The 113617-nt window shown below is 71.6% G+C and carries 103 protein-coding genes, 2 tRNA genes and 1 pseudogene (1 of these 106 cut by a window edge); 40 read left to right on the top strand and 66 right to left on the bottom strand.

All coding sequences use genetic code 11. The features are described 5' to 3' along the window. The 8 genes from ACIQU3_RS18445 to ACIQU3_RS18410 all read right to left on the bottom strand — a co-directional run. A protein-coding gene (locus tag ACIQU3_RS18445) for a hypothetical protein (protein ID WP_053672437.1) crosses the window boundary here: on the bottom strand, positions 1-436 show its beginning. 545 nt of this gene lie to the left of the window's left edge; the window shows 436 of its 981 coding nt (coding positions 1-436); its start codon is at positions 434-436; the stop codon falls past the left edge of the window. A gap of 117 nt (positions 437-553) precedes the next feature. Next, complete coding sequence (locus ACIQU3_RS18440; protein WP_403926307.1) at positions 554-1798, bottom strand: HD domain-containing protein; 1245 nt, start codon at positions 1796-1798, stop codon at positions 554-556. Then, positions 1795-3132, bottom strand: coding sequence for an HD-GYP domain-containing protein (locus tag ACIQU3_RS18435; protein ID WP_403926304.1), 1338 nt, complete (start codon positions 3130-3132; stop codon positions 1795-1797). Before ACIQU3_RS18435 ends, ACIQU3_RS18440 begins: the two co-directional genes overlap by 4 nt. Positions 3133-3283: 151 nt before the next feature. Further along, positions 3284-3595 carry a mycothiol system anti-sigma-R factor gene (gene rsrA, locus ACIQU3_RS18430; protein ID WP_234849268.1) on the bottom strand — a complete coding sequence of 104 codons (312 nt, stop codon included), beginning with the start codon at positions 3593-3595 and terminating at the stop codon, positions 3284-3286. Further along, complete coding sequence (gene sigR, locus ACIQU3_RS18425) at positions 3592-4278, bottom strand: RNA polymerase sigma factor SigR (RefSeq protein ID WP_161365341.1); 687 nt, start codon at positions 4276-4278, stop codon at positions 3592-3594. The genes rsrA and sigR overlap by 4 nt, the downstream gene beginning before the upstream one ends. Before the next feature lie 256 nt (positions 4279-4534). Further along, positions 4535-5173 carry an alpha/beta family hydrolase gene (locus ACIQU3_RS18420; RefSeq protein ID WP_403926301.1) on the bottom strand — a complete coding sequence of 213 codons (639 nt, stop codon included), beginning with the start codon at positions 5171-5173 and terminating at the stop codon, positions 4535-4537. Next, complete coding sequence (locus ACIQU3_RS18415) at positions 5170-5298, bottom strand: hypothetical protein (protein ID WP_403926299.1); 129 nt, start codon at positions 5296-5298, stop codon at positions 5170-5172. The genes ACIQU3_RS18420 and ACIQU3_RS18415 overlap by 4 nt, the downstream gene beginning before the upstream one ends. A gap of 1 nt (position 5299) precedes the next feature. Then, a complete protein-coding gene (locus ACIQU3_RS18410; RefSeq protein ID WP_403740608.1) occupies positions 5300-6115 on the bottom strand; it encodes an SOS response-associated peptidase in 816 nt (271 codons plus the stop codon). A 106-nt stretch (positions 6116-6221) separates the two neighbouring features. Between ACIQU3_RS18410 and ACIQU3_RS18405 the strand changes: the two genes are divergently transcribed. The 4 genes from ACIQU3_RS18405 (at position 6222) to ACIQU3_RS18390 (ending at position 9858) form a co-directional block, all read left to right on the top strand. Then, positions 6222-6944 carry a M50 family metallopeptidase gene (locus ACIQU3_RS18405; protein WP_403926296.1) on the top strand — a complete coding sequence of 241 codons (723 nt, stop codon included), beginning with the start codon at positions 6222-6224 and terminating at the stop codon, positions 6942-6944. A gap of 107 nt (positions 6945-7051) precedes the next feature. Next, on the top strand, positions 7052-8368 hold the full coding sequence (aroA, locus tag ACIQU3_RS18400) for a 3-phosphoshikimate 1-carboxyvinyltransferase (RefSeq protein ID WP_403740602.1): 1317 nt from the start codon (positions 7052-7054) through the stop codon (positions 8366-8368). A gap of 17 nt (positions 8369-8385) precedes the next feature. After that, the gene (gene rsgA / locus ACIQU3_RS18395; protein WP_403740595.1) at positions 8386-9396 is read left to right on the top strand and encodes a ribosome small subunit-dependent GTPase A; all 1011 of its coding nucleotides are present in this window, start codon (positions 8386-8388) and stop codon (positions 9394-9396) included. A 138-nt stretch (positions 9397-9534) separates the two neighbouring features. Further along, the gene (locus tag ACIQU3_RS18390; protein WP_391419304.1) at positions 9535-9858 is read left to right on the top strand and encodes an SMR family transporter; all 324 of its coding nucleotides are present in this window, start codon (positions 9535-9537) and stop codon (positions 9856-9858) included. A 7-nt stretch (positions 9859-9865) separates the two neighbouring features. Here ACIQU3_RS18390 and ACIQU3_RS18385 read toward each other — a convergent pair whose 3' ends face one another. Both ACIQU3_RS18385 and ACIQU3_RS18380 read right to left on the bottom strand, forming a co-directional pair. Next, the gene (locus ACIQU3_RS18385; RefSeq protein WP_403740591.1) at positions 9866-10471 is read right to left on the bottom strand and encodes a TetR/AcrR family transcriptional regulator; all 606 of its coding nucleotides are present in this window, start codon (positions 10469-10471) and stop codon (positions 9866-9868) included. A gap of 184 nt (positions 10472-10655) precedes the next feature. Then, on the bottom strand, positions 10656-11327 hold the full coding sequence (locus tag ACIQU3_RS18380; protein WP_403926293.1) for a DUF4097 family beta strand repeat-containing protein: 672 nt from the start codon (positions 11325-11327) through the stop codon (positions 10656-10658). A 232-nt stretch (positions 11328-11559) separates the two neighbouring features. Between ACIQU3_RS18380 and ACIQU3_RS18375 the strand changes: the two genes are divergently transcribed. The 3 genes from ACIQU3_RS18375 to ACIQU3_RS18365 all read left to right on the top strand — a co-directional run bounded on the left by ACIQU3_RS18375 (position 11560) and on the right by ACIQU3_RS18365 (position 13866). Next, complete coding sequence (locus ACIQU3_RS18375) at positions 11560-12447, top strand: helix-turn-helix domain-containing protein (RefSeq protein WP_403926291.1); 888 nt, start codon at positions 11560-11562, stop codon at positions 12445-12447. Positions 12448-12543: 96 nt separating this feature from the next. Further along, entirely contained in the window at positions 12544-13344 is an 801-nt protein-coding gene (hisN, locus tag ACIQU3_RS18370) for a histidinol-phosphatase (protein ID WP_366711890.1), read from the top strand. 129 nt (positions 13345-13473) lie between these two features. Next, positions 13474-13866: a cyclic nucleotide-binding/CBS domain-containing protein gene (locus tag ACIQU3_RS18365; RefSeq protein WP_403926289.1), complete on the top strand. Its 393-nt coding sequence runs from the start codon at positions 13474-13476 to the stop codon at positions 13864-13866. Between the two features lie 69 nt (positions 13867-13935). Here the strand turns inward: ACIQU3_RS18365 and ACIQU3_RS18360 are convergent, their stop codons facing one another. After that, positions 13936-15387, bottom strand: coding sequence for a catalase (locus ACIQU3_RS18360; RefSeq protein ID WP_403926286.1), 1452 nt, complete (start codon positions 15385-15387; stop codon positions 13936-13938). Positions 15388-15532: 145 nt separating this feature from the next. Here ACIQU3_RS18360 and ACIQU3_RS18355 point away from each other — a divergent pair, with 145 nt between their 5' ends. After that, complete coding sequence (locus ACIQU3_RS18355) at positions 15533-15949, top strand: Fur family transcriptional regulator (RefSeq protein WP_403926283.1); 417 nt, start codon at positions 15533-15535, stop codon at positions 15947-15949. Positions 15950-16180: 231 nt separating this feature from the next. Here ACIQU3_RS18355 and ACIQU3_RS18350 read toward each other — a convergent pair. From ACIQU3_RS18350 to ACIQU3_RS18335, 4 genes are all read right to left on the bottom strand, one after another. Further along, positions 16181-16254 (bottom strand) — tRNA-Met (locus ACIQU3_RS18350). An 84-nt stretch (positions 16255-16338) separates the two neighbouring features. Then, complete coding sequence (locus ACIQU3_RS18345) at positions 16339-18162, bottom strand: tetratricopeptide repeat protein (protein WP_403926281.1); 1824 nt, start codon at positions 18160-18162, stop codon at positions 16339-16341. 234 nt (positions 18163-18396) lie between these two features. Beyond that, positions 18397-18470 (bottom strand) — tRNA-Met (locus tag ACIQU3_RS18340). 57 nt (positions 18471-18527) lie between these two features. Beyond that, entirely contained in the window at positions 18528-21479 is a 2952-nt protein-coding gene (locus ACIQU3_RS18335; RefSeq protein WP_403926734.1) for a UPF0182 family protein, read from the bottom strand. A gap of 163 nt (positions 21480-21642) precedes the next feature. Between ACIQU3_RS18335 and ACIQU3_RS18330 the strand changes: the two genes are divergently transcribed. Continuing rightward, positions 21643-22185 carry a PPA1309 family protein gene (locus ACIQU3_RS18330; protein WP_403926279.1) on the top strand — a complete coding sequence of 181 codons (543 nt, stop codon included), beginning with the start codon at positions 21643-21645 and terminating at the stop codon, positions 22183-22185. A gap of 66 nt (positions 22186-22251) precedes the next feature. Here ACIQU3_RS18330 and ACIQU3_RS18325 read toward each other — a convergent pair whose 3' ends face one another. The 4 genes from ACIQU3_RS18325 to ACIQU3_RS18310 all read right to left on the bottom strand — a co-directional run bounded on the left by ACIQU3_RS18325 (position 22252) and on the right by ACIQU3_RS18310 (position 25600). Next, positions 22252-23343: a PDZ domain-containing protein gene (locus ACIQU3_RS18325; RefSeq protein ID WP_403926276.1), complete on the bottom strand. Its 1092-nt coding sequence runs from the start codon at positions 23341-23343 to the stop codon at positions 22252-22254. Between the two features lie 102 nt (positions 23344-23445). Further along, entirely contained in the window at positions 23446-23577 is a 132-nt protein-coding gene (locus tag ACIQU3_RS18320) for a hypothetical protein (protein WP_358611243.1), read from the bottom strand. Positions 23578-23850: 273 nt separating this feature from the next. Then, positions 23851-24312: a molybdenum cofactor biosynthesis protein MoaE gene (locus ACIQU3_RS18315; RefSeq protein WP_031108363.1), complete on the bottom strand. Its 462-nt coding sequence runs from the start codon at positions 24310-24312 to the stop codon at positions 23851-23853. A 166-nt stretch (positions 24313-24478) separates the two neighbouring features. After that, positions 24479-25600 (bottom strand): SDR family oxidoreductase, encoded by a 1122-nt coding sequence (locus tag ACIQU3_RS18310; protein ID WP_403740559.1) that lies wholly within the window; start codon positions 25598-25600, stop codon positions 24479-24481. Positions 25601-25792: 192 nt separating this feature from the next. Between ACIQU3_RS18310 and ACIQU3_RS18305 the strand changes: the two genes are divergently transcribed. Both ACIQU3_RS18305 and ACIQU3_RS18300 read left to right on the top strand, forming a co-directional pair. After that, positions 25793-27262 carry a zinc-dependent metalloprotease gene (locus ACIQU3_RS18305; protein ID WP_403740556.1) on the top strand — a complete coding sequence of 490 codons (1470 nt, stop codon included), beginning with the start codon at positions 25793-25795 and terminating at the stop codon, positions 27260-27262. Further along, positions 27259-27786: an NUDIX hydrolase gene (locus ACIQU3_RS18300; RefSeq protein WP_403926274.1), complete on the top strand. Its 528-nt coding sequence runs from the start codon at positions 27259-27261 to the stop codon at positions 27784-27786. Before ACIQU3_RS18305 ends, ACIQU3_RS18300 begins: the two co-directional genes overlap by 4 nt. Positions 27787-27952: 166 nt before the next feature. Here the strand turns inward: ACIQU3_RS18300 and ACIQU3_RS18295 are convergent, their stop codons facing one another. The 4 genes from ACIQU3_RS18295 to ACIQU3_RS18280 form a co-directional block, all read right to left on the bottom strand. Continuing rightward, positions 27953-28708: an AIM24 family protein gene (locus tag ACIQU3_RS18295; protein ID WP_403740547.1), complete on the bottom strand. Its 756-nt coding sequence runs from the start codon at positions 28706-28708 to the stop codon at positions 27953-27955. 15 nt (positions 28709-28723) lie between these two features. Continuing rightward, positions 28724-29404 carry an AIM24 family protein gene (locus ACIQU3_RS18290; RefSeq protein WP_234845832.1) on the bottom strand — a complete coding sequence of 227 codons (681 nt, stop codon included), beginning with the start codon at positions 29402-29404 and terminating at the stop codon, positions 28724-28726. A gap of 11 nt (positions 29405-29415) precedes the next feature. Then, entirely contained in the window at positions 29416-31158 is a 1743-nt protein-coding gene (locus ACIQU3_RS18285) for a TerD family protein (protein WP_403926271.1), read from the bottom strand. A 142-nt stretch (positions 31159-31300) separates the two neighbouring features. Continuing rightward, entirely contained in the window at positions 31301-31909 is a 609-nt protein-coding gene (locus ACIQU3_RS18280) for a M48 family metallopeptidase (protein WP_403926269.1), read from the bottom strand. A 505-nt stretch (positions 31910-32414) separates the two neighbouring features. Here ACIQU3_RS18280 and ACIQU3_RS18275 point away from each other — a divergent pair. Then, positions 32415-33629 (top strand): TOMM precursor leader peptide-binding protein, encoded by a 1215-nt coding sequence (locus ACIQU3_RS18275; protein ID WP_403926265.1) that lies wholly within the window; start codon positions 32415-32417, stop codon positions 33627-33629. Continuing rightward, positions 33622-34992, top strand: coding sequence for an ABC1 kinase family protein (locus tag ACIQU3_RS18270; RefSeq protein ID WP_403926262.1), 1371 nt, complete (start codon positions 33622-33624; stop codon positions 34990-34992). Before ACIQU3_RS18275 ends, ACIQU3_RS18270 begins: the two co-directional genes overlap by 8 nt. Before the next feature lie 16 nt (positions 34993-35008). Here ACIQU3_RS18270 and ACIQU3_RS18265 read toward each other — a convergent pair whose 3' ends face one another. The 5 genes from ACIQU3_RS18265 to ACIQU3_RS18245 form a co-directional block, all read right to left on the bottom strand. Then, on the bottom strand, positions 35009-35227 hold the full coding sequence (locus ACIQU3_RS18265; protein WP_403926259.1) for a hypothetical protein: 219 nt from the start codon (positions 35225-35227) through the stop codon (positions 35009-35011). A 327-nt stretch (positions 35228-35554) separates the two neighbouring features. After that, positions 35555-35878 (bottom strand): hypothetical protein, encoded by a 324-nt coding sequence (locus tag ACIQU3_RS18260; protein WP_366711912.1) that lies wholly within the window; start codon positions 35876-35878, stop codon positions 35555-35557. Further along, the gene (locus ACIQU3_RS18255; RefSeq protein WP_033313877.1) at positions 35875-36243 is read right to left on the bottom strand and encodes a WhiB family transcriptional regulator; all 369 of its coding nucleotides are present in this window, start codon (positions 36241-36243) and stop codon (positions 35875-35877) included. Before ACIQU3_RS18255 ends, ACIQU3_RS18260 begins: the two co-directional genes overlap by 4 nt. Positions 36244-36416: 173 nt before the next feature. Next, positions 36417-36743 carry a hypothetical protein gene (locus tag ACIQU3_RS18250; RefSeq protein ID WP_234850634.1) on the bottom strand — a complete coding sequence of 109 codons (327 nt, stop codon included), beginning with the start codon at positions 36741-36743 and terminating at the stop codon, positions 36417-36419. 164 nt (positions 36744-36907) lie between these two features. Further along, positions 36908-39160 carry an ATP-dependent DNA helicase UvrD2 gene (locus ACIQU3_RS18245; RefSeq protein WP_403926257.1) on the bottom strand — a complete coding sequence of 751 codons (2253 nt, stop codon included), beginning with the start codon at positions 39158-39160 and terminating at the stop codon, positions 36908-36910. Positions 39161-39286: 126 nt separating this feature from the next. Between ACIQU3_RS18245 and ACIQU3_RS18240 the strand changes: the two genes are divergently transcribed. The 3 genes and pseudogenes from ACIQU3_RS18240 to ACIQU3_RS18230 form a co-directional block, all read left to right on the top strand. Continuing rightward, positions 39287-39544, top strand: a complete 258-nt coding sequence (locus ACIQU3_RS18240) for a mycoredoxin (protein WP_403740523.1) — start codon at positions 39287-39289, stop codon at positions 39542-39544. A 215-nt stretch (positions 39545-39759) separates the two neighbouring features. After that, positions 39760-40260: a glycine-rich domain-containing protein gene (locus ACIQU3_RS18235; protein WP_403926254.1), complete on the top strand. Its 501-nt coding sequence runs from the start codon at positions 39760-39762 to the stop codon at positions 40258-40260. Between the two features lie 75 nt (positions 40261-40335). After that, positions 40336-40734: pseudogene (locus ACIQU3_RS18230) on the top strand (class I SAM-dependent methyltransferase); the annotation flags it as partial. Positions 40735-40988: 254 nt separating this feature from the next. Here the strand turns inward: ACIQU3_RS18230 and ACIQU3_RS18225 are convergent. The 6 genes from ACIQU3_RS18225 to ACIQU3_RS18200 all read right to left on the bottom strand — a co-directional run bounded on the left by ACIQU3_RS18225 (position 40989) and on the right by ACIQU3_RS18200 (position 53178). Further along, the gene (locus ACIQU3_RS18225; RefSeq protein WP_403926252.1) at positions 40989-41573 is read right to left on the bottom strand and encodes a recombinase family protein; all 585 of its coding nucleotides are present in this window, start codon (positions 41571-41573) and stop codon (positions 40989-40991) included. A 980-nt stretch (positions 41574-42553) separates the two neighbouring features. Then, entirely contained in the window at positions 42554-43498 is a 945-nt protein-coding gene (gene nudC / locus ACIQU3_RS18220; protein ID WP_403740513.1) for an NAD(+) diphosphatase, read from the bottom strand. Between the two features lie 155 nt (positions 43499-43653). Beyond that, positions 43654-45057 (bottom strand): dipeptidase, encoded by a 1404-nt coding sequence (locus tag ACIQU3_RS18215; protein WP_403926250.1) that lies wholly within the window; start codon positions 45055-45057, stop codon positions 43654-43656. A 10-nt stretch (positions 45058-45067) separates the two neighbouring features. After that, positions 45068-48796: a UvrD-helicase domain-containing protein gene (locus ACIQU3_RS18210; RefSeq protein ID WP_403926248.1), complete on the bottom strand. Its 3729-nt coding sequence runs from the start codon at positions 48794-48796 to the stop codon at positions 45068-45070. 90 nt (positions 48797-48886) lie between these two features. After that, a complete protein-coding gene (locus ACIQU3_RS18205) occupies positions 48887-52519 on the bottom strand; it encodes an ATP-dependent helicase (protein ID WP_403926245.1) in 3633 nt (1210 codons plus the stop codon). A 266-nt stretch (positions 52520-52785) separates the two neighbouring features. After that, positions 52786-53178: an MGMT family protein gene (locus tag ACIQU3_RS18200; protein WP_403740498.1), complete on the bottom strand. Its 393-nt coding sequence runs from the start codon at positions 53176-53178 to the stop codon at positions 52786-52788. 186 nt (positions 53179-53364) lie between these two features. Here ACIQU3_RS18200 and ACIQU3_RS18195 point away from each other — a divergent pair, with 186 nt between their 5' ends. From ACIQU3_RS18195 to ACIQU3_RS18185, 3 genes are all read left to right on the top strand, one after another. Continuing rightward, positions 53365-56094 carry a lysylphosphatidylglycerol synthase domain-containing protein gene (locus ACIQU3_RS18195; protein WP_403926242.1) on the top strand — a complete coding sequence of 910 codons (2730 nt, stop codon included), beginning with the start codon at positions 53365-53367 and terminating at the stop codon, positions 56092-56094. A gap of 244 nt (positions 56095-56338) precedes the next feature. Beyond that, complete coding sequence (locus tag ACIQU3_RS18190; RefSeq protein WP_403926239.1) at positions 56339-57883, top strand: alpha/beta hydrolase; 1545 nt, start codon at positions 56339-56341, stop codon at positions 57881-57883. Between the two features lie 134 nt (positions 57884-58017). Continuing rightward, positions 58018-59487: an alpha/beta hydrolase gene (locus ACIQU3_RS18185; protein WP_403740486.1), complete on the top strand. Its 1470-nt coding sequence runs from the start codon at positions 58018-58020 to the stop codon at positions 59485-59487. Positions 59488-59558: 71 nt separating this feature from the next. Here the strand turns inward: ACIQU3_RS18185 and moeZ are convergent, their stop codons facing one another. The 12 genes from moeZ to ACIQU3_RS18125 form a co-directional block, all read right to left on the bottom strand. After that, a complete protein-coding gene (moeZ, locus tag ACIQU3_RS18180; protein ID WP_361301661.1) occupies positions 59559-60737 on the bottom strand; it encodes an adenylyltransferase/sulfurtransferase MoeZ in 1179 nt (392 codons plus the stop codon). 63 nt (positions 60738-60800) lie between these two features. Beyond that, the gene (locus tag ACIQU3_RS18175) at positions 60801-61550 is read right to left on the bottom strand and encodes a spherulation-specific family 4 protein (RefSeq protein ID WP_403740482.1); all 750 of its coding nucleotides are present in this window, start codon (positions 61548-61550) and stop codon (positions 60801-60803) included. After that, positions 61538-62497: an NAD-dependent epimerase/dehydratase family protein gene (locus ACIQU3_RS18170; protein WP_403740478.1), complete on the bottom strand. Its 960-nt coding sequence runs from the start codon at positions 62495-62497 to the stop codon at positions 61538-61540. Before ACIQU3_RS18170 ends, ACIQU3_RS18175 begins: the two co-directional genes overlap by 13 nt. Positions 62498-62621: 124 nt before the next feature. Further along, a complete protein-coding gene (locus ACIQU3_RS18165; RefSeq protein WP_403926236.1) occupies positions 62622-63923 on the bottom strand; it encodes a hypothetical protein in 1302 nt (433 codons plus the stop codon). Continuing rightward, on the bottom strand, positions 63923-65641 hold the full coding sequence (locus ACIQU3_RS18160) for a DUF3492 domain-containing protein (RefSeq protein WP_403926234.1): 1719 nt from the start codon (positions 65639-65641) through the stop codon (positions 63923-63925). Before ACIQU3_RS18160 ends, ACIQU3_RS18165 begins: the two co-directional genes overlap by 1 nt. Before the next feature lie 189 nt (positions 65642-65830). After that, a complete protein-coding gene (locus tag ACIQU3_RS18155) occupies positions 65831-67423 on the bottom strand; it encodes a dipeptide ABC transporter ATP-binding protein (protein ID WP_403926231.1) in 1593 nt (530 codons plus the stop codon). Continuing rightward, a complete protein-coding gene (locus ACIQU3_RS18150) occupies positions 67420-68418 on the bottom strand; it encodes an ABC transporter permease (protein ID WP_403926228.1) in 999 nt (332 codons plus the stop codon). The genes ACIQU3_RS18155 and ACIQU3_RS18150 overlap by 4 nt, the downstream gene beginning before the upstream one ends. Next, positions 68415-69425, bottom strand: coding sequence for an ABC transporter permease (locus ACIQU3_RS18145; protein WP_403926225.1), 1011 nt, complete (start codon positions 69423-69425; stop codon positions 68415-68417). The genes ACIQU3_RS18150 and ACIQU3_RS18145 overlap by 4 nt, the downstream gene beginning before the upstream one ends. 4 nt (positions 69426-69429) lie before the next feature. Beyond that, a complete protein-coding gene (locus ACIQU3_RS18140) occupies positions 69430-71148 on the bottom strand; it encodes an ABC transporter substrate-binding protein (RefSeq protein WP_403926222.1) in 1719 nt (572 codons plus the stop codon). Positions 71149-71315: 167 nt separating this feature from the next. Further along, complete coding sequence (locus ACIQU3_RS18135) at positions 71316-71408, bottom strand: Ms4533A family Cys-rich leader peptide (RefSeq protein ID WP_403725523.1); 93 nt, start codon at positions 71406-71408, stop codon at positions 71316-71318. Between the two features lie 68 nt (positions 71409-71476). Continuing rightward, complete coding sequence (locus ACIQU3_RS18130) at positions 71477-72895, bottom strand: DUF3152 domain-containing protein (protein WP_403926219.1); 1419 nt, start codon at positions 72893-72895, stop codon at positions 71477-71479. An 8-nt stretch (positions 72896-72903) separates the two neighbouring features. Continuing rightward, positions 72904-73950 (bottom strand): alpha/beta fold hydrolase, encoded by a 1047-nt coding sequence (locus ACIQU3_RS18125; RefSeq protein WP_403926216.1) that lies wholly within the window; start codon positions 73948-73950, stop codon positions 72904-72906. Positions 73951-74205: 255 nt separating this feature from the next. Between ACIQU3_RS18125 and ACIQU3_RS18120 the strand changes: the two genes are divergently transcribed. From ACIQU3_RS18120 to ACIQU3_RS18105, 4 genes are all read left to right on the top strand, one after another. Continuing rightward, positions 74206-74430, top strand: a complete 225-nt coding sequence (locus tag ACIQU3_RS18120; protein WP_403725511.1) for a hypothetical protein — start codon at positions 74206-74208, stop codon at positions 74428-74430. A gap of 207 nt (positions 74431-74637) precedes the next feature. Next, positions 74638-75285 (top strand): TetR/AcrR family transcriptional regulator, encoded by a 648-nt coding sequence (locus tag ACIQU3_RS18115; protein ID WP_351627601.1) that lies wholly within the window; start codon positions 74638-74640, stop codon positions 75283-75285. Positions 75286-75434: 149 nt separating this feature from the next. Further along, positions 75435-75662, top strand: coding sequence for a DUF3107 domain-containing protein (locus ACIQU3_RS18110; RefSeq protein ID WP_030854792.1), 228 nt, complete (start codon positions 75435-75437; stop codon positions 75660-75662). Positions 75663-75937: 275 nt separating this feature from the next. Beyond that, complete coding sequence (locus ACIQU3_RS18105; RefSeq protein WP_403725507.1) at positions 75938-76207, top strand: hypothetical protein; 270 nt, start codon at positions 75938-75940, stop codon at positions 76205-76207. A gap of 48 nt (positions 76208-76255) precedes the next feature. Here the strand turns inward: ACIQU3_RS18105 and ACIQU3_RS18100 are convergent, their stop codons facing one another. Continuing rightward, positions 76256-77005 carry a ferritin-like domain-containing protein gene (locus ACIQU3_RS18100; RefSeq protein ID WP_403725504.1) on the bottom strand — a complete coding sequence of 250 codons (750 nt, stop codon included), beginning with the start codon at positions 77003-77005 and terminating at the stop codon, positions 76256-76258. A gap of 475 nt (positions 77006-77480) precedes the next feature. Here ACIQU3_RS18100 and ACIQU3_RS18095 point away from each other — a divergent pair, with 475 nt between their 5' ends. Together ACIQU3_RS18095 and ACIQU3_RS18090 are read left to right on the top strand one after the other, a co-directional pair. After that, positions 77481-80240, top strand: a complete 2760-nt coding sequence (locus tag ACIQU3_RS18095) for a DEAD/DEAH box helicase (RefSeq protein ID WP_403926213.1) — start codon at positions 77481-77483, stop codon at positions 80238-80240. A gap of 349 nt (positions 80241-80589) precedes the next feature. Continuing rightward, on the top strand, positions 80590-81489 hold the full coding sequence (locus tag ACIQU3_RS18090; RefSeq protein WP_403926210.1) for an alpha/beta fold hydrolase: 900 nt from the start codon (positions 80590-80592) through the stop codon (positions 81487-81489). A gap of 121 nt (positions 81490-81610) precedes the next feature. Here ACIQU3_RS18090 and ACIQU3_RS18085 read toward each other — a convergent pair whose 3' ends face one another. Then, positions 81611-82504, bottom strand: coding sequence for an NYN domain-containing protein (locus ACIQU3_RS18085; RefSeq protein ID WP_403725495.1), 894 nt, complete (start codon positions 82502-82504; stop codon positions 81611-81613). 198 nt (positions 82505-82702) lie between these two features. Here ACIQU3_RS18085 and ACIQU3_RS18080 point away from each other — a divergent pair, with 198 nt between their 5' ends. Next, on the top strand, positions 82703-82855 hold the full coding sequence (locus tag ACIQU3_RS18080; protein WP_403725492.1) for a hypothetical protein: 153 nt from the start codon (positions 82703-82705) through the stop codon (positions 82853-82855). 134 nt (positions 82856-82989) lie between these two features. Next, a complete protein-coding gene (locus tag ACIQU3_RS18075) occupies positions 82990-85071 on the top strand; it encodes a trypsin-like serine peptidase (RefSeq protein WP_403926207.1) in 2082 nt (693 codons plus the stop codon). A 9-nt stretch (positions 85072-85080) separates the two neighbouring features. Here ACIQU3_RS18075 and ACIQU3_RS18070 read toward each other — a convergent pair whose 3' ends face one another. The 3 genes from ACIQU3_RS18070 to ACIQU3_RS18060 all read right to left on the bottom strand — a co-directional run bounded on the left by ACIQU3_RS18070 (position 85081) and on the right by ACIQU3_RS18060 (position 87550). Next, complete coding sequence (locus ACIQU3_RS18070; RefSeq protein WP_366711950.1) at positions 85081-85686, bottom strand: MarC family protein; 606 nt, start codon at positions 85684-85686, stop codon at positions 85081-85083. 171 nt (positions 85687-85857) lie between these two features. Next, on the bottom strand, positions 85858-86718 hold the full coding sequence (locus ACIQU3_RS18065; RefSeq protein WP_403926203.1) for a PHP domain-containing protein: 861 nt from the start codon (positions 86716-86718) through the stop codon (positions 85858-85860). 190 nt (positions 86719-86908) lie between these two features. Next, positions 86909-87550, bottom strand: a complete 642-nt coding sequence (locus ACIQU3_RS18060; RefSeq protein WP_403725480.1) for a DUF6758 family protein — start codon at positions 87548-87550, stop codon at positions 86909-86911. 160 nt (positions 87551-87710) lie between these two features. Between ACIQU3_RS18060 and ACIQU3_RS18055 the strand changes: the two genes are divergently transcribed. Then, a complete protein-coding gene (locus ACIQU3_RS18055) occupies positions 87711-88934 on the top strand; it encodes an MFS transporter (RefSeq protein WP_403926199.1) in 1224 nt (407 codons plus the stop codon). A 30-nt stretch (positions 88935-88964) separates the two neighbouring features. Here the strand turns inward: ACIQU3_RS18055 and ACIQU3_RS18050 are convergent, their stop codons facing one another. Continuing rightward, entirely contained in the window at positions 88965-89549 is a 585-nt protein-coding gene (locus tag ACIQU3_RS18050) for a suppressor of fused domain protein (RefSeq protein ID WP_403926196.1), read from the bottom strand. Positions 89550-90004: 455 nt separating this feature from the next. Here ACIQU3_RS18050 and ACIQU3_RS18045 point away from each other — a divergent pair, with 455 nt between their 5' ends. Continuing rightward, positions 90005-91120 carry a magnesium and cobalt transport protein CorA gene (locus ACIQU3_RS18045; RefSeq protein ID WP_403725469.1) on the top strand — a complete coding sequence of 372 codons (1116 nt, stop codon included), beginning with the start codon at positions 90005-90007 and terminating at the stop codon, positions 91118-91120. A 23-nt stretch (positions 91121-91143) separates the two neighbouring features. Further along, on the top strand, positions 91144-91656 hold the full coding sequence (locus ACIQU3_RS18040; protein ID WP_403725466.1) for a hypothetical protein: 513 nt from the start codon (positions 91144-91146) through the stop codon (positions 91654-91656). Between the two features lie 4 nt (positions 91657-91660). Here the strand turns inward: ACIQU3_RS18040 and ACIQU3_RS18035 are convergent, their stop codons facing one another. Further along, complete coding sequence (locus ACIQU3_RS18035; RefSeq protein ID WP_403926193.1) at positions 91661-92416, bottom strand: hypothetical protein; 756 nt, start codon at positions 92414-92416, stop codon at positions 91661-91663. A 222-nt stretch (positions 92417-92638) separates the two neighbouring features. Here ACIQU3_RS18035 and ACIQU3_RS18030 point away from each other — a divergent pair, with 222 nt between their 5' ends. From ACIQU3_RS18030 to ACIQU3_RS18020, 3 genes are read left to right on the top strand one after another with little or no spacing between them, the layout of a single operon-like run. Continuing rightward, entirely contained in the window at positions 92639-93922 is a 1284-nt protein-coding gene (locus tag ACIQU3_RS18030; RefSeq protein ID WP_403725454.1) for a magnesium transporter MgtE N-terminal domain-containing protein, read from the top strand. After that, positions 93912-94511: a DUF1003 domain-containing protein gene (locus tag ACIQU3_RS18025; protein ID WP_403725450.1), complete on the top strand. Its 600-nt coding sequence runs from the start codon at positions 93912-93914 to the stop codon at positions 94509-94511. Before ACIQU3_RS18030 ends, ACIQU3_RS18025 begins: the two co-directional genes overlap by 11 nt. A 42-nt stretch (positions 94512-94553) precedes the next feature. Continuing rightward, on the top strand, positions 94554-95687 hold the full coding sequence (locus ACIQU3_RS18020; RefSeq protein ID WP_403725447.1) for an Mrp/NBP35 family ATP-binding protein: 1134 nt from the start codon (positions 94554-94556) through the stop codon (positions 95685-95687). Between the two features lie 137 nt (positions 95688-95824). Here the strand turns inward: ACIQU3_RS18020 and ACIQU3_RS18015 are convergent, their stop codons facing one another. The 5 genes from ACIQU3_RS18015 to sigE all read right to left on the bottom strand — a co-directional run bounded on the left by ACIQU3_RS18015 (position 95825) and on the right by sigE (position 101408). Beyond that, entirely contained in the window at positions 95825-96496 is a 672-nt protein-coding gene (locus tag ACIQU3_RS18015) for a hypothetical protein (protein WP_403725443.1), read from the bottom strand. A gap of 228 nt (positions 96497-96724) precedes the next feature. Next, the gene (locus ACIQU3_RS18010; RefSeq protein ID WP_403725441.1) at positions 96725-97165 is read right to left on the bottom strand and encodes a sec-independent translocase; all 441 of its coding nucleotides are present in this window, start codon (positions 97163-97165) and stop codon (positions 96725-96727) included. A 217-nt stretch (positions 97166-97382) separates the two neighbouring features. Beyond that, positions 97383-99473 carry a trypsin-like peptidase domain-containing protein gene (locus tag ACIQU3_RS18005; RefSeq protein WP_403926190.1) on the bottom strand — a complete coding sequence of 697 codons (2091 nt, stop codon included), beginning with the start codon at positions 99471-99473 and terminating at the stop codon, positions 97383-97385. A gap of 130 nt (positions 99474-99603) precedes the next feature. Beyond that, the gene (locus ACIQU3_RS18000) at positions 99604-100638 is read right to left on the bottom strand and encodes an anti-sigma factor family protein (protein ID WP_403926187.1); all 1035 of its coding nucleotides are present in this window, start codon (positions 100636-100638) and stop codon (positions 99604-99606) included. Beyond that, positions 100635-101408 (bottom strand): RNA polymerase sigma factor SigE, encoded by a 774-nt coding sequence (gene sigE / locus ACIQU3_RS17995; RefSeq protein WP_344458630.1) that lies wholly within the window; start codon positions 101406-101408, stop codon positions 100635-100637. The genes ACIQU3_RS18000 and sigE overlap by 4 nt, the downstream gene beginning before the upstream one ends. 162 nt (positions 101409-101570) lie before the next feature. On the opposite strand from sigE, the gene ACIQU3_RS17990 reads away from it, so the two are divergent. Further along, positions 101571-102269, top strand: coding sequence for an O-methyltransferase (locus ACIQU3_RS17990; RefSeq protein ID WP_276616026.1), 699 nt, complete (start codon positions 101571-101573; stop codon positions 102267-102269). Between the two features lie 117 nt (positions 102270-102386). On the opposite strand, the gene ACIQU3_RS17985 is transcribed toward ACIQU3_RS17990, so the two are convergent. Together ACIQU3_RS17985 and ACIQU3_RS17980 are read right to left on the bottom strand one after the other, a co-directional pair. Continuing rightward, entirely contained in the window at positions 102387-102554 is a 168-nt protein-coding gene (locus ACIQU3_RS17985) for a DUF3117 domain-containing protein (protein ID WP_003966491.1), read from the bottom strand. Between the two features lie 153 nt (positions 102555-102707). Then, positions 102708-102872 carry a hypothetical protein gene (locus ACIQU3_RS17980; RefSeq protein ID WP_403725431.1) on the bottom strand — a complete coding sequence of 55 codons (165 nt, stop codon included), beginning with the start codon at positions 102870-102872 and terminating at the stop codon, positions 102708-102710. A gap of 67 nt (positions 102873-102939) precedes the next feature. Here ACIQU3_RS17980 and ACIQU3_RS17975 point away from each other — a divergent pair, with 67 nt between their 5' ends. Next, positions 102940-103743: an enoyl-CoA hydratase/isomerase family protein gene (locus tag ACIQU3_RS17975; protein ID WP_403725429.1), complete on the top strand. Its 804-nt coding sequence runs from the start codon at positions 102940-102942 to the stop codon at positions 103741-103743. Positions 103744-103814: 71 nt separating this feature from the next. Here the strand turns inward: ACIQU3_RS17975 and ACIQU3_RS17970 are convergent, their stop codons facing one another. Then, positions 103815-104417: a DNA-3-methyladenine glycosylase I gene (locus ACIQU3_RS17970; RefSeq protein WP_403725426.1), complete on the bottom strand. Its 603-nt coding sequence runs from the start codon at positions 104415-104417 to the stop codon at positions 103815-103817. Further along, positions 104414-104794, bottom strand: coding sequence for a DivIVA domain-containing protein (locus tag ACIQU3_RS17965; protein WP_403725419.1), 381 nt, complete (start codon positions 104792-104794; stop codon positions 104414-104416). Before ACIQU3_RS17965 ends, ACIQU3_RS17970 begins: the two co-directional genes overlap by 4 nt. A 142-nt stretch (positions 104795-104936) precedes the next feature. On the opposite strand from ACIQU3_RS17965, the gene folP reads away from it, so the two are divergent. Beyond that, positions 104937-105797 carry a dihydropteroate synthase gene (folP, locus tag ACIQU3_RS17960; protein ID WP_403926184.1) on the top strand — a complete coding sequence of 287 codons (861 nt, stop codon included), beginning with the start codon at positions 104937-104939 and terminating at the stop codon, positions 105795-105797. A gap of 83 nt (positions 105798-105880) precedes the next feature. Here the strand turns inward: folP and ACIQU3_RS17955 are convergent, their stop codons facing one another. Continuing rightward, the gene (locus ACIQU3_RS17955; RefSeq protein ID WP_403725410.1) at positions 105881-106639 is read right to left on the bottom strand and encodes a TIGR00730 family Rossman fold protein; all 759 of its coding nucleotides are present in this window, start codon (positions 106637-106639) and stop codon (positions 105881-105883) included. A gap of 119 nt (positions 106640-106758) precedes the next feature. Continuing rightward, on the bottom strand, positions 106759-107838 hold the full coding sequence (gene dapE / locus ACIQU3_RS17950) for a succinyl-diaminopimelate desuccinylase (protein WP_403926181.1): 1080 nt from the start codon (positions 107836-107838) through the stop codon (positions 106759-106761). Between the two features lie 144 nt (positions 107839-107982). Here dapE and ACIQU3_RS17945 point away from each other — a divergent pair, with 144 nt between their 5' ends. Further along, positions 107983-108900: a heavy metal transporter gene (locus tag ACIQU3_RS17945; RefSeq protein WP_403926178.1), complete on the top strand. Its 918-nt coding sequence runs from the start codon at positions 107983-107985 to the stop codon at positions 108898-108900. Between the two features lie 468 nt (positions 108901-109368). Next, complete coding sequence (locus ACIQU3_RS17940) at positions 109369-109815, top strand: ATP-binding protein (RefSeq protein WP_403725399.1); 447 nt, start codon at positions 109369-109371, stop codon at positions 109813-109815. Positions 109816-109933: 118 nt separating this feature from the next. Here the strand turns inward: ACIQU3_RS17940 and ACIQU3_RS17935 are convergent, their stop codons facing one another. Together ACIQU3_RS17935 and fdxA are read right to left on the bottom strand one after the other, a co-directional pair. Then, positions 109934-111025: a bifunctional succinyldiaminopimelate transaminase/glutamate-prephenate aminotransferase gene (locus ACIQU3_RS17935; RefSeq protein ID WP_403926175.1), complete on the bottom strand. Its 1092-nt coding sequence runs from the start codon at positions 111023-111025 to the stop codon at positions 109934-109936. Positions 111026-111145: 120 nt separating this feature from the next. Further along, positions 111146-111466 (bottom strand): ferredoxin, encoded by a 321-nt coding sequence (fdxA, locus tag ACIQU3_RS17930; protein ID WP_003973842.1) that lies wholly within the window; start codon positions 111464-111466, stop codon positions 111146-111148. 140 nt (positions 111467-111606) lie between these two features. On the opposite strand from fdxA, the gene ACIQU3_RS17925 reads away from it, so the two are divergent. Together ACIQU3_RS17925 and ACIQU3_RS17920 are read left to right on the top strand one after the other, a co-directional pair. Then, complete coding sequence (locus tag ACIQU3_RS17925) at positions 111607-112629, top strand: GNAT family N-acetyltransferase (protein ID WP_403926172.1); 1023 nt, start codon at positions 111607-111609, stop codon at positions 112627-112629. Positions 112630-112659: 30 nt separating this feature from the next. Continuing rightward, complete coding sequence (locus ACIQU3_RS17920; RefSeq protein WP_403725390.1) at positions 112660-113511, top strand: tetratricopeptide repeat protein; 852 nt, start codon at positions 112660-112662, stop codon at positions 113509-113511. Positions 113512-113617 lie beyond the last annotated feature (106 nt).

Genomic DNA, 113617 nt, shown 5'->3' with positions numbered 1-113617 from the left:
CGACCTCGGCCTCCCCCTCCGGGGACAGCCGTACGGCCGCGCTGCCGAGGTCCATGCCGAGGGGCTCACCGGAGTCGTTGGCCGCTCCCGGCACCCGTAGCCCGTACGCCTGCCAGGCGCGCCGGGCCAGCGGCCAGTCCTGGAGCGCGGTGGCGGCGATGCCGACGTTCCACCAGTCGGGCGCACCGGTGTCCCGGTCGAGCAGCGCCACGGCCCGCAGGCCCGCCGCCCGCGCCTGCTCCCAGTCGTGCCGGAACTTGTGCAGCAGCGCGAGATTGAACCAGGACTCGGAAAGCCAGGGCTCCAGATCGGCGGCACGTGTCAACAGTGCGCCTGCGTCCTCGTACCGGCCGTCGCCGATGAGGGTGAACGCCCGGTCCGTGGCCTGCCGCCAGGAGGCGGAGGGCCGGTGCCGTCCCTTGCCGAAGATCCTCACGATTCCCGCCTGCCAGTTCCGTGCGGTGGGCTGGCCGTAGCTGTGTTTCGAGCCCCCGGACACCTTCTCCTTCGCATCCAACCACGTACGGCCTCGAGGGCGCTCATTACCCATGGGTTACCCAGCCACGGGCAGCGTCAGACTGCTCCTTGCCAGTACCCGGGCCAGTGATTCCACCACCTCCGGGGCGTACGTCCCGGCGGTGGCGAGCCGGAGTTCCTCCAGCGCCGTCAGCGGCCCGCCGGGCCCTCCTTCCCTGGACTTCTCCTCGTACGCGTTCACGGCCCGGACGATTCGCGCGGCGAGCGGCTGCTCGGGGTACGGGTCGGCCTGCCGCTCCACGACCACGGCCACCGCCTCGTCGACGCCCGTCTGCCGTACGACGGCCCCGCCGAGCAGGGCGATGCGCCGCTGCTCGGCGGCGGGCAGGGCGGCGGTGGCGCCCGCGGGCACCGGGTCGACGAGGCTCAGCTGCCCGATGTCGTGCATCAGCGCGGCGTACTCCAGCACGGCGAGTTCGGGCCCGGTCAGCCCCAGGTCACGCCCCACCGCCCTGCTGACCGCCGCGACCCGCCGGGCGTGGCCGCAGGGGGTGCAGCCGGCGACCTCGGTCGCCCGGGCGAGGGAGGCGATGGTCTGCCGGTAGGTCGACCGGACGGCGGCGTACCGGCGGAACGACAACTGGGCGAGCAGCAGCGGCACGGAGAAGACGGGCAGCGCCCACAGGCCCACGACGGCGACCGCGAGGGCCATCACCGCCCCGGTCGCGATGACGGCGGATCCGATGCCGCGCACGGCCCGCAGTTCGTCGCGCAGCACCGGCCCGAAGGGCCACCCGGTGCGGGTGTGGGCCAGCGCGGCGGCGAGCACCGCGTCGCACAGCGCGGTCAGGGACAGCAGCGCGAGCAGCAGCAGGGCGTAGGCGGGGCCGCCCCAGTCGTCGAACATGCCCCGGTTGTACGGGGGCTGGAAGCACACGGCGACGAATCCGGCGGTGAGCACGCGGCGCGCGAGGTGGTCGAGGGTCGGCCCCTGCCCGCGTGCGACGTGCGGGACGCTGGCGAGCAGTGAGGCGGCCACCACGACGGAGACGACCTGGGCGGGTCCGTGGTGGGTGGCGTGCCCGCCGGCCTCTCCGAGCAGGGCGTACGACAGGGCCGCCGCGGCGCCGAGCGGCGCCGGTTCCCTGACCCGGGCACCGTTGCGCCGGGTGAGCTCGCCGACGGCGACGAGGAGACCGAAGGCGAGGGCGACCCGGCGCTCCTCGAGGCCGTGGTCGAGGGTGACGGCCAGGGATCCGGCGGCGAAGAGGGCGGCACAGGCATGGACGAGGGTGAGGAGCGACGGCCGGTACGCGCTCATCGGTGTGCTCCCGGGCGGCCGGCGAGGGGCGCCCCGGGCGGCGGTACGCGCGACGGGCGGGTCTCCTCGTCGTCGGCGGTCACCGCGGGGTGCCATCCCGTCCGCCCGACGGCGTCGACCAGCGCGGCGACCATCACCGGGTCGAACTGGCTGCCCGCGCACCGCTCCAGCTCCGCCAGGGCGACGGCGACGGGCCGTGCCCTGCTGTAACTGCGGGTGGAGGTCATGGCGTCGAAGGCGTCCGCGACCGCCACGACCCGTGCGGACTCGGGGATCTGACAGCCCACCAGGCCGTAGGGGTAGCCGCTGCCGTCGAGCCGCTCGTGGTGGTGCAGCACCGCGGCCCGGGCCTCGCCGAGGAAGCCGATGCCGCGCACCATCTCGTGCCCGTACTCGGGGTGCAGTTCGATCACCCGCCGCTCCTCGGGTGTCAGCGGGCCGTCCTTCCTGAGCAGCCGGGTGGGCACGCCCAGCTTGCCGACGTCGTGCAGGATGCCGGCGAAGCGGAGCACCTCGACGCGCTCGTCGGCCATGCCCAGCTCGCGCGCGATCATCATCGAGGCCTGCCCGACGCGCTCGCTGTGCCCACGGGTGTACCCGTCCTTGATGTCGACGGCCTGCACCAGGGCCCGGATGGTCGCCTGGTGGGCGGCGCGTTCGCGGTGGTACTGGGCGAACGCCCACCACGAGACACACATGGGCAGCAGGACGAGCAGCGCTGCGACGGGCCCGTAGGGACTGCGCCACAGGACGGCCATCATCAGACCGGCGAGGCCGTGCACGGCGATCGGCGCGAGCGAGCGTTCCACCAGTCCCCGCCAGGCCCGCCGTACCGGCACCCGCTCCGCCAGGGCCAGGATGCCGCCGTCGAGCAGCGCGAGCACCAGGCAGAACGCCAAGACGGCCGCTCCGGCGGGTCCGAGCGCGTAGGGGAAGTCGCCCGCGGCGACTGCCTCCCGCCCGCCGAGCAGCGAGTGCGCCTGCGCCGCCGCCCATACCGCGAGGACGAGCTGGGCGGTCCGCCACAGTCGCCGCGGCGCCACGGGCCGTCGCGCGACGTGCGAGAGCAGTGCGCCGGGCACGGCCACCAGCGCGGCGGCGGGCGCGGGGAGAAGGAAGGCACCGGCGAGCAGCACGGGGTAGAACGTCCCGGCCGGGTGGGAGATCCCGGCGAACCGGGACCGGGCGACCCGTTCGCATCCTGCGTACAGCACGGCGAGCAGTGCGACCGCCCACCAGGGCGTGCGGACACCCGGCTGCGGCAGCAGGCAGGGCAGTGCGGCCGTGGCAGCACAGGCGATGTAGACACGTGCCCGTGCCGGTACCGCTTCCATGAGCCCCTCCCCCGGCCATGTCCGTCAGGCCCGGAGCCTAGGGCGGCGGCAGGGGGTCCGCGGGTGGATGAGCCGCGGTTAGCACGTTCGAGTGACGTGGTCGAGGGCGACTACCCGTGCGGAGGTGGGGTAGTTGAAAAGTGCAGGAGTGTCAGGACTCCCGCGGCGTGGCGGGCGAGGCCGTGACGTCCTGCTCGGGGACGGCCTGGCCGGAGCGGATCAGCTCGATCCGCCCCATGACCTTGTCCCGCAGGTCGCCCGGCACGTCGTCGTGCCCGCAGCAGCGCTTGACGAGCTTCTTCACGGCCTGCTCGAGGCCGTACTTCTCAAGGCAGGGCGAGCACTCCTCGAAGTGGTGCTCGAACTTCACGCAGTCCGAGTCGGGCATCTCACGGTCGAGGAACTCGTAGAGATGATCGAGGATTTCGCTGCAATCCGTCTCGTGCGGCTCTCCGCAGCTCATGACCCCGAGCCTTTCGCTTCGTTCGACTCTCCGGCACCGGCCGGCACCATTCCGCGGTCACGGGCGTAGTCCTCCAGCATGCCGCGCAGCTGACGACGGCCCCGGTGCAGCCGGGACATCACCGTACCGATGGGTGTCCCCATGATGTCGGCGATCTCCTTGTAGGCAAACCCCTCGACGTCCGCGAGGTAGACGGCGATGCGGAACTCCTCGGGAATCGCCTGGAGCGCCTCCTTCACGTCCGAGTCGGGCAGGTGGTCGAGTGCCTGCGACTCCGCGGAGCGCAAACCCGTCGACATGTGCGACTCGGCGCGGGCGAGCTGCCAGTCCTCGATCTCCTCGGCCGCGGAGCGCTGAGGTTCGCGCTGCTTCTTGCGGTACGAGTTGATGAAGGTGTTGGTGAGGATCCGGTACAGCCACGCCTTGAGGTTGGTGCCCTCACGGAACTGGTGGAAGGACGCGTACGCCTTGGCGTAGGTCTCCTGCACCAGGTCCTCGGCGTCGGCCGGGTTGCGCGTCATGCGCAGCGCGGCCGAGTACATCTGGTCGAGGAACTCGAGCGCGTCCCGCTCGAAGCGCGCGCTGCGCTCCGCGGCCGTCTCAGCGCCCGTGCCGCCCTGGCCCTCGGGCTGCTCCGCCTGGCCGTTGTCGGTCCCTGCGTCGGTCCCAGTGACCGGACCCACCTCCTCGAGTGTTCTCGTGAGACCGAGACCGGTCTCACCCGAATCGGAGGATAGACGACGATCCGGTCCGCCCGCCGCCCGAATAGGGGCGGTCTTGGCCGCGTGCAGCACCGTCCAGTCCAGGTCGGCGCGGCTGCTGCGGCTCGGGCAGATGGTCGAACCCATGCGGCGGACTCCCTCTCCTACGACGTCGGTGCTGGTCTCCAGCACGTACGTCCCGCACAACAGTGACCGCCGCCCCGGCATTCCCGAAGCTTTACCCGAGTGACCCGGCCCACTCCACGACCGCGTCCGTGATGAGCGCCACGGCCTCTTCCTGCGAGACATCCGCACGCTTCGGCACAGCGAACCCGTGATCCCCGTACGGGACCTCCACGAGGCGGTACTCCCCGTCGGGGAACTCCTCCGGCTTCCCGAACGGGTCGTTCCCGCCCTGCACGACCAGGGTGGGCACCCCGGAGCCCAGCAGTTCCCCGGCGCGGGACTTCTCCGGCTTGCCCGGCGGGTGGAGCGGGAAGCTGAGCGCGAGCACGGCGTGGGCGCCCAGCTCGGTCGCGGTGCGGCAGGCCACCCGGGCCCCGGCGCTGCGCCCGCCGGAGATCACCGGCAGCCCGGACGCCGCCAGCGCGGGCCAGATGCCGCGCCAGCCGGTGTCCAGGGTCTTCGGCGCGGGTGCCAGCTTCTTCCCGGCCACCCGCCAGGGCTGCTCCACCCGGGCGACGGTCACGCCGTGCGCGGGCAGGACCTCGGCCAGCGCCTTCAGGTCCCGGGCCTCGATGCCGCCACCGGCGCCGTGGCTGACGGCGAGGACCAGCCGGGCCTTCTTCGCCCGGTGCCAGGTGACGCGGGCGGTCCCGGCGTCGGTCTCGACGGTCTCGACGATCTCGGTGGTCACGCCGACTCCCCTCGCCACGTCGTCACATTCATCGCACTCATCGCACTCATCACACTCATCACGCCGGTCACGCCGGTCACGCCGGTCACGCCGGTCACGCCGGTCACGCCGGTCACGCCGGTCACGTCAGAAGAGTGTGCCCTCTTCGGGCCCCTCCAGCTCCTTCAGCAGCTCCGGCCCGTTGTTGCGGACGTTGCTGACGGCGGTGGCGACCGGATAGGCGCGCATCAGGCCGCCGGGCGGCGGGGCGAGCAGCTCACGCAGCTCGTCGGTGTCCGTGCGGGACGGGTCGAGCCAGGCGTCCCAGCGGTCGGGCGTCAGCATCAGCGGCATCCGGGGATGGATCTCGGCGAGCGCCCGGGGCCCGTCGGCCGGGGACACCGCGAGCGGGCTCCGCTCGGCCTCCGTGGTGATGACCGAGCACGTCACCCACCAGGCCTGCGGGTGGTCGTCCGGCAGGGTCTTGTCACGCCAGAACTCGTACAGCCCGGCCATGGCGAAGACCGACCCGTCCGCCGGCGTCACGAAGTACGGCTGCTTGCGCGGCCGCTTCTTCTTGCCCTCGACCTCCAGCTCGCGCTCCTGGGTGCCGGTGACCCACTCGTAGTAGCCGTCGGCGGGCAGGATGCAGCGCCGGGAGGAGAAGGCGCGACGGTAGGACGGCTTCTCGTGGACGGTCTCCGCGCGGGCGTTGATCATCCGGGCGCCGCCCTCGGGGGTCTTCGACCAGGACGGGACGAGCCCCCACTTCAGCGTGCGCAGCTGCCGAACCGGCCGCGGGTCGTCCGCGTCTTTCAGGGGGCGGTCCAGGACGGCGTAGACCTCTTTGGTGGGTGCCACGTTGTAGTCCGGCGCGAGGGTCTCCTCGGGCTCCCACTTCTCGACCTCAAAGATTCCTGCGAGATCCTCTGGCCTACGACTCGCTGAATACCGTCCGCACATACGTGCCACACTGCCAGGCCCACCCGTCGCCCGACCACCACCCCCCCCCGATGACGGCGCTGCGCGCCGCACCTTCTGGATCGACCGCAGGGAGCCAACGCCGCACATGGACAGCACCGCAACCGCCTCGCTCGCCTCCCTCTGGGACGAGGTCTCCGGTACGCAGCCCGACCCCGACCTGTGGGTGGTGATCGCGACCCTGGGCGCCGCGCTCGCCGTGGTGGTCCCGCACGGCCTGTGGCGCATCTCCCGCAACGCCATCACCATCGCCCACGAGGGCGGCCACGGGCTCGTGGCCCTGCTCACGGGCCGCACCCTGACGGGCATACGCCTGCACTCGGACACCAGCGGCCTGACCGTCAGCCGCGGCAAGCCGCACGGCATCGGCATGATCCTCACCGCGGCCGCCGGCTACACCGCCCCGCCCCTGCTGGGCCTCGGCGGCGCGGCCCTGCTCGGCGCCGGCCGCATCACGCTGCTGCTGTGGGTCGCGACGGCTCTGCTGCTCGCCATGCTCGTGATGATCCGCAACGCCTACGGCGCCCTGACCATGCTCGTCACCGGCGGCCTGTTCGTGCTGGTGTCCTGGCTGGCTGGCCCCCAGATCCAGGCGGCGTTCGCGTACGCGGTGGTGTGGTTCCTGCTCATCGGCGGGGTCCGCCCGGCCTTCGAACTCCAGGCGAAGCGGGCCCGGGGCGGGGCCGGGGACTCGGACGCGGACCAGCTGTCACGGCTGACGCACGTACCGGCGGGGCTGTGGTTCTTCCTCTTCCACGCGGTGTCGCTGTGCTCGCTGATCGGCGGGGGCCGCTGGCTGCTGGAGATGTGACAGCCGGCCCGGGGGCTCAGCGCCGCCGCCGGTACGGCTCGCCCACGCGGACGTGACCGGCCCCACGGCGCCGCACTCGGGGGACGCCCTGCTTATAAAGTAAAGGCATGGCCCCGAACACCGCAGACACCGCCCTCTGGCCCGCCCCGCACGCGAGCGGAGCCGTCGACGCGACGGTCCACGTGCCCGGGTCCAAGTCGGTCACCAACCGCGCCCTGGTCCTCGCCTCCCTCGCCTCGGAGCCCGGCTGGCTGCGCCGCCCCCTGCGCTCCCGCGACACCCTGCTGATGGCCGGCGCGCTGCGGGCGATGGGCATCGAGATCGAGGAAGGCGTGGGCCCCGACGGCACGGGCGAGGCGTGGCGGGTGCTCCCCACGGGTCTGCGCGGCCCGGCCACGGTCGACGTCGGCAACGCCGGCACGGTGATGCGGTTCCTGCCGCCGGTCGCCACGCTCGCCGACGGCCCCGTCCGTTTCGACGGCGACCCGCGTTCCTACGAGCGTCCCCTCGACGGCGTCATCGACGCGCTGCGTCAGCTCGGCGCCCGGATCGACGACGACGGCCGCGGTGCCCTGCCGATGACCGTGCACGGCAGTGGTGCCCTCGACGGCGGCACGGTCGCCATCGACGCCTCCTCGTCGTCGCAGTTCGTCAGTGCCCTGCTGCTGTCCGGCCCGCGTTTCAACCAGGGGGTCGAGGTCCGCCACACCGGCGCGACGCTGCCCTCCATGCCGCACATCCGCATGACCGTCGACATGCTGCGCTCGGTCGGTGCCCAGGTGGACACGCCCGAGTCGGGCGGCGAGCCGAACGTCTGGCGGGTCTCCCCGGGCGCCCTGCTCGGCCGGGACCTGGTCATCGAGCCGGACCTGTCGAACGCCCAGCCCTTCCTGGCGGCGGCGCTGGTGACCGGCGGCAAGGTCGTCGTCCCCGACTGGCCGGCCCGCACGACGCAGCCCGGTGACCGGCTGCGCGAGATCTTCACCGAGATGGGCGGCTCCTGTGAACTGACCGAGTTCGGGCTGGTGTTCACCGGCTCCGGCTCGATCCACGGCATCGACGTCGACCTGGGCGAGGTCGGCGAGCTGACCCCGGGCATCGCGGCCGTCGCGGCCCTCGCGGACTCCCCGTCGACGCTGCGCGGTGTGGCCCATCTGCGGCTGCACGAGACGGACCGGCTGGCCGCGCTGACCAAGGAGATCAACGAACTCGGCGGCGACGTCACGGAGACCGCCGACGGTCTGCACATCCGCCCGCGCCGGCTGCACGGCGGGGTGTTCCACACCTATGACGACCACCGCATGGCCACGGCCGGCGCGATCCTCGGGCTGGCGGTGGACGGCGTGCAGATCGAGAACGTGGCGACGACGGCCAAGACCCTGCCCGACTTCCCCGACCTGTGGACCGGGATGCTCGGGGCGTAGGACGCAGGGATCACGTCATGCGCCGCTACGGCAAGCACACCGACGAGGACGACATCCGCACCCGTCCGGGCCGCCGGAACACCCGGCCCCGGACGAACATCCGCCCCAAGCACGAGGACGCCGCCGAGGGCCTCGTCCTCACCGTCGACCGGGGCCGCCTGACCTGCCTCGTCGAGGACCGTGTGGTCATGGCGATGAAGGCTCGCGAGCTGGGCCGCAAGGCGGCGGTGGTCGGCGACCGCGTGGCCCTGGTGGGCGATCTCTCGGGCAAGAAGGACACGCTGGCGAGGATCGTGCGCATCGAGGAGCGCACCTCGGTCCTGCGGCGCACGGCGGACGACGACGATCCGTTCGAGCGGGTGGTCGTCGCCAACGCCGACCAACTGGCCGTCGTCACCGCCCTGGCCGACCCCGAGCCGCGCCCCCGGCTGATCGACCGCTGTCTGGTCGCGGCCTACGACGGCGGTCTGGATCCGCTGCTGGTGCTGACCAAGTCGGACCTCGCGCCGCCCGAGAAGCTGCTGGAGCTGTACGGCGACCTCGACATCCCCTACGTCGTCACCAGTCGGGCGGAACTGGAGAGCGGCGTCGCCGTCGAGCGGGTACGGGAGCAGCTCGACGGCAAGATCACGGCGTTCGTCGGCCACTCCGGTGTCGGCAAGACGACCCTGGTGAACGCACTGGTGCCCGAGGAGCAGCGGCGTTCGACGGGGCATGTGAACGCGGTGACGGGACGCGGCCGGCACACCACCACCTCGGCGCTGGCGCTGCCGCTGTCGGACAACGACGGCTGGGTCATCGACACGCCGGGCGTGCGGTCCTTCGGACTCAACCACGTGGACCCGTCCCGGGTCATCCACGCCTTCCCCGACCTCGAGCCGGGTACCGAGGGCTGCCCGCGCGCGTGCAGCCACGACGAGCCGGACTGCGCGCTGGACGCGTGGGTGGCCGAGGGGCACGCGGACCCGGCACGGCTCTACTCGCTGCGGCGGCTGCTGGCCACGCGCGAGCGCAAGGAAGGCGACTGACCTCCGCGTTGTTTGTCCTGGCGTGCGGACGGTAAGTGCATAATCGCACCCAAGCCGGACGCGAGCCCGGCCCAGGCCTGACGAGCACGCTGAGACTGATGCAGCGGTCACTGAACGTGGGATACGGGAGGACGACTCATGGCGTGGCTGCTGGTCATCGTGGCCGGGTTGCTCGAGACCGGCTTCGCGGTGTGTCTGAAGCTGTCGCACGGCTTCACCCGGCTCTGGCCCACGGTCGCGTTCTGCATCTTCGCCCTCGGCAGCTTCGGGCTGCTGACGCTCGCGCTGAGGAGACTCGACGTGGGCCCCGCCTACGCGGTGTGGACCGGCATCGGGGCGGCGGGTACGGCGATCTACGGCATGGTGTTCCTGGGTGATCTGGTGTCGACGCTGAAGATCGTGTCGATCAGTCTCGTCATCATCGGCGTGGTCGGGTTGCAGTTGTCCGGATCGGCACACTGACGTCCTGTCAAACGTCCTGCCGGTGAAGGGCGCTGCGGACCAGGTCGGCGACTCCGCCGTCGCCGGGCGGCGCGGCCACGCACGACAGGGCGAGCCGGACGGCGAGTTCGCAGGAACGGGCCAGGTCGGCGGAGTCGGGCTTGGGCGTGCCGGGTCCGGCCAGGTGGCTGACGGCGCGGTCGCGGACGAGGGCGACGAAATCACCGGGGGTGGGCAGGGGCCCGTCGGCGCGGCGCTGGGCCGGCACGGCCGAGGAGGACGGCACGGCGGTCAGGGCCGGGGCGGGCAGCCGCTCACTCCAGCAGCCGGTGAGCATGGCCCGTACGAGGACGTTGTCCCGGGCGGCGGACGTGGTCCACTCGGCGGTGGCGGTGAGCCGGTCGCGCGGGTCGCTGTGCCCGGCGAGTGCCCGCTCCACCCCCGCGAGGTACCCGTCGGCCTCTCTGCGCACGAGCGCCCGGGCGAGACCGTCCTTGCTGCCGAACTCGTTGTAGAGCGTCTGCCGGGACACTCCGGCCGCCGCGGCCACGTCCACCATCCGGACGGCGGACCACGGCCGGCGCACCAGCGCCGTGTAGGCGGCGTCCAGTAGGGATTCCCGCGCTGCAGGCATCTTCGCCTCCCCTTGGGGCGAGCGGCTGTGCGCCCAGGTTTGACGCGCGTGGACCCACTGTCAAGGGTTCGCGAGCGCGCCCGGGGGCGCGTTTCGGCCTTGTGGCGCGGGGTGTTGACGCGTGTGCCGGTCTTTCCCCCGCGCATGCGGTGAGAGTGCTCCTTCGGACAGGCTGCGCGGACTGCTAGAGGCTGCGGGCGGTGATGTCGCCCTGGGCGGTGGTGGCGTGGATGGTCAGCCCGGCGGCGGCGCCGTCGCTGTTGTTGAGCGTGTTGTGGACACGGCCGTAGGCGGTGCCGGCGTCCAGGGCGGCGGAGACACCGCGTGCGGCGCCGATCGCGATGTCGCCCTGCTCGGTGCGCAGCGTGACGGCGCCCCGTGTGGCCTCGGCGACGGTGAGGTCGCCCTGCTGGGTCCTGAGCTGCGCCGGGCCGCGCAGACGGCCGACGGTGATGTCGCCGGCGAGCAGGCTGAGGCGGGCACCGGCGGCCTCGTCGAGCTTGACCGCGCCCTGCGCCGCCTCGAAGGCGACGTCGCCGAGCCGTCCGACGCCGCGCAGTTCACCGGCGGCGGCCTTGCCCGCGACCTGTGAACCGGCGGGCAGCTGCACGGTGACCTCGACGGCTCCGGAGTTGCCGAGCATCCGGTTCTTCGCCTCGGGGGCCGTGATGCGCAGGACGCCGTCGTCGTAGCCGACGCCGATCTGCTCGGCGGCCTTCACGTCGCGGCTCCTGGCGGCGTCCGCGGGCCGGACCTCGACAGTGGTGTCGGCCCGGTCGGCGGCGATGAACCGGATGCGCCCGGCGGGGATGTCAAGGACGGCCGAGACGGGGGCGGGGGTGTCGAACTTCTGCATCGTGCTCTCCTTCGTTTAGCGCGGCGCGCTGTTTTCGATGATGGAAAAGCTACGTTGCATTCACGGATACAGCAACAAGCTTGTTGCACGGGATAGCTATTTACGCAGCTCAACAGCAATAATTCATTGCAACGAGTCCACGAATGAATGCAACACGACGAACGATTGCGTTGCAATGAATTGGCAGTGAACGCTATGGTGCTGGCATCGCGCACCACGAGGGAGAATCACCATGCCGGGAGGCAGACTCACCCAGCAGGAACGCCAGCAGATCGCACTGGGGCTGGCCGACGGCCTCGCCTACGCGGAGATCGCCCGGCGCCTGGACCGCCCGACGTCGACGGTCACCCGCGAGGTCATGCGCAACGGCGGCCCGACGGCCTACCGCGCCGACCTGGCCCATCGCGCCACGGAACGCCGTACGCAGCGTCGCAGGCGGACCGCCCCCCGGGCTTCGGCCACGCCCCCGCAGACCGACGGGCGGGACGCCGAGGCCCTGCGCGAGTACGAGGAGACGTTCACGACCGTCCTCATGGGATCGGGCATGCCCAAGATGATGTCGAGGGTGATGGCCTGTCTCTGCATGACCGACTCGGGCAGCCTCACCGCGTCCGAACTCGCCCAGCGGCTTCAGGTGAGCCCGGCCTCCGTCTCCAAGGCGATCACGTTCCTCGACGGTCAGGGCTTCGTCCGCAGGGAGACGGGCGAAGGCCGCCGTGAGCGCTATGTCGTGGACGACGACGTCTGGTACCAGTCGATGCTGGCCAGCGCGCGTGCCATCGCGCAGGTCGTCGGGATCGCACGGCAGGGCGTCGGTGTACTCGGCCCCGGCACCCCGGCGGCGGACCGCCTCGAGAACGTGGCCCGCTTCCTCGACTTCGTCTCGGAGAGCACCACCCGCGCCGCGGAGCAGGCACGCGACATCCTGCACACCAGGCCCGAGACCGCTCCGCACGACACCGCTCCGCACAGCGCCTCTCCGCACGACACCGCTCCGCACAGCGCCTCTCCGCACGACACCGCTCCGCACGAGGCCGCGTCACACGACCCCACTCCGCACGACGCCGCTTCGCACGACCCCACTCCGCACGACGCCGCTTCGCACGGCGCGGATCGCTGACGCCCGCGCCCCCCGCGCCGGGCCTCACCCAACCACTCCCCCACCGTCACAAACCCCCGGTAGCCCCACCCCCACCTCGGCAGATAGGTTCGTTGCATGCCCGACTACCTCGACGACCTGCGTCTCGCCCACGTCCTCGCCGACGCCGCCGACGCCGCGACGACGGACCGGTTCAAGGCCCTCGACCTCAAGGTCGAGACCAAACCCGATATGACTCCGGTGAGCGAGGCGGACAAGGCCGCAGAGGAACTCATCCGCGGTCAGCTCCAGCGCGCCCGCCCCAGAGACGCGATCCTCGGCGAGGAGTACGGCGTCGAGGGCACCGGCCCGCGCCGCTGGGTGATCGACCCGATCGACGGCACCAAGAACTACGTGCGGGGCGTGCCCGTGTGGGCCACGCTCATCTCGCTGATGGAGGCCGGTGAAGGCGGCTTCCAGCCGGTCGTCGGGGTCGTCTCCGCCCCTGCCCTCGGCCGGCGCTGGTGGGCGGCGAAGGGCCACGGCGCGTTCTCCGGCCGCAGCCTCACCAAGGCGACCCGACTTCAGGTCTCCCGCGTCTCCAAGCTCTCCGACGCCTCCTTGGCGTACTCCTCGCTCAGCGGCTGGGAGGAGCAGGGGCGGCTGGACGGCTTCCTTGACCTGACCCGCGAAGTGTGGCGCACGCGCGCGTACGGCGACTTCTGGCCGTACATGATGGTGGCCGAAGGCGCCGTCGACATGTGCGCCGAGCCGGAGCTGTCCCTGTGGGACATGGCCGCCCCAGCCATCGTCGTCACCGAGGCCGGTGGCACCTTCACCGGCCTCGACGCCCGCCCTGGCCCCCACAGCGGCAACGCGGCAGCGTCGAACGGCCTGTTGCACGACGAGTTGCTGGGATACCTCAACCAGCGCTACTGAGCCCCCCGTTGTTACCGAGCGCCCCCTTGTTGACCCTCCCTTTGCCTGCCACCCTGAGAGTCCCCCCACTTGTGAATTTGTGAAATTCCGAACGAACGGCGGGGAGACTCCCAGGAGGTGGCTCCATCCATGCTCGTCCGTGACGCCATGAGCACTGTCGTCCTCACGATCGGCCCCACCCACACCCTGCGTCAGGCAGCGGCGCTGATGTCCGCCCGCAAGGTGGGAGCGGCGGTGGTCCACGACCCCGACGCCGGCGGCATCGGCATCCTCACCGAACGCGACATCCTCAACTCCGTGGGTCTGGGCCAGGACCCGGACACGGAACGCGCCCACGCCCACACCACCAACAACGTCGTCTTCGCCACTCCCGTCTGGACGCTGGAGGAGGCGGCGGCCGCCATGGCACACGGCGGCTTCCGGCACCTCATCGTGCTGGACGGCGGCGAGCCCGCCGGCATCGTCTCGGTCCGCGACATCATCCGCTGCTGGGCACCGGCACGCCAGCACGTCCCGGCATGACGACAGCGACGGGCCGGACCCCGACAGGGGCCGGCCCGTCCGCTACCGCAAGCGGTCCAGCGCTGGAGTTCAGCCGCGCAGGGCCCGGACCGCAACCTCCAGCCGCTTGCCGTAGTCTCCGTCGGCCCGACGGAAGTTGTCCATCGCCCGCTCGACGATGTCGTCACGCGAGACCTTGGCGATGAAACCGGCCAGGTTGGCGATCAGACGCTCCTTCTCGTCCTCGCCCATCAGCCGGTAGAGGTTGCCCGCCTGCACGAAGTCGTCGTCCTCGGCGTGGACCGGAGCCGGGTGGTTGCCCGTCGCGCCGCTCACGGCCGTGGCGGACCACAGCGGACGGTCCGTCTGGTACGGGCCGCCGAAGCTGTTCGGCTCGTAGTTCTTCGCCCCCTGGTGACGGCCGTCGTAGAGGTACCCGTCACGGGAGTTGGTGCGCGCCACCGTGGCGTGCGGGCGGTTCACCGGCAGGTGGTCGGCGTTGATGCCGACGCGGTAGCGGTGGGCGTCGCCGTAGGCGAAGAGGCGGCCCTGGAGCATCTTGTCCGGGGACGGCCCGATGCCCGGCACGAAGTGGGCGGGGCTGAAGATCGACTGCTCGACCTCGGCGAAGACGTTCTGCGGGTTGCGGTTGAGCTCAAGCCTGCCGATCTCGATCACCGGGTAGTCGGCGTGCGGCCAGACCTTGGTCAGGTCGAACGGGTTGAAGCGGTACGTCGCCGCCTCGGCCACCGGCATGATCTGCACGCCGACGGTCCACGTCGGGTACTCGCCGCGCTCGATGGCCTGGCGCAGGTCTCGCTGGTGGGAGTCGGGATCCTCACCGGCGAGCCGGGCGGCCTCGGCGCTGGTCAGGTTCTTGATGCCCTGGTCGGTCTTGAAGTGGTACTTCACCCAGAAGGCCTCGCCGGCCGCGTTGCTCCACTGGAAGGTGTGCGAACCGAAGCCGTCCATGTGGCGGTACGAGGCGGGGATGCCCCGATCGCCGAACAGCCAGGTCACCTGGTGCGTGGACTCGGGCGACAGGCTCCAGAAGTCCCAGACGTTGTCCGCCTCCGTCGAGCCGGTGTACGGGTCGCGCTTCTGGGTGTGGATGAAGTCCGGGAACTTGACGGCGTCCTTGATGAAGAAGACCGGGGTGTTGTTGCCGACGAGGTCGTAGTTGCCCTCCTCGGTGTAGAACTTCAGCGCGAAGCCGCGCGGGTCACGGACGGCGTCCGCCGCACCCAGGTTGCCGGCCACCGTCGAGAAGCGCAGGAAGACCTCGGTCTGCTTGCCGACGCCGGAGAGGAAGGCGGCACGCGTGTACGGGGTGACGTCGGCGGTCACCGTGAAGGTGCCGTACGCCCCCGCGCCGCGTGCGTGCACCACGCGCTCCGGGATGCGCTCACGGTTGAAGCGGGCCAGCTTCTCCAGCAGCAGCTGATCCTGGACGAGTACCGGGCCACCGACGCCCGCGGTCTCGCTGTTCTGGTTGTCGGCGACCGGAGCCCCGGCCTCCGTCGTAAGCGGTCCCTGCGTCACGTGCGCCTCCTGCACCATTCCTGACCAGTCCTGTCCACCGGCCAAAGTCGTTCTCGATCCTACAATAGACAATGTCTAAAGCAAGTGGACCTCTAAACTCACACCTGTTCGGGACCTGGTCTCCTTTGCTGTTAGGCTGGTGGCTATGAGTGACCTTCTGGAACGGCTGCGCGGACGCGGATGGCGGATGACCGCGCAGCGACGTGTCGTGGCTGAGGTCCTCGACGGCGAACACGTCCATCTGACGGCCGACGAGGTCCACGCCCGGGCCGTCGCCAAGCTGCCCGAGATCTCCCGGGCGACCGTCTACAACACACTGGGCGAGCTCGTGACCCTCGGCGAAGTGCTTGAGGTCTCCACGGACCAGCGCGCCAAGCGGTACGACCCGAACGCCCACCAGCCGCACCACCACCTGGTCTGCGCACGGTGCGGCGCGATCCGGGACGTCCACCCCACCGGCAATCCGCTGGCGGACCTCCCCGCCACCGAGCGCTTCGGCTTCACGGTCTCGGACGTCGAGGTGACGTACCGCGGCATCTGCCCGAACTGCGCGGCCGCCTAGCGTCACGGAACGCGAGGAGAGCCCCGGCACCGATGGGTGCCGGGGCTCTCTGCTGCCGTGCCGTGCCGTGCCGTGGGGAGACGTGAGGCCGAGCGGACCACACTCTCGGGATCCCAACCTGGCGCCCCGGGGGGGGCCACACCTCGGAATCTCGGCCGGAGGGGACCACCCCCGAGACCACAAACGCACCGAGGGCCGGAACCCTTTCGGATTCCGGCCCTCGGCCTTCAGTAGCGGGGACAGGATTTGAACCTGCGACCTCTGGGTTATGAGCCCAGCGAGCTACCGAGCTGCTCCACCCCGCGTCGGTGAATGCAACGTTACGTCACCGCAGAGGACGGATGCAAATCCATTCCCCGGCGCCCCCGCCCGGGCCGGGCGGCAGCACCTCACGCGGACAGCTCCTGCCGCAGCGCGTCCCTCAGCCGCTCCGCCCTCTCCGCGACGGACGCCGGCCCCATCGACATGGCCCGGTCGGCCCAGCGCTGCCCCTCAGCCAGCTCACCCCGACGCGCGTAGACCAGGGCCAGCCGGAGCGCCGCCCGCCCGTGACCGGCGTCGGCGGCCCGCGTCCACCACACCGCCGCCTCGGGCTCGCTCCCTTCCCTTGCCAGCAGCAGCCCGAGGTTGAACGCGCCGTTTCGGGACCCGGCCTCGGCTGCCTCCCGGTACCACCGGGCCGCCTCGACGACATCGCCACGGGCCGCCGCCAGCATGCCGACCCGCACCTGCGCACGCCGGTGCCCCTGGGACGCGGCCCGCTCGTACCACTCCTCGCACTCGCTCCGCCGGTGCACCGGCTCCCCGAGTTCGTGCGCGGGCTCCGGCGGGCGCCGCGCGTCGAGCACGGTCGCCAGCCGGTACGCGGCCTCGGCGCTCCCGCCCCCGGCGGCACACCGCAGGTGCCGCTCGGCCTCCTGCTCGTCGCCGTCGCGCAGTCGCGCCATACCGACCTGCAGCGCCGCCTCGGTGTGCCCCGCGGCGGCGGCACGCTCGTACCAGCCCAGCGCGGCCTGCTCCTCGCCCCGCCCGGCGTGCAGAATGCCGAGGTTGAAGGCGGCGTCGACGCTTCCGGCCTCGGCGGCCTTGGAGAACCACGGCTCCGCGCCGGTCTCGTCGCCGCCCCGCAGCAGCAGGATCGCCAGCGCGTTCGCGGCCTCGCGGTGCCCGGCGTAGGCGGCGCGCCGGTACCACTGCTCGGCCTGCGGGGTGCGTCCCTGCTCGGCGCAGAGCAGACCGAGGTTGTACGCGCCGTTCACGTCCCCCGCGTCCATCGCGGCCCGGTACCAGCGCTCGGCGGTCTGGGTCTCGCCCCGCTCGGCGTGCAACGCCCCCAGCGCGTTCGCGGCGTTGCCGTCGCCGTCCTGGGCGGCCCGCAGCCACCAGACGGCGGCGTTCTCGGTGTCGCCCGCGTCGCGCAGCAGGAAGCCGAGCGCGCACGCGGCGCGCGCGTCCCCGTCCTTGGCGGACGTCAGGTACCAGCGTCCGGCCTCCTTGAGCTCGCCCCGCCTCTCCAGGATCGTCCCGAGGTGCAGCGCGGCCCGCCGGTGGCCTCGCGCGGCGGCCTGCCGGTACCACTGCTCCGCCTCCTCGGGCGCCTGGACACCGTTGTCGCCGTCGGCATCCCGGGCCGCCTTCCCCTCCAGCGCCCGCGCGAGCCGGTACGCCGCCTCCCGGTGCCCGCGCTCGGCCGCGATCCGCATCCACCGCTCGGCCCCGGCGTCACCGCGATGCTCCAGCAGATCGGCGAGCGCGTAGGCGCCCAGGGTGTGACCCTGTTCGGCGGACTGGCGCAGCCAGTACTCGGCGGCGGGCTCGTCGCCGCGCTCGCGGTGGTGCCGACCGAGGGCGTGCGCGGCCGCCGTGGAACCGGCGACGGCGGCGATCCGCCACCAGCCGGCGGCCTCGTCGGCGTACCCCCGCTGGTGCAGGAGGACTCCCAGATTGTTGGCGGCCGCCCGGTCGCCCGCGGCGGTGGCGGCACGCAGATGAGGCTCGGCGCCGTCCAGGTCGCCACGGCGCAGCAACATGGCCCCGAGGACACTCATCGCCTCGACGTCGCCGGCCTCGGCGGCGAGCCGCTGACGCAGCTCTTCGGCCGCCTCGTCGGCGATCTCCCCGGTCTCGTCCGGGGTCTCGGTGTCCTCCCGGCTGGAAGGCTGCACAAAACGCCCTGTCTCGAACAGAGTTGCCTTGTCCCCCATAACGTCCATCGTCGCACCACCTGCAACCTGGGTACACCTGGTATACCGCAGCCAGTGAGGTCACTTCAGCGTTTTGTCGACATGCCCACAGAGAGACAAGTCAAACACAGATCGCCCAACTCCCCCCGGCGGCACGGCCACAAGCAGCGCCAGCACATGCGTTCACACATCACGAAGGCCCGGATTCCTTTGTGGAATCCGGGCCTTCGATGTCGCTCCGTCACTCGGACATCGCGACTTCAGTAGCGGGGACAGGATTTGAACCTGCGACCTCTGGGTTATGAGCCCAGCGAGCTACCGAGCTGCTCCACCCCGCGCCGTTGTGTTCACAACCGTATCACGGCGCGGGACGGGCATCTGACCAGGCCAGGGGCCTAGCTGCTCGGCTTGGGGCTCGGACTGCCGCTGGGGCTGCTGCTCGGCTTGCCGCCGGGCTTGCTCTCACCGCCCCCGGCACCGCCCGACCGGCTCGCCTCGGACTGCGCGTCCTCGGCCCGCTGCAGGGCGTCCTCAAGGTCCTTCTGCGCCTTGCCGTACGCCTCCCAGTCGTTCTTCTTCAGAGCCTCCTGGCCCGCGTCGAACGCCTTCTGGGCGTCCTCCAGGGCCTGTTGGACCGTCGGGTTGTCGGACGTCGGCGGTGGCTGCGTCGTATCGCCCTCGTCCGGTGGCTCGGTGGTCGGGCCGTCCGCTCCGAAGACCTTGTTGAGGGCCTCGTCGAGGGTGTTCTCGAACGCGGTCTGGCCTCCGTAGGTGACCAGCACCTTGCGCAGCAGCGGGTACTTCAGCCCGCCACCGCGGACGTAGACCGGCTCCACGTACAGCAGTCCGCCGTCGAGCGGCACCGTGAGCAGGTTGCCGTACTCGACTTCGGAGTCGCCGCCTCTCAGGAGCCTGATGGACTCGGCGATGTCCTCTTGCGAGTTGAACTGGCTCTGGACCTGCTTGGGTCCGTTGACCGTGGTGTTGGTCGGCAGTTTCAGGATTCTGATCTTGCCGTAGTCACCGGTGCCCGCCTCGGCGTCGACCGCCATGAACGCACTGAGGTTGTCACGTCCGTTGGGCGTGAAGGTCGTCGTCAGCGAGAACGCCTGTGCCTTCTGGTCCGGCATCTTCATGCTCAGGTAGTACGGCGGCACCGCGCTGCCCGACCGGTTCGTCGGGTCGTCCGGCACCTGCCACACCTCGCTGCCGCTGAGGAACGTCGTGGCGTCCTTCACGTGGTAGCGCGTGAGCAGCTCCCGCTGGACCTTGAACAGGTCCTGCGGGTAGCGCAGGTGGTCCATCAGGTCCTTGGAGATGTCGCTCTTGGGCTCGACCGTGTCCGGGAAGGCCTTCATCCAGGTCTTCAGGACCGGGTCCTTGGTGTCCCACTGGTAGAGCTTGACCTCGCCGGAGTAGGCGTCGACGGTCGCCTTCACCGAGTTGCGGATGTAGTTGACCTGGTTCTGCTGGGCCACCACCGCGCGGCTGTCGTTGGTCGCGGTCAGCGAGTCGGCGGTGGTGTCGCCGAGGGTCGTACGCGAGGAGTACGGGTAGCCGTTCGTCGTCGTGTACGCGTCGACGATCCACTGGATCCGGCCGTTCACCACCGCCGGGTAGGCGTCGCCGTCGATGGTCAGCCAGGGGGCGACCGCCTCGACGCGCTCCTTGGGCGTGCGGTTGTACAGGATCCGCGAACCCTCGCCGATGGCCCCGGAGTACAGGATCTGCGGCTCGCCGAACGCCACCGCGTACGCGGCCCGGTTGACCGGGTTGGAGAGGTCGACCCCGCTGTCGCCCTTGTAGCTGGTGGTCTTCTCGCCGTTGTCGTCGGAGTAGTCGATCTCCTTCTGGGGACCGCCGACGATCGAGTACGTGGTGGTCTTCTCGCCGTAGTAGACCCGCTGCTCGTACGTGCCGAGGTCACCCTCGGAGGGCAGGTCGGCCTCCGTGAAGTTCGGCCGGCCCTGACTGTCGGCGCTCGTGCCCTCGGCGGCGACCACTCCGTATCCGTGGGTGTAACGGAAGTGGTTGTTGATCCAGTTCTTCTTCGGAATGCCGGCGAGGTTCAGCTCACGCAGGCCGATGACCGTGTCCTGGTCCTTGCCGTCCTTGGGGTAACGGTCGACGTCCAGATTGTTCGGGAACGCGTAGTAGTTCCTGATCTGCTGGAGCTGCTGGAACGTCGGCGAGACGATGTTCGGGTCCATGATCCGGATGCTCGCCGTGTCCGGGACGTCGTCGCGCAGTGTGGTCTTGTCCTCGGTCTTGCTCGACCCCGAGTAATCCGTGACCTTGGTCCCGTCGATGCCGTACGCCTGGCGCGTGGCCTCGAGGTTCTTCTCGACGTACGGCGCTTCCTTGGCCTGCTCGTTCGGCTGGACCTGGAACTTCTGCACGATCGCCGGGTACAGCCCGCCGATGAGGATCGCCGAGAGCACCATCAGGCCGAAGCCGATCACGGGCAGCTGCCAGGTGCGCCGCCAGATGGTGGCGAAGAACAGCAGCGCGCAGATGACGGCGATGCAGAACAGGATCGTCTTGGCCGGCAGGTAGGCGTTGGCGTCGACGTACCTCAGGCCCGTCCAGTTGTCGGTCGCCCTGAAGTCACTGGACTTCACCGCCAGTCCGTACCGGTCGAGCCAGTACGCGACCGCCTTGAGGGCGACGAAGATGCCGATGAGCACCGACAGGTGGCCGGTGGCCGCGGCCGTGGCGCGGGCGCCGGGGCTCGTGACGCGCAGCCCGCCGTACAGGTAGTGCGTGAGCGCGGCGGCGATCACGGACAGGATCGCCGCGGCGAAGCCGAAGCCGAGGAGGAACCGGTACCAGGGCAGGTCGAAGGCGTAGAAGGAGACGTCCAGATTGAACTGGGGGTCCTTCTCGCCGAAGGGCACGCCGTTGACCCACATCAGCCACGTCCGCCACTGGCCGGAGGCGGAGGCGCCGGCGATCAGGCCCACGAGGGCGGTGATCCCGAGCAGCAGCCACTTCTTGTAGGGCGCGATGCCCATCCGGTAGCGGTCGAGGTTCTGCTGCTCCATCGACATGGCGCTCAGCGGCGGTCGCAACCGGTGCGCCAGCCAGATGTTGAAGCCGACGGCGAGGGACATGAGCAGGCCGAAGACGAAGAAGAGCCCGATCTTGGTCCACAGAGTGGTGGTGAAGACCGAGGAGTAGTTCACCGAGCGGTACCAGAGCCAGTCCGTCCAGAAGCCCGCGAACATGGTGAACGCCATGCCGAGAACGGCCAGGACGCCCAGCGTCATGAGCAGGGTCCGGACTCGCCGGGACGGGCGGCCCACTCTGATCCGCGGCCCTGTCGGGCCTCCGCCGCGGTCCGGCATCTGGAAAGCCAAGGTGCGCACCTCGAAGTTCGCTGTTGATTCGTCAGGCCCGCGTCTTCACGGACCGTCCGTGGCCCCCGTGATCGTGGGCCCCCACCTATGCAACTTACTCACCGTTTACTCGGTTCCCGATTCCGGCCGGGAACGAGGCAGGATTGTGACCATGTCCAACACTCCCATGGCTGCCAACCCGCTCACCCGGGCCGTTCTCGAGATCGACGAGTACGTCTCCGGCCTCGGCTGGGACCAGCCGGCCCGCCTTTTCGCCCTCGTCGACACCGCACGGCTGCGAGCCGATGAGCCCTCGCTCGCCGACCGGCTCGGTCTCGGGGAGGAGTCGGAGAACTCCGGCCTCACCCCGATCGAGCAGGACGAAGTGCCAACGGGCAAGCCGCTCGACGAGTTCCTCGCCACCATCGCCTGGCCCGACGCGGTGGCAGGCTGCGCCCTCGCCGTGGAGCGCCTGATGCTGCCGCCGTCCGCGGAGGCCCAGGTTCCACAGGGTCTGAGCGAGGCCGAGCTCACGAAGTGGGTGGCGGAGCACCCGGACCGCCAGGAGGTGCGCATGACGGTCGCGGTGCTGCGCGACGGCACGCGTGAGTCGGCCCTGCGGCTGCGTGAGAAGGACTCCCCCACCGAGGTCCTGACCGGCTCCGACCTGGTGCCGGGGCTGGCGGAGGCGCTGTCGGCGACGTTCGAGGAGTAGACCCGCAGGTCGGAGGGGTAATCCCGCAGGGCCGTGCGGTGTGCGGCCCGGGTCCTCGGTCCCGGGCTACTTGCCGCACTTCGGCAGGTCGGCGGTGTCGCCGCTGCGGAGGTCCTGCAGCGCGCCCAGGGCGTCCTTGATGGTGCCCACCTTGATCAGGGTGAGGCCGTCGGGGGTGTCCTTGGCGGCGGCCGCGCAGTTGTCGGCGGGCGTCAGGAAGTACTGCGCGCCCTTGGCCCGCGCGCCCACGGTCTTCATCTCGATGCCGCCGATCGGCCCGACCTTGCCGGCGTCGTCGATCGTGCCGGTGCCGGCCACGAACTTGCCTCCGGTCAGGCTGCCCGGGGTGAGCTTGTCGTAGATGCCGAGCGCGAACATCAGCCCGGCGCTCGGGCCGCCGACGTCCGCGAGCTTGATGTCGATGGTGAACGGGAAGGTGTGGTCGGTTCCCGCGGAGATCCCCACGATGGCGCGCTTCTCACCGGTGTCGTCGGACGTCTTGGTGGTCATGGTGACGTCCTGCGTCCTGGTCGGCGTCCGCTTCTCCTTCTCCGCGGCGGCCTGCTCCTTGGCGGGGACGATCGTGAAACGTACCTGCTGGCCCGGCTTGTGCCGTGTGACGAGCTTGGCGACGTCGGCCGGTTCCTTCACGGCCGTGCCGTCGACGGCCTTGATCACGTCCCCGGCGTGCAGCCTGCCCTCGGCGGGGGATCCCTTGACGACCGTGGAGACGATCACCCAGGACCTCACCGGGACGTCCAGCTGCTTCAGGGCGGCGACCTTGGCGCTCTCCTGGGACTGGCTGAACTCCTCGGCGTTCTCCTGGGTGGACTGCTCCTCGGTCTTGCCGTCCGGGTAGAGCGTCTCGTGCGGCACGACCTTGTTGTCGTGCGCGAGCCAGCCGTAGACGGCCTCGACCAGGTTCATCCGGTAGTCGGCGCTCGTCACCCGGACCGTCGTCATGTTCAGGTGGCCACTGGTCGCGTAGGTCTTCCTGCCCGCGATCTGCAGCACCGGCTCACCGTCGTGATCGCCCAGCGTGTTCACCGTCGGCCCCGGTGACATCTCCGAGTAGGGCACGGGGATGAACACTCCCGCGCACAGGAGCGCGATCAGCATCAGGGTGGAGGCGAGCATCGTCGCGGTGCGGCGTGGCATGAGTCGACAGTACGGGACGGTCCTGTCAGCGCACCGTCAGGGCCGCCCGTCCGGGGCGACCCTGACCCTCGCAACACGTGTGACCTGCTGTTTCCTCGGCCGTCAGGCACCCGGCCGGGGCTTCTCCATGGCCTCGCGGAAGCGGGCGTAGCCGGTGAGCTCGGGCCCGTCGTTGCGGACCTTGCGGGTCCGGTTGGCCCAACTCCCCCAGAGCCCCGCGCCGATGGCAGCCACAAGCGGAATCAGCAACCAGGCGAGCGCCGCCATGCCGACCTCCAACCCCTTTGAGCATCCGCAACTGACTGATCAGCAGATTAACGATTCGCAGTGACAACGCTCACGCCAGGGGTGCGGTTACGCAACCGGAGGCGGGCTTCCAGAACCGTCCAGGAGTGCGGTCACGCAACCGGAGGCGGGCTTCCGGAACCGGCGGCGCGCCCACTGTGCCGCCAGGCGGCTTCCGGAGCCGGCAAGCATGCTTACGGGATCAGTGGCGGACTCACGGGATCAGCAAGCGCCGACCCACTCCTCGGTGCCGTCGGAGAACTTCTGGTGCTTCCAGATCGGCACCTCGTGCTTGAGGTCGTCGATCAGTTTGCGGCAGGCCTCGAAGGCCTCCCCGCGGTGCGGGCAGGAGACGGCGACGACCACGGCGAGGTCCCCGACCCGCAGGTCGCCCACGCGGTGCACGGCCGCCAGGGCGCGGACCGGGAACTCGGCGGCGACCTTCTCGGCGATGCGCCGCATCTCTGCCTCGGCGCTGGGGTGGCACGAATACCCCAGCTCGTCCACGTCGGCACCCCCGTCGTGGTTCCGCACGGTCCCCACGAAGAGGGCGGTGCCACCGGCCGCGTCGTCCCCGACGGCCCGGAACACCTCGTCCAGGGAGAGGGCCGAGTCCCGGATCCCGATCAGCTTGATCGGGTCCTGCGCGGCCTGCTCACCGGGGTGATCGTTCGTGGTTGCCATGCGTCCATCGTGCCGCACGCGGCCGACAGGGCGGAATAGAGCTATCGACCGGCACGCGCGCGTGCGCGTTTGGAGCCTCCTACAGGGGCGGCTTCGTCGGTGTCTCGCAGAGGCGTCCCATGCTGCGCAGGGGTGTCTCGGATCCGCGCCTCCACGGAGGCGTCCCTCAGATCCGCCGCCGGGCCTTGCGTGCCCGCCGCACCACCGCGGCCGCGCCGAGCAGCGCCACCGTCGCGCCGGCGGCACCCGCGGCCGTCGCGTCCTTGCGGCCCAGCCGCCGTCCGGCGACCGTGTGCCGGCCGGAGACCTCCTCCAGGAGTTCCGCCAGCACCTCCTCGTTGGTGTACTGCGGCCGCCACCCGGCGTCGTGCAGCCGGCTGCCGCTCACCACCCAGGGGTACATCGTGTACGCCAGGTCCCCGGCCGGCGACGGCGTGAGCCCGATGCGGTGCAGCCGCGCCGCCGCGCCCAGCGCGACCGCCGACGGCAGCTCCATCCGCCGGATCCCGCTGAGCTCCTCGACCTCCTCCTGCTCCAGCCAGCCGTCGCAGCCGACGGTGAGCTCGCCGTCGACCTTCTCCAGAACGGCGTACTCCAGAGCGCCGCACAGGTCCTCGACGTGGCAGAACTGCCACGCCGGCCGCGACCCGGCGACGACGAGGAGCCGGGGAGACTCGAAATACCTGGTCAGTGCCGTGTCGGTGCCTCCGACCAGCACGGCCGGCCGTACCACGGTGACGTTGAGCCCGGGGTGCGCCCGGGGTGCGCGCCGCGCCAGCCGTTCGATCTCCAGCAGGTCGCCGACGCCCGTCGCCTCGGCCGTGGCACGCAGCTCGGCGTCCTCGGACAGCGGCAGCTCGTTGTCGGGGAGCGCCCCGTAGACCATCGCCGAGGTGCACAGCACGACCCGGTGCACTCCGGCGGCCGCGGCCGCCGTCAGGACGGTCTGCGTCCCCCGTACGTTGTAGGCCGTTCGGGCGGCTGCGTCGGTCTCCAGGTCGAGATCGAGCGCCAGGTGCACCACCACGTCGGCCCCGCGCAGTTTCTCCGCGATGGCCGGGTCCCGTACGTCCAGGATGTGCCACTGGGCCGCCGCGCACTCGCCGCGCCGCTCGTCGATGGCGAGGACCTGCTTGACCTCGTCGGATGCGGCCAGCCGCTCCGTGAGCAGGGCTCCTACGCCGTACGCGGCGCCGGTCACCGCGACGACGGGGCCACGCGCCGCGGGACGCGCGGAACTGGTTGACTGGTTTCGCGCTGCGCGAACCTGCGGATCTGGGGAACTCACCGGGCGTCTCCAGCGGTTGTCTTCAGTACGAGCGCGTCCGACGCGTGCGTACCAGGTGGCATCCATCCTGCCGCAGGCCGTCAGTCGGCGAAGCACCGAGGCCCGATCCGCCCCGGGTGTCTACGCTGGGTGGTGTTGTCGGGCAGCCGTGCCGCCGGAAAGAACCGGCGGCCCTACCAGCCGAGGAATCCCGTGAGTGACACCCCATTCGGATTCGGCCTTCCGCCGGAGGAGCCGGACGACGGCGACGAGGGCAAGAAGAAGGACCAGCAGAGCGGTGGTGGTCAGGGACCGGCCAACCCGTTCGGTTTCGGCGGCCTGCCCGGAGCCGGTGGCTTCGGCCAAGGCCCCGGTGGCCCTGGCGGCCCCGGTGCGGACAATCCGTTCGCAGCCATGTTCGGGTCGCTGAACCCCACCGACCTGGGCGCCGCGTTCCAGCAGCTTGGCCAGATGCTCTCCTACGAGGGCGGCCCGGTGAACTGGGACATGGCCAAGCAGATCGCCCGCCAGACGGTCTCCCAGGGCAGTCCCGACGGCACCAAGGACGCCAGCGTCGGCCCCGCCGACCGCAAGGGCGTCGAGGAAGCCGTCCGCCTGGCCGACCTGTGGCTCGACGACGCCACGTCCCTGCCCTCCGGCGCCGCCTCCGCGGTGGCCTGGAGCCGCGCGGAGTGGGTCGAGGCCACCCTGCCCGCCTGGAAGGAGCTCGTCGACCCGGTGGCCGAGCGCGTCGGCACCGCCATGGGCGACGTCCTGCCGGAAGAGATGCAGGCCATGGCCGGCCCGCTGATCGGCATGATGCGCTCGATGGGCGGCGCCATGTTCGGCACGCAGATCGGGCAGGCCGTCGGCGTGCTCGCCGGCGAGGTCGTCGGCTCGTCCGACATCGGCCTGCCGCTCGGCCCGGCCGGCAAGGCCGCGCTGCTGCCGGTCAACGTCGAGACCTTCGGCAAGGACCTGAGCGTCCCCCAGGAGGAGGTGCGGCTGTACCTCGCCCTGCGCGAGGCCGCCCACCAGCGCCTCTTCGCGCACGTGCCGTGGCTGCGCTCGCACCTGTTCGGCGCGGTCGACGGCTACGCCCGCGGGATCAAGGTCGACACGGCAAAGCTGGAGGACGTGGTCGGCCAGTTCGACCCGCAGAACCCGGAGCAGCTGCAGGAGGCCCTCCAGCAGGGCATGTTCCAGCCGGAGGACACTCCCGAGCAGAAGGCCGCCCTGGCCCGTCTGGAGACGGCTCTGGCGCTCGTGGAGGGCTGGGTGGACGCGGTGGTCCACGCCGCCGCGAAGCCCCGCCTGGCGTCCGCAGACGCCCTGCGCGAGACGCTGCGCCGCCGCCGCGCCTCGGGTGGTCCTGCCGAGCAGACGTTCGCCACGCTGATCGGCTTGGAGCTGCGCCCGCGCCGTCTGCGGGACGCATCCCGTCTGTGGGCCTCGCTCACGGACGCGCGCGGGGTCGACGGCCGGGACGCCCTGTGGCACCACCCGGACATGCTGCCCACCGCGACCGACCTGGACGATCCGGACGGCTTCGTGCACCGGGAGCAGATCGACTTCTCCGAGCTGGACAAGATGCTCGGCGAGGCGGCGGACAAGCCCGACCTGCGGAAGAAGAAGGACGACGGCGAGGACGAGGACACGGACAGGGGCGACGACGCCGGGTGAGCCTGTACGACGACGCGGTCCTCGTACTGAAGGGGTACGAGGACCAGACGGAGCTGCGCCAGGCCTATCTGGATCACCTGGCGGACCATCCGGACGGCCTGTGGAAGGCCTGCCATGCGGGCCACATCACGGCGAGCGCCCTGGTGATCGATCCCGAGGGCGGCCGGGTGCTCCTGACCCTGCACAAGAAGCTCCGGAAATGGCTGCAGATGGGCGGCCACTGCGAGCCGGGCGACGCCACCCTGTCCGATGCGGCGCTGCGTGAGGCGACGGAGGAGTCGGGGGTCCCCGGGCTCACGTTGCTGCCGGGCGGCCCGGTGCGCCTGGACCGGCATCCGATCCCGCCGCCGTGTCACTGCCACTTCGACGTCCAGTACGCGGTCGAGGCACCCCCGGACGCGGCGCACGCGATCAGCGACGAATCACTCGACGTGCGCTGGTTCGGATACGACGAGGTGCCGGACGTGGCGGACGAGTCGGTGGTCCGCCTTCTGGAGGCGACCCGCGCGAGGCTGGCGGTCTGACCGCTTGTAAGGGGCGGCCGCATGAGTCGGCCGCCCCTTACATCCGATCCTGACGGTGGGCCGCGCCCCGTTCAGAGGCGTGGGGAACTGCGCGACCAGCCCCGGAGAGCCCGCAGCCTCAGTGAGACCGCACACCCCCGAACCCTTCGGCCGCCCCGCGGAGCGTTCAGCTCCAGACGTTGCCCTGGTTCTGCCCCCGCGCTCCCTGCTGGCCCATGCCGTACTGTGCGGCGAGCCCCGAGCCGATCTGGGCGTTCTGCGGCGGCAGCAGCTCACTCGGCTGGACCAGTGCGTGGCCGCTGCCCATGAAGCTCAGCTCCCAGCCCTCACCCGTGCTGCCGCGGCGCCTCCACACCCCGGAGGAGTGCGTCTGGGCCTGCATCTGCACCCTCAGGCTCGTCGACCAGGCGACGATCGCGTCGGCGTCGCAGTTGACGTACTTGTCCGGCGTCACCTGCAGCAGCAGCGGCATACCGGAGGTCATCAGGGCGACCTTGCCCCGTCCCGAGATGTTGAGCTGGTACTTCCCGGAGCCGGAGATGCCGTACAGGCTGTCGACGGCGATGACCTCGTGGTGCAGGGAGGAGTCCATCGCCAGCACGTAGCTGCTGTCGACGGTGAGGCCGTCCTGGTCCACCTCCATGACGTGGACGTGCTGCTTGAGGTTGGCGAGGTAGACCGTGCCCTGCCCGTGGCAGCGCATGAGGTCCAGTCCCTCCCCGGTCTGCGCACGCGCGCGGGACTGCTGGTTGCTCTGGAACTCGGCGTCGAACTCGACGAGGCCCTGGTAGGCGACCATGGTGCCCTTGCGGGCCAGGACGTCGTCGTGGCCCTCCAGGGCGACGCGCAGCATCTGCTTGTTCTGCAGACTCCAGCGTTCCTGGGTCTGCTGCTCGTTGTAGGCGAAAATCGGGCTCTGCATGACTGTGGCTCCCCCTCAGCCCCGGAACCGGAGGCGGTCGGTGCTGTCCTCGCTGGGCTGGACGACGACGATGCCCTGACCGGAGAAGGCCATCTGGTAGGCCTCGCCGCTGCCGCGGCCGATCAGCGACTGCGCCCGGAAGCTGCGCTTGCCCTTCACCTTGAGGTTCGGCGACCAGGCGACGAGCGCGTCGGGGTCGACGTAGGTCTCGTCCTCACCGCCTCCGCAGTCGACGACGATGGGCTTGCCCCGGGAGGTCAGCGCGACCCAGCCCTGCCCGGAGATCTTGGTGTTCCACAGGCCCTGCCCGGCGAACTTCGCCAGGCCTTTGACCCGCTCTACGCCCCATGTCAGATGGGCGTCGAAGGCGAGCAGATTGGTGGCGTTGACCGAGATCCCGTCACCGTTGAGGTTGATGACGACGACGTTCGCCCCGTAGTCGGCGAGGTAGAGCAGGCCGTCGCCGGAGCACTTCATCAGGGGCGCGCCCTCACCGGTGAGCCAGTCCTTGGCGATCTGGCGCACGGCCGGCGGGTTGGGCTCGTACTGCACGAACCCCTCGTAGGCGACCATCGACCCCACGCGCGCGAGGAGGTCGTTGCCCGTCTGCATGGCGACCTTGAGCATGTGGTTGCCGTGGTTCTCCATGCGGGCGGTGACGGGGGCGGGGGCGTGGCCCGCGAGTTGCTGTGTCATGACGGGCTCCCTCAGACCTCGTACGGCTGGACGACGATGAAGTTGCCGGGCGCTCCCCGGAACTGGAGGTTGACGCTCTCCCCCGTGTCGCCGGGGTAGGCGTTGCGGCGCATGCGCACCTGGCTGGAGACGACGACCTGGGCGGCGGCCGACCAGGCGACCACGGCGTTGCAGTCGGCGAACGTGGTGGGCGTGACGGGCAGGACCACGGGCGTGCCGTGCGTCTTCACGACGATGGTGCCGGTGCCCTGGAACTGCATGGTGAACAGCGCGCCGCCGGGGATGCCGTGGCCCTCGATGCGTCGTACCTCGTAGGTGAGGCTCTCGTCGAAGGCGAGGACGTTCTCGGCGGAGACGCAGACGGCATCACCCTGCAGTTCGAGGGGGTGCAGCATGGTCGAGTTCTCGGCGAGGAACACCTGCCCCTGCCCCGTGCAGCGCATCAGCTGCATCTCCTGGCCGGTCGCGTTGCCGACGATCCGGCCGGAGAACCCGGCGCCCTTGTAGCTGAAGTCGACCTTGCCCTGGTAGAGCACCATGCTGCCCTGCCGGGCCAGTACCGGCTGTCCGCCGATGCCGAGGTCGACGCGGACGAGCTTCTTGTTCTGCTGCGTCCAGCGCTGTCCGGTGGGGGTCTCCTTGAACTGCTGGAGTGCGGCCGAGACACCGGGGCCCTGGACGGCGCCTTGCGGAGCGCCCTGTGGAGCAGCGTGGGGTGCCTGTCCGTAGGGCGGCTGCTGGCCGTAGCCGGGGGGCGGCGTGGGCTGGCCATACCCCGGGGGCGGTGTGGGCTGGCCGTATCCGGGAGCCGGGGCGTGGGGCGCCTGCGGCGCATGTGGTGCCTGGGGCTGGCCGTAGCCGGGAGGCGGCGGGGCCGTCTGGCCGGGAACCTGGCCGTGGTGTGGCGGCTGCTGGCCCGGCTGGCCGTACGGTGCCGGCGCCGGAGCGGGAGGCGGCACCGGCGAGCCACCGGGCGGGGTGTGCAGGGGCGCGACGATGGTCGGCGCGGCGTGCACCTGGGATGCGGGGGCCGGAGCCGGCGGCGGCGTGTGGCCGGGCGGCGGTGCGAAGCCCTGCGCGGCGGGCTGGGGCGTGGGAGCCGGGGGCGCCGACTGGGCGGGAGGCGCGGTGGGTTCCTGAGCGGCCGGGACTCCGAACGCGGGCGGGGCGAAGGCGGGTGCGCCTCCGGCCTGCGGCTGCTGCGGGGCGGGCGCGGGCGCCTCCTCCTCGGCGACCTCGCCGCCGAAGTTCTTCAGCAGCGCGTCCAGGCCTCCGTCGAAGCCCTGGCCGACGGCGGCGAACCGCCAGACGTCCTTGAGGTAGAAGTCGCCCAGCATCACGGCCCGTTCGGTGGAGAACTCCGAGCCGTTGAAGGAGTAGCGCGCCACCTCCTCGCCGCCCGCGACGATGCGGATGTACCCGGAGGCGATCTGCGACATCTGTCCGGCGCCGTCGATCGTCGCCGTGAAGGACAGCTTCTGGATCTGCGAAGGGATCCGGTCGAGCGTCACCCGGAAGGACTCCGTGTCGCCCGCCTGGGCGCCCAGGAGCTGAATGGACTCCTCGGGGGACTTCGGCTGGTTGAAGAAGACGAAGTACCGGTCGTCCGAGAGCCGTTCGTCGGCGTCGAGGCCGAAGCAGCTGATGTCGAAGCTCAGTCCGGGGCCGGTGATCTGTACACCTACGTACAGATCTGTGCCCGCCGTGAGATCACTGATCCTGGCCTTGTGGCCGCGTTGGAATTCCCTGGCCATGCGTAACGACCGTCCCCCATCCAGAACGTGAGTGCGTCGCGCCAGGCTAACGGCAAACTCGGACACCGGACGAGGTCGGTACAGAGCCGGTACACAACGCCCGCACGTCCGTATCGGCTGTTCGCTCACGGAAAGCGGTCGGTCACCCGGCCGGGCTCCCGTCCCGCGCTCCGGGCACATGGGGCAACCGCTCGGCGGCGACCACGCCTTCGAGGTATCCCCGGGCCCGTTCCGTGCGCGGATAGGCCTTGAGGAGTTCCCAGAAGCGAGGCCCGTGCCCCGGAACGAGCAGATGCGCGAGTTCGTGGACGAGGACATAGTCGACGACGTACTCGGGCATGCCCTGGAGGCGGTGCGAGAGGCGGATGCTGCCCTCGGAGGGGGTGCAGGAGCCCCAGCGCGTGTTCTGGTTGGTCACCCAGCGCACCGACGCTGGCCGGGCCCGGCCCTCGAAGTACTGGTCCGAAAGACGCCGGGCCCGCTCGGTCAGCTCGGTGTCGCCGAGGGCCCGTTTGCTCTCCTGGGCGGCCAGCTTGTCGAGCATGACGGTCACCCAGCGCTGCTCCTCCGCCTCGGACATCCGGGCGGGGATGAGCACCACGGTGCGATCGCCCTCGCGGTACGCGGAGACGGTTCTGCGTCGGCGGGTACTCCTGCGGACCTCGATCGCGCTCGCCCTCGAGCCGCTCGGCGGCTGGCTCGTCGTGCTGCGCTGTGCGGTTCCGGCGCGGTGCGGTGGGTCGGCGGGCACGCCCCGACGTTACCCGCTGCACCCGGGGAAGTCCCGACTCCGGGACGCTTCGGTGCCGCCGCTCCACCGGCCGCCGGATTTGTACGACCCGGTGTGTACCACCGGCGGGCACAACCCGGCGTTTGCGACCGGTGGGTTGTGCCCGGCGTTGTACACCGGCTGATGCGGCCCGGCGTGTACAAGCGGCGGGTACGGCCCAGCGGGCAAAACTGACGGGTCCGGCCCCGCTGCCGGCTCGGTGCGGCACGGGCGCCGGATCCGGGCCGCACCGGCGCCTGCTCCGCGCGGCACAGGCGCCCGCATTCCTAGGCGTCGGTCGCCCGATTGGTACGACCAGTACGACGAATACCCACACCTGTGGACAACTTTCGGCAGCGAGCGGCGGGGTTGGGCATGCTGGATCTCGTCGGCGAAGCGACGGCGGGGCCGGTCCGGGACCAGGGGCCGTGTCCGCGCTGGGGACCGTCGGCGCACGGGGACGATCTACGACGTACGGGGGCCTGTCATGCATCCGATGGTGAAACCCGCGCTCAAGCGCGGCTGGCGCGACCTCAAAACCGTGCAATTCGGGATGACACCGGCGCATGCGATGACGCTCGGCCCGATGGACCTGGCGACGGGCAGCTTCCTGGACCTGCTGAACGGCACGCGCGGACTGGAGCTGCTGCGCGACGAGGGACGCCGCATGGATCTGCCCGACGGTCATGTCGACAGACTGATGCAGGGGCTTGCGCGGGCCGGGCTGCTGGACGACGCCCGCGGCGGCGGGCCGGCCGCCGACGCCCTGCGGAAGAAGCAGGGTGTCCTCGACCGGCTGCGTCCCGACCTGGCCTCCCTCTCCCTGACGGCCTCGGCCCCGGGCGACGCCATCGGGCGGCTGGCCGCGCGGCGCTCCCAGCGCGTGCAGGTCCGAGGGGCGGGCCGGGTGGGTGCCGTGCTGGCCTCGCTGCTGGCCGCGGCGGGCGTGGGCGGGGTGGATGTGATGGACGGCGGCTGTGTGGAGCCGTGGGACGTCGCGCCCGGCGGCCACCCCGCGGACGCCGTCGGCGACCGCAGGGACGAATCGGCCCGTCGTGCCGTGCGCAGAGCGGCCCCGGACCGGCCGCCGCGCCGCCCGGCGGCAGAGGCGCCTCCCGAGGAAGGCGACCCGGGATTCTCACTGGTGGTTCTCGCGCCGCGGGACGATGTCGCCGTGTACGCGCCCGACCCGGCCCTCGCCGAGCCGCTGATGGCCGCCGGGACGCCCCATCTGTACGCCGGCGTCGTGGAGGGCACCGGCATCGTCGGGCCCCTCGTGCTCCCCGGAGAGACGGGATGTGCGGGATGTCTCCACGAGCGCCGCGCCGATCTTGACGCGGCCTGGCCGCGTCTGGTCGCCCAATGGCGCTCCGGCAGGCAGCGGCAGGTCCCGCCGTGCGACCTGACACTGGCCACGACCGTGGCCGGGCTGGCGGCCGCCCACGCGCTCACGTTCCTGGACGGCCGGGCCTCCTCCAGCGCCGGGGCACGGTGGGAGTGCTCCGTCCCTGGTCTCCAGTGGCGTGCGCGGCCGGTCCGGGTGCATCCGCAGTGCCCGTGTGCGGCGTCGGAGAGAGGAAATGGGGAGCACCTCTCGGAGGACGGGGGGTCGCACGAGACAATGGCTGTGCAACGGCCGTCGGAGCAGTGCCGTGAGGCAGAGGCGGAGCGGCCGGCTGGGACTTGGAGGGCGCATGTCTGATCTTCCCCGGAAGGCGGTTACCCGGACCGCCAAGCTCGCCGCGCTCCCGCTCGGCATCGCCGGGCGGGCGACCTGGGGATTCGGCAAGCGGATCGTCGGCGAGTCCGCCGAGCTCGTCGGCCGCGAACTGCAACAGCGCACGGCTGAGCAGCTGTTCAAGGTGCTCGGTGAGCTCAAGGGCGGCGCGATGAAGTTCGGCCAGGCCCTGTCCGTCTTCGAGTCGGCGCTGCCGGAGGAGGTGGCGGGTCCCTACCGGGCCGCGCTGACCAAGCTCCAGGAGGCGGCGCCGCCCATGCCGACCCGGACCGTGCACGCGGTGCTGGAGGAGCGGCTCGGCGAGGGCTGGCACGAGCTGTTCCTCGAGTTCGAGGACAAGCCCGCCGCTGCGGCCTCGATCGGCCAGGTCCACCGGGGGGTGTGGCACGACGGTCGCGAGGTGGCGGTCAAGGTGCAGTACCCGGGCGCCGGCGAGGCCCTGCTGTCGGATCTGAACCAGCTGAGCCGCTTTTCGCGCCTGCTCGGTCCGCTGATCCCCGGCATGGACATCAAGCCCTTGATCGCGGAGCTGAAGGACCGCGTCTCGGAGGAGCTGGACTACGGCCTGGAGGCCCAGGCCCAGCAGGCCCACGCGGAGGAGTTCACGGACGACCCGGACGTGGTCGTGCCGCAGGTGGTCCACCAGTCCGACCAGGTCCTGGTGACCGAGTGGATCGACGGCGTCCCGCTGTCGGAGATCATCTCGGACGGCACCCAGGAACAACGCGACCGTGCCGGGCAGCTTCTGGCCCGCTTCCTCTTCTCCGGCCCCGCCCGCACGGGGCTGCTGCACGCCGATCCCCATCCAGGCAACTTCCGGCTTCTGCCGGGCGGCCCGGAGGGTGAGGACGACTGGCGCCTCGGTGTGCTGGACTTCGGCACGGTCGACCGGCTCCCGGGGGGCCTGCCGGCCACCATCGGCGAGTCGCTGCGGATGACCCTCGACGGGGAGGCGGAGGCGGTCTACGAACTCCTCTGTGCGGAAGGGTTCGTCAAGGAGACCATAGAGCTGGACCCGGACGCCGTCATGGACTACCTGCTGCCGATCATCGAGCCGGCCCAGGTCGAGGAGTTCACCTTCACCCGCGGCTGGATGCGCAGTCAGGCGGCACGGGTCGCCGACCCCCGCTCCCCTGCCTACCAGCTCGGCAAGCAGCTCAACCTTCCCCCGTCCTACCTGCTGATCCACCGGGTGACGCTGAGCACGATCGGTGTGCTGTGCCAGCTGGGCGCGACGGTGCGGCTGCGGGAGGAACTGGAGGAGTGGCTGCCGGGGTTCGTGCCGGAGGACCCGGCCGACGGCGAGGAGGCGGTGGCGCAGGCGTGAGTCCCGGTCGCGGGGTTCACCACCAGCCCGAGTCCAGGCGCCCCTCGATGGACCGGAGGTTCTCCCGGGAGCACGTCTCGCAGAAGTGGCGACGGGTGCCGTCCTCCACGGAGTAGGTCCAGGTGAGGGGCGGGCCTTCGCTCAGAACCTCGGCCGATGTGCCGCAGCGGGCGCAGACGAAGAGCCGCGGCTTGGCGGCGGACCCGTCGTCATCGCGCCCTGATGGACTCGTCATCGCTGCCTCCTGAAGGACGCCTCATCCGGCGACGATATCCCCACGCCCGGCAACATGCTGGGCACAACGCCCTGTGCTCCCTCGTCGCCCGGTACCGGCTCGACCGGGACCCGCTCCTTCTCGCAGTCGGGCACAGGGCCCGGCAATCGGCGCCCCGGTTCGGCGGCCACCCTGCGTCCACCGGTCGGTACAACGCGCGCCCGGGTCAGTCGGTGCAACGCACCGCGGGGGCCGGTCCGTTCGGCACGGATCGGCCCCCGCGGCGGAGAGCTCGGCGGCGGCAACCCGGCTTTCCGGGCCGGGAAGCCCCGCTTCAGGTGTGGCGGATCACTGCATGACCGCCATGGCGAGCGCACGCCGGGCACGCAGCGAGGCGCGCTCCGCCCTGCGTTGCATGCGGCGGGCGGCCGCCAGGCGCACGGCCAGGCGATCCCGCTCCGCTTCCTGCAGTCGGTCGCGCATATGTGCGCGAGCCATGGCTTCTGGGATGAGTTGCATCTCTCGGGTCCTGTTCTGACGCGAGTCCTTCGCGCCGCTGATGGTGAAGTCTTGGGTTGCGGAGCCGGCGGGCTCGTAAGTGGACGGCTTCATCGGGGCCTGCTTCTGGGGGTCGTGCGTGAGGGGGCGGTCGATCGTTCCTGCGGTGTTCATGCCGTGACCGGGTTCTTGCGCGGGCGACCACGCGGCCGCTTCCGGGCGACGACGACACCCTGGACGAACAGCTCGCCACCCCAGACGCCCCAGGGCTCACGCCGCTCCTTGGCGCCGGCGAGGCAGGCCTCGACCAGCGGGCAGGTGCGGCAGAGGGACTTTGCGTACTCGACGTCCGCGGGCGACTCGGCGAAGAAGACCTCCGGGTCGTAGGAACGGCACGGGACGGGTACGCCGAGGTTCTCGATGGCGTCGTCGAGCGCGGTGAGCGCGGTGAGCGGGGTCAAGGCGGGGTCCTCCGTGGAGCCGGGCTTGGGGATCGTGTCGGAAGGCGGTACGGACGGGGCGTGCGCTTCGAGTTGCACGGTTCGTCTTCCTCGTCTGCTCGTGCCGGCCTGTTGGCCGAGGGGTGGTGGTACCGGGTTCTTTTCTTGTCCCGAGGCTCCTTCGGTCTGTCATCCCTGTTCAGGGACAAACAGAAGGGCCGCGGATCCCGGATGGGGTTCCGCGGCCCTGAAGGCGCCGGCCTGATCGATGTTCAGGCTGGATCACTCCAGGGTTCTGGCCCACGGAAGGCCCACATCTGGTGGTGCTGCGTCGTCTGCTTCCGGAATCCGGCACCGGTCGCCGTAAAGGCATAGGCCTGTGCCTGTGCCGTTACTGCCGCTTCCAGTGCCTTGGTCGGTCGCTCATTGCGCTCACGAACGGGAAGGCCCGCGGGAGCAACGGAGGAGGACGCCGGACGGACGGCACGAATGCCGGACAGACCGGTGCCCAGGTTCGAAACGCCGAGCATGCACGCGGAGACGGCCGAGCGATCGGTCATTTTCACGATGCTGACGGAGCTGGTGTTGATGCTGATCACTGGACTCGCCTCCTCTCGGCGTCTCGGGGGACTGGATGAACCAGTCCGACGGATATGCAAGTACAACACGGAATCAGGGCCTCCGAGAAGGCCGCTGTTCTCGTGCCTAAGAACCTATGGGGATTGCTGGGGCATGCGCAAACTATTTTTTCGACGAGTTCGTGTCAGTCCTGATCCGTGCTCTCCACGTCCGACTGGCCTGCGCAGATGGCCAGTACGTCGGCTCCGTAGCGGGTGAGCTTGCGCATCCCGACGCCCGGGATGCGGGCGAGCTCACGCTCGTCGTCGGGGGCCGACTCGGCGATCGCCATCAGAGTCCTGTCCGTGAACACGCAAAAAGCGGGCTGGCCGCTGCTGCGTGCCTGGTCAGCGCGCCACTCGCGCAGCCGCTCGTAGAGGCCCTCGTTCATGTCGGAGGGGCAGTCGTCGCAGCGCATCAGCTTCATCTCGCCGGGGTCGGTCAGCGTGCGGCCGCAGACCCGGCAGCGGGCGGGAACTCGCTGAGCCCGCCTCGGGGCGGAACCCCTGGTTCCGGGGATTCCACGCTCGATTCCGCCCACCCCTCCGGCGGTGGCGCGCCCCGTGGTGGTCGTCGAGCCGGGGCGCAGTCCGTCGAGGAAACGGCTGGGACGGCGGTTGGGGCGGCCGCCGGGTGAGCGGGAGAGCGCCCAGGAGACATGGAGGTGCTCGCGAGCTCGGGTGACACCGACATAGAGGAGGCGGCGCTCCTCCTCGATCTGCTCGTCGGTCTTCGCGTAGGTGATCGGCATCATGCCCTCGGCCACACCCACCAGGAAGACGACATCCCACTCCAGACCCTTGGCCGAGTGCAGGGAGGCGAGGGTGACGCCCTGCACGGTGGGGGCGTGCTGGGCATTCGCCCGTTCGTCGAGTTCGGCGACGAGGTCCGCCAAGGTGGCGCCCGGCTTGGCGGCGGCGAAGTCCTGGGCGAGGTTCACCAGGGCGGCCAGGGACTCCCAGCGCTCCCTGACCGCACCCGAGCCGGCCGGTGGCTGTGGCGTCCAGCCCTCTCCCGACAGCACGGCACGCACCTGGGAGGGGAGGTCGACGGCGTCGTCGAGAAGGGAGTCGTTGCCGCCGAAGCGGGCCGCGCCGCGCAGGGCGATGCCCGCCTTGCGTACTTCCGGACGGTCGAAGAACCGCTCGGCGCCGCGCAGCTGGTAGGGCACGGCGGCGTCGGCGAGGGCCTGCTCATAGGTCTCGGACTGCGCGTTCGTGCGGAACAGGACGGCGATCTCGGAGGCCGGGACCCCCGAGTCGATGAGCTCGCGGATGCGGCGGGCCGCGCCTTCCGCCTCGGCGGGTTCGTCGGTGTACTCGGTGTAGACCGGCTCGGGCCCCGCGGCGCGCTGGGAGACGAGCTCCAGGCGGTGGTCGGCGGCCCGCCCCCGGGCCTGGGCGAGCAAGCCGTTGGCGAGATGGACGACCTGGGGGGTGGAGCGGTAGTCACGGACGAGCTTGACGACGGTGGCACCGGGGTGGCGGGTGCGGAAGTCGAGCAGGTGGTCCGGGGTCGCTCCGGTGAAGGAGTAGATCGTCTGGCTGGCGTCCCCGACCACGCACAGGCTGTCCCGTTCGCCCAGCCACAGTTCGAGCAGGCGCTGCTGGAGGGGGCTGACGTCCTGGTACTCGTCGACCACGAAGTGCTGGTACTGGGCGCGGATCTGCTCCGCGATGTCGTGCCGGTCCTGGAGGACGGCCACGGTCAGCAGCAGCACGTCCTCGAAATCGATGACGGACCGCTCGCGCTTGACGTCCTCGTAGGCGGCGTAGAGCTGGGCGATCTCGGCCGGGTCGCGAGGTGACTCCCGGCCCGCCTTGGCCGCGGCGGGCGCGTAGTCGGCGGGGACGGTCTGGGTGACCTTGGACCATTCGATCTCGGCGGTGACGTCCCGCAGCTCGCCGCGGTCGAGCCGGATGCGGCAGGCGGCCGCCGCGTCGGCGACGAGCTGGATCTTGCGGTCGACGAGCCGGGGCATGGAGCCACCGACCGCTTTCGGCCAGAAGTACTGAAGCTGGCGCAGCGCCGCCGAGTGGAACGTACGGGCCTGGACGCCGGCGGCGCCGAGCTGGCGCAGCCGGCCGCGCATCTCCCCGGCGGCGCGGTTGGTGAAGGTGACGGCGAGGACGCTGGAGGGGTGCAGGATGCCCGCGCGCACTCCGTAGGCGATGCGGTGGGTGATCGCCCGGGTCTTGCCCGTGCCGGCACCCGCCAGGACGCACACCGGACCGTGCAGGGCCGTGGCCACCTCGCGCTGCTCGGGGTCGAGCCCCTCGAGCACGGCGTCGGCGGAGTCCGGTACCTGCGGGAACAGGGTGGAGTGCGTTGCTGCTGTCACACGGCCATGCTGCCAGGTCGCGCGAGACGGCAGCGCCGGTTGTCCACAGGCGGGCACTGATAGTCGTACGAATGCGGCAGGCGTCACGTCGGGCCGGGCCCCGGGCCCGGGAATGGCGGACCTTTCACATACGTTCTGTCACTGCGACCACCCGCCCCGAGGCACCTAAGGAGCACGAGAGACATGCTGGGCACTGTGACGATGTACAGCACCACGTGGTGCGGCTACTGCCGCCGGCTGAAGAGCCAGATGGACCGCGAGGGCATCGCGTACACCGAGATCAACATCGAGCAGGACCCGGAGTCCGCCGCGTTCGTCGAGAAGGCGAATGGCGGAAACCAGACGGTGCCGACGGTTCAGGTAGTTCCCGCCAATGGTGGCGCCGAAGTCGTGATGACGAACCCGAGCCTTGCTCAGGTGAAGCAGGCGCTCAGCGCCTGACGACCCGCTCCCCACACGCAGAGAGACCCCCGTCATCGAGTTCGACGGGGGTCGTCTGCTGTCTTGCTCCGCCCTTCAGAAGGGGGCGGGCCCGCGCAAGGGCACACCTGCCTCAATCCGGGAGGGTCGAGTACCGCTCAATGCTTGCGCGCCCTGTGGACCGGTCGAGTAGGCGCAGCTCCCACGGACCCCCAAGCACGTGGAGGCAAGCCAGCATGAGTACGGCAGTAGTGAGCCGCGACCCGAAGGCGTACATCACCCCGGACGTGTGGGAGCGGGAGGTAGCTCTCCTCCTCCGCAACCCGGAGAACACGCGCGAACTTGCAGAGGCCAAGTTCGGACAGGCCATCGCCTACCTGGTCACGTGCGGCGAGAACCCGGACCTTCTCATGGGCCCGTCCAAGCAGGTGGACGAGGCATGGCACTCGTTCATGCTCGACTCGATCCCGTACCACCACTTCACCAGCCGGCACTTCGGCCGGTACATCCACCACGTGCCGGAACTTCCGGGGACGGCGGATGGTGTCCAGTGCATCAGCGACGACAAGGCGACGCTGGACGGCCACGACCTCAAGACCGGCGGCCCGCTCGTGCTGGAACAGACGATCAAGGCCATCAAGGCAGCCGGGTTCGAGATCGACCCCGCCCTGTGGGGCATGGAGGACGCGGCTGACTGCAACCAGTGCCACGCCGGGTGCCACGACTCGCCCAAGTAGTAGTGAGCGGCAGGTGAGTTGGGGCCCGTCCTCGTATGTTGGGGGCGGGCCCCTCACGCCGGAAAGGATCACCGCATGTCATTGGCTGAGTCCTGGGACAGGTACGCGGTCGTGAGCAAGCCACGCAGGACCCTGAACGCCAAGGGTGACACGACCTGGCTGAACTGGACCCAGTACGCCGATCACGGGCCGGACGAGACCGTTCTGGGTCCCGTGGCCGGACGCAGGGTGCTGGAACTCGGCTCTGGGAGCGGCAGTAACCTCGCGCACCTGGTGGCGCTGGGCGCGACAGGCGTTGGAGTGGACGTTGCCCCCACCCGCGAGACGGTCGCACGGGAGCGCTGGGGCGACCTGCCGGGCCTTGAGTTCCGCACGGCGGAGGCAACGGCGTTCCTGAACGAGACGGACGAGACGTTCGATGTCGTGCTCTCGATCTTTGGTGCCGTGTGGTTCGTCGATCCGGACACCCTGCTCCCGCTGATCCGCTCGCGCATGGTGCGGGGCGGAATCCTGGCCTTCTCGCACTTGCCCCCAGGCAGCCAGGGGCCCAAGCCCGCCAAAGCCGGACTGCGGCACGACCGCACCCCAGACGAGTGGAGGCACATCCTGACGGGGCACGGCTTCTCCGACGTGAGCGTTTCCCTGATCGGTCCACCCGGAGGGCAAGGCCGTGGGAACCATGCTGGTCTGCGCCTGGTCGACTTGACCGCGCGGCTGTACGCGCCGCCTCAGGCTCCCTCTCCGAGGTGGCGGTACAAGGTGGCACGGGAGATCCCGAGAGCCTTGGCGATGGCGCTCACGCTCTCGCCCTTCGCCTTCCTCGCACGGGCCACGGTGAGCACGTCCTCACTCACGACTGACGGCCGTCCGCCGGTACGCCCCTGAGCCTTGGCCGCGTCGAGTCCGGCACGGGTGCGCTCCTTGATGAGGCTGCGCTCGAACTCCGCCATGGCCCCGACCACCTGAAGCATGAGACGGCCGCCCGCCGTACCGGGGTCGATGTTGGCCAGTGCACCCGTGAGCACCTTGAACCCAATGCCCCGCTCTCGAAGCGTGTCGACCATGGTCACAAGGTCGATGAGGGACCGAGCGAACCGGTCGAGCTTCCACACGCACAGGGTGTCGCCGGGTCTGGCGTAGTCCAGTGCGGCCGTGAGCTCTGGCCGGTTGGTGTTCTTCCCGCTGGCCTTGTCCTCGAAGATGCGGGCGCAGCCTGCGGCCGTCAGTGCGTCGCGCTGAAGCTGCGCTTCCTGGTCATCGGTTGAGACGCGGGCGTATCCGATGAGCAGACCGGTGATCGTGTTCGTCGCCATGGCCGGGGCAGTGCTGCGCCCCCTTCCGGGGCGCCTGCCGTCTCGTCTCACAAACCTTGGTTTTCGAGACGCGCGTTTCTGATCACGCTGCGCCACGGTCGGGCTGTGCTCTCTGTCATGCGCTGGCCAGCGCTACGCATGTCCGCAACGGCAAGAGGCTGTGAGCCTGTCTGCCTGCCAGTCGCTGTGCTCTCGCCTGCCTGCCAGGGGCGCAGCCTGTCAGCCGCTCACGCTGGCGCACAGCCGTTCGCCTGCCACGGGACACGGGCCGCTGGCCACCGTCTCGACGGCGAAGGAGGAGGCAACGGCGAAGGGGGTGGGGTATGACCCCTTGGAGGGGCCTTACACGACACGACCGCCATGTCTTACCGGCTCAAATCCTGCCACGGTTTCAGGGCCTTTCAGGCTGGCCTGCGCTCCAGCCGGCTGCGGCGTAGTGCCTGGTCAAAGGCTTGTGCTGCCTCTTTGGCGACGGCGAAGGAGTGCACGGAACGAAGCCCTACGTCCTTGCCTGTGGGGCGCGGCAGCGCCCCCTTGGGCTTGCTCCTGTTGGCCCCTTCGGGGCCGCACTGTCGTAGAGGCTTCGGGCTGTGGCGGCCGTCCGGCCGCCCATGCTGCACCTGCTTCGCCGATGTCTGTCTCTTGGGGCGCTGCCGCGCCCCCACTCCGCTTGCCGTAGGCCCCGAAGGCGCTTCCTTCTGTCGGCCCCTCGAGGCCGCAACTGGAGGGGTAACAGAAGAGAGAGTGAGCGAACCTTTCCGCAGGTCACTGCCCATGCCCCTACACGTACGGCGTGTGCTGGCTACACATGCGGTGTGTGGTCACCGGTCTTGATGGACGCGGCACGGCACCGGTGCGCGGAAGGCGGCTCCTGAGACTGCTCAGGAGCCGCCTTCTCACGTCCGTCCTGCACCTATGTCCTTCACCGACGAGGTCGGATGTCCTTCACCAGTGAGGTCGGCTGTCCTTCACCGGCGAGGTCAGACGACGCTCCGCGTGGGGAGCGGCTTGCCGTACCAGAGTTCGATCAGGCGGGCCGCGATGGAGATGCCGTAGGGCGGGAGCACCTCGCCCGACTCGAAGGCGGTGTGCAGTTCCTCGCGGGAGAACCAGCGGGCCTCGTGGATCTCGTCGCCGTCGACCTCGATCTCGGTCGAGGTGGCGCGGGCCATGAAGCCCAGCATGAGGCTGGACGGGAAGGGCCAGGGCTGGCTGGCGACGTACTCGACCTGGCCGACGCTGATGCCGACCTCCTCGTGGACCTCGCGCCGCACCGACTGCTCGATGGACTCGCCGGGCTCGACGAAGCCGGCCAGCGTCGAGAAGCGGCCCTCGGGCCAGTGGACCTGGCGGCCGAGCAGGACGCGGTCGTCCTCGTCGGTCACGGCCATGATCACGGCGGGGTCCGTGCGCGGGTAGTGCTCCGCGCCGCAGGCCGGGCAGCGGCGGATGTGTCCGGCGGCGGCGATGACGGTGCGCTCGCCGCAGCGCGAGCAGAAGCGGTGCGTGCGCTGCCAGTTCTCCAGGCCCACCGCGTGCACCATCAGGCCGACGTCGCGGGCCGACAGCAGGGCGCCCGCCTCACGCAGGCCGGCCGGGCGCGCGGACTGGTCCATCCGTCCGGGCAGGGCGTCCTTCTGGAGGGCGAAGTAGCTGACGCCGTCCTCGTCGATGCCGAGGAAGTAGCGGTGTGCCTCGGTGAGGGGGGCCTCGAAGGAGGGGGTCATGACGAGTTCGGTGTGCCCGTCCGCCGTCTCGTCGATGAGAACCTGTCCGCCGGAGACCACGAAGCAGCGTGTCGTCGGGTGGCTCCACGCCGCCGCGAGCCAGGCCTCGTCGAGCCGGTGATGGGCGGCCCTGTCGATGCCGCTCGGAGCGGTGAGCGAGATGGGGCGGTCGGCGTGGTGGTCGGTCCAGGTGGTCACGGGTGCTTCCAACTCCCCGGTGCAACGGTCGGGTTCGGCGGGCGGTTCAGCGGGACGTACGGCGGGCGGCGACCGGGTCCGGCGGGCTCGATCGGTGCGGGGCGGCGCTTCCAGTGTGCCCCGCGCGCGTGACCGGCACGGACGGAACGGGACGCTCAGGGCGCATGGCGCCAGTTCTCGGCGAGGTCACCCCACAGGTACGCGGTGGTCTCGACGCCCTTGAGGAGCAGGTCGAGTTCGACTTTCTCGTTCGGGGCGTGCCAGCCGTCCGAGGGGACGGAGATGCCCAGGAACAGCACCGGGGCGCCGAGGACGTCCTGGAGGTCCGCCGCCGGCCCGGAGCCGCCCTCGCGGGTGAAGCGGACCGGCGTCTCGAAGGCCCGGCCCATGGCGCGGGTGACCGACTGCAGGGCCGGGTGATCCAGCGGCGTCAAGCACGGGCGCGTGGCCCCGCTGAACGTGATGTCGCAGCGGATCCCGGGCGGCACCTGCCGCTCCGCCCAGGCGCGGACGGCCTTCTCCACATGGCCGGGATCCTGGCCCGCCACCAGGCGGAAGGACAGCTTCACCATGGCGGAGGAGGGGATGATCGTCTTGCTGCCGGGGCCCTGGTAGCCGCCGCCGATGCCGTTGACCTCCGCGGTGGGGCGGGCCCAGATCCGCTCCAGGGTGGTGTACCCGGCCTCCCCCTGGGCGGCGTAGGACTTGGCCGTGCTCAGCCACTGCTGCTCGTCGAAGGGCAGTTCCGCGAAGAGTTCGCGCTCCCGGTCGGTGAGTTCGACCACACCGTCGTAGAAGCCGGGGATCGCCACGCGCGCGTGCTCGTCGTGCAGGGCGGCGACCAGGCGGGCGGCGGCCGTCGCGGGGTTGGGAACCGCGCCGCCGAAGGAACCGGAGTGGATGTCCTGACCGGGGCCGTGCAGGCGTATCTCGCACTCGGCGAGGCCGCGCATGCCGGTGCACACCGTGGGGGTGTCCTCCGCCCACATGCCGGTGTCGGAGACGATCACGGCGTCGGCGGCGAGCCGCTCGGCGTACTGCTCGACCAGATCCCGGAAGTGCGGCGAGCCGGACTCCTCCTCGCCCTCGATCAGCAGCTTCAGGTGCACCGCCGGCGTGGTGCGGCCGGTGGCGGCGAGGTGGGCGCGGACACCGAGGGTGTGGAAGAAGACCTGCCCCTTGTCGTCGGCCGCCCCGCGCGCGTAGAGGCGGTTGCCGTGGACGACCGGCTCGAAGGGGTCGCTGTCCCAGCCGTCCTCCCGGGCGGCGGGCTGCACGTCGTGGTGGCCGTAGACCAGCACCGTGGGCGCCTGCGGATCGTCACAGGGCCACTCGGCGAAGACCGCGGGGGCTCCCGGGGTCTGCCAGACCTCGGCCGTCGGGAAACCGGTCTGCCGCAGCTTCGCGGCAAGCCAGTCGGCGCTGCGTCGTACGTCGGGCGCGTGGTCCGGCTGGGCGGACACCGACGGGATGCGCAGCCACTCCGCGAGGTCGTCGAGGAAGGCGGCGCGGTGCTGCTGTATGTACGTACGGACGACGCTGTCCGGGGCCTGGCTCATGGTCACGAGCCTATCGGCCCGCGCCGACGTCCTCGGAGTGCGGTTCCTCACCGGCCCCCGCCCCCTGCCACGCACCGGTCTCCCCGCCGGACGGATCCTCCAGCAGCAGCCGCTCCAGATCGGCGAGGTCCGGCAGCTCCGGACGGACGACCTCCCCGCTGCGCACGTACAGGAACGCGGCCGTGACGGACTCCGGCGGCACGCCCCGCTGCTCGGCCCAGGCCAGGCGGTAGACGGCGAGCTGCAGCGGGTCGGCAGTCCGTGAGCGGTTGGTCTTCCAGTCGACGATCTCGTACGTCGCGTCCTGTCCTTCGCCCTCCTTGTAGACGGCGTCGATGCGGCCCCGGACGATCCGGCCGGCGATCTCGAGCTGGAAGGGGGCCTCCACCCGGTAGGGCGTGCGGTGCGCGTACGGGGTGCGCTCGAAGGCTTCCTTGAGGGCTTCCAGGTCCCGTTCGTCGGCGATCTCGGCTTCGCCGCCGGGCAGTTCCTCCGGTTCCAGCAGGGGCAGCATGAGCTCTTCGAAGCGGGACTCGACCCAGGCGTGGAAGCGGGTGCCGCGGCGGGCCGCGGGCTGGGGCGGGCGGGGCATGGGACGGGCCAGCTCCTGGGCGAAGCCGTCCGGGTCGGCGGCGAGACGCAGCAGCTGGGACGCCGAGAGCGAGGCGGGCAGGGGAACCTCGGTGACGCCGTCGCGGGCCCGCAGGAGCTCGCCGGTGAGGGCGCCAAGGTCGCGGTCCCAGGAGGCGACGGTGCGGGCCTCCTCCGGGGTGAGGTACTGGTGTTCCCGGTCCGGGGGGCCCGGCTGCCCGGGGGTCCTGGGGTGGGGGCGGGCGGCCTGCGGCTCCGGCGGGGCGGCCTGGTGGGGCACGGTGGGGCGGACTGCGCCCCGGGCGTCACCGCCGGCCGGGTCCTCGCCGTGGGCGTCCTTGCGGAGCGCCTCCTCGAAAGAATCACCGCCGTCGGAGGGGCCCTCGCCGAACGGGCCCGGACCGTCGAACGGGTCCTTGTCGAACGGCTCCTTGTCGTACAGGTCCTTGTCGAACGGGTCCGGCTCGTCGTAGGGGTCCTCGGTGAACGGCCCCGGGCCGTCGTACGGGTCCTCACCGAACGGGTCGGGTTCGTCATACGGTGGCTCTTCAGTGGGAGGCGCGTCGTCGTCCGGGGGCGCCGGCCACTCCGGGTCCCCGAGGGCGTCCGGGTCGTGCGTGGCCGCGGGGCGCCCGTCCTCCTGGGAGGTGAGGTCCGCCAAGTGGGCCAGGACGGTCTCGGCGGCCGCGCGGCGGCGGGCCAGTGCCGCCTCGTCCAGGGGCAGGGGCCACACCTGGTCGGCCGCCGACCGGTGAAGGGCAGGGTTCTCCTCGTCCTCGGCGGGTTCCTCCGCCCAGACCTCGATCTCGCCGTATCCGGCCTCGCAGTGCTCGGAGAGCGCCTGGAGGAAGGCGGACGGCCCTCGGCGCTTCTTCTGGGTCGGGCCCCACCAGTGCCCGGAGCCCAGGAGGAGGGAACGGGGGCGGGTGAAGGTGACGTAACCGAGACGGAGTTCCTCGGTGTGCTGGTGATCCTTCATGGCCTCGTGGAAGGCCTTCAGCCCCTTGGCGTCCCAGGACTCCACGTCGGGCAGGGTGTCGGCGTCGCCGCGCAGCCCGTGCGGCAGGACCTTGCCCTGGGAGGTCCACTTCTCGCGGCCCTGGCTGCTGGGGAAGGTGCCGGTGACCAGGCCGGGGACGACCACGACGTCCCACTCCAGGCCCTTCGACTTGTGCGCGGTGAGCACCTTGACGGTGTTCTCCCCGCCGGGCAGGGCGTTGTCGAGCCCCTTCTCGTACTGGGCGGCGGTGCGCAGGAAGCCGAGGAAGGCGAGCAGGGTCGCCTCGTTGTCACCGGCGGCGAAGGATGCGGCGACGTCGAGGAAGTTGGACAGGGTCTCGCGGCGGCGGGCGGCCAGGGCGTGCGGGGACGCCGACAGTTCCACTTCCAGACCGGTGACGGCGAGGACGCGGTGCAGGACGTCCATCAGCGGGTCGGCCAGGGAGCGGCGCAGCTCCCTCAGCTCGGTGGCCAGCCGGGCGAAGCGCACGCGCGCGTCGGGCGAGAACGGCAGTCCGTCGTCGTCCCCGCGGCCGTCCAGCGGTGTCTCCAGGAACGTGTCGAGGGCGTCGGCGAGGGAGATCACCTCGGACGGGTCGACCCCTTCGACGGCTTCGGCGAGGCGCCGGTCCTGATCGTCGTCGTCCGCCACGCGCGCGTGGGCCACGAGGAGCCGTGCGCGCCGCCCCAGCAGGGCGAGGTCGCGCGGGCCGATGCGCCAGCGGGGGCCGGTGAGCAGGCGTACCAAGGAGGCGTTGGCGCCGGGGTCCTGGAGGACCTCGCAGACGGCGACGAGGTCGGCGATCTCGGGCAGGTGCAGCAGCCCGGACAGGCCGACGACCTCGACCGGGATGTCCCGGGCGACCAGGGCGCCCTGGATCTCGGCGAAGTCGGTCGCGGTACGGCACAGGACGGCGATCTCGCCGGGCGCGGTTCCGGTCCGGACAAGGTGGGCGACGGAGTCGGCGGCCCAGTCGATCTCCTCGGCGTGGGTGCGCAGCAGGGCGCAGCGGACCGTGCCCTCGCGTTCGGCGCCGGGAGCGGGGCGGAGGGCCTCCACGCCCGCGTGCAGGGCGCGCAGGGGTTCCGCGAGGCCGTTGGCGAGGTCGAGGAGGCGGCCACCGCTGCGGCGGTTCTCGCTGAGCGCCTGGCGGGTCGCGGGGCGGCCGTCGGTGTGGGCGAAGTGCTCGGGGAAGTCGTCGAGGTTGGCGACGGAGGCGCCGCGCCAGCCGTAGATCGCCTGGCAGGGGTCGCCGACGGCGGTGACCGGGTGGCCGGTACCCGCGCCGAAGAGGCCTGCCAGGAGGACGCGTTGAGCGACGGACGTGTCCTGGTACTCGTCGAGCAGGACCACCCGGAACTCGTCGCGCAGGAGGCGGCCCACCTCGGGGACCCCTGCGAGCCGGGCCGACAGGGCGATCTGGTCGCCGAAGTCGATCAGGTCCCGCTCGCGTTTGGCGGCCCGGTAGCGGGTGACCAGCTCGGCGAGTTCCCGCCGGGCGGCGGCCGCCTCGGGGACCTTGCGCAGGTCGGCGTTGCTGAGCTTGGCGCCCCGCAGGGTCAGCAGCAGTTCGGCGTCGTACGCGCGCAGGGCCTCGGGGCGTACGAGGTGCTCGGCGAGTTCGGCGTCGAGGGCGAGCAGGTCGCCGACCAGGTCGGGAAAGGAGCGGGTCAGGGCCGGGTAGGGCCCGGGGGCCTCGCGCAGGACGCGCGCGGCGAGCTGGAAGCGGGTCGCGTCGGCGAGCAGCCGGGACGTGGGCTCCAGCCCGATGCGCAGGCCGTGGTCGGTCAGCAGACGGCCCGCGAAGGCGTGGTACGTGGCGATCACCGGTTCGCCCGGAGGGTTGTCCGGGTCGATGGCGTCCGGGTCGGTGACACCTGCCTTGACGAGGGCCTTTCGGACGCGCTCGGCGAGTTCGGCGGCGGCCTTGTTGGTGAAGGTGAGGCCGAGCACCTGCTCGGGGGCGACCTGGCCGGTGCCGACCAGCCAGACCACGCGGGCCGCCATCACCGTCGTCTTGCCGGAGCCGGCTCCGGCGACGATCACCTGCGGGGCGGGCGGCGCGGTGATGCAGGCCGTCTGCTCCGGGGTGAACGGGATGCCGAGGAGCTCCTTGAGCTGGTCGGGATCGGTGATACGGGCGGGCACATCGAAAGGCTAGCGGCGGCCACTGACAGTGCTGACCGAACCGGCCTCCGGGACAGGAGAAGCGCAGGTCAGCACAGGTGGTGCGATACCTCACTCGACGATGTGCCGCCCTTCTTGGCGCGCGCTGCACGAGGCCCGGAACGCGCAGTGCGTGCAGTGCTGCCCGGCGGTCGGCGTGAAGCGCTCGTCGAGTACCTTGCCGGCGGCGGTGGCGAGAAGGTCGCCGACCCACTCCCCTTCCAGCGGCTCCTGGGCCTGCACCTTGGGCAGGCTCTCGCCGCCGTCCCGCTTGGCGGCTCCCTGCCGGAGGTGGACGAGTTCGGCGCCGCCCGGCGCGGGACGTACGCCGTCGAACGCGTCGTCGACGGCCCCTTCGCGGACGGCCAGCTGGTAGACGGCGAGCTGCGGGTGGCGTTCCACCTCCTTGGAACTGGGCGCCTGCTTGCCGGTCTTGAAGTCGACCACGTAGGCGCGTCCGTCGCCGTCCGCCTCGACCCGGTCCATCTGGCCGCGGATGCGCACCTGGTAGTCGCCCGCCTCGAGGGTGACGTCGAAGTCGTGCTCGCTGGCCACGGGGGTGCGTCCGGTGCGGTTCATGACGTGCCACTGCAGGAACCGTTCGAGCGCCACGCGCGCGTTGTCCTTCTCCTGGGCTGACTTCCACGGCGCGTCGAAGGCCAGCGCGTTCCACACGGAGTCGAGGCGTTCCATGAGGACGGTGAGGTCGGCCGGAGTGTGGCCGGAGGCGACCTCGTCGGCGAGGACGTGCACCACGTTGCCGAAGCCCTGGGCGGCGGTCGCGGGCGCGTCGGCCTTCACCTCCCGTCCGAGGAACCACTGCAGGGCGCAGGTGTTGGCCAGTTGGTCGAGGGCGCTTCCGGAGAGCACGACGGGCTGGTCGCGGTCGCGCAGCGGCACCTTGGACTCGGTCGGCTCGAACATGCCCCACCAGCGGTAGGGGTGCGCGGACGGCACCAGGGGGCGGCCGTCCTCGTCGGCGAGGGCGGCGAGTCGGGCCAGACGGCGGGCGGCGGCCTCACGGAGCGCGTCGGAGACGCGGGGGTCGACGGTGGTGGCGCGCAGCTCGGCGACAAGCGCCGCCACGGACAGCGGGCGGCGGGGGCGTCCGGTGACGTCCTTGGGTTCGACACCGAGTTCGGTCAGGAAGCGGGAGGGCTGGTCGCCGTCGTCCGCGGGGGCCTTGACCGCGGTGACCACGAGGCGTTCACGCGCGCGCGTGGCGGCCACGTAGAACAGGCGGCGCTCCTCGGCGAGCAGTGCGCCGGGGGTGAGGGGTTCGGCCAGTCCGTCGCGGCCGATGCGGTCGGCCTCCAGGAGGGAGCCGCGGCGGCGCAGGTCGGGCCACAGGCCCTCCTGGACGCCCGCGACGACCACCAGGCGCCATTCCAGGCCCTTGGAGCGGTGCGCGGTCATCAGACGGACGGCGTCGGGGCGTACGGCACGCCGCGTGAGGGTGTCGGCGGCGATGTCCTCGGCGTCGATCTCCGCCAGGAAGTTCAGGGTGCCGCGGCCGCCGGTGCGCTCCTCGGCGCGGGCCGCTGTGGCGAACAGGGCGCACACGGCGTCCAGGTCGCGGTCCGCGTTGCGCCCGGCGGCCCCGCCACGGCGGGCGGCCCGCTCAAGCCGCGTGGGCCATGCAGTGCCCTCCCACAGGTCCCACAGCGCCTCTTCGGCCGTGCCGCCGCCGGCCAGGCGCTCGCGGGCCTTGCGCAGCAGCGCGCCGAGGCGCTGGGCGCCACGCGCGTACGTGGGGTCGTGCATCGCGAGCCGCTCCGGCTCGGCGAGCGCCTGCGCGAGCAGCACGTCGGAGGGGGGCGGCAGCGGGTTGCCGGCGGCGCGTTCCTCGTCGCGCAGGGCGCGCCCGAGGCGGCGCAGGTCGGCGGCGTCCATGCTCGCGAGGGGGGACGTCAGCAGGGCGAGGGCGGTTTCGGTGTCGAGCCAGCAGGTGCTGTCCCGGAGGGACGCGGGGGGAACGCCCTCGGAGGGCTCGGAGGGCCCGGAGGACGCATCGGCCTCCGCCGGTTCAGGAGACGCGTCGCGTGGGCCATCACCGGCACCGGCCTCTCCGGCACCGGCCTCTCCGGCCCCGGCCTTCCTGGCACCGGCCTCCCTGGCACCGGCTTCCCCGGCCGCCTCCCCGGGCTCGGCCTCCTGAGCCTCCGATTCCCGGGGCCCGGCCTCCTGAGCCTCCGCTTCCCGGGGCCCGGCCTCCTGAGCCTCCGATTCCCGGGGCCCGGCCTCCTGAGCCTCCGCTTCCCGGGGCCCGGCCTCCTGAGCCTCCGCTTCCCGGGGCTCGGCTGAGGATCCCGCCTCCGCCTCGGCCACCGCCCGCAACGCCGTCAGCAACGGTGCCACCGCTGGTTCGTGCCGCAGGGGCAGATCGTCACCGTCGACGTCCACGGGGACGCCCGCCGCCGAGAGGGCGCGACGGAGCGTCGGGATGGTCCGGGACCCGGCGCGCACCAGCACGGCCATGTCCCGCCACGGGACGCCGTCCTCCAGATGGGCCCTGCGGAGGATGTCGGCGATGTTGTCCAGCTCCGTCCCGGCCGTCGGGTAGGTGTACGCCTCGACGCGGCCGCCGTCCCGCACGGGGGAGAGTTCGCGGTGGGCGCGGACCTTCTCGGCGGGCAGGCGGGTCAGGGGCATGCGCTGGGTGAGCAGCCGGGTGGCGGCGAGCAGGCCGGCACCGGAGCGGCGGGACGTACGCAGCACCGCGACGGGGGCCGGGCGGCCGTCCGCGCGCGGGAAGGCGTGCGGGAAGTCCAGGATGCCGTTCACGTCGGCGCCGCGGAACGCGTAGATCGACTGGTCGGGGTCGCCGAAGGCCACGAGCGTGCGGCCGCCGCCGGCCAGGGCCCCCAGCAGTCGCACCTGGGCGGGGTCCGTGTCCTGGTACTCGTCGACGTAGACGGCGTCGTAGCGGGCGGCGAGCCACGCGGCGACCTCGGGGCGGCGGGCGAGGAGCACCGCGCGGTGGACGAGTTCCGCGTAGTCGATCACGCCCTGGAGGTCGAGCACGTCGAGGTACTCGGCGAGGAAGGCGGCCGCGGCGCGCCAGTCGGGCCGTCCCGTGCGGCGGGCGAAGGCGTCCAGGGCGTCGGGACCGAGTCCCAGCTCGCGGCTGCGGGCCAGGACCGCGCGGACCTCATCGGCGAAACCGCGCGTGGTCAGGCAGGCGCGCAGCTCGTCGGGCCAGCGAACGTGCGCGAGCCCGAGGCGTTCCAGGTCGATCTGCCCCGCGAGCAGCTCCCGCACGGAGACGTCCTGCTCGGGGCCGGACAGCAGCCGCAGTGGCTCCACGAACAGGTCGCTGTCCTGGTGGGCGCGGACCAGGGCGTAGCAGAACGAGTGGAAGGTGGTCGCCCGGGGCGCGCGGGCCGCCCCGGTCCGCAGGGCCATGCGGTCGCGCAGTTCGACGGCGGCCCTGCGGCTGAACGTGAGCACCAGGATGCGTTCGGGATCCCCGTCGCGGGCGATCCGCTCGGTCACTGATTCGACCAGCGTCGTGGTCTTGCCGGTGCCCGGACCTGCGAGGACGAGCAGCGGACCGGCCTGGTGGTCAACCACGGAGCGCTGCGCGGCGTCCAGAAGAGGGGGGTCCACCCGAGCGGGAGGGGTACGTACCAGTCGGTAAGCGCCACTGTTCCCCCGCCGCACCCGGGGGTGCGACAGGCCGCTGGTGGAGGAAGAGGAGCTCACGTGGTTCGCCGGTTCTGGTGGAAGTGCTGGGTGGCGGGCCACCGCGCGTTGCGGGCGGTGACCGCGGGGTGACGGGAGCGCGCGCAGCCGACGCTACGCCGCCGAGTGAGGCGGAAGCAGGGCTTCCCCTTCTTCCCGTCGCCCCCTCGAGACGCTCGTGGCTCGCGTGCCCCTCGCCCCACGAACGTACGTCATGGCCCCGGTGTGCCCCGATTCCCCCGTACGGATCACGGGTCACACGGGAGGGCGTCCGATGGCGGAAGCTGTCAGGTGTGACCCTCCGCGCGATCACCGCCGTCCCACCGCGCCCGTCTCATGTCGATGCGCGGCAGGTGGCCCTCGGCGGCGCGGCTCGCGGCCTTCAGGGGTGTGCCCTCCGCCCGGTAGTGGCCGAGCGCCCGCTGTTCGTGCCCCGGCAGCAGGACGCCGTCCGCGCGGACGACCCGCCACCAAGGAGCGGCTCCCCCGTAGAGCGCCATCACACGGCCGACCTGGCGCGGACCGCCCTTCTCCAGCCACTCGGCGACGTCCCCGTAGGTCATGACACGGCCCGGCGGAATCAGGTCGGCGACGTCGAGGACCCGCTCGGCGTACTCGGGCAGCGCCTGCGCGGGCTCGTCCTCGGGCCGGCCCCCCGCAGGGCTCCTCTGCTCACTCATCCGCCCCATCCTGCCCCACCCCACCGACAACGGGCCGGGCGCGCTCCCGGGCGTTTCCCGCGCACGGCAGGGGCGCGTCGGGCAGACTGTCCGCCCCCGCATGTGCACCCTGAATGCCCCGTGTGCCGGTGCGGCATGCCACCATCGTGCGGGCGGTGACCGGTGATACGAGACCAAGAAGAGACGATGAAGCAGCAGGGCGCGCACCCCGAGGACACGGAGGGCACCCCTGACGCTTCGTCGCGCCCGGGCACTCCGGAGGACCGTCCCAGGACGGCCGCGAAGAAGACCCGCGCACCCGCTCGGGAGCCGGAGTTCGCGCACATCGACGAGGTGGAGGGCGACGAGCCGCTGCTCCCCGCGCGCGTGCACCGGCCGTCCGACCTGATGCGCCTGCTGGTGGGCGTGCTCGCCGTCGTGGTCCTGATCGGGATCGCCGCGTTCGCGCACGGCACCACATCGGGCCTCGAACAGGACATCAACAAGGGCACCGGGCAGGCGCCCGACCTGCTCATCAAGATCGCGGGGCTGGCCTCCAGCATCGCGATCCTGCTGGTGCCGGTCGCCTTCGCCATCGAGCGCCTGATCAAACGGGACGGGCTCCGCATCGCCGACGGCGTACTCGCCGCGGTCCTCGCCCACGGTGTGACTCTCGCCACGGACCTGTGGGTGGCCCGGGCCGCGCCCGACTCGATCCAGGAAGCGCTCACCCAGCCCTCCCCCGGTGACATCCACGCGCTGACCGACCCCGTGCACGGCTACCTGGCGCCGGTCATCGCCTATATGACGGCCGTCGGCATGTCCCGCAGACCGCGATGGCGCGCGGTGCTGTGGGTCGTGCTGCTCCTCGATGCCTTCTCGATGCTCGTCACCGGGTACACGACGCCGTTCTCGATCATCCTGACCGTGCTGATCGGCTGGACCGTGGCCTACGGCACGCTGTACGCGGTCGGCTCGCCCAATGTCCGGCCCACCGGGCAGACCCTGATGGCCGGCCTGCGGACCGTAGGCTTCCGCCCGGTCAGCGCCTCACGCGAGGACACCTCGGACAACCCGGACACCGGGGACCGGGGTCGCCGCTACTTCGTCACCCTCGAGGACGGCCCGCCCCTCGACGTGACGGTCGTCGACCGCGAGCAGCAGGCGCAGGGCTTCTTCTACCGCGCCTGGCGCAACCTCACCCTGCGCGGGTTCGCCACCCGCAGCAGCCTCCAGTCGCTGCGGCAGGCCCTGGAGCAGGAGGCGCTGCTGGCGTACGCGGCGATCGCGGCCGGCGCCAACGCGCCCAAGCTGATCGCCACCTCCGAGCTCGGCCCCGACGCGGTGATGCTCGTCTACGAGCACAGTGGCGGACGCACCCTCGACTCGCTGCCGGACGAGGACATCACCGACGACCTGCTGCGCGACACCTGGCGCCAGGTGAAGGCGCTGCAGTCGCGGCGCATCGCGCATCGAAGGCTGGTGGGCGACGCCATCCTGGTGGATCGTTCCGGCAAGGTGATCCTCACCGACCTGCGCGTCGGCGAGATCGCGGCCGGTGACCTGCTGCTGCGCATGGACACCTCCCAGCTGCTGGTGACGCTCGGCCTTCGGGTGGGCGCGGAGCGGGCGGTGACCTCTGCGGTGGGCGTGCTCGGGCCCGACGCCGTGGCGGACTGCCTGCCGATGCTCCAGCCCATCGCGCTCAGCCGCTCCACGCGCGCGACGCTGCGCAGACTGGCCCGGGAGCGGGCGCAGCGCGAGCGCGACGCGGTCCTGGAGGCGTCCCGGCAGGCCAAGCAGGCCCGCATGGAGGAACACCCGGAGGAGGCCGCGCCCGTCCTGGAGAAGCCCGACAAGAAGGCCGTACGGGCGGAGCAGCGCGCCGAGAAACGGGCCATCGACGAGGCGCTGGAGGAGGCGCGCGAGGAGGACCTGCTCACGCAGATCCGGCACGCGGTGCTGCGGATCAGGCCGCAGGCACCCGTCGAGCCGGCCCGGCTGGAGCGGGTGCGTCCGCGCACGCTGATCAGCTTCATGGCCGGCGCGATCGGTGCGTACTTCCTGCTGACGCAGCTCACGCACATCGAGTTCGGGCCGCTCATCGCCAACGCCGAGTGGGGCTGGGTCGCCGCGGCCGTGCTGTTCTCGATGTGCAGCTACGTCGCGGCGGCGATGGCCCTGCTGGGGTTCGTGCCCGAGCGGGTGCCGTTCGTGCGGACGGTGGCGGCGCAGGTCGCCGGGTCGTTCGTGAAGATCGTCGCCCCGGCGGCGGTGGGCGGCGTCGCGCTGAACACCCGCTTCCTGCAGCGCGCGGGAGTGCGGCCGGGGCTCGCGGTGGCGAGTGTCGGCGCGTCGCAGTTGTTCGGGCTCGGCTGCCACATCCTGATGCTGCTGTCCTTCGGCTATCTGACCGGCACCGAGAAGACGCCGTCGCTGTCCCCGTCCCGGACGGTCATCGCCGGCCTGCTGACGGTGGCGGTGCTGGTGCTCGTGGTGACGTCGGTGCCGTTCCTGCGGAAGTTCGTCTCCACGCGCGTGCGGTCCCTGTTCGCGGGTGTCGTGCCGCGCATGCTGGACGTGCTCCAGCGGCCGCAGAAGCTGGTCACCGGCATCGGCGGCATGCTGTTGCTGACCGCCTGCTTCGTGATGTGCCTGGACGCGTCGATCCGCGCGTTCGGCGACGAGTCCACCTCGATCAGCATCGCCAGCGTCGCCGTCGTCTTCCTGGCGGGCAACGCCCTCGGGTCCGCGGCGCCGACGCCGGGAGGTGTCGGCGCGGTCGAGGCGACCCTGACGGTCGGTCTGATCGCCGTCGGTCTGCCCAAGGAGGTCGCGGCACCCGCGGTCCTGCTGTTCCGCCTCCTGACGCTGTGGCTGCCCGTCCTGCCGGGCTGGCTGGCCTTCAACCACCTCACACGCAAGCAGGCCCTCTGACCCGGCCGGACCGGCCCGGGTCAGGCCCTCCCGCAGCGCCTCCGCACCCGCGGGACCGGCGCCGATGCGGGCCGTCCGACCCCAGCCGGCCTGCGTCGGTCAAGGCCTCCGCACCCGCAGGACCGGCGCGGGTCGGCAGACCCTCCGGCCCGGCGGGCGAGTTCTCTCACGTCTCACTGAACCCTCCTACCTCGTACGGCACGCGTCCCGCGCGCCCGGTCCTGGGCCGCCGCAGGATGGAACCATGCCAACCCTCCTCCGGCTGCGCGCCGTCGTTCTGACCGCCTCCGCCGTGTTGCTGTCCACCGTGCTGGCGGGCTGCGGCGACGACGCCAAGGACGAGGACGTGACCCGGCAGGAACTCAGCTGGAAGGCCTGCCCGGCCCCGGACGAGGCCCAGGGCGGCGGCCCGGCGCCCACTCCCCTGCCGGACGACGGTGAGTGGGAGTGCACCACGATGAAGGCCCCGCTCGACTGGAGCGACCCCAAGGGCGACACGATCGGACTCGAACTGATCAGGGTCAGGACCACCGGCACCGGGAACGAACGCATCGGCTCGCTCGTCTTCAACTTCGGCGGCCCCGGCGGCTCGGGCGTCGCCACGCTGCCCGCCTTCGCCAAGGACTACGAAAAGCTGCGCACCCGCTACGACCTGGTCAGCTTCGACCCGCGCGGCGTCGGCCGCAGCGACCCCGTGATCTGCGAGAACGACCAGCAGCTCGACGCGTACTTCCAGCAGGACGGCACGCCCGACGACGCCGCCGAACGCACCCAGCTCCTGGACAGCACCAAGGAGTTCAACGACGCCTGCGAGCAGAACTCCGAGCAGGTCCTGCCGCACGTGCGCACCACCGACGCGGCACGTGACCTGGACCTGATGCGCCAGGTCCTCGGCGACGACAAGCTGCACTACTTCGGCATCTCCTACGGCACCGAACTGGGCGGCGTCTACGCCCACCTCTTCCCCGAGCGGGTCGGCCGTGCCGTGTTCGACGCCGTCGTCGACCCCACCCAGGACCCCGAACAGAGCTCGCTGGGGCAGACCAAGGGCTTCCAGCTCGCGCTCGACAACTTCGCTGAGGACTGTGTGTCGAAGACCGAGGAGTGCCCGATCGGCGACAGCGCGCAGGACGTGAAGGACCGCATCGCCCGGCTGCTTCACGACCTCGACCGCACACCGATCCCGGGCATCTTCCCGCGGCAGCTGACCCAGACCGCCGCGACCAGCGGCATCTTGCAGGCCCTGTACTCGCAGGACTTCTGGGAGTTCCTCACGGACGGCCTGGAGGAGGCCTACGGCGGTGACGGCAGCACCCTCATGCTGCTGTCCGACTCGATGAACGGACGCAGCGAGAACGGCGAATACGACAACTCGACCGCCGCCTTCACCGCCATCAGCTGCGCCGACGCCAAACCGCGCTACGACGCCGCCTACGTCGAGCGGCGGCTGCCGGAGTTCCGGGCCGCGTCACCCCTGTTCGGCGACTCCCTGGCCTGGGGCATGATCGGCTGCACCGACTGGCCCGTGGCGGGCGCCGCCGACCACCCGGACGTCAGCGCGCCGGGCTCGGCGCCCATCCTGGTCGTCGGCAACACCGGTGACCCTGCCACGCCGTACGAGGGCGCGAGGGCGATGGTGAACGCGCTGGGCAAGGGCGTCGGCGTCGAGCTCACCTACCGGGGGCAGGGCCATGGCGCCTACGACAGCAAGAACCGGTGCGTGCAGGCTGCGGTGAACGGCTATCTGCTGGACGGGAAGGTTCCGCGGACGGGGACCGTCTGCACCTGATTCCGTCGGCCATCCGGCAAACTCGCAGGTCAAACGGTTATCCACAGGCTGGAACGGCCGGAGCGGGATCTGCCTACCATGGCCTGACCGCCATCCGCGGCACGGAGCGGACGGCTGGCGAGGGGGGATGGGCAATGACACGCTTGGTTCGGTGGACCGCTCTGGCGGCCGCCTCGGCCCTGCTGGCCGCGGGCTGCGGCGGCGGTACGTCCGACGACGACAGGAGCGGGCTGTCCTGGGGGCGCTGCAAGGCCACGGCCGACGGCCCGGCACCGGGCGGCGACTGGCAGTGCGCGACGCTGAAGGTGCCGCTCGACTGGTCGAAGCCGGACGGCGAGACGATCGGCCTGGGACTGATCCGCGCCAAGGCCCGCGGCGGCGACCGCGTCGGGTCGCTGCTGTTCAACTTCGGCGGCCCGGGTGCCTCCGGCGTGTCCATGATGCCGTCGTACGCCCCGGCCGTCTCGTCCCTCCGTGAGCGGTACGACCTGGTGAGCTGGGACCCGCGTGGCGTGGGGGCCAGTGAGGGGGTGCGCTGCCGGGGTGACAAGGGGATCCAGTCCGCCGAGTCGGTGGACCTCACCCCGGACACCCCGGCCGAGGAGAGGGCGTACCTGGAGGACGCCGCCGACTTCGGCAAGGGCTGCCAGAAGGACGCCGGCAAGCTCTTGGCCCACGTCTCGACCGCCGACTCGGCCCGGGACATGGACCGCATCCGGGAGGTCCTCGGCGACGCCAGGATGAACTACTTCGGGATCTCCTACGGCACCGAACTGGGCGGCACTTACGCGCACCTCTTTCCGAAGAAGGTGGGGCGCATGACGCTCGACGCGGTCGTGGACCCCGGAGCGGACACCGTGGGCCACGCCGAGAACCAGGCCAGAGGCTTCCAGCGGGCGCTGGACAGCTATCTCGCGTCCACCGGTCAGGATCCTCAGAGGGGCTCGCGAAGGATCGCGGCCCTGTTGCAGCGGATCGACGCCCGTCCCCTTCCCACGGGCGTGCCCGGGCGGAAGCTGACCCAGTCCCTCGCGTTCACCGGGATCATTCTGCCGCTGTACAGCAAGGACAGCTGGCCTACGCTGACCGCCGCCCTCGAAGCGGCCGAAGGGGGCGACGGCTCCGAGCTGCTGACCCTCGCCGACCGCTACAACGAACGCGAACCGTCGGGGCGCTACGGCACGACGACGCATTCCCAACGGGTCATATCGTGCCTGGACGACAGGCAGCGGCCGACCGTGGCCGAGACGAAAGGGCTGCTGCCCCGGTTCGAGAAGGTCTCCCCGGTCTTCGGGGCGTTCCTCGGCTGGGACACAGCCGGCTGGTGCCACGACTGGCCGGTGCCCGGACAGCACGACACCCCGGAGGTGAGTGCCCCCGGCGCGGCGCCGGTTCTGGTGGTCGGCAACACGGGCGACCCCGCCACCCCGTACGAGGGGGCACGGAGGATGGCCGACGAACTGGGCAAGGGCGTCGGGGTGATGCTGACCTGGCGGGGCGAGGGGCATGGCGCGTACGGCAGCGGGAGCGCCTGCGTCGACTCCACGGTGAACGCGTACCTGCTGGACGGTTCGGTACCGAAGGACGGCAAGGTCTGCTCATGACGACGGCGGGGGCTTCGGGCGCTCGTGGCGCCAGAAGCCCCCGCCGTTCGGGAAGGGAGGCCGGATACGGCTCAGTACACCGGCTTGGCCGGCTCGATCTGGTTGACCCAGCCGATCACGCCACCGCCGACGTGCACCGCGTCCGAGAAGCCCGCGGACTTCAGTACCGCGAGGACTTCCGCACTCCGGACACCCGTCTTGCAGTGCAGGACGATCTTCTTGTCCTGCGGGAGGCTCTCCAGGGCGGTGCCCATGAGGAACTCGTTCTTCGGGATCAGCCGGGCGCCCGGGATGGAGACGATCTCGTACTCGTTCGGCTCTCGGACGTCGATGATGTCGATGCTCTCGCCGTCGTCGATCCACTCCTTGAGCTGCTTGGGAGTGATCGTGGAGTCGGCGGCCGCCGCCTGGGCCTCCTCGGACACGACGCCGCAGAAGGCCTCGTAGTCGATGAGCTCGGTGACGGTCGGGTTCTCGCCGCAGACCGCGCAGTTCGGGTCCTTGCGGACCTTGACCTGGCGGTACTGCATCTCCAGGGCGTCGTAGATCATCAGTCGGCCGACCAGCGGGTCGCCGATGCCGGCGAGGAGCTTGATGGCCTCATTGACCTGGATGGAGCCGATGGACGCGCACAGCACGCCCAGGACGCCGCCCTCCGCGCAGGAGGGGACCATGCCGGGGGGCGGGGGCTCCGGGTACAGGCAGCGGTAGCAGGGGCCGTGCTCGGACCAGAAGACGGACGCCTGGCCGTCGAAGCGGTAGATCGAGCCCCACACGTACGGCTTGTTCAGCAGCACGCAGGCGTCGTTGACCAGGTAGCGGGTCGCGAAGTTGTCCGTGCCGTCGACGATCAGGTCGTACTGGCTGAAGATGTCCATCACGTTGTCGGCCTCGAGCCGCTCCTCGTGAAGGATCACGTTCACGTACGGGTTGATGCCCTTGACGCTGTCACGCGCGGACTCGGCCTTGGGCCGGCCGATGTCGGCCTGGCTGTGAATGATCTGGCGCTGCAGGTTCGACTCGTCGACCTCGTCGAACTCCACGATGCCGAGGGTGCCGACGCCCGCGGCGGCCAGGTACATCAGCGCCGGCGAGCCCAGGCCGCCGGCGCCCACACACAGCACCTTGGCGTTCTTCAGCCGCTTCTGCCCGTCCATCCCCACGTCGGGGATGATCAGGTGGCGGGAGTACCTGCGGACCTCGTCTACGGTGAGCTCGGAAGCCGGCTCGACCAGGGGTGGCAGCGACACGGGGACTCCGTTGGTCGGTCGATCACTACGGTTGTTCTCCCCGTAACAGTGCCATGCCCTTTTTCATTCCGAGACACCTGTTCCGACACGCGAGACGAATTCGTCCCAGTAGCCGGGCATGGCCTCCCAGGGGTCGGTGCGGCCGCCCCGGTCCGTGTGGTCGGTGATCCATACCGTCGCGGCGCCCTGCCGGTGTGCGATGCGCAGTGCCTCGGTCAGGTGGGGGCGGGGCACGCCGTGGACGAAGTGGCAGAAGCGCTCGGGAGAGTGGTCGGTGGTCCACTCGGCCACCTGCGACCAGCGGTAGTCGCTCCAGGGCCCGGAGAAGGTGACCAGCTGGTCGGCGAGCTCGACGTAGCCGGGATGCGGATGGATGCCGTGGCCGAGGACGATGTGGGCAGCATCACGGATCACGCGGAGCGTGGCGACCGTGCGGCGGATCTCGGGCAGCCCGGCGTGATCGGAGGGGCAGCGCTCCAGAAGGAAGCCGTCGACCTGGTACCAGTCGACGAACCGGTGGGCGTCCGAGATCAGCTCACCGAAGTTGCGGGTGCCGTAGCGGGTGTCGAGGTGGCCGAGGACACGGATGCCCGCGTTGCGAAGGCGGCCGGCCGCCGCCAGGCAGTGCGGGTCGGGACGCATGCCGGGACCGTCGTCCACGTTGAGGACCACCCAGTGCAGCGGGGTGCCGGGGCGGGTCAGCTCGCCCCATTCGGTGGGGGCGAGGAGGGGGTGCGCATAGCCGGGGACTCCGACGCCGGGGCGCAGTTCCGTGCCGGCGCCGTGCCGCCGGGATCTGGTCAGATGCGGCACGCCGCCTCCATCCAGATGTCGGCGAGGGACTCCTCCAGTCCGATCCGGGGGCGCCAGCCCAGCCGGTCGCGCGCGGTGCGCACGTCGGCCTGCTGCCAGCTGCCGCAGCCGTCCGGGTACGGGTACGCGACGGGGGGCGCGTGGTCCGGGTCGGGGCGGGGGTGGCCGATGGCCTGGCGAAGGGCGCCGGGCGGACCGTCGAGTTCGTGGAGGGCGCCGCCGTATCCGGCGACGCGGGCGAGGACCGCGGCGGCATCACGCAGGCGCACGGCGCGGCCGGAGCCGATGTTGATGACGCCCTGCGCCGCGGAGAGCGAGGCGGCATGGACGGCACGGGCCACGTCACGGACGTCCACGAAGTCGCGCTGGGCGCCGAGACCGCCGAGTTTCAGCTCGCCGTCGCCGGACTGCATGGCACGGCGCATGGCCTCGGCGAGGCGGCCCAGCGGGGAACCCGCGGGGGTGCCGGGTCCGGCCGGTGAGAAGACGCGCAGGACGACGGCGTCCAGACCGGATCCGAGGACCAGTTCGGTGGCGGCGAGTTTGCTGACGCCGTACGGGCCGCCGGGCCGGGGCACCGCGTCCTCGGCGGTGGAGGAGCCGGGCTGGCTCGGGCCGTACTCCGCGCTGCAGCCGATCTGCACCAGCCGGGCGCCGCAGCCGCTGCGGCGCAGGGCCTCGCAGACGGTGGCGACGGCGACGGTGTTGTGGCGGGTGAGTTCGCGGGCCCCGCCGCGGGTGGCGCCGGCGCAGTTGATGACGACACCCGGGTGCACGGCGTCGAGGAAGCGGGTGAGGGCACCGGGGCTGCCGGAGGCGAGGTCGAAGCGGACGTCGGCGTCGTCACCGCGGCCGAGGGCGGTGAGCTGAACGGCCGGGTCGGCGAGCAGGCGGTCGGCGACGAAGCGCCCGATGTAACCGTTGGCTCCGATCAGCAGGACTCTCATCGCGTGGCTCCCGGGGTCGCCGGGGTTCCTGGGTGGGTGATCATGCGGGTGCTCCTCGAGGTGAAAAGGAAGGCAGGTAAGGAACGGGAACGGTCTGCGGCCGCAGGGCCTACGACGGTCGTGGTCACCCGGCGGGCTCCGACGGTGCGTGCGCCGAGGCCCGGGTGAGCTTGCGGACCGTGTGGACCAGGAGGGCCAGGGCCGCCGCTGTGCAGGCGAGGGCGGGGACGCTGCCGGCGCCCCCGGCGGTGACCAGCGTTTCGACGGGGACGGCCAGGAAGCCGAGCCCGGGGAGGCGGGAGGCGAAGACGGTGGCGAGGGCGGCCGCCTCCGCCGTGGCCGCCGCGGCGAGGACCACGGCGGGGGCGTAGGTGAAGCCGTGCGTGATGAGGAGGCGGGCCAGGAACAGCAGGGCGCCCAGGGCGAGGACTTGGATGTAGGCCGCGGGCTCCCCGAGGGCTGCCGAGCAGAGAGTCAGGAGGCCCGCCAAGGCACCCAGGAACAAGGCGAACGTGCCGAGCAGGAGGGGGCGTACGGCGGCGGCGAAGTCCTCCAGGCCACGGCTGGACGCGAGCCTGCGGCGGGCACGCACGGTGAGGAGATGCGCGGTCCAGGCGGCGGGCGCGCAGGCCAGAGCGAGGGCCAGGACCGGCGTGGCCGTGAGGGGCCAGGGGCCACCGGGCGAGCCGGTGGGCAGGGCGTCGGGGCCGCCGGCGAGGGCGTTGCGGAGCAGGCCGTCCCCCAGGAGGGAGTAGGCGACGAGCCAGAGGGTCCATGGGGTGGTCCTGCCGGAGGCTGCGCCGGGTCGCGGCCCGGGCCGGTCCGGGCCGGTCCTGCTCAGGGGGCCCCGGCGCAGTGCCGCGCGGAGTGCCAGGGCCACGGCGAGGGCGCCGGCCACACCCGCGAACAGGCGCGACTGTCCTCGGGTGAGCTGGAGCGCGGCCACGGCGGCTGCGCACAGCGCACCGGGCAGGAGGGTCAGGAAGACCCGGTCGACACGCACCCGGGGTGGGGCTGCGGTCGTGGGCAGGGGGGTGTCGCCGTCCCGTGAGACCCGTGCGTACATCTCCTCCGCGAGGGAGAAGACGTCGCGGTGACGGAAGCGGGCGGCGGTCCGCTCGGTGATGCCGTGTGCCTCCAGACCCGCGGCGATCTCCAAGGGGTCGACCGCACGCTCGCACAGCTCACGGTGACGGTGCATCAGCGCCTTGACCGGGTCGCCGGCGCCTCGGCGCGTGGTGGACGCCTTGCGGTCGACGGCCGTCTCCCGACTCGCGGGCCCGTTGCCCTCTGCGGCGGGCTCCCCCGCCCCGGACGTCTCGCGCGAGGCCGTTTCCCGCGAGGCTGCCGGCCTCCGGCTTCCGGGCACCTTGCCTTCGGCGACCGCTTCCGGCGCAGTGGAGCCCCGTTCGTCCAAGTCGCTCATCACGCACCCTCCGGGGTGGGGACGGGGGTGGTGGCGCGCACGGGCCCGCCCGCCGCCCACCCGGGGCCGCTGCGGGCGGCGAGGCGGGGTGATGCGGCGGACCAGTGGACGGGGACGTGGGCCTCGGCGGGAACCGCGAACGGCAGCGGTGCCCCCTCCCCGTCGAGGAGGACACGGCGGACGGGCGCGCGCGAGACGATCTCCAGGTAAATGCCGTGAAATGCCTCGACGTTCTGCTCGACGGTGAACAGTTCGAGCGCGCGGGCACGGGCGGCGGCGCCCAGGCGCGCACGGCGCTGCGGGTCGCGCAGCAGCGCCACGCACGCCTCCGCGAGCGCCTGCGGATTGCGCGGCGGTACGACGAGTCCCGTGCCACCGATGACCTCCACGACCGCGCCGACGTCCGTGGACACCGTCGCGCTCCCGCAGAACATCGCCTCGACGAGGCCGACGGGAAAGCCCTCGACCACGCTGGACAGGACGGTCACGGCGCCCGAGGCGTAGGCGTCTGCGGCGACCGGGAGTTCCGGGCCGCCGATCTCCTCGAAGGAGACCGGATTGTCACCGGCGACGTGTGGGCCCTCGGCCTCGTCGGGGAAGAGCTGGGCGGCCAGGGTCCTGCAGTGACCGAGGTAGGCCGCACCCTCGGGGCCGGCGGGGGTGCCCACGATGCGCAGGCGGGTCCTCGGCTGCTGCTTGCGTACCTCCGCGAAGGCGTGCAGCAGCGAGACCAGGTCCTTGGCGGGCTCGACGCGGCCGACCCAGACGATCGTGTCCGCATCCGCGTGATCCGGCGACTCGCCCACCTCGGCGAAGGGCCGTGCGTCCATGCCGGGGTAGACCGTGCGGAGCTTGCCGCGGTCGGCGCCGCAGCGCTCCTGCCAGCGGCGGGTGTGGGTGTTGCCGGCGGTGACGAACTCGGCCCGCGCGTAGGCCTCGGCGGTGAGGCGGCCCTGGAAGGCAGCCACCAGGGACCGTTCGGCGGGTGGGGCGTCGGGAGCGGTGAGGTAGTGCGTCCGCAGGCGTACGCCGTACTCGGTCACCATCAGGGGAACGCCGGTGAAGTGCCGGGCGAGCAGGCCGGGCAGGGCCGCCGCGCCGCCGGACGCGGCGTGGCAGAGGTCGACCGCGCCGAGTCCGTCGTCCTCGTACCAGTCGAGGGAGAGGGGGCGCAGGGCGCGTTCCAGGTGCGCGGCGACGGCGAGCAGATCCGGTACGCGCGCCTCGCGCGCCGCCCGGTGGGCGCCGGGCGCGCGACAGGCGCGTTCCAGGGTGCGCACGGCGGCCTCCGACCGGAGGGCTCCGGCCAGTCCGCCAACCTCGCGGGCGAGTTCGGCGAGCCCGTACAGAGCGGTGGCGAAACGGTCCGCCTCAGCGGTCGGCGTACCTCCACCGGACGCTTCAGCGGCAGGGGAGGCTCCCCCGGGGCCGTCGCACAGTACGGCGGCCAGCTCAGCGAAGTACTCGGTGAACCGCCGGCGTGCGCGGCGCCCGAGCACCACCTCGTCGTCCTCGGCCATCCACAGGGACGCGGTGCGCACCCTGCGGACGTTCGGCGACAGCGGGACCCAGCCCTCGTCCTCCTGATGCTCGCTGCGGCTGAGCGCGTAGACGTCGAACTCGTGCTGGGCAAGTCCGCGCACCAGCCGGTCGCACCAGAGCCTGGCGTCACCGCTCACATACGGATACCCATCCTCCGTAAGCAGTCCGATGCGCACGAGTGCACCCCCGATCTCCCGTATGGGGAGCCGCCGTTGTCCGGCGGCTCGCAGCGGGACGAACGTATGCGGACAAGGCGGTGGTGCGACGGACGGTTGTCCGTCGCACCACCAAAAGGGGTGAACGGTCGTAACTTTCCCGTGCAGGTCGCGTTCTGTCGCGCTAGGAGATCAACCGGACACAGATCGTCATGCCGCCGCCAACTCCCTTCTCCGCGCCCGCCGTCGCGCCGCGGCCTCCGGGTCCAGCGCCGGTACGGCGGCGAGCAGCTGCCTGGTGTAGGGGTCGCGCGGCGACTCGTACACCTCCTCCACGGGCCCTTCCTCGACGATCCGGCCGCGTCTCATCACGGCGACCCGGTCGCTGACCTGGCGGACGACGGCCAGGTCGTGCGCGACGAAGACCAGGGCGAGCCCGAGTTCGCGCTGCAACTCCCCCAGCAGGTCGACCACATGCGCCTGGGTGGTGACGTCGAGGGCCGAGACCGGCTCGTCGCAGACGATGACCCGCGGGTCGGCCGCGAGCGCCCGGGCGATGCCGACGCGCTGGCGCTGCCCGCCGCTGAACTCGTGCGGGTAGCGGTCGTGGTGTGCCGCTTCGAGCCCCACGCGCTCCAGCAGTTCACTCACGCGCTCCCGGATGCGCTCCTCGTGACGCTCACCCCGTGCGCGCAGCGGGTCGGCGATGGACTCGCCCACACTGCGGCGGGGGTTGAGGGAGGAGACCGGGTCCTGGAAGACCACCTGCACGGCCGGGTTCACCCCGGTGTGCGGGCGGCCTTCGAAGCGCAGGGATCCGGCCTTCGGCTCCAGCAGCCCGACGAGCATGCGCCCGAGGGTCGTCTTGCCGCTGCCGCTCTCACCGACGATCCCGAGCGTCTCGCCGCGGCGCAGGGTCAGCGACACGTCGTCCACGGCCGTGACCGCCCGTTTCCCACGCCCGAACCCGCGCGTCAGGCCGGTCGCCTCCAGGACGACCTCCTCGGGGGCCGCCGAGACCTTGCGCGGCGCGTCCAGCCGGGGAACCGCGGCGAGCAGTTCCCGGGTGTACGGCTGGGCCGGGGAGCCCAGCACGTCGGCGACCGGGCCGTGCTCGACCGCCCTGCCGTGCCGCATCACCAGCACCTCGTCGACGCTCTCGGCGGCGACGCCCACGTCGTGCGTGACGAGCAGCAGACCCATGCCGGTCTCCTCGCGCAGGGTGTGCAGCAGGTCGAGGACCTGGGCCTGGATGGTCACGTCGAGGGCGGTCGTCGGCTCGTCGGCGATCAGCAGCCGGGGCTCGCACGCGAGCGCCATGGCGATCAGGGCGCGCTGGCGCATGCCGCCGCTGAACTCGTGCGGCCGGGACCGGGACCGCCGGGCCGCGTCCGGGATGCCCACCCGGTCGAGGACCTGCACGGCACGCGCGCGTGCCGCCCGACGGGTCGCGCGCGCGTGCACCCGGTGCACCTCGGCGATCTGGTCGCCGATCGCGTGATACGGGTCGAGGGAGGACAGCGGGTCCTGGAACACCATGGCGGCCGATCCGCCGCGCAGTCGCCGCAGTTCCTCGTCGGAGGCGCGCTGCACGTCGGTGCCGGCCACCTCGACCGTGCCCTCGACCCGCGCGCCGGTGCCGCGGTGCAGGCCGAGCAGCGCGGACGCCACCGTCGACTTGCCGGAGCCGGACTCGCCGACCAGGGCCAGGGCGGCGCCCTCCTCCAGGCGGAAGGAGAGGCCGTCTACGGCACGCAGCGCGCCGAACTCCACGCGCAGACCCGTCACGTCGACCAGGCTCATGTCAGCACCACCCGTCGGTCGGCCACCGCGTACAGGACGTCCGCGACGGCGTTGGCGAGGACCACGAAGAATCCGATGACCAGGACCATGCCGACCACGACCGGCAGATCGACGACCTTGACGGCATGGACGAGTTCCTGTCCGATGCCGGGCAGACCGAACAGCGTCTCGGTGAGCACCGCGCCGCCGATGGCGGAGCCGACGTTGTTGGCGTTGAGCGCGATGACCGGGGCGAACGCACCGCGCAGCGCGTGCCGTCCGACGATCGACCGTTCGCCGACGCCGTAGGCGCGGAAGGTGCGGATGTGGTCCTCGGCGAGCGTCTCCAGCATCGAGGCCCGGGTGAGCCGGGCGAACGCGGCGGCCTCGATGAGGGCGAGCGACAGCCAGGGCAGCAGCAGGTTCCACGCCCACTGCTCGGGGTCGTCGGTGAGGGCGACGTACTGCGGGAAGGGCAGCAGCCGCAGTTCACCGCAGACGACGATCATCAGGACCAGGCCGATGACGAAGACCGGGGTGGCCGTGCCGGCGAGGGTGAGGCCGGTCAGCACCCGCTCGGAGAACCGGCCGCGCCGCCAGGCGGAGAGCACGCCCGTGCCGACCCCGAGGATCAGCCACAGCGCCATCGCGCCGGCCACCAGGGACAGGCTCACCGGGAGTTTCGCCCAGATCAGCTGCGTGATCTGCTGGTCGCTCTGGTACGACAGACCGAGGCAGGGCGCGGAGCAGTGCTGGACGGAGGTGCCGGTCGAGTAGTCCTGGTCGGCGACGAGGCCCTGGAGGAAGTGCCCGTAGCGCACGAACAACGGGTCGTCGAGATTCAGCTGCCGGGCCACCTGGTGCACCTGTTCCGGTGAGCAGCGCGGGCCGCAGGTGATCTGGGCGACGTTGCCGGGGGTGGCGTAGAAGACGACGTAGACGATCACGGAGATGGCGAGCAGGGTGGCCACGGCGGCGACGGTGCGGCGCAGGACGAAACCGGTGAACCCGTTCATGCCGTGCCTCCCTCGGCCGCCTTCGTCTCCCGCCTGCGTCCCGTCCCGACGCGCAGCCGGGAGGCCGCGCGCGGGTCGAGGGCGGTGCGGACCCCGTCGCCGAGGACCGTGAGGGCGAGCACTGTGACGAACAGGGCGCCCGCGGGCAGCAGCAGGTACTGCGGGGCGGCCTGGTACCAGACGTCGGCGGCGGTGAGCATCTGTCCCCAGGAGGGCGTCGGCGGCTTCACGCCCACGCCGAGGAAGGAGAGCGCGGCCTCGACGGTGATGTTCGTCGGGACGAGCAACGCGGCGTAGGTGATGACGGGTGCGGCGATGCCGGGCAGGAGTTCGCGGCGGGCGATGCTCCAGGTGCCCCAGCCGCTGAGCCGGGCCGCGGAGACGTGGTCGAGTTCCTTGAGGGTGAGAGTCTGCGCGCGCACGATCCGGGCGATGTTGCCCCACCCGATCAGGCCGATGACGAGCGCGACGAGCACGGGTCGCGGGAAGCTCGAGGGCACGATCGCGAGCAGCGCCAGCGACATGATCATGAGCGGCATGGCGACGATGACGTCCGTGAACCGGCTCAGCAGTTGATCGATCCATCGTCTGCCGAGCGCGGCCGCGACACCCAGGGTGATGCCGATGGTGACCTGCACGAGGGTCGCGGCCAGGGCGACGCCCAGCGACACGCGCGCGCCGTACACCAGCCGTGCGAACAGGTCCCGGCCGGTCTGGGGTTCGACGCCGAACCAGTGGTCGGCGCTCGCTCCGCCGAGGGGCCCGACGGGCACGCCGCCGCGCGCGGAGTCCACGAGGGAGGGGTGGTAGGTGGTCGGGTCCTGGCCCTCGACGGCGGTGAGGAGCGGTGCGGCGAGCGCGACCAGGACGAGCAGCGCGACGATTCCCGCCGCGACGAGGGCGGCCCGCTGCGCGCGCAGCCGCCGCCAGAACTGGTGGGCCCCCGAGGCGGCCGGGACTGCGGTGTCCGTCCGGGCCGCCTCGGTGGCGAGAAGTGCCTCACTCACGGCGTCACTTCACCGCGACCTGCGAGATGTCCAGCACACCGGTCCAGTCGCTGATCACGACGTTCCTGACGTCCTTGCCGACCAGTCGCTTGTAAACGGGGTGGAACAGCGGCACCGTCAGCGCCTTCTCCCCGATCTTCTGATCCAGTGCACCCCACCTCTTGGCGGCCTGGTCAAGATCCGTCAACTTGTTGATCGCGTCGATCTCTTCATTGACCGACTTGTCGTTCAGCCGGCCCGTGTTGAAGTTGGCGCCGTCCTCGACGATCTGCCGGCCGTCGAAGATCGGGGCGAGGAACGGACCGCCGGAGGGCCAGTCGGCACCCCAGTGGGCGAGGAAGAAGCCGGGCTCGGACTGCACGTCGTGGATCTTGTCGGAGTAGTCGTTCTCCTCCAGCCCCCGCAGCTCGACCGTGATGCCGGCCCTCTTGAGCGCGTCCTGGACGGCGGTGGCGATCTCGGGGCTGGTCTCGAAGTCCTTGGCGTTGGAGTGCGTCAGCGTGACGGTGAGGCCCTTCGCGTAGCCGGCCTCCTGGAGCAGTTCCTTCGCCTTGGCCGGGTCGCCGGCCCTGCCCGCGGGGAAGTGGTCGTAGGGCGTGTACCCGAAGGACTTCTGGTCCGGCAGGAAGGTGGTGGCGGGCTCGGCCAGCGCGGACCCGCCCGCGGCGTTGACCACGGACGACCGGTCGATGGCGTACGAGATCGCCTGCCGCACCCTGGCGTCGTCGAACGGCTTGGCCCTCGGGTTGAACGCGAGGTAGTTGGTGTAGCCGAAGTGCCCGGTGCCGACGCGCGAGGCGAGGTCCTTGTCGCCGGTGACCTTGGCCAGTTCGGCCGGGCCGAGGTTGGTGTCCGTGGTGACCGCGGCGGCGTCCGCTCCCTGGGACGCGGACAGCCGCTGGTTGATCACGGACGAGTCGAGCCCGGACCGCACGTCGATCCTGTCCGGGTAGGCCCTGCGCTCGGCGTCGGTCGCGGCGGACCAGTGCGGGTTGCGCTCCAGGACCAGCCGCTCACCGTCGTTGTCGTTCCGCACGACCTTGTACGGCCCGGAGGAGACCGGGTGCTCCTCGTACTCGGTGCCGGTGTCCTTGCTCTTCGGGACGGGCGCGAACTGCGTCTGCGTGGCGAGGTAGGGGAACTCGCCCTCGGGCTTGTTCAGATGGAAGACGATGGTCCGCTCGTCCGGCGTCTCGATCGCGTCGAGCCCCTTCTCGTCCTTGTACGGGCCCTGGTAGTCGGCGGCCCCGGTCAGCCAGTCCCGCAGGTAAGGCGCGCCGCCCGACAGCTCGGGAGCGAAGGAGCGCTCGATGCCGTACTTGATGTCGGCCGAGGTGATCGGAGTGCCGTCCTCGTACGTCAGCCCCTTCTTCAGGGTGTACGTCCACACGGTCGCGTCCTTGTTGGGACGCCCGGTGTCGGTGGCGAGGTCGGGGACGACCTTCGCGCCGGCGGCGCCGTTCTCGCGGTTGCGGGTGGTGAGGGTACGGAAGACCAGGGACGGGACGTTGCCGCCGCCCGAGGTGTACAGACGGGCCGGGTCGAAGTCCTGCTGGGGGTTGGCGTTCAGGACCGTGAGGGTGCCGCCCTTGTGGGGCGTGGAGTCGCCGCCGGCAGCCTTGGCATCGTTGTCCTTCGGCCCGCAGGCGGCGGCACCCGCTGCCAGGACCAGGCTGACGGATGCCGCGGCCGCGCGGCGCGCTGTGACGGACGGTTGGCGCATCGGAATGACGACCTCTCGGAAGGCGCCCCGGACCACGATTTCTCGTATCGCGAGACGAAAAGACGAAGGGTGAGACGGAAGAAGACAGACGTCTGCCCGGCGCCGAGTCGTCGGGAAAGCCGTGACGGGTCACGGAGAGAGTGAGCGACGCGCGCCGGGGGCGGGCGTCAGCAACAGTGAACGTCGGCCACGCAGAGCGGGGTCACGCCGATGAGCGCCAGCTCGATGGCGGCGCGTGCGGAGACGTGACGGGGCGACATGCTCAGAAATATGATCGAACTTCCCGAGCATGTCAACGCGAGCCGCGCCACATCCCGTGGGACGCCTGTCAACTCCCGGGGTAAGCCCAGGCGTTGGGACGACAGCGGATGCCGTCGTGGTCGAGGAACTTGGTCTGCTGCTGCATGACCGGGGCCAGGTCGCCGTCCTTGTCGCAGGTGACGTGGTTGTAGCCGAGGCGGTGACCGACCTCGTGGTTGATCAGCATCTGCCGGTAGGCGTGGATCTTGCTGTCGCCGTAGGTCTCCGAGCCCTGCGCCCACCGGTAGGCGTTGATCATCACGCGCTCGGTCGCGGCCGAGTCGCAGGAGACGTTGTCCTCGGTGGTGTCCAGACCCGACTTGGCACACCAGTCGGCGGTCGTGCCGGGGCTGGCGAGGGTGATCACGAAGTCGGGCTTGCCGGAGTAGATGCGCTCGAAGGTGCGCGCGCCGTTGTGGGCCCAGCTGCGCTGGTCGTTGAGGGTCTTCTGCACGGCCTCGGCGAACAGCGCGCCGTCCAGTCCGAGCCCCTGCTCCACGTCCACGCGGTAGGTGAACTTCTGCCCGGCGCCCGGCGCCTTGGCGATGCCGGGGACGGCGTCGAACGTCCCGGAGCCCTTGAGGGTGGCGCCGAGCGGGTACGTCCTGCTCATCTTCTCGTCGTACGTCAGCGGCACGGCTTCGGGCGCGGGCGCCCTGTCGTCCGCGCGTGACGCGGGGCCGCGGATGTCGCGGGCCTGGTCGGTGGCGGACTGCGACTGCACGCCGGCGCCGCCGCCGGTGTCGTCGGTGACCTGCCCGGCGACGACGACGGCCAGCACGGTGGTGACGGCCGCGGCCGCGATGCCGGTGAAGGTACGGCCCTTGCCGCCCTTGCCCGGCGCGGGCGTGCCGGTGGGCCCCGCGTCGTCGTGGCCGGACCCGGAGTCGGCGGGGGTGCCGACGCTCCAGTCCGAGACGGAGGCATAGGCGTCCGCGGCGTGCGCGGAGGCGGGCGTGCGGGGCGCGAAGACGTCGTCCTCCTCGTCGACGAAGGCGTCGATGTAGTCCTGCCGCGGCCCGGGCACGGATGCCCGGCGCTGCCGCGGTATGGGCACAGCGACCCCGGCGGTCCCCCGGCCGTCCTCCCTCAACTCACCCCAGCCGCCCCCGGCCTCCCGCTGCTCGGGGTGCCCGCCACGCGCGTGCGGGAAGCCGTGCGCCGGTGTGCCGTCGGGGTGCCGGCCGTCGGGCAGGCGTGGCGAGCCGTGCGGCGGTGTCCCCTGGGCGGGCGCGGGCCGCGGCCCCGGCACCCGGCGCGGGGCCTGCGGCGGCCAGTCGCCCTGCGGGACACCGGGCGGTGCAATCCCGGCACCCCGGCCGGAGTCCGCCGCGTGGCCCTGGCCCGGCCTCGGGCCCTTCGCGGGTTCGGCCCGGCCGTCCCGTGCTGCGGTCGTGTCCGCGGTGTCGCCCTTGACGACCGGTCCGCGGCGGCTGTGGCGTCCCACGTCGCGCCTCAGCCCCCCATGCTCTCGTCCGCACCCGATGCGCCGACGGCGTCGCCCCCGGTGTCCGTCCGGCCGGCCCGCCTCGCCCGCCGCGTGCCCGACTCGCCTGCCTCGTCGAGGAGTTCACGAAAAGCCGTGGCCACGGTCTCCGGGTACTCCATCATCGCCACATGGCCGGCATCGGGCAATGTCACGAGCCGGGAGTCACGGAAGGCGCGGGCCGCCTTCTGGGCCATGCGGAAGCCGACGAGCTGGTCACGGCCGCCGTAGACGAGCAGGGTGGGTGCGAGGACCCGTTCCGCCTGGCGCCACAGCCCCTGCTGTCCGCCCAGCGTGTAGGCGTTGACGATCCCGCGCGCCGAGCGCGCCATCGCGTCCCAGAAGTACGGCAGCCGCTGCCGCCGCTCCATCTCCTGCACCGCGTTGCGGAACCCTTCCGCCGACACCCGCCCGGGATCCCCGTAACAAAGCGCCATCACGCCGCGGACCCGCTGCTCCGCCGTCCACCCGCGGGTGAGCCGGGTGAAGAGCAGGGCGACGCCCGGCACCGCCAGCAGCCCCGTGGGCACGGCGGTGCGCTGCACTCGGATTTCCGGCAGAGCAGGCGACACAAGCGTGAGCGTACGGACCAAGTCGGGCCGAACCGCGGCGACACGGGTGGTGATGGCGCCACCGAGCGAGTTCCCGAACAGGTGCACGGGGCCGCGCCCGGAGGCGTCGAGGTAACGGATGACCGCGCGCGCGTGGGCCGTGACGGAGTAGTTGCCGTCGTCCGGGGGCGGGGAGTCGCCGAAGCCGGGCAGGTCGAGGGCCTCGCCGTCGACGGTGCCGTCCAGCAGGGCCATCAGCGCCGACCAGTTCTGCGAGGAGCCGCCGAGCCCGTGCACGTACAACGCGGGCGGCAGTCCTTCGCGTGCCGGCGGCCGGGACCTCATCGTGAGCGTGACACCGGGCAGCTCGACCGACCTCAGCCGCTCGCCCTCCGCGACCCGGACGGTCCCCACCTTCGGCAGCACATTGGCGGGCGGCACGAACGGCAGCTCGGTCGAAGACATGCGGCAATGTTACGAGACGATCACGCAGTGACTCATGTGTTCGCCTGTGTTCGCCGTCACAGGAATCGGACGGTTGAGCCCCCGGCGGAGTCGGCACCCGGGCACGGACGGGTAGCAGTCAATGGGATCAGCACTGCGTCACATCCCGGACGCGGATCGCATGGCGTCCGGATCGGGTGTCTCCTAGGCTCGTACAGAGGGCACCCGCGTGTGGCCCCTGCATCCCCAGGGACGTTCGTAGGAAGGGAGCCCAGCATGGCCGTAGACCCCACCGACCCGGAGACGTTCGAGGCCGAGGACGCGCCGGAGGTGCAGGAGTTCGACGTCGAGGCGCCCGAGGTCGACGCGGCCGAGCAGCAGGCGGACCTCGCGCCGGACCGCGACGACCCGCTGACCGGCGTCGACCCGGACCGGGCCAACGAGGCGGACCTCGTGGAGCAGGCCCGGATCGTCTCGCTCGACGAGGACGACTACCGGTGACGCTCGCCGCCGACGGGCGCCGAGCTGCTCCACCGGACGGGAAAGGGGCGGATTTTTGCCCGCTCTGACCGTGTTTGAAACCTTCGCAACCGCTTTCGCATCCGTCCGGTCCGTGAAATTCTGCGCTCTCACCGCGCACACCACGGTTACCGAAAAGTACGATGGCGACGCGGCCAGATCCGCACGTGGACGACTATGGGAGGCGGCGTGACAGCCATCGAGCAGACAGAGGCGGTTCGCCCGCGGGGCACACGCCTGCCGCGCCGTGCCCGACGGAACCAGCTCCTGGGTGCCGCCCAGGAGGTCTTCGTGGCCCAGGGCTATCACGCGGCGGCGATGGACGACATCGCCGAGCGGGCCGGCGTCAGCAAGCCGGTGCTGTACCAGCACTTCCCGGGCAAGCTCGACCTCTACCTCGCGCTGCTGGACCAGCACTGCGAGTCGCTCATCCAGGCCGTGCGCAACGCGCTCGCGTCGACGACCGACAACAAGCAGCGCGTCCGGGCGACCATGGACGCCTACTTCGCGTACGTCGAGGACGACGGCGGCGCCTTCCGTCTGGTCTTCGAGTCGGACCTGACCAACGAGCCCGCCGTGCGCGAGCGCGTGGACAAGGTCACCAACGAGTGCGCGGAGGCGATCTGTGACGTGATCGCCGAGGACACCGGCCTGTCGCGCGCGGAGTCGATGCTGCTCGCCTCGGGCATGGGTGGCCTCGCCCAGGTGGTGGCGCGGTCCTGGCTGCACAGCGACCGCAGTGTGCCGCGCGACCAGGCGGTGCAGCTGCTCACCTCACTGGCCTGGCGCGGCATCGCGGGCTTCCCGCTGCACGGCATGGACCAGCCGCAGCACTGACGACATCACCACGGACAGCACTTTGTTCCCGCCCGATGTTCGCTCGTGGCGTTCTCGGGCGGAGCATGTACGTCCCCTCACCGGGCTAATGTGTGCTGCGTACGGCGCGGAAGGTCGCGCACATCACTGACCGTCGGAGGGACATAGCCGTGGAGGTCAAGATCGGCGTGCAGCACGCGCCCCGCGAGATCGTTCTGGAGAGCGGTCAGACCGCCGAGGAGGTCGAGCGCGTGGTCGCCGAGGCACTGGCCGGGAAGTCGCAGCTGCTGAGCCTCGTGGACGAGCACGGCCGCAAGCTCCTCGTCCCGGCCGACCGTCTCGCCTACGTCGAGATCGGTGAGCCGGCCCCGCGCAAGGTGGGTTTCGGCGCGCTGTAGGCGCACGCGTGGAGCGGGGCGGGACGGCTGTCGGCCGTACCCGCCCCGTTTGCGTCGCCCTCCCGCGGACACCCCTTCCGCGTGGCCCTCGGCGTCCTCGCCCGCGCTCCGCGTGGGCATCGCCGCCCCTTGCCCTCGGCTTCCCCTTGCGGCGCACCGGTTGCTCCACGGATGGAGCACAAGTCGCCCATAGGGGTGGATTGGATTTCGCAGGTCAGGGGTAAGACGGGCTACGACCGATTTGGGCAGGCCGGCCACGTGGGAGGGACCCCGACATGCTGCTGGAAGCATTGAGCTCCGCGATCCTCGGCCTGGCTCTGGCATGGGCGGCCGCACACCGCCTGCCACACCGTCTCCCGGCCCGCTCTTTGGTGCTGTCGACCGGAATCGCCGGCGCCCTCTTCGGTGCCTTCGTCATGCACAGCGCGCTGGACGCCGGGCATGTCCTGCTCGTCCTGCTCGGCGCGGCGATCGTCTCGGTGGCCTCGCTGTCGCTGCTGCTGCGCCCCGCGGGAAGACTGCGCCGCCGTTCGGCGACCGCGTGACGGGTCGCCGATGGTGGCGCTTCTGAGGATGCGGGTCGGCCGAAGGACCTAGGCGGCCAGTCCCAGGGCGGCCATCCGTTTGGTGTGGGCCTCGGTGATCCGGGAGAACATCTTGCCGACCTCGGCGAGGTCGAAGCCGTCCGCGACCCCGCCCACCAGCATGGTCGACAGCGCGTCGCGGTCGGCGACCACCCGCTGGGACTGCGACAGGGCCTCACCCATCAGCCGCCGCGCCCACAGCGCGAGCCGCCCGCCCACGCGCGGATCGGCGTCGATCGCGGCCCGTACCTTCTCCACGGCGAAGCCGCCGTGTCCCGTGTCGTCGAGCACGGCCAGCACCAGGTCGCGGGAGTCGGAGTCCAGCCGGGCGGCGACCTCCCGGTAGAAGTCGCTGGCGATGGAGTCGCCCACGTAGGCCTTGACGAGGCCCTCCAGCCAGTCCGAGGGAGCCGTCTGCTTGTGGAAGCCGTCGTATGCGGCGACGAACGGCTCCATCGCCCGCGTCGGCTCCTCCCCGATCTCGGCGAGCCGGTCGCGCAGCCTCTCGAAGTGGTGGAACTCCGCCGACGCCATCTTCGCCAGCTCCGCCTTGTCCGCCAGCGTCGGCGCCAGTTTGGCGTCCTCCGCGAGCCGCTCGAACGCCGCCAGCTCCCCGTAGGCGAGCGCACCGAGCAGGTCCACGACCGCGGCGCGGTACTGGGGATCGGCGGAGGCCGTCGCCCAGTCCCGGGCGGCGACTGAGGCGGATTCGGCGGCGGCGGTGTCCGAGGCGTTGTCAGGCTTGTCAGAGCTCGTCATGAAGCGCACAATAACCCGCTTGCCGGGGGGCGTAAGGCCCTGGTCAATCACTGTGACGACGACTACGTGACCGAATCGGCCATCGCATGTGCGCGATTCCAGGGTATGGTGGTAATGCGCCTGCTGGTACGTCGACGTACCTCGACAGGCCGCACGTATGAGGATGCCCGGTCGGTGGCCCGATCGGCTCCGACCCGACAGCCCTCCCCGGCCGTCCGCCACAGTGCGTACGAGACCCGGAGGGGGACACCCTCAGCGGCACGAGCGCTAGAGCGTCGGCGCGGTCCCGTGCTCTACGGCCCGCCCGTAGGCAGCCGACGTCCCCGGCACGGTCTGACACGACCCCGCGCTCGCCTCGCGCCGCCCACACAGAAGAGGCAGCACCCTGACTACGTTCCGAGAGCTCGGAATCCTCCCCGAGACCGCCGAGGCCCTGGAAGCCGTCGGCATCACCGCTCCGTTCCCCATCCAGGAGATGACGCTCCCGGTGGCCCTGTCGGGCACGGACGTCATCGGCCAGGCCAAGACCGGCACCGGCAAGACGCTCGGCTTCGGCCTCCCGCTCCTCGAGCGCGTCACCGTCCCCGCCGACGTCGAGGCCGGGCGCGCCGCTCCCGAGGCCCTCACCGAGGCCCCGCAGGCGCTCGTCGTCGTTCCCACGCGCGAGCTGTGCACGCAGGTCACCAACGACCTGCTCACCGCGGGCAAGGTGCGCAACGTACGCGTTCTCGCCATCTACGGCGGCCGGGCCTACGAGCCCCAGGTCGAGGCCTTGAAGAAGGGCGTCGACGTGGTCGTCGGCACCCCGGGCCGGCTCCTCGACCTCGCCGGTCAGAAGAAGCTGAACCTGAAGCACGTCAAGTGCCTGGTCCTCGACGAGGCCGACGAGATGCTCGACCTGGGCTTCCTGCCCGACGTCGAGAAGATCATCAACATGCTGCCGGTGCGCCGTCAGACGATGCTGTTCTCGGCCACCATGCCGGGCGCGGTCATCGGCCTGGCCCGCCGCTACATGTCACAGCCCACGCACATCCGGGCCACGGCTCCGGACGACGCGGGCGCGACGGTCGCGAACACCAAGCAGTTCATCTACCGCGCGCACAACATGGACAAGCCCGAGATGGTCGCGCGCATCCTCCAGGCCGAGGGCCGGGGACTGGCCATGGTCTTCTGCCGCACCAAGCGCACGGCGGCCGACCTCGCCGACCAGCTGAAGCAGCGCGGCTTCGCCTCCGGCGCGGTCCACGGAGACCTCGGCCAGGGCGCCCGTGAGCAGGCGCTGCGCGCGTTCCGCAACGGCAAGGTGGACGTGCTCGTCTGCACCGACGTCGCCGCCCGCGGTATCGACGTCGAGGGTGTCACGCACGTCATCAACTACCAGTCGCCTGAAGAGGAGAAGACGTACCTGCACCGCATCGGCCGTACGGGCCGGGCGGGCGCGAAGGGTACGGCGATCACCCTGGTCGACTGGGACGACATCCCGCGCTGGCAGCTGATCAACAAGGCGCTGGAGCTCGGCTTCAACGACCCGCCGGAGACGTACTCCACCTCTCCCCACCTGTTCTCCGACCTCGGCATCCCCGAGGGCACGAAGGGCATCCTGCCGCGCTCGGAACGCACCCGCGCCGGGCTGGACGCGGAGGAGCTGGAGGACCTGGGCGAGCCGGGCGGCCGCGGGCCGCGCGGGCGCGGCGGCCGAGGTGGCCGTGGCGACCGGGACGAGTCCCGTTCGGCCGACCGCGAGCGTTCGTCGCGTACGCCGCGTCGCCGCCGCCGTACGCGCGGCGGGGCCACCGTGGACGGGGCTCCCGAGTCCGTCGGCACCACCGCCCCGGACGCCACGGAGACCGGCGCCGCCGAGGCGGACGCCGTGACGGCTCCGCGCACCCCGCGTCGCCGCCGCCGGACCCGCGGCGGGGCGCCGTCGCAGGCGGCTCCGGTCGCGGCGGTCGAGTCGCCCGCGCCTGAGCAGGCGGAGAACGCCGTCGCGACGGCGGAGGGCACGGTCGCGGAGGCCGCCGAGGCGGCCGCGAAGCCGCGCCGACGCCGTACGCGCCGGGCGGAGACCCCGGCGGCAGGGACCCCGGTGGTGGAGGCGGAGGCCGCGGTGACGCCGTCGGCCACGGAGCCGGCGGTCGTCGCCGAGACTCCGGCCGTCGTGGATGCCGCGCAGCCCGACGCCGCCGCCAAGCCCCGTCGCCGTACCCGCAAGGCCACGGCGGCGTCCGCGGCCGAGGCGGCACTCGACACGGCCGAAGGCACCACCGAGTCCGCGCCGGAGCCGACCGAGACGAAGCCGCGGCGCACCCGCAAGGCGGCTGCGGCCGCGGTCGCGGAGACCACCGACGAGGCGGCCGAGGCCAAGCCGCGCCGCACCCGTAAGGCCGCTGCGAAGGCGGAGGCCGGTGTCGACACCGCCGAGGGCACCGAAGCCAAGCCGCGCCGCACCCGTAAGGCGGCCGCGGCCGCGGAGAGCGTCACGGACACCGCCGAAGCCGCCGAAACCAAGCCCAGGCGGACGCGCAAGGCGACGGCCGCGGCCGAAGCCGCCGTCGACACGGCGGAGGCCGCCGAGGCCAAGCCGCGCCGCCGCACCCGCAAGGCCGCCGAGACGGCCGAGACCGCGGACGTGGCCGAGGTTGCCGAGGTGGCGGAGACCAAGCCTCGCCGGACGCGGAAGACCGCCGCAGCGGCCGAGGCCGCGGTCGACACCGCCGAGGGCACGGAGGCCAAGCCGCGCCGCCGCACCCGCAAGGCCGCCGAGACCGCCCCGACCGTCGCCGGGATCCCGGCCCAGACGGCTCAGGAGCCGGAGGCCGTCGAGGCCAAGCCCCGGCGGACGCGGAAGACCGCTGCCGCCCTCCCGGACACGGAGGCAGGGGCGGAGGTGGCGGAGGCCAAGCCGCGCCGCACGCGCAAGACGGCAACCGCGACCCCGGACGCGGAGGCCGCCGAGGCCAAGCCGCGCCGGACGCGGAAGACCGCCGCAGCGGCCGAGACCGCGGTCGACACCGCCGAGGGCACGGAGGCCAAGCCGCGCCGCCGCACCCGCAAGGCCGCGGAGCCGACGGAGATCCCCGCGCAGGCGGATCAGGAGCAGGAGCCCGCCAAGCCGCGCCGCACCCGCAAGGCCACGGCAGCGACGGCTGCCGCCGCCGAGGACACGGCGGAGGCGAAGCCCAGGGCGCGCCGCACGCGCAAGGCCACGGCCACCGCGGAGCCCACGGAGGGCTGACACACCCCTCCATGACGGCCCGGACCCCACACGGGGGCCGGGCCGTCGGCGTCTCACCCGGACAACAAGGCCTCACCCAACGAGCCATCGCCCCGGCGGAAACCACCCACCTCCCCCACGGCCCGCCCCGCCGCGCACCCAAGCAACCAGCCCGGCCGACTCGCTGCCCCCGCCCGTCCACGGCCCGCCCCTCCGGATGAAGCCGTATCCCCGAGGACCGCACCCAAGCAACGAGCCCGGCCCACTCATGCTGCCTCCACCCGTCCACGGCCCGCCCCTCCGGATGAAGCCGGACCCCCGAGGACCGCACCCAAGCAACGAGCCCGGCCCCACCCGCTACCCTCGCCCCGTGACCAGCCACCCCGCCTTCCCCCCGCCCCCGGGCGCCCGCGCCTACCCCCTGCGCACCTCTCGCGGTGAGTTCGCCGTCGTCGACTCGGCGTCGAAGCCCGGTGTGGAGGGCAGGGGGGTCGTTCTGATGCTGCCCGGGTTCACGGGGAGCAAGGAGGACTTCAGGCTGTTGCACGAGCCGCTCGCGGAGCGGGGGTACCGGGTCGTCGCCGTGGACGGGCGGGGGCAGCACGAGTCGGCCGGGCCCCTGGACGACGAGTCGGCCTACGCGCAGCGGGAACTGGCGCGGGACGTGCTCGCGCAGGCCGAGGCACTGGGCGGGACGTTGCACCTCGTGGGGCACTCGCTGGGCGGGCAGATCGCCCGCGCGGCCGTGCTGCTCGACCACTCCCCCTTCCTGTCGTTCACCCTGGTCTCGTCCGGCCCGGCGGAGATCTCCGTCTCCCAGCAGCAGCGCGTGAAGCTGCTGCGGGACGCGCTGGCCGTGCTGTCGATGGCGGAGGTGTGGGAGGCCATCCAGGCCATGGGCCCGCCGGAGGAAGTGGGCGGACCTGCCCGCGGCCTCGGCGACCAGGACCAGTTGCGCCGCCGCTGGCTGGGTCACAGCCCTGCCCAACTTCTCGCTACGGGGCGCCAGTTGTGTACGGAGCCGGACCGCGTGGCCGAACTCGCCGCCGTACCGCTGCCGTTCCATGTGCTGTCGGGTGCGCACGACGACACCTGGCCGCTGGCGATCCTCGACGACATGGCCCGTCGGCTGGACGCGCGCCGCACGGTCGTCACGGGAGCCGAGCACTCCCCCAACGCCGACCAGCCCCTGCCGACGGCCCACGCCCTCGCGGACTTCTGGGACGGCCTCGGACAGGCCCAGGGTCCTGCGGCTCGCGGGCCGGCCTAGTGCTGCGTCCGGCGAGACGGCCCACTACCGCGCCCGCCAAGACGGCCTGCTGCCGCATCCGCCGGGACGGCCTGGCCCTGCGTCCGGCGAGACGGCCCACTACTGCATCCGCCGAGCCGGCCTAATACAGCGTCCGCAAGTGCTCCCAGAAGCCGTCGCGCAGCGCACGCCGCAGATCCGCCTGGCCGCGCAGCGAGTACTGCAGGAGGCCCTCCGCCTCCACAAGCAGGTCCTGGTCCACCGAGCCGGGCAGGTAGGGGTGTCCGGGCAGCAGCTCGACGAGCGCCTCCCGGCCGCGTGCCGACAGCCATTTCGCCGCGATCTGCGCGCCCACGAACCGCACGTTCTCACGGGTCGGCCGTTCCGTCGTCGTCTCCTGGGCGGGGCCCGTGCGGCGGGAGACGTAGGGCTTGAAGAAGTCGAGGTCGAGGGTCCGCTGGCTGTCGACCTCCCACAGCAGCGGCTCCGCCTGGTTGCGGCCGTCCGGCGCCTCGATGCCCCAGAGGTGGACGCGGGCGCCGTAGCCCTGGGCCGCCTCGACCGCCGAGACCAGGTCCTCGTCGCCGCCGAGCAGGGCCGCGTCGCTGATGGCGCGGTGCCGGGCGAGGGACTCCAGGTCGGAGCGGATGAGTGAGTCGACGCCCTTCTGCTGGTTGTTGGCGTTGAGGTTGCCGAGCCGCACCTTGACGTCCGGCAGTTCCGCGATGGTCTGCTGCTCGGCCGTGTGGATGCGGCGCCGGGCGCCGTCGTACCAGTAGACCCGCAGCAGCCGGCTGTCCGCGAAGATCGTGCGGGCCCGGTCGATGAGCGCGTCGATCAGGCCCTCGGCGTCCACGTCGAAGGCGCGGCGGTCCTCGGTGCCGGCGACGAGCCGTCCGGCGGCCGCGTACAGGTACCCGGCATCCACGAAGATCGCGTGTGTCGAGGGCGTCTTCGCGACCTCGGCGAGCATGCGCTGGAGCAGCTCGTTGGTGTGGTCGATGCGGGCGCTGAGGGCCGCGAGGTCGTCGTTCATCACCTTCATTGTCCCGGCGGTCACACTGCGAACACAACCGGTCCCGTTGGGTCCTGTAACGACACTCTTACGGCTCAGTAATTAGCTGTTCGAAAAATTTCCTTAGCGTAGGGAATGTTTCACCCACGCATCCCCGTTGACTCGTACGAACACCGAGTAGTTCTCCTCAGGAGGATGACCAGACGAAGGGAGAAGCCCTTGCGCTTCGAAATCATGCGACTCGACGACGCCGACGGCACGCCTGTGGACACGACCGTCGTGGACGCCGCCTCCGTCAACCGCATCGTTCAGCAGGCGGCCGCCATCGGGCAGCGCCTCTGGATCCGCCCGGCCGAGACCGCGGCCTCATAACGCGCGCAGCTCTCCCGTACGCGAAAGCCCCCGCCCGGCATCGGCCGTGCGGGGGCTTTCGCTGTTGCGGACTTCCGCAGTCGGGGGCGTACTGACTGAGGGGGCCGGCGCGAGCCAGAACAGGACGGTCGAGCATGTCGGTGACGGACAGGTCGCACAAGGAACTGCATCACCAGGCCGCCGCCGAGGCCGCGCGGCGCTACGAGGACTCCGCCGCCGAGCGCGAGCGGGTCGAGAGCCGGCTGGCGGCCGGTGTGCGGTTCCCGGACTCCCCGGACGCGCTCGCCGTCCGCGCCGACCGGATCCTCGACCGGGGCGGTCTGTCGCCCTCGGCGGTGGTGGCGGACATCCACCGCGAGGCCATGGACCTGCCCGACGCCAACGAGCGGATCATCGACCTCTCCAACGAGCTCCAGGCCTGGAGCTTCCTGCCGCGCGGGGTCAGGGCGGGCGCCACGGTCGCCCGGATCACCCTGCGGCGCGGCGGCCGCGAGCTGCCGCACGGCACCGGCTTCCTGGTCTCGCCACGGCTGCTGATGACCAACCACCACGTCCTGCCCGACGAGAGCTTCGCCCGGAACTGCTTCGCCGAGTTCAACGCCCAGGTCACGGCGGACAACGTGCCCGACACCGTCGTCCGCATGGAGCTCGATCCCGGGGCCTTCTTCACGGCGGACCAGCGGCTCGACTTCGCCCTCGTGGCGCTGGCGGCCACGCCGGACGGCCCCGCACCGGGCGATGTCTTCGGCTGGAACCGGCTGAGCGTGCAGATCGGCAAGCTGGTGCTCGGCGAGAAGGTGAACATCATCGGCCATCCCTCGGGCCGGCTGAAGGAGATCGCGCTGCGTGACAACGCGGTGCTGGTCCGCCTCGACGACTTCGTGCACTACACGACCGACACCGAACCGGGGAACTCCGGCTCCCCCGTCTTCAACGACCAGTGGGAGGTCGTGGCGCTGCACCACAGCGGGGTGCCGAAGAAGGACGACCAGGGCCGCGTCCTGCGCAAGGACGGCCGGCCCTGGCAGCAGGGCGACGGCGACGACGCCATCGAGTGGGTCGCCAACGAGGGCGCCCGGATCAGCTCGATCCTCAAGCACCTGGCCGGACTGGAGCTCGACCCGGCGCGGCGGGCCCTGCTGGCCGGGATGGGCCCGGACACCGGCCTGGACCAGGCCGTGGCCACCGCGCCGGCCCTCCCGTCGGCGTCCCCCGGCGCACAGCCCCGGACGGCGGCGGTGCCGGGCGTCACGACCCCGTCGGCGGCCACGACCGGGACCGAGGCCGCCGAGCGCGGACCCCGGGTGGGGCTCCGGGCCCGCGGTACCGCCTTCGGTGGCCGTCAGCACCTGGTCTTCCTGCACGGCCGCGACCAGCAGGACAACCAACCCGACGAGCTGCGCCGCACCTGGACGGCCGGCCTGAACCGCGGCCTCACCCTCGCCTCGCTGCCCCCGCTGGACCCGGAGGACGTGTGGTTCCCGTTCTACGGCACGCGACTGCACGACCTCGTGAGTGGCAGGGAGAGCGTGGCCGAGCCCATCGGTCTCGACCGGCTGAGTGCCGCGGCTGCCGCCGAGGTGTTCGCCGCCGAGTCACCCACCGGCTCCTACGAGCGGCTGCTCTACGAGGCGGCCGCCCGGGCCGGCATGCCCCAGAACGGGCCGGCGGCCACCGAGGGCTTCGGCGCGGGCCTGGTCGGCGCGCTGCACCGGCCGCTGAGCTGGCTGGCCGCCCGGTCCGACCTGGACGAGTGGACCATCGCCACGTTCCTGAGGGACGTCGACCTGTACCTCGGCGACGGCGCCGTACGGCAGGCGGTGCTGGACGGCGTCATGGAGACGATGCCCACGAGCGGCGAGCTGGTGCTGGTCACGCACAGCCTGGGCACGGTCGTGGGCATGGACCTGCTGACCCGGCTGCCCGAAGGCCTCGATCCCGTCCTGCTGGTCACCGCGGGCAGCCCGCTCGGGCTGGACGGCGTCAACGAACGGCTGCTCACCCGTGGCCCGCACCAGCCGCCCAGGGTGCGTGACTGGGTGAACGTCTGGTGCCCCACCGACGCGGTGGCGATCGGCTGCCCGCTGGCGGACGAACGGTGGGGGAAGGTCACCCAGTTGGCCGTCTCCAACGGCCGCGACCGCGCGCACAAGATCGACGAGTACCTCGGGCATCCCGGACCGGCCCGCGAGATCCGCGGCGTCCTGAGGCCCTGACGAGGGTCGTCAGCTCCCCTGGATCACCTGGGTGACGCCGTTGATGATCTGCTGCACGGCGATCGCGGAGAGCATCATGCCGGCGAGGCGGGTCACCAGCACCACACCGCCGTCCTTGATGATCCGGATGATCACCAGCGAGTAGCGCATGACCAGCCACAGGACGACGTGGATGGCGAGGATGGCCGCCCACACAGACACCTGCGCGGTGACGCTGTGGGCCTTCTGCACGGCGAGGATGACCGACACGATCGCCCCGGGCCCGGCCAGCAGCGGCATGCCCAGCGGTACGAGGGCGACGTTGACGTCCTTGGTCTGCTTCGGCTCGTCGGTCTTCCCGGTGAGCAGGTCCAGCGCGATCAGGAGGAGCAGCAGACCGCCCGCGATCATCAGCGCGGGCACGGACACGTGCAGATAGTCCAGGATCTGGTGGCCGAGGAGCCCGAACACGGTGATCACACCGCCGGCGACGCAGACGGCCTGGAAGGCCATCCGCTTCTGCACCTTGCCGGGCCGGCCCGCGGTCAGGGCGAGGAAGATCGGTGTGATCCCGGGGGGATCCATGATGACGAAGAGGGTCAGGAACAGGGAGCCGAAGACGGCGAGGTCGAACATGAGCGTGATGGCCTTGCGGTATGGGTGGAACGGCGGAGCACGGCGCAGCGGCACCGCTGTGGGCAGGCGTTCCTCAGGGAGTCCCCTCAGACTCTTGTGTCACCGGGGGAGGAACGGGTGGGCACGGCGAACAGCGCCGAGTGCCTGAAATGGATGAGGAGCAGAGGAACCTCAGACGGCTCCGCCGGCCCCGGGCACCGGGAACGCCCCGAAGGCCCGCCGCGTGATCTCGCCGTACACCTCGGGATCCGTCGTGTACTCGCCGAGCACGCAGGTCTTGCGGCTGCCGTGGTAGTCCGAGGACCCGGTCACGAGAAGGCCGAGCTCCTTCGCCAGGCCCCGCAGCCGCGCCCGCGTGTCCGCGTCGTGGTCCATGTGGTCGACCTCGATGCCGTCCAGTCCGGCCGCGGCCATGTCGGCGATGGCGGCCTCCGGCACCGTGAGCCCCCGATTGCTCGCCCCGGGGTGCGCGAACACCGCGACCCCGCCCGCGCCCTTGATCAGGCGGATCGCCTCGAAGGGGTCGGTCTCGTGCTTCTCCACGAAGGCCCGGCCACCGTCGGCCAGCCAGTCCTGCGTGAAGGCGTCGTTCACGGTGGGCACGACACCCAGCTCGACCAGCGCGCTCGCCACGTGCGGGCGTCCGACGGACCCCTCACCGGCGATCCGCGCCACGTGCTCCCAGGTCACCGGGACACCCAGCTCCCGGAGCTTGGCGATCATGCCCTGGGCGCGCGGCACCCGGTCGTCCCGAACCAGTTCCCGCTCGGCGAGCAGGGCGGGCTCCTCGGCGTCGAAGAGGTAGGCCAGCATGTGCATGCTGATCCCGTCGATCCGGCAGGAGAGCTCGGCGCCGGTCACCAGCGTGAGCCCCTCCGGCAGCGCGGCGATCGCCTCGTCATGCCCGCGGGTGGTGTCGTGATCGGTGAGCGCGATGACGTCGAGCCCCGTGGCTGCGGCCTTCCGGACCAACTGCGCGGGCGCGTCCGTGCCGTCGGAAGCGGTGGAGTGGGTGTGCAGATCGATACGCACGGCACGGACTCCAGACGCGACGGCAGCAACAGGACCGCTCAAGGATAACCGGATTTTCAACGACCGCGGTCACACCCGAACCCTGCAAGCGCCCCCTACATCAGCGACCTCGAGGGGCGCGGGAACCTGCGCGACTTGCCACAACGAGCCGGCAGCCGCCACCGCGCCCGCACCCCACCGCCCGTAGGCACTACGGCTGAAGCAAGCGCGGCGACAACGCCCCGCACGGCACCAGCTCCACCTCGGCCCCCGCTTCCCGCAGATCGGCCAGGACCAGTTCGTCGTACATCAGCAGCCCGGACTGCTCGGGCCACACCACGGCCCACAGCCACATCCCGAGCGCCTCCCCCGCGAACACCGCACGGTCGCCCGGCGTCCCGGCCACGTGCCACAGCGGTGTGGGACGCCCGGCGGCCAGCACCTTGGCCTGCGGCGGCTTCTCGACGTTCATGTGCGGCCCGGGGTCGGGCCCGTCCATGCCCGCATAGCGCGCCCCGAGCCCGACGCCGAGTTCCTCGGCCACCAGGATCAGCTCGCCCATCCCGCCGAGCGGCCCGGGCCCCGTGCAGGCCACGGCGGTCGCGCGGCCGCCGGTGCGGTCGTCCCCCGCACAGGCCACCCCCGTGAACAGCCAGCCCACCGGCAGCGGCCAGGGCATCCACAACGGCACCCGGGTGCGGTGCACCACGACGTTGAGGGCGTCGACGCTGGGCGGTATCACGGGCTGCACCGGATGAACGGTGCCGTGCACATCGCACTGCCACGAGTCGGAGAAGAGGCCGGGAGCCCTGACCCGGCCACCGCACTTCGGGCAACTGGGTTCGCCCCTCATAGGGCCCCACGGTCCTACCCGCGCCCCGCCGCGTCAAGGACGATCACCCATCCGGACGGAACCCTTCACCGGGAACATTAGATGCAGCTTGCATTAATTAGCATGGCTAACTTAGTGTGTGCATATACCAACCATCTCGTCTCGGGAAAGGGAGCAAGCAATGGACTCCTTCGACGCCGGAGCGGGCGGCCTCCTGAAGCAGCCCAAGTCCGTGTGGGCGACCGCCGGGGCGTCGGTCGTCGCCTTCATGGGCATCGGGCTCGTCGACCCGATCCTGCCGTCCATCGCCCAGGGCCTGAACGCCACGGCGAGCCAGGTCTCCCTGCTGTTCACCTCGTACTTCCTCATCACCGCCGTCGCGATGCTGGTGACCGGCTTCGTCTCCAGCCGGATCGGCGGGAAGAAGACGCTGCTGCTCGGCCTCGCGTTCGTCGTGGTGTTCGCCGGGCTCGCGGGCACCTCCGGATCCGTCGGCGAACTGGTGGGCTTCCGGGCCGGATGGGGCCTCGGCAACGCGCTGTTCGTCTCGACGGCCCTCGCGGTCATCGTCGGCGCGGCGGCCGGCGGCAGCGCCGCGGCGATCCTGCTGTACGAGTCGGCCCTCGGCCTCGGCATGGCCTGCGGCCCGCTGCTGGGCGCCCTGCTCGGCGACGCCAGCTGGCGCTACCCGTTCTTCGGCACGGCGTTCCTGATGGCCGTCGGCTTCCTGTGCATCACGGTGTTCCTGAAGGAGCAGCCGAAGCCGGCCCGCAAGACCTCACTGCTGGACCCGCTCAAGGCCCTCGGCCACGGCGGCCTCGCCTCCGCGGCGGTCTCGGCGTTCTTCTACAACTACACGTTCTTCACCGTGCTGGCCTTCACGCCGTTCGTGCTGAACATGAGCCCGTACCGGTCGGGTGCGGTGTTCTTCGCCTGGGGCGTGCTGCTCGCCGTCTTCTCGGTGATCGTCGCCCCGCGGCTGCAGAGGCGGTTCGGTTCACTGAAGGTGCTCGGCGGTTCGCTGGTGCTGCTCGCGGCCGACGTACTGGTGCTCGGCTACGGCTCGCACACCACCGCCGTCGTATGCACGATCCTGTCCGGTGCCTTCATCGGCGTGAACAACACCGTCTACACCGAACTGGCCCTCGGCGTCTCCGACGCCCCCCGCCCGGTGGCGAGCGCGGGCTACAACTTCGTGCGCTGGTTCGCGGCGGCGGCCGCTCCGTACTTCGCACCGAAGATCGAGGAGTGGACCGACCTCCACATCCCGTTCGTGGTCGCGGCGGTCACCGCGGTCGCGGGCGCTGTCGTGGTCGTCGTACGGCGCAAGGCCCTCACGAACGAGGCCGAGGAGCTCCAGTCGCAGCACGCGACCGAGGACGGCGTGGCCGTCTTTGCCAACTGAGGCCGCACAGCAGGAGTTTGGTGAGCTTCCTCACTCCAGCGGGACGGACTTCCGGGACGGATCCCGGAGGTCCGTCCCCTGGTTCAGCCACCGCTCCTGAAGCGCCTGCGCGCCGTGCACCCGCTTCCAGGCGGCCTCGTTCGGAGTCATCGGCAGCAGCGGCAGGAAGCGCACCGGGTCGAGGGGTTCGTCGAGCTCCAGGTCCTCCACCAGGCCGCCCGGTTCGGCGACCAGGACCGAGGTGAACGGGGCGCCGGGCCACAGCGGCTCGCCGACGTCGAGGGAGGCGCCGGGAGCCACGACCAGGCCCTCCACCTGCGGAGACGCGGCGAGCACGGCGAGCGGCCGGAGTACCTTGTCGGTGTCGGCGAGACCGGCACGGACCGACAGGACCAGCTCGGCGCGCGGGCCCTTGACCGGGTCGGCCACCACCGCCGTGGGGTCCGTCATGGGGTGCGCGGACATGCCGAGCGAGGCGTAGCGGACGATGTCGCCCTCCTGGAAGCGGAGCACCTCGATGCGGTCCGTGCCGAGGAAGGTGACCGCGGCGCGCGCGTCCGGTTCACCCAGTGCCGTGCGCAACCGGGCTTCGACCAGAGGAAGAACATCTGCCATGCGGCGAGCATAGAACTCGCCAGTAGCGGGCAAGGCAGCACCTTGACAGTTGTGTCGGCTGCTACTCTTGCCCGGTGGTTCGGGGCAGCACGCAGAAGCGTCGCGATCAAGCTCCGACGCCGAAGGAACTCCCTTACGAGGGACCGGCCGGAGGAGGTGGGGCTGCAATGGATCGAAGTCGACCGTGCAGTAGCACCACGCTCTTCGCGCCGCCGATGTAGCTGCTTCTGTCCCTGGCTGCCACCTCTCGCACTCGCTTCACCGCGGAAGAGCGCTTCGTTTCGCTTTGCCTGATCTGCCTCAGTAGCTGAATCAGTGACGAAACCGGCCACCGCGACGATGCGGTGCTCCCCGCTTTGTGGACGTGCGAAACATCCGTGGTCACAACGTCCTCATTCCGGGTAGTTCCACCCGTCGCCGGCGCCGTTCGTCGCACGCCCGCGAAGGAGCCCGCCATGTCGATGATCCGCGACCTGCGCGCCGTTGTCCGTCCGTCCCGTGTGTCGCTGCGCAAGGAGGGCGGCACCTACGACGCCACCCGCAGCCCCGCCGCGGCCTCGGCCGTCGTCGACTGCGCCGTCTACCGGGACGGCCGCCGCATCGAGACCGAGACCGCCCTGACCCCGCACGAGGCGGTGCGCCTGGTGCGCCGCGACGGGGGTTTCGTGTGGATCGGCCTGCACGAGCCGACGGAGGCCGAATTCTCCGGCATCGCCGGTGAGTTCGGGCTGCACCCGCTGGCCGTGGAGGACGCCGTCCAGGCCCACCAGCGGCCCAAGCTGGAGCGCTACGACGACTCCCTCTTCACGGTCTTCAAGACCATCCACTACGTCGAGCACGACCAGCTCGACGCCAACAGCGAGGTCGTCGAGTCCGGCGAGGTCATGTGCTTCACCGGGCGGGACTTCTTCATCACCGTCCGGCACGGCGGGCAGGGCTCCCTGCGCGCCCTCAGGCACCGCCTCCAGGACGACCCCGAACTTCTCGCCAAGGGCCCTTCGGCCGTGCTGCACGCCATCGCGGACCACGTCGTCGACGGGTACATCGCTGTCGCCGACGCGGTGCAGGACGACATCGACGAGGTGGAGACCGAGGTGTTCTCCCCGGGGCGCAAGGGCGCGCCGCGCGGTTCGGACGCCGGACGGATCTACCAACTCAAGCGCGAGGTACTGGAGTTCAAGCGGGCTGTGTCGCCGCTGCTGCGGCCCATGCAGCTGCTGAGCGAGCGGCCGATGCGGCTGATCGACCCCGACATCCAGAAGTACTTCCGGGATGTCGCCGACCACCTGGCCCGCGTCCAGGAGCAGGTCCTCGGCTTCGACGAACTGCTCAACTCCATCCTCCAGGCCAACCTCGCGCAGGCGTCCGTCGCGCAGAACGAGGACATGCGCAAGATCACCTCATGGGCGGCGATCATCGCCGTGCCGACGATGGTGTGCGGTGTGTACGGCATGAACTTCGACCACATGCCGGAGCTGCACTGGCGCTACGGCTACCCGGTGATCCTCGGCTTCACGGTCGTCGTCTGCCTCGGCATCCACCGCACCCTGAAGCGGAACGGGTGGCTGTGAGCGGCCTGGTTAGGCTGGGCCCCATGACAAGCGAGCTGCTCGACCAGGCCCTCGTCGAGGAGGCCACCAAGAAGTCCGGCCTCGTCTGGGTCCAGGGACCCGGCGGCCCGGCGCGTGCGCTGTGGCACGTGTGGCACGAGGGAGCCGCGTGCCTGGTCGGCGACGGGCCGGGCGAGCAGCCGCTGCCGGGTCTTGCCGACGGCGCCGAGGCGGCGGTGACGGTCCGCAGCAAGGACAAGGGCGGCCGGCTGGTCACCTGGACGGCACGGGTCGTCGAGCTCGCGCCGGGCTCCGAGGCGTGGGACGCGGCGGTCGCCGAGCTCAAGGGCAAGCGGCTGAACGCGCCGGACGGCGAGGGCATCACCGGCCGCTGGGCCCGCGAGTGCCGGGTGCTGCGCCTGGAACCGACGGGGACGACGGCGCCGCTGCCCGACGGATCCCTGTCCGAGCCTCCCCTGCCGTCCCCGGCGATCACCCGTCGGCCGGTCCCGGCGGGGCTGCCCCGCCTGCTGCTGAAGAAGCGCAAACGGACCTGACGGCCTACGACGACGGCAGCTGCTTGCCGTAGTCGACCGTCTCGTTCCGCTCCGGCTCCCTGAGCGAGAAGTCCTCGCCCCAGGCGGAGAACGTGAGGGTGCCCGCCCTGCCGGCCCGTTCCAGGCGCAGCGGGTACGGCTTGCCCTCGAGGGAGACCTCCAGGGTGCCGCCGGAGCCCTTGTCACCGGTGACGCGGATGGTGCGGACGCCCGCCTCCTCGTCGTGGCCGTCCGCAGCGAGCGTCCCGTGCAGGGTCAGCAGACCGTCGAGGAGGAGGCCCTTGTCCGTGAAACCGCTGAACTTCTTGTACGCGGGGTCGCCCTGCGGCACCTTCACGAACTTGCCGTCGAGTTTGGAGGCCGCCGCCGCGTCCGCCTTGCCGCCCTCCTCCTGGCCGCTGCCGTGAGTCCAGAACTCGGCGTCCGCCTTGACGTAGAGCTGCTCGCCGATGCGCAGCAGCTTGAACGTCGCGCCCTTCGTGGTGACCGAACCGTCGCCGCCCTCGTCCTTCAGCCGCATGTCGAGCGTGTACGTCCGCCCGCCGCTGACGACGTTGCCGTGCACCCGGACCGCCCCGGCGGACTCGGCGGCCGACCGGGTCTTGCCCTGGATCTTGGCGGCGGGGAGTCTGCCCACCCCGTTGGTGCCCTCGTTCGGATCCTCCGCGCAGCCGGTGAGCACCGTTCCCGTCACGAGCAGGGCGCACGTGGCGCTCGCGAGTGCGGCGCTGCGGCCACGGCTCTGGCGAATCGGAGTCACAGGTGGGGCTGCCTCTCTGACGGGAGACCTGAACGGCGTACCGCAGGGTACCGGGGTCGTACGGGCGGATCGGAGCCAGTCCGTCCGGACCGGCCGCCGACGCGTCACCGATCAGGACGGGCTAGCCTGAAGCCCACCCGAGCGGGCAATTCGGAAGACACAGGCACAAAGACAGCCACTCAGACAGCCACGAACCACCCCGCACGAAAAGGAGCCGCGGCCATGGCAGCGGGCGCCCCCCGGATCTTCGTATCGCACCTCCAAGGTGTCGCCGTCTTCGACCCAGCCGGCGACCAGGTGGGGCGGGTGCGCGATCTGGTCGTCATGCTGCGGGTGGGACAGCGACCGCCGAGGCTGCTCGGCCTGGTCGTCGAACTCGCCACCCGCCGCCGTATCTTCCTGCCGATGACCCGGGTCACGGCCATCCAGTCCGGCCAGATCATCACCACCGGTGTGCTCAATGTCCGGCGTTTCGAGCAGCGGCCCACCGAGCGGCTGGTCTTCGGGGAGCTGCTGGACCGGCGCGTGACGCTCACCGAGACCGGCGAGGAGGTCACCGTCCTCGACCTGTCGGTGCATCAGCTGCCCGCCCGCCGGGAGTGGGAGATCGACCGGGTCTTCGTCCGCAAGGGCAGGAAGGCCAGCGCCTTCCGCCGGGCCAAGGGCGAGGCGCTGACCGTCGAGTGGACCGCCGTCACCGGCTTCTCCCTGGAGGAGCAGGGGCAGGGCGCGGAGAACCTGCTCGCCACCTTCGAGCAGCTGCGCCCCGCCGACCTGGCCAACGTCCTGCACCACCTCTCCCCCAAGCGCCGGGCCGAGGTCGCCGCCGCCCTCGACGACGACCGGCTCGCCGATGTGCTGGAGGAGCTGCCGGAGGACGACCAGATCGAGATCCTCGGCAAGCTCAAGGAGGAGCGCGCGGCCGACGTCCTGGAGGCCATGGACCCCGACGACGCGGCCGACCTGCTGGGCGAGCTGCCGACGGACGAGCAGGAGCGGCTGCTGAGCCTGATGCAGCCCGGCGACGCGGCCGACATGCGGCGCCTGATGTCGTACGAGGACCGCACGGCGGGTGGTCTGATGACCACCGAGCCGATCGTGCTGCGCCCGGACGCCACCGTCGCCGACGCGCTCGCCCGGGTCCGCAACCGTGACCTCTCCCCCGCCCTCGCCGCCCAGGTCTACGTCTGCCGTCCCCCGGACGAGACGCCGACCGGCAAGTACCTGGGCACGGTCCACTTCCAGCGCCTCCTGCGCGAACCGCCGCCGTCCCTGGTCAGCTCGATCGTGGACACCGATCTGCAGCCGCTCGACCCGGAGGCCGAGCTGCCGGCCATCGCCGGGTTCTTCGCCACGTACGACATGGTCGCGGCGCCCGTCGTCGACGAGGCCGGATCGCTGCTGGGCGCGGTCACCGTGGACGACGTGCTCGACCACATGCTCCCGGAGGACTGGCGGGAGCAGGAGTTCCACCTGGACGAGGAGGCGGCGACCGATGGCTCCTGAGCGCGAGAGCCTGCGCGAGCGCACGCCGGCGGGCGCCACGGCCGCCTCCCGGCCCCGCACCACCCGCCTCGACCAGCCGCTGCCGCGCCGGCGCCGGTTCCTGCCCGAGTACGACCCGGAGGCCTTCGGGCGGTTGTCGGAGCGCATCGCGCGCTTCCTGGGCACCGGGCGGTTCATCGTCTGGATGACGGTCGTCATCATCCTGTGGGTCGTGTGGAACAGCCTCGCCCCCGGCCACCTGCGGTTCGACGAGTACCCGTTCATCTTCCTGACCCTGATGCTGTCCCTCCAGGCCTCCTACGCCGCCCCGCTGATCCTGCTCGCGCAGAACCGGCAGGACGACCGGGACCGGGTCAACCTGGAGCAGGACCGCAAGCAGAACGAGCGGTCGATCGCCGACACCGAGTACCTGACGCGCGAGATCGCCGCCCTGCGCATCGGCCTGGGCGAGGTGGCCACCCGCGACTGGATCCGCTCGGAGCTGCAGGACATGGTCAAGGAGATGGAGGAACGGCAGAACGGCCACCGTCACGACCCCGTCGTATTCCCGGCGGAACGGTCAGGGGGACGTGACGCAGACGACCGCTGAGACGCTTTCCTACGCACCGGTACAGCGCCGTACCATCGTCCTATGGCTACGGAAGACGCGGTGCGCGAGGCACTGGCGACGGTGAACGACCCCGAGATCCACAAGCCCATCACCGAACTCGGGATGGTCAAGTCCGTGGAGATCGGCGCGGACGGGGCGGTCGCGGTCACCGTGTACCTCACGGTCTCGGGCTGCCCGATGCGGGACACGATCACCCAGCGCGTGACCGACGCGGTCTCCGCGGTCGAGGGCGTGACCCGCGTCGACGTCACGCTCGACGTGATGAGCGACGAGCAGCGCCGCGAGCTGGCGTCCGCCCTGCGCGGCGGCCAGACCGAGCGCGAGGTGCCGTTCGCCAAGCCGGGCAGCCTGACGCGTGTCTACGCGGTCGCCTCCGGCAAGGGCGGCGTCGGCAAGTCCTCGGTGACGGTCAACCTGGCCGCGGCGATGGCGGCCGACGGGCTCAAGGTCGGTGTCGTCGACGCCGACATCTACGGCCACTCCGTGCCGCGGATGCTGGGCGCCGACGGGCGTCCGACCCAGGTCGAGAACATGATCATGCCGCCGTCGGCGAACGGCGTGAAGGTCATCTCCATCGGCATGTTCACGCCGGGCAACGCCCCGGTCGTCTGGCGCGGCCCGATGCTCCACCGCGCCCTCCAGCAGTTCCTCGCTGACGTCTACTGGGGCGACCTGGACGTCCTGCTCCTGGACCTGCCGCCCGGCACCGGCGACATCGCGATCTCCGTCGCCCAGCTGGTCCCGAACGCCGAGATCCTGGTCGTGACGACCCCGCAGCAGGCGGCGGCCGAGGTCGCCGAGCGGGCGGGCTCCATCGCCGTGCAGACCCACCAGAAGATCGTCGGCGTGGTCGAGAACATGTCCGGCCTGCCCTGCCCGCACTGCGACGAGATGGTCGACGTGTTCGGCACGGGCGGGGGCCAGCTGGTCGCCGACGGCCTGACGCGCACGACCGGCGCGAACGTCCCGGTCCTCGGCAGCATCCCGATCGACGTCCGCCTGCGCGAGGGCGGCGACGAGGGCAAGCCGGTCGTCCTCACGGACCCGGACTCCCCGGCGGGTGCGGCCCTGCGGGCGATCGCGGGCAAGCTGGGCGGACGGCAGCGCGGCCTGTCGGGCCTGTCCCTGGGGATCACCCCGCGGAACAAGTTCTGATCTGAACGCCGGTGGGCTCAGCGCCCCCTTCTTGGGGGCGCGGGGAACTGCGCGATCGGCCATCGACGGCCCGCAGCCGCCCGCACACGGGAACCTCTACGGCGAAGGGGCGCCGAAATCCCACGGCGCCCCGGAACTCATGCGTACGCGGCGATGTCCTTGACCACGGAGAAGCCGAGCCCGTACGCGCTCATGCCCCGGCCGTAGGCCCCGACGTGAACCCCCGACGAGGTGGACCCGGCCAGCACCCACCCGAACTCGGACTCCCGGTAGTGGAACTCCGTCGGCACCCCGTCCACGGGAAGCGACAGCGTGGACCAGTCGGCCCCGTCGAGGTCGTCCGCCAGCACCCACGCGGTCTCGGTCTGCTGATCCAGCCAGTCGTCCCGCAGCGCGTGGTCCATCTGGCCGGGCCAGGTGAAGGACAGCAGCCCGACGCCCGCGAGCCACGCCGCGGACGACACCGACGTGGCCTCCAGCAGTCCCGTGCCGTCCGCCGTACGGCGTGAGGGGTTCGCGGCCACGGTCACGACGACCGCGAACCTCTCCTTGGATTCCTGATCGCCCCCGGCGGCGTACTCGTTGCGCACCGAGGGCTCGTCGCCGTGTCCGATCGACCCGTGTTCCACGGTCCCGTCGGCCGTCGTACCGACCTGCATCAGCCAGCGCGGTCCCGTGAAGGCCTCGTCGAGGCCGTACCAGGGGAAGGGCGCACGCAGGTAGCCGTCGACCGCACGCCGGGCGGAGGTGACCTGTTGTCCATCCTCCGCGGCCGGCGTCTGCGCGACTGCCTGACTCGTCGTCTCCATGTGCCCGGACGCCTCCTCGCTCTAGTCGGACCGGAACGGCCCGCCCCCCTTCGGGCGTACTCGTCACGGTCCGCACAACAACTCGGCAGCATAGCCACACCGCTGCGAGCAGCAGGGAAACCGCCCGGCGCCTGGGCCGCACGGGCGCCCGGTTCAGGCCGTACACAGCCCGACCGGAGTATGAAACGCGTCACGCGCCGGGGGCGTGCACCCCCCGGGGAGTGTCGCTCAGGTGGCGTCCGCGTCGAAGGGCGGCCGGTCGTCCGGAGCGGACGTCTCGGGCTTCTTCATCATGTCGACACGGCCGCCGGACGAACCGGTGGAGGAAGCCGAGGACGTGTCGGAGTCACGGCTGTGGACGGCGTCGGTGACCTCGGCCATCTCCTTCTTCAGGTCGAAGCCGTTGCGGATCTCCTTGAGGCCCAGATCCTCGTTGTCCAGCTGCTTGCGGATGAACGTCTTGGGGTTGAGGTCCTCGAACTCGAAGTCCTTGAACTCCGGGCCCAGTTCCTGCCGGATGTCGTTCTTGGCGCTCTCCGAGAACTCACGGATCTTCCGGATGGTGCGCGTCACGTCCTGGATGACCTTGGGGAGCTTGTCCGGACCGAAGACGAGCACGGCGAGGACGACGAGCGTCACCAGCTCGAGTGGTCCTATGTCATTGAACACCTGAAGCTCCTTGCGATGTCCTCGGTCCTCGGCCCTCGTGGTCGGTGCGGGTCTTGCCGTGGTCCGGGCCGGATCCACGGTACCCGGCGATCCTGTCCGACCGGTACTGTCCCGGGACCTCCGAGTGCGGGAGGTGGGAGCGCTTTCCCGATTGTTTGCCTTGTCGGTCCCTTGTGGGGCCTGTTGCAGTGAATCCGCGCGCCACGGGCCTCATGTCTCAGCCACCCGACGATCCGAGGACGAGCGAGATCTTCCGCTCCTTGCCACCACGCTCGACGGTCAGTTCCAGCCGGTCGCCGGGGCGGTGCGCCCGGGTCTTGACGATCAGTTCCTCGCCGGAGTGCACCCGCAGGCCGTCGACCTCGGTGATGACGTCACCCGCCTTGATCCCGGCCTTGGCTCCCGGGCCGCCGGGGGTGACCGGCGCGCCGCGCCCGCTGCCCTCGGCGGCAACGCGGGCACCGTCGCCCGTGTACTCCATGTCCAGGGTGATGCCGATGACCGGGTGGGTCGCCTTCCCGGTGTTGATCAGCTCTTCGGCGACGCGTTTGCCCTGGTTGATCGGTATGGCGAAGCCGAGGCCTATCGAACCGGCCCGGCCGCTGTCCTGCCCGGAGCCGCTCTCCGCCGAGCGGATGGCCGAGTTGATGCCGATGACCCGGGCCCGGGCGTCGAGCAGAGGCCCGCCGGAGTTGCCGGGGTTGATGGGCGCGTCGGTCTGCAGCGCGTCGACGTAGGACACGTCGCTGCCGTCGCCCTTCTCACCGCCGGCCGTGATGGGCCGCTGCTTGGCGCTGATGATGCCGGAGGTGACGGTGCCGGCCAGGTCGAAGGGGGCCCCGATGGCCACGACGGGGTCGCCGACCTGCACGTTGTCGGAGTTGCCGAGGGGCAGCGGGGTGAGTCCGCTGACGCCCTTCACCTTGACGACGGCGAGGTCGTAGCCGCTGTCCCGGCCGATGACCTCGGCCTTGGCGGTCTGCCCTCCGTTGAAGGTCACGGTGATCTCGCCGCCCGAGCCGGCGGGCTGCACGACGTGGTTGTTGGTGAGGATGTGTCCGCGGGTGTCGAGCACGAAGCCGGTGCCGGTGCCCTGCTCACCGGCGCCGCTGACATGCAGGGTGACCACGCTGGGCAGGGCCCGCCCGGCGATCCCGGCCACACTGTCCGCGTCCCGCGCGGTGGCCTCCTTTCCGGCCTGCGGCAGTTCGAGGGTCCCGACGCCGCCGTTGCGCTCCAGGTACGTCCCGACGGCGCCGCCGATGCCCCCGGACACGACCGCGAGCAGTACGGCACCGAGCACCAGGGACTTCCTGCCCCGCCTGCGCCGCTGCTCCGTGCTGAGCACGGCGGCGCCGTTCTGCTGGAGAGGTCCTTGTCCCCCGGCGACGGCGGGGGCCGCCCAGGGGTCGTAGCGCTGCCAGGGGTCGGGGGCCGGGGCGGGTACCGAGGCGTCGGCGTAGTGCGGCGCGGGTGCGGGGGCGCCGGGAGTGCCGGGGGGCGGTGTCTCGGCCGGCCCGTGAGCGGCGGTGGGGTGCGCTGCGGGGGACGGCCCCCCGGGTGCCGGGGTGGGCGGCGTGCCCTGCGCCGACGGCACGGCCGGTTGCCCCGGCAGCGCCACTCCCTGCGCCGGGGTCGCCGGGTGCTGGACGGGCGGCGCCGGCGCCCAGGGACCTGGTTCGCCGTAAGGCGGGGTGCTGTACGGGTCGGGGTCGTGCAGCGGCTTGGGAGCTTCTTGCGGTGGCGTGGCGGATGAGGCGGCGGCGACGGGGACGTCCTGGTCCGATCGCCGGGCGGCGGGGACCGGGGCAACGGCCTGCGCAGCGCCCGAGACCAGACCGTCATCCGTCGTCACCGCCCCGTGCGCCGACCCGGCGGGAGCCGGGGCAACGGCCTGCGCAGTGCCTCCGACCACGGCCTCATCCGTCGTCGCCTGCCCATGGGTCGGCTCGGCGGAGTCGTCCTCGGCCCCGGCCGGAAGCGCCTCGGGACGCCTCAGCTCGTAGTCGCCGTCCTGATCGGGCCGGGGCGCGGGACGCGGCAGCTCGAAGTCCCCGTCGGAGGCGCCGGACCGGTTCGCCCGGGCCGACTGCGCGTTGCGCGGACCGCCCACGCCCTGGCCCTCCACGGCCGGGACCTCCGTGCTGGCCGGACCGTCCGCCACGCCCTGACCCTCCGCCATGACCTGGTCGTCCGGCACGCCGCGGCTCTCCGCCACGCGCGGGTCCGTCCCCTCCGGCTCCCCTGGCAGGTGCTGCGGCCGCGGACGGCTCCACCACTTCGCTTTCGTGGGCTTCCCCTCGTTCATGCTCTCCCCACAGCCGCGGCACGGCTCGTCGCGTTGGCCGCAGTTCCTCGAACCGGCGCCCGGCCACACCTCGGCCGCGGCGACAACCCCCGGATTCAATCAGGTTCGCGGACCGGTGCGCAGAGGCCGGTCAGTGAGCCGTACGCGGGGAGGCGGGTGAAGAGGGGGACGAGGTCGGGTCCGCGAGGGGCACGGCCAGCAGGGGAGCCGTGATCTCGGGGACCGCGGACCACGAGGTCAGGGCGGCCGGAGTGGCCGCCTCGAGCGGGCGTATCAACGGGGACATGACGGCGGCACCCGCGACCACCGGGGCGGTCAGCGCGTGCAACGCGTGGTGCCGGGCGGCGGACGGCACCCCGGGCAGCAGCGGGGCCGATACCTCGGTGGGGGCGACCGGCGCGCGGCCCAGCAGGCTCTCGCCGTGCACCTGCCCGAGCAGCGGCGCCGTCCGGCGACGCTGGGATTCGGGTGGTGTCACGGCGCCGGTGCCCTGGGTCCGCATGGGTGTCACGTTGCTCCCCGCGCCCTGGCCTCCGCGGGCCTCCACGTCGGTAGGGGTGCCGCCCGTGACGCCGCCCAGGGCGATCGCGGCCAGGGACACCGCACCGGCGGCCACGAACGCGAACCGCAGCCGGGAGGAGGACCGGTCGCCGTCGGGCCGGCCGACGTCGTGGATGCGGAAGCCTCTCCCGGAAGGGAGGCCCCCGTGACCCGAGAGCGGGCCGCCGGCGTCGGAGGGGAGGCTCCCGCGTCCCCCCGGGGACACGGGCAGGTGCGGACGAGAGGGTGCGTACCCGAAGTCGAAGCGCTCGCCGCGCTTCACTCCGAAGGCCCCGGACGATCCGAAGCGTCCGGACAGCCCGCCGGGCAGGCCTCCCCCGCCCGGCGGTGTCACATCACCGTCCGGGCCGCCGCCCGCGGGTAGTCCCTGCAGGCGGGCCAGGAAACTCTCGGAAGGGGGCGGCGGGGCCGCCTCCGCGAAGACGTTCTTCAGCCGGCGCTGGGCGTCCACCTCCGCCTTGCACTTCGGGCAGGTGGCCACGTGCGCCAGTACGCGCTCACGCGCGTCATGACCGAGCTCTCCGTCCACCAGGGCGGAGAGTCGGTCTCCCAGATGCTGCTCTGCGAGGTGACCCTCGGAGGCTTTCGGCCGAGATCCGCTCACGCGCTCGCGCCCCCTCCTCCCAGGGCGGGAACACGGGGCACGAAGGAACGGCGCTCGGCGCGCGCCTCCGGGGAGCGGTGCGCGAGAGCCTTGCGCAGCTGGGAGCGACCGCGGTGGATCCGGGAGCGGACCGTGCCGAGCTTGACGCCGAGGGTCGCGGCGATCTCCTCGTAGGACAGGCCTTCGATGTCGCACAGGACGACCGCGGCGCGGAACTCGGGGGCGAGGGTGTCGAGGGCCTGCTGAACGTCCGCGTCGAAGTGCGCGTCGTTGAAGATCTGCTGCGGTGTGGGCTCCTTGCTCGGCAGGCGCTCGGCAGCGTCCTCGCCGAGCGCGTCGAAGCGGATGCGCTGCTTACGGCGGACCATGTCCAGGAACAGGTTCGTGGTGATGCGGTGCAGCCAGCCCTCGAAGGTGCCCGGCGTGTAGGTCGACAGGGAGCGGAAGACGCGGACGAAGACCTCCTGCGTGAGGTCCTCCGCGTCGTGCTGGTTGCCGGTCAGGCGGTAGGCGAGCCGGTAGACCCGGCCGCTGTGCGTGCTGACGATCTCCTCCCACGTGGGCGGAGTCCACGCCTGCCCGTCCGCGTCGGTGGTGAAAGTCGCGGTCTGGGCGAAGTCAGCGGCGTGACTGTGGTCAGCAGCGGTGTCGTTCACAGATGTCGGCCTGCCCGCCGGTCCGAGGAAGCGCCGGAGCACTCCTCCGCGATCCACAGGCGCAGCCGCACCTCCCCTGTCAGCTCTGGTGGTGTCCAGTGGAGCCCCTACCATAGCCACCTCGCCCGTTAGGACCGGATAAGCGGTTTTACGAGAATTTGATCTGTGCTGATACGCCTCGTACTGCTGCGTCGGCACTTGCTCGGCGCCCCGATCCACTGCCTGCCCCCCGTCACGACCCGTGCCACTTGCTCATCCCTTTAAACGACCGGTCCCATCTGCGGGTTCCCGTGCCCAACGGATACAGTCACGCCCAGGCATTCACGGGGACAGGAGAGGGTCATTACCGGCAACCGGCAGACGAGCTGGGCGTTCGCCGACGCCTATGTCGCCGAGGACGAAACGCTGCAATGGGCCCGGGACCGGGCCCGCGAGGCAGGGTTGCGCTCGGTGACGCCCGGCACGGGCGCCGCGCTGCGGTTGCTGGCCGCGTCGGTCGACGCGAAGGCCGTCGCGGAGATCGGGACGGGCTGCGGTGTCTCCGGGATCCACCTCCTGCACGGTATGCGGCCGGACGGTGTCCTGACGACCGTGGACCCCGAGCCGGAGCACCAGCAGTTCGCCCGGCAGGCCTTCCGCGCCTCCGGGTTCGCCAGCAACCGGGCCCGCTTCATCCCGGGCCGGGCCCTGGACGTGCTGCCCCGCCTCGCGGACGCCGGTTACGACCTGGTCTTCTGCGACGGTGACCGCCTGGAGGTCATGGACTACCTCGCCGAATCGTTGCGTCTGCTGCGCACCGGCGGGCTGGTCGTCTTCGAGGGCGCCTTCGCCAACGGCCGGACGGTGGACTCCGGGCCCCAGCCCACGGAGGTGCTGCGGCTGCGGGAGCTGCTGCGCGCGGTGCGCGAGAGCCAGGAACTGGTGCCGTCCCTGCTCCCGGTGGGCGACGGGCTTTTGTGCGCGGTGAAACGCTAGCCGGGTCGTACGTCAGCGGAGCGGGAGGCGGGCAGCCGCGTGTCAGCGGCGGGAAAACAGTTGCCCCGGCACCACAGGTGATGCCGGGGCAACTGAAAGGGTATGGTCGCTTGCGCGTCAGCCGACGACCTTCTTGAGGGCGTCGCCGAGCGCGTCGGCCTCGTCAGGGGTCAGCTCGACGACGAGCCGCCCGCCGCCTTCGAGCGGAACGCGCATGACGATGCCCCGCCCCTCCTTGGTCACCTCGAGCGGGCCATCACCCGTTCGCGGCTTCATGGCCGCCATGCTCGTTCCCCTTCCTGAAACCCAGCTCATCGTCAAAGCCGACGGCCCCTGAGAAGGGCACACGTGCGGCCCTTGTGGCAGGACACGCGACACCGGCATCGAACACATTGCTTCCAGGCCATTATCCCGCATCTCAGGACCCGATGACCAACATCAGTCGGCATCGCTTGGGCAACGCACGCGAGCAAAACCACTCAATTCGGCGATGAGACTGCGATACTCCGCCACCGCACACACTTCCGCTGAACCGATCCGGACGAGAATTGTTTGACGCAGGTCACACGTCCGGTCCGTTTCCTCGCCCGCGATCTCCGTCATGCTGTCCTGCAGACCCGGGGCGTACCGGCCGGTACGTCCCCGTTCCGCGACCCGGAGGGGATACGCCATGGCCGACACCGTGCTCTACGAGGTGAGCGACGGACTCGCGACGATCACGCTGAACCGCCCGGAGGCGATGAACGCGCTGAACGTGGCGACCAAGGTCGCCCTGCGGGAGGCGGTCGAGTCGGCGGCGGGCGACGACGCCGTGCGGGCGGTGCTGCTGACCGCCGCCGGGGACCGGGCGTTCTGCGTCGGGCAGGACCTGAAGGAGCACATCGGGCTGCTGGTCCAGGACCGGGAGACCGGCTCGGGGCAGACCATGAGCACCGTACGGGACCACTACAACCCCATCGTGCGGGCCCTGGCGGGGGCGGCGAAGCCGGTCGTGGCCGCCGTGAACGGCGTCGCGGCCGGGGCGGGCTTCGGCTTCGCGCTCGCCGCGGACTACCGGATCGTGGCGGACACCGCGGCGTTCAACACCTCGTTCGCCGGTGTGGCGCTGACCGCGGACTCGGGGATCTCCTGGACGCTGCCGCGGGTGATCGGCCCGGGCCGCGCCACCGACCTGCTGCTCTTCCCGCGGAGCATCAGCGCGCAGGAGGCGTACGAGCTGGGCATCGCCAACCGGCTGGTACCGGCCGGTGAGCTGCGCGCGGAGGCCGAGAAGGTGGCACGGGCGCTGGCCGGGGGGCCGACGGTGGCATACGCGGCCCTGAAGGAGTCGGTGGCTTTCGGGCTGACGCACTCCCTGGAGGAGGCCCTGGAGAAGGAGGACGAGCTCCAGACCCGGGCCGGCTCCTCCGAGGACCACGCGATCGCGGTGCAGGCCTTCGTCAACAAGGAGAAGCCGAAGTATCTGGGCCGCTGAGCTCGGGGCCCTGAGCGGTCTGCGGGTGCGTGGGCTGGTCGCGCCCCCACGCACCGCAGCCGCACATCGACTCAGCCCCGCGCCCCTTGGGGGGCCCTTCTCGCTGTGCAGGTTTCCAGGTGATCGTCGACCAGGCCGCACGCCTGCATCAAGGCGTACGCCGTCGTCGGGCCGACGAACCGCAGGCCCCGTTTCTTCAGGGCCTTGGACAGGGCCGTCGACTCCGGAGTGATCGGCGGGACCTCGGACAGGGTCTTCGGGGCCGGCCGGCCGGCCGGGTCGGGGGCGTGGGACCAGATCAGTTCGTCCAGTTCGCCCGGTGACCATTCGGTCAGCGCACGCGCGTTGGCGAGGGTCGCGTCGATCTTGGCGCGGTTGCGGATGATGCCCGCGTCGGCCAGGAGGCGCTCGCGGTCCTCGTCGGTGAACGCGGCCACCGCAGCGATCTTGAAGTCGGCGAAGGCGGCGCGGAAGCCGGGGCGGCGGCGCAGGATGGTGATCCATGACAGACCGGACTGGAAGGCCTCCAGGCTGAGCCGCTCGAAGAGCGCGTCGTCGCCGTGGACGGGGCGGCCCCACTCCTCGTCGTGATAGGCGATGTACTCGGGGGCGGACAGGGCCCAGGGGCAGCGCAGTGCGCCGTCCGGGCCGGCCAGGGCGGCGCCGTCGCTCACGGCCGGTCCTCCTGCCGCGGCTTGTCCATGGAGACGTGGTTCTCCCCGGCCGGGCGCACCGGCCCGTGGTTGGCCGACCGGGCACCGGCCAGGGCGGACTCCAGGTCGGTGATGCGGGCGTCGCGCTCGGCGAGCTCGGCGCCCAGGCGGCTCAGGGCGTCGTCCACGTCGGCCATGCGGTAGCCGCGGGCGGCGAGCGGGAAGCGGAGTCCCTCGATGTCCGCGCGGTCGACCGGCCGGTCCGGGGGCAGCGGATCCCGCAGCCGCTCGGGCACCGCCTCGGGCAGCGGGGCGTTCTCGCCGCCGCCCACCACGGCGAGCGTCACCGCGGCGACCACGACGGCGAGCGCGACGACCAGGAACAGGAACATAACCATCGCGGGGCCCCCACGGCGGATGGATCGGACGCTGCGGACGTCCTCCGAGTCGGATGTGTCAGGCTCCGATCGTGCCATGCGAGCGCGCCGGTTAGGGTCGCAGGCGGCGGAAGACGGGACGTACCAGGAAAGGTCACAGGGGATGCTCAGGCTGGGCAAGCGGGAATTCGGAACGCACGAGCCGGTGATCATGGCGATCGTGAACCGCACCCCGGACTCCTTCTACGACCAGGGCGCCACCTTCCGCGACGAGCCGGCCCTCGCGCGGGTGGAGCGGGCGGTGGCCGAGGGTGCCGCGATCATCGACATCGGCGGGGTCAAGGCCGGTCCGGGCGAGGAGGTCACGGCCGAGGAGGAGGCCCGGCGGACGGTCGGGTTCGTCGCGGAGGTGCGGCGGCGGTTCCCGGACGTGATCATCAGCGTGGACACCTGGCGGGCCGAGGTCGGCGCGGCCGTGTGCGAGGCCGGGGCCGATCTGCTGAACGACGCGTGGGGCGGGGTCGATCCGGGGCTGGCGGAGGTCGCGGCGCGGTACCGGGTGGGGCTGGTGTGCACGCACGCGGGCGGGGCTGAGCCGCGGACACGGCCGCACCGGATCGAGTACGACGATGTCATGGCGGACATCCTTGACGTGACGGTCGGGCTGGCCGAGCGGGCGCTCGCGCTGGGGGTGCCGCGGGAGTCGATCATGATCGACCCGGGCCACGACTTCGGGAAGAACACCCGGCACAGCCTGGAGGCGACACGGCGGCTGGACGAGATGGTCGCCACGGGGTGGCCGGTGCTGGTGTCGCTGTCCAACAAGGACTTCGTCGGGGAGACGCTGGACCGGCCCGTGAAGGAACGGGTCGTGGGGACGCTGGCGACGACGGCGGTGTCCGCGTGGCTGGGGGCGCAGGTGTACCGGGTGCACGAGGTCGCCGAGACGCGGCAGGTGCTGGAGATGGTGGCGACGATTGCGGGGCATCGGGCCCCTGCGGTGGCGCGGCGCGGGCTGGCCTGACCGAGGTACCAGGGGGCTCCGCCCCCTGGAGCCCCGGCCCTTGCCCACCCGCCGCCCGACAGGAGGCTGGGCTCGTAAGGCCCCTACCGCCCCGCCTCCTTCGACACCAGGGCCACCGCCTCGTCCACGTCGTCCGTCACATGGAACAGCAGCAGGTCCTTCTCCGCCGCCTTGCCCTGGGCGATCACCGTGTCGCGGAGCCAGTCGACCAGACCGCCCCAGTAGTCGGTGCCGAAGAGGACGATCGGGAACCGGGTGACCTTCTGGGTCTGGACCAGGGTGAGGGCCTCGAAGAGTTCGTCGAGGGTGCCGAGACCGCCCGGCAGGACCACGAAGCCCTGGGCGTACTTGACGAACATCATCTTCCGGACGAAGAAGTAGCGGAAGTTGAGCCCGATGTCGACATACGGGTTCAGGCCCTGCTCGAACGGCAGCTCGATACCGAGGCCGACCGACATGCCCTTCGCCTCCAGGGCGCCCTTGTTGGCCGCCTCCATCGCGCCCGGCCCGCCGCCCGTGATGACCGCGAAGCCCGCGTCGACCAGGCCCCGGCCCAGCCGGACGCCGGCCTCGTACTCGGGTGAGTCGGCGGGCGTACGGGCCGATCCGAAGACACTGATCGCGGGAGGCAGTTCGGCCAGCGTGCCGAAGCCCTCGATGAACTCCGACTGGATGCGCAGCACGCGCCAGGGGTCGGTGTGGACCCAGTCGGAGGGGGCCCGCTCGTCCAGCAGCCGCTGGTCGGTGGTGCTGGCCTGCACCTGGTCCCGCCTCTGGAGGACCGGGCCCAGGCGCTTCTCCTCCGGCGGCTGCTTCTTCCCCTCGGGGTTGCCGGTCGCCATGTGCGCTCCCTCCGTCGTGCCTGTCTTTCCACCTCAGCGTAGATCTACGCGGGTTACGAACGAGGGACGTGAGCATGTCCGCGATGCAGCGGCGTAAACCCCTGGGGTGCCGGGCGGGCTCAGGCGGTCAGCCAGTTCCGCAGGCGCTCCTCGCCCGCGAGGATCTTGGCGACGTCCACGCGCTCGTCCCGCTTGTGCGCCAAGTGGGGGTTGCCGGGGCCATAGTTGACGGCGGGGACGCCGAGCGCGGAGAAGCGGGAGACGTCGGTCCAGCCGTACTTCGGCATCGGGGTACCGCCGACCGCCTCGATGAACGCCTTGGCCGCAGGGTGGGACAGCCCGGGCATCGCCGCGCCGCTGTGGTCGACGACCTCGAAATCCTGCACGCCGCAGTCCGCGAAGACCTCACGGACGTGTGCGACGGCCTCCTCGGGTGTGCGGTCGGGCGCGTAGCGGAAGTTGACGGTGACGACGCACTCGTCGGGGATCACGTTGCCGGCCACTCCCCCGCTGATCCCCACGGCGTTGAGGCCCTCGCGGTACTCCAGGCCGTCGATGACCGGCCGGCGGGGTTCGTAGGAGGCCAGGCGGGCCAGGATCGGGGCCGCGGCGTGGATCGCGTTGGAGCCCATCCAGCCGCGCGCCGAGTGGGCCCGCTCGCCCGTGGTCTTCAGCAGCACCCGCAGCGTTCCCTGGCAGCCGCCCTCGACCTGGCCGTCGGACGGCTCCAGGAGCACCGCGAAGTCTCCCTCCAGCCACTCGGGGTGCGCCTCGGAGACGTGCTTGAGGCCGTTCAGCTCCGCGGCGACCTCCTCGTTGTCGTAGAAGACGAAGGTCAGGTCGCGGTTTGGAGCGGGCACCGTGGCCGCGATGCGCAGCTGGACCGCGACGCCGGACTTCATGTCACAGGTGCCGCAGCCCCACAGGACGCCGTCCTCGTCGAGCCGGGAGGGGACGTTGTCCGCCACGGGGACGGTGTCGATGTGGCCGGCCAGGATCACCCGCTCCGAGCGGCCGAGGTCCGTGCGGGCCACGACGTTGTTGCCGTACCGCTCGACCGTCAGGTGGGGCAGCGCCCGCAGCGCGGCCTCGATCGCGTCCGCGAGCGGCTTCTCGGTACCGCTCTCGGAACGGAAGTCGACGAGCCGGGCGGTGAGCTCCGCGGCGTCCAGCGTGAGGTCAAGCGAGGTGTCGGCCATGCCGTCGACCCTAACGCGCCAGGCCCCGCCCCACTCTTCCCACCCGGCCCATACCACTCCGTACTCTCCAGTACCTTGTACGGCGTGCCAGAGTCGTCCTCTCCCAAGCGTCGTGGCCGCCTCTTCCGATGCGGAGCCGCCTTCATGGCCCTGCTCGCGGTCGCCGGTTACCTCGTCGTGCAGTACATCACCGGGGGCTCGGGAGGACCGGGCTGCAAGGTGGTCTCCGGCAAGGGCGACGGAGCGTCGTACGAGTTCACACCCGAGCAGGGGGTGAACGCGGCGACGATCACCGCCGTGGGCACCGCGCGCGGGCTGCCCGAGCGGGCCGTCACCATCGCGCTGGCGACCGCGCTTCAGGAATCCGCCCTGCGCAACATCAAGCACGGCGACCGGGACTCCCTCGGCCTGTTCCAGCAGCGGCCCTCGCAGGGCTGGGGAACACCGAAGGAGATCATGGACCCGACCTACTCGGCCGGTGAGTTCTACGACCATCTGGTCAAGGTGCCCGGCTACACCCGCCTGCCGCTCACCGTCGCCGCGCAGCGCGTGCAGCGCAGTGGCTTCCCGCAGGCCTACGCCAAGCACGAGCCGGACGCCGCGCTGCTGGCCGCGGCCCTGACCGGGCAGTCCGCGGCCACGCTGACCTGTGAGGGCCGCCCGGCCGCGACCCGGGCCTCGGGTCCGGACGGGGTGCGTGCCGCGCTCGTGCGGGACTTCGGGCGCGATGTGCTGGCGCCGGCCGGAGCCGAGGTGGGCGGCGCGACGGCCGCGCCCACGCCGTCCCCGGGCGCCGCGGACGGGGCCGGGGGGCGGACCGTGACGCTGCCGGTGACCGCCGACAGCAAGGCGGCGGCCGGGCGGAACCTGGACCGGCGCGGCTGGCAGCTGGCGCACTGGGCCGTGGCCAACGCCTCGGAGCTGCACATCGCGCGGGTCACCTACGCGGGGCGCGAGTGGATCGCCGGGAACACCGCCAGCCAGTGGCGGGATCCCGCGGCGAAGGGCACCGCGGGCGCGGAGCGGGACGCGGCCGCCGTCCGCATCGTCACGATGGGCTAGTGCCGCGGCAGTGCCGCGGCAGGCAACGTTTGGCCAGTACCGGCCGTACTTGGGCTTTGGCCGGTGCGGCGAGAGGGCGTGCCGGACGCCGCGACGGGGCGAACCTTGCCTGCCGCGGCACTGGATCGCGCAGGGGTACGGGAGGTCACCCGCGGGGATTAGCCGCACGGCCCGGTGGCAAGGGTGTGCGCAGGTTTTCGCACCCTCACCCGGGAGACCGGGATCCCTTGGGAACACAGGGCGGTAAGGATTCGGCGGGGCTTCGACGGATGCCTCTTTGACCGTTTTCATCCGCAGTCGAATATGCGACGCATTGCCAACTCTTTACATTGCGGCGCCGCAACCTTCGCGGGCTTCGAGCGGTAGTCACTGCGTCCGAGCCGGGGAGATCGACAGCCGGTCGATCAACTGCCGGACCCGGTCGGACCTTTCACCAAGCTCACTGTTCTCTCCCGTCGAAGGAGCACCATGTCCCTCCCCCTGACCCGCCGTATCGCCCGTGCCGCGCTGATCGTCGCTGCGGGAGCGGCTGCCGGGGTCGGTGCGGCCGGCTCCGCCAGCGCGGCCCCCGAGCTGCCCGCCACCCCGAACCTCGGTGGCCTGTCCGCCCTGGACGGGGCGAACGTCGGCAACACCGTCGACGGCACGACGCAGGAGGTCACCGGGTCCGCCGGTGAGACCGGCGGCAAGACCGTCAAGAACGCGGTGTCCTCCGCGGGCAAGACCGGCGGCAAGGAGGTCAAGAAGACCACGCCCGTCGCGCAGAAGGCGGCCGGTGACGCGGCCGGCTCCGCAGGTCAGCTCGTCGGCGACACCGCCGGTTCGGCCCAGGGCGGTCTGCCGACGGACTCCCTGGCCAAGGGCGGCGTGCCGTCCGCGGACTCGCTGCCGGTGCAGAGCCTGCCGGTCGGCTGATCCGCCCGCACCAAGACGCCGATGGGGTCCAGGGAGCTTTCCCTGGACCCCATCGGTGTGCTCGGCGGCGGGTCCAGGGAGCCTTTTACCTGGACCCCAACGGTGTGCTCGGCGGCGCTCACAGACGCTGGACGGCCGCGGCCACCCTCTCGTCCGTCGCCGTCAGCGCCACCCGGACGAACTCCGCGCCCGCCGGGCCGTAGAAGTCGCCGGGGGCCACGAGGATGCCGCGCTTGGCGAGGTGGTCCACCGTGTCCCAGCAGGACTCGCCCCTGGTGGCCCACAGGTAGAGGCTGGCCTCGCTGTGCTCGATGCGGAAGCCGTGGGTGACCAGGGCCTCGCGCAGCAGCTCACGGCGGGACGCGTAGCGCTCGCGCTGGACACGCACGTGGTCGTCGTCGCCGAGGGCCGCGATCACCGCCGCCTGCGTCGGGGCCGACGTCATCATGCCGCCGTGCTTGCGGATCTCCAGCAGCGGGCCGAGGACCGCCGGGTCACCGGCCAGGAAGGCCGCACGGTAGCCCGCGAGGTTCGAGCGCTTGGAGAGGGAGTGGACGGAGACGATGCCGTCGTACGAGCCGCCGTTGACGTCCGGGTGCAGCACCGAGACCGGGTCGGCCTCCCAGCCCAGCTCCAGGTAGCACTCGTCGGAGACGAGCAGGATGCCGTGCGAGCGGGCCCAGGCGACGATCCGGGTCAGCTCCTCCTTGGAGAGGACCTTGCCGGTGGGGTTCGACGGGGAGTTCAGCCAGAGCAGCTTCAGGCCCTCGGGGTCCAGCTCCGTCGGGTCGTCGTACGCCTCGTACGCGGCACGGGCCAGTCGTGCGCCGACCTCGTACGTCGGGTAGGCCAGACGCGGGAAGGCCACCCGGTCGCCGGGGCCCAGACCCAGCTGGGTCGGGAGCCAGGCGACGAGTTCCTTGGAGCCGACGATCGGCAGCACGTGGTGGTGCGTGACATCCCGGGCGCCGAGACGCCGCTCCACCCAGCCGGTGATCGCGTCGCGCAGCTCGGGCGTGCCCCAGACGGTCGGGTAGCCCGGCGCGTCGGCGGCGGCCACCAGCGCTTTCTGGATCAGCTCGGGCACCGGGTCGACCGGGGTGCCGACGGACAGGTCGACGATGCCGTTGGGGTGGGCGGCGGCCGTGGCCTTGTACGGGGTCAGCTTGTCCCAGGGGAAGGTGGGCAAGCGGTCGGAGACTGCGGACACGGGTCTGGCTCACTTTCTGGCACGTACGAGCCGGTCACGGCAAACGCCTCGGCCCCGTACGGCGATCAGCGGGCTGATCGGGCCGTACGGGACCGAGGCGGCACGGAGTGCGGGCCGCTCTTACTGGTTCTGCGGCGGCAGCGCGGCGACGAAGGGGTGGTCGCGCTCGATCAGCCCCAGCTTGCTGGCGCCGCCCGGCGAACCGAGCTCGTCGAAGAACTCGACGTTCGCCTTGTAGTAGTCCTTCCACTCCTCGGGAGTGTCGTCCTCGTAGAAGATCGCCTCGACCGGGCAGACCGGCTCACAGGCACCACAGTCGACGCATTCGTCCGGGTGGATGTACAAGGACCGCTGGCCCTCGTAGATGCAGTCGACCGGGCACTCCTCGATGCACGCCTTGTCCTTGACGTCGACACAAGGCTGCGCGATGACGTAGGTCACGCTGTCGTTCCTCCTCGATAGGGCGCTGGCGGGCCTCCTCAGGCTCCGCCGCCTGGCGCGCGGGAGCGCGGCGTCGTCGATGCCCGCCCCTAGTATCTCCGTTCCTGGGCATGATCCGAACAGGAGGGGTGAACTGACCTGTGGAAATCTCTGCCGCCGGGCGACTCGAGGTCCGTATCACCGCTGCTGACGTGGGCAAACGCGTCTCGGTGCGGAGCTTGATCGAACATGAGGCTCCGCGTGAGAAGTTCACCGACACGGTCGGTGTTCTCACATCATGGGACAACGGTGTGCTGCTCATCACACGCAAGAGCGGCGAGAGCGTCCGAATCGCGGAATCCGCGCTGGTCGCGGGCAAGACCGTGCCGTCCGCACCGGCGCGTCGCCGTGGTCCGGCCGCCTCGTACGAGGAGCTGGCCCGGGTCGCCGCGCGGGCCTGGCGGCCCGTGGAGAGCGAACGGCTCGGCGAGTGGGAACTGCGGTCCGCCTCGGGATTCACCCGGCGGGCCAACTCGGTGCTGCCGCTGGGCGCGCCGGGCGTGCCGCTCGACGAGGCGCTCGTGGCCGTACGGCGCTGGTACGGCGAGCGCGGGCTGCCCGCCTACGTCCAGACCGCGACCGGTGCCGAGGGCACGCAGGAGCTGCTCTGCGCGGAGCTGGAGCGGCGGGGCTGGGTGCGGGAGGTGACCGCCGAGCTGTGGATCGGGCCGCTGGCGCCGATCGCCGACGCGGGCGACCCGGACGGGGTCGTACTGTCCCGGGAGGCCGGTGCGGGGTGGCTGGCCCGGTACCGGCGCAAGGGCGTCAGCGAGGTGGCGCTGCGGGTGCTCGCGAGCGGGCCGTCGGTGTGGTTCGCGACCGTGCCCGGGGCGGTCGAGGGGGCGCCCCCGGCCGCCATCGGGCGGTGCGTCGTGGACGGGCGGTGGGCCGGGTTCGCCGCCGTCGAGGTCGATCCGGCGCTGCGCCGGCAGGGTCTCGCGACGGCTGTGATGGCCGCCCTGGCCCGCAGGGCGCTCGACGAGGGCGCCTCGGCCGCGTGGCTCCAGGTCGAGGCCGACAACGCGGGAGCACGGGCGCTGTACACCGGCATGGGCTTCGCCGCGCACCACGCCTACCACCACTACCGGGCGCCGGATGCCGGCGGCAGCGGAAACGGCCGGTAACCGATCGTCGTGAGAGGGCACGAGCCAGTCATGCGTCCCCCGTATCCCCCGTCCCCGGAACGCTCCGCCGAGCTGCGGAGGCGGTTCGCCGAGGAGGCCCGCTCCGAGCGGCCCGATCTGTCGACGCTGTGCCTGCTGGTGGGGGCGGAGGCGGACCGGGAGCTGGACGAGGCGGGCCTGGACGCCGCGCAGGTCGAGCTGGACCGGCTGGCCGGGCTGCTGCCGTACCGGCCCGCCGGGCCGCGGGCGTGGGCGGTGGCCCTGCGGGAGCTGCTCGGTGAGCGGATGGGGTTCCACGGCACGCCGGGTGAGTACCAGCGTCTGGAGTCGTCGCTGCTGCACGCGGTGCTGGGGCGGCGCAGGGGGCTGCCGATCCTGCTGTCCGTGGTGTGGATGGAGGTGGCCAGGCGGGCGGGGGCACCGGTGTACGGGGTGGCCCTGCCGGGGCACTTCGTGGTCGGGTTCGGGCCCGAGGAGGGGCAGGTGCTGGCGGATCCGTTCGACGGGGGGCGGGTGCTGACGGGGACGGACGCGGAGTTGCTGGTCGCGGGGGCGACCGGGACGCGGCTGGATCCGGCGATGCTGCGGCCGGCCGATCCGCTGGACGTGGTGCTGCGGATCCTGAACAACGTGCGGGCGTGGGCGGCGGCCCGGCCCGAGCGGTCGGACGTGGCGTGGTGGGCGGTGGAGTTGTCGTTGCTGCTGCCGTCGCATCCGGCACGGTTGCGGTACGAGCGGGCGCAGCTGCTGGTGCAGCGGGGGGAGTTCCTCGGTGGGGCCTTGGAGTTGGAGGCCTACGCGGAGGTTGTCTCGGCGGTGGACGAGGGGGCCGCGGAGCGGGTGCGGGGGGAGGCCTTGGCGGCCAGGGCGATGCTCAACTGACGTCTTCTCGCCCTAGGTGTGCTGTCCCGGGACGTTGGTGACACGCGTGCTGGGTGCTTGAACAGGTGAGGGCCTTCTGGGTTCGGTGTGGATTGCGACATCTACA

The sequence above is a fragment of the Streptomyces sp. NPDC101110 genome (genome assembly GCF_044759525.1).
In the GTDB taxonomy this organism is placed as follows: domain Bacteria; phylum Actinomycetota; class Actinomycetes; order Streptomycetales; family Streptomycetaceae; genus Streptomyces.
This window is presented reverse-complemented; position numbering and strand designations above follow the sequence as displayed.

Coding starts and splice junctions, on each gene's coding strand:
- ACIQU3_RS18355 (WP_403926283.1), top strand. CDS start 15,533: ATGAGTGACCTTCTGGAACGGCTGCGCGGACGCGGATGGCGGATGACC.
- ACIQU3_RS18265 (WP_403926259.1), bottom strand. CDS start 35,227: ATGACGAGTCCATCAGGGCGCGATGACGACGGGTCCGCCGCCAAGCCG.
- ACIQU3_RS18050 (WP_403926196.1), bottom strand. CDS start 89,549: ATGGCAGATGTTCTTCCTCTGGTCGAAGCCCGGTTGCGCACGGCACTG.
- ACIQU3_RS17975 (WP_403725429.1), top strand. CDS start 102,940: ATGGCCGACACCGTGCTCTACGAGGTGAGCGACGGACTCGCGACGATC.
- ACIQU3_RS18215 (WP_403926250.1), bottom strand. CDS start 45,057: ATGAGCCAGGCCCCGGACAGCGTCGTCCGTACGTACATACAGCAGCAC.
- ACIQU3_RS18105 (WP_403725507.1), top strand. CDS start 75,938: ATGCTGCTGGAAGCATTGAGCTCCGCGATCCTCGGCCTGGCTCTGGCA.
- ACIQU3_RS18235 (WP_403926254.1), top strand. CDS start 39,760: ATGAGTACGGCAGTAGTGAGCCGCGACCCGAAGGCGTACATCACCCCG.
- ACIQU3_RS18275 (WP_403926265.1), top strand. CDS start 32,415: ATGCATCCGATGGTGAAACCCGCGCTCAAGCGCGGCTGGCGCGACCTC.
- ACIQU3_RS18290 (WP_234845832.1), bottom strand. CDS start 29,404: ATGACACAGCAACTCGCGGGCCACGCCCCCGCCCCCGTCACCGCCCGC.
- ACIQU3_RS18025 (WP_403725450.1), top strand. CDS start 93,912: ATGGCTCCTGAGCGCGAGAGCCTGCGCGAGCGCACGCCGGCGGGCGCC.
- ACIQU3_RS17945 (WP_403926178.1), top strand. CDS start 107,983: ATGGCCCTGCTCGCGGTCGCCGGTTACCTCGTCGTGCAGTACATCACC.
- ACIQU3_RS18410 (WP_403740608.1), bottom strand. CDS start 6,115: ATGTGCGGACGGTATTCAGCGAGTCGTAGGCCAGAGGATCTCGCAGGA.
- ACIQU3_RS18240 (WP_403740523.1), top strand. CDS start 39,287: ATGCTGGGCACTGTGACGATGTACAGCACCACGTGGTGCGGCTACTGC.
- ACIQU3_RS18405 (WP_403926296.1), top strand. CDS start 6,222: ATGGACAGCACCGCAACCGCCTCGCTCGCCTCCCTCTGGGACGAGGTC.
- ACIQU3_RS18060 (WP_403725480.1), bottom strand. CDS start 87,550: ATGAGGGGCGAACCCAGTTGCCCGAAGTGCGGTGGCCGGGTCAGGGCT.
- ACIQU3_RS18170 (WP_403740478.1), bottom strand. CDS start 62,497: ATGAGAGTCCTGCTGATCGGAGCCAACGGTTACATCGGGCGCTTCGTC.
- ACIQU3_RS18120 (WP_403725511.1), top strand. CDS start 74,206: ATGGCCGTAGACCCCACCGACCCGGAGACGTTCGAGGCCGAGGACGCG.
- ACIQU3_RS18390 (WP_391419304.1), top strand. CDS start 9,535: ATGGCGTGGCTGCTGGTCATCGTGGCCGGGTTGCTCGAGACCGGCTTC.
- ACIQU3_RS18015 (WP_403725443.1), bottom strand. CDS start 96,496: ATGGAGACGACGAGTCAGGCAGTCGCGCAGACGCCGGCCGCGGAGGAT.
- ACIQU3_RS18185 (WP_403740486.1), top strand. CDS start 58,018: ATGACACGCTTGGTTCGGTGGACCGCTCTGGCGGCCGCCTCGGCCCTG.
- rsrA (WP_234849268.1), bottom strand. CDS start 3,595: ATGAGCTGCGGAGAGCCGCACGAGACGGATTGCAGCGAAATCCTCGAT.
- ACIQU3_RS18315 (WP_031108363.1), bottom strand. CDS start 24,312: ATGGCAACCACGAACGATCACCCCGGTGAGCAGGCCGCGCAGGACCCG.
- ACIQU3_RS18435 (WP_403926304.1), bottom strand. CDS start 3,132: ATGGAAGCGGTACCGGCACGGGCACGTGTCTACATCGCCTGTGCTGCC.
- ACIQU3_RS17980 (WP_403725431.1), bottom strand. CDS start 102,872: ATGACGGAGATCGCGGGCGAGGAAACGGACCGGACGTGTGACCTGCGT.
- folP (WP_403926184.1), top strand. CDS start 104,937: ATGCTCAGGCTGGGCAAGCGGGAATTCGGAACGCACGAGCCGGTGATC.
- ACIQU3_RS18100 (WP_403725504.1), bottom strand. CDS start 77,005: ATGACGAGCTCTGACAAGCCTGACAACGCCTCGGACACCGCCGCCGCC.
- ACIQU3_RS18045 (WP_403725469.1), top strand. CDS start 90,005: ATGTCGATGATCCGCGACCTGCGCGCCGTTGTCCGTCCGTCCCGTGTG.
- ACIQU3_RS18085 (WP_403725495.1), bottom strand. CDS start 82,504: ATGAACGACGACCTCGCGGCCCTCAGCGCCCGCATCGACCACACCAAC.
- ACIQU3_RS18005 (WP_403926190.1), bottom strand. CDS start 99,473: ATGAACGAGGGGAAGCCCACGAAAGCGAAGTGGTGGAGCCGTCCGCGG.
- ACIQU3_RS18295 (WP_403740547.1), bottom strand. CDS start 28,708: ATGCAGAGCCCGATTTTCGCCTACAACGAGCAGCAGACCCAGGAACGC.
- dapE (WP_403926181.1), bottom strand. CDS start 107,838: ATGGCCGACACCTCGCTTGACCTCACGCTGGACGCCGCGGAGCTCACC.
- ACIQU3_RS18285 (WP_403926271.1), bottom strand. CDS start 31,158: ATGGCCAGGGAATTCCAACGCGGCCACAAGGCCAGGATCAGTGATCTC.
- ACIQU3_RS18020 (WP_403725447.1), top strand. CDS start 94,554: ATGGCTACGGAAGACGCGGTGCGCGAGGCACTGGCGACGGTGAACGAC.
- ACIQU3_RS18165 (WP_403926236.1), bottom strand. CDS start 63,923: ATGAGCGACTTGGACGAACGGGGCTCCACTGCGCCGGAAGCGGTCGCC.
- ACIQU3_RS18135 (WP_403725523.1), bottom strand. CDS start 71,408: ATGTCGCCCCGTCACGTCTCCGCACGCGCCGCCATCGAGCTGGCGCTC.
- ACIQU3_RS18200 (WP_403740498.1), bottom strand. CDS start 53,178: ATGAGTGAGCAGAGGAGCCCTGCGGGGGGCCGGCCCGAGGACGAGCCC.
- ACIQU3_RS18095 (WP_403926213.1), top strand. CDS start 77,481: ATGACGCTCCCGGTGGCCCTGTCGGGCACGGACGTCATCGGCCAGGCC.
- ACIQU3_RS18345 (WP_403926281.1), bottom strand. CDS start 18,162: ATGGACGTTATGGGGGACAAGGCAACTCTGTTCGAGACAGGGCGTTTT.
- ACIQU3_RS18040 (WP_403725466.1), top strand. CDS start 91,144: ATGACAAGCGAGCTGCTCGACCAGGCCCTCGTCGAGGAGGCCACCAAG.
- ACIQU3_RS18075 (WP_403926207.1), top strand. CDS start 82,990: ATGTCGGTGACGGACAGGTCGCACAAGGAACTGCATCACCAGGCCGCC.
- ACIQU3_RS17940 (WP_403725399.1), top strand. CDS start 109,369: ATGTCCCTCCCCCTGACCCGCCGTATCGCCCGTGCCGCGCTGATCGTC.
- ACIQU3_RS17985 (WP_003966491.1), bottom strand. CDS start 102,554: ATGGCGGCCATGAAGCCGCGAACGGGTGATGGCCCGCTCGAGGTGACC.
- ACIQU3_RS18365 (WP_403926289.1), top strand. CDS start 13,474: ATGCTCGTCCGTGACGCCATGAGCACTGTCGTCCTCACGATCGGCCCC.
- ACIQU3_RS18325 (WP_403926276.1), bottom strand. CDS start 23,343: ATGCCACGCCGCACCGCGACGATGCTCGCCTCCACCCTGATGCTGATC.
- ACIQU3_RS18330 (WP_403926279.1), top strand. CDS start 21,643: ATGTCCAACACTCCCATGGCTGCCAACCCGCTCACCCGGGCCGTTCTC.
- ACIQU3_RS18140 (WP_403926222.1), bottom strand. CDS start 71,148: ATGCGCCAACCGTCCGTCACAGCGCGCCGCGCGGCCGCGGCATCCGTC.
- ACIQU3_RS18225 (WP_403926252.1), bottom strand. CDS start 41,573: ATGGCGACGAACACGATCACCGGTCTGCTCATCGGATACGCCCGCGTC.
- rsgA (WP_403740595.1), top strand. CDS start 8,386: ATGCGCCGCTACGGCAAGCACACCGACGAGGACGACATCCGCACCCGT.
- ACIQU3_RS18030 (WP_403725454.1), top strand. CDS start 92,639: ATGGCAGCGGGCGCCCCCCGGATCTTCGTATCGCACCTCCAAGGTGTC.
- ACIQU3_RS17920 (WP_403725390.1), top strand. CDS start 112,660: ATGCGTCCCCCGTATCCCCCGTCCCCGGAACGCTCCGCCGAGCTGCGG.
- ACIQU3_RS18150 (WP_403926228.1), bottom strand. CDS start 68,418: ATGAACGGGTTCACCGGTTTCGTCCTGCGCCGCACCGTCGCCGCCGTG.
- ACIQU3_RS17965 (WP_403725419.1), bottom strand. CDS start 104,794: ATGGTTATGTTCCTGTTCCTGGTCGTCGCGCTCGCCGTCGTGGTCGCC.
- ACIQU3_RS18375 (WP_403926291.1), top strand. CDS start 11,560: ATGCCGGGAGGCAGACTCACCCAGCAGGAACGCCAGCAGATCGCACTG.
- sigE (WP_344458630.1), bottom strand. CDS start 101,408: ATGGTAGGGGCTCCACTGGACACCACCAGAGCTGACAGGGGAGGTGCG.
- ACIQU3_RS18335 (WP_403926734.1), bottom strand. CDS start 21,479: ATGCCGGACCGCGGCGGAGGCCCGACAGGGCCGCGGATCAGAGTGGGC.
- ACIQU3_RS18385 (WP_403740591.1), bottom strand. CDS start 10,471: ATGCCTGCAGCGCGGGAATCCCTACTGGACGCCGCCTACACGGCGCTG.
- ACIQU3_RS18440 (WP_403926307.1), bottom strand. CDS start 1,798: ATGAGCGCGTACCGGCCGTCGCTCCTCACCCTCGTCCATGCCTGTGCC.
- ACIQU3_RS18380 (WP_403926293.1), bottom strand. CDS start 11,327: ATGCAGAAGTTCGACACCCCCGCCCCCGTCTCGGCCGTCCTTGACATC.
- ACIQU3_RS18195 (WP_403926242.1), top strand. CDS start 53,365: ATGAAGCAGCAGGGCGCGCACCCCGAGGACACGGAGGGCACCCCTGAC.
- ACIQU3_RS18270 (WP_403926262.1), top strand. CDS start 33,622: ATGTCTGATCTTCCCCGGAAGGCGGTTACCCGGACCGCCAAGCTCGCC.
- ACIQU3_RS17955 (WP_403725410.1), bottom strand. CDS start 106,639: ATGGCGACCGGCAACCCCGAGGGGAAGAAGCAGCCGCCGGAGGAGAAG.
- aroA (WP_403740602.1), top strand. CDS start 7,052: ATGGCCCCGAACACCGCAGACACCGCCCTCTGGCCCGCCCCGCACGCG.
- hisN (WP_366711890.1), top strand. CDS start 12,544: ATGCCCGACTACCTCGACGACCTGCGTCTCGCCCACGTCCTCGCCGAC.
- ACIQU3_RS18155 (WP_403926231.1), bottom strand. CDS start 67,423: ATGAGCCTGGTCGACGTGACGGGTCTGCGCGTGGAGTTCGGCGCGCTG.
- ACIQU3_RS18190 (WP_403926239.1), top strand. CDS start 56,339: ATGCCAACCCTCCTCCGGCTGCGCGCCGTCGTTCTGACCGCCTCCGCC.
- ACIQU3_RS18125 (WP_403926216.1), bottom strand. CDS start 73,950: ATGTCTTCGACCGAGCTGCCGTTCGTGCCGCCCGCCAATGTGCTGCCG.
- ACIQU3_RS18260 (WP_366711912.1), bottom strand. CDS start 35,878: ATGAACACCGCAGGAACGATCGACCGCCCCCTCACGCACGACCCCCAG.
- ACIQU3_RS18055 (WP_403926199.1), top strand. CDS start 87,711: ATGGACTCCTTCGACGCCGGAGCGGGCGGCCTCCTGAAGCAGCCCAAG.
- ACIQU3_RS18070 (WP_366711950.1), bottom strand. CDS start 85,686: ATGTTCGACCTCGCCGTCTTCGGCTCCCTGTTCCTGACCCTCTTCGTC.